The sequence below is a fragment of the Saccharospirillum sp. ABV4_185 genome, assembly GCF_056159245.1.
Genome location: NZ_JBSWUW010000001.1, coordinates 2,177,311 through 2,288,785 on the forward strand (window position 1 = coordinate 2,177,311; position 111,475 = coordinate 2,288,785).

Genomic DNA, 111,475 nt, shown 5'->3' on the forward strand with positions numbered 1-111,475 from the left:
TCGTCGATCACAGGAGTTTGGCACAAAGGCATGAGCGATATTTTGTCGGTGCATCAGCTAACCAAGCGGTTTAGGAATCTGACCGCCGTCGATGACATCAGTTTCAGTGTGGCCCAAGGCCAGTGCTTCGGTTTACTCGGCCCCAACGGTGCCGGTAAAACCACGGCCATCGAAGTGATTGAAGGCATCCTCCCGGCGACTTCAGGCGAGGTGCAGTTGTTTGGCCGGCTGGCACGAAAGCGCGATTATCAACGCGTCGGTATTCAGTTTCAGCACACCGCCTTACCGGATTTTCTCACCGTACGCGAAACCCTGCAGCTGTTTGCGGCTTTTTATCCGCAGCCTTTGGCGCTGCCTGAGGTGATTGAACTCTGTGCTTTGAGTGACTTTATCGATCGCGATAGCCGCCGTCTGTCCGGTGGGCAACGCCAGCGTCTGTTGCTGGCACTGGCGTTGATTAATGATCCGGATCTGCTGTTTCTGGACGAACCCACCACCGGTCTCGACCCCCAATCACGACGCCATTTCTGGTCGCTGATTCAGGCGGTCAAAGCGCGCGGTAAGACAGTAGTGCTGACCACTCACTATATGGATGAAGCCCAGATTTTATGCGACAACATTGCCATCATGGATGGCGGTCGCATTATCGAACAGGGCGCACCTGCGCAGTTATTGGAGCGGCATTTCGACGGGGTTATGGTGCATTTACCGTTGGCGTCGCTGGCCGAATTCGATCTGCCTTTTGCTGCTCATCGGCGTGAAGAGGGCGTCGACATTCAGACCACCCAGGTTGATGAAACGGTGCGTCAATTGAGTGCTGCAGGTGTGCCCCTGGATGGACTCAAAGTCAGCAGTCCTAATCTGGAAGATCTTTTTTTGAAACTCACCGGCCATGCGCTGCGAGTCTGACTGAACGGAGCATCATGATGTTGAGCCGCATGCTGGCCGTGTTAAAAGCCCGTAATAAAGAATTTCTGCGTGACCGCAGTTCACTGACCTGGAATCTGGCGTTTCCGATTATTTTAATCGTCGGTTTTTATTTGTTGCTGGGTCAGGCGCAGCCGATGTTCAAAGTCGGCGTGATCAGTGAACAGGATGCCTACGTTAATCGGCCGCAATTGATGGCGCTGGATCATATTCAGTTTGTGCCTTATGAGCAGTTGTCGGTGGCCTTGAACAAGGCAAGGCGTCACCAGATTGATCTGGTGATGGACCTGGATCAGCGGCGTTATTGGGTCAACGAAGAAAGCCGCCAGGGTTATATGGTCGAGCGATTGCTGGCTGCGTCCGATCCGGATTTTCAACGCCGCCGCATCAGTGGTGAACCCATTCGTTATGTCGACTGGGTGCTGCCGGGCATTCTCGGTATGAACATCATGTTTGCCTCCTTGTTTGGCGTTGGTCATGCCATTGTGCGCTATCGCAAAAACGGCATGCTTAAACGCTTGAAAGCAACGCCCTTGTCGGCGGTGGAATTTGTCAGTGCGCAAATATTATCGCGACTGATGACGGTGCTGTTTTTGTGCGTCACCATTTTTTACGCCAGTCACTGGCTGCTGGGTACTTTAATGCTGGGGTCGGTATTGGCGTTGCTGCTGACCTTTACGCTGGGCGCTCTGGCGATGATTGCTCTTGGTCTGGTGGTCGCCAGTCGCACCCGCAGCGAAGAGTTGACCAGCGGGCTTATGAACATGGCCGCCTGGCCGATGATGGGCTTGTCGGAAGTCTGGTTTTCGCTCGAAGGTGCGCCGCTGTCGGTGCAGAATTTATCGCAGTGGTTACCGCTGACGCATCTGGTGCAGGCAGCGCGCGCTATCGCCACCGAAGGCGCCGGGCTGGCCGCCGTCAGTGATCACCTGCTGATCTTGGCGGCGATGACGGTGGTGTTATTAGCGATCGCCGCCTTGCTGTTTAACTGGGACAGCGATCGCCGCTAAAGCGCTGTTATTCACCATCGAGGCTCGGTGGTTTATCGCCCACCGGTTCACTGCTTTTATTGCGGTAGCGTTCCAGTGCTTCCTCACACAACTGATAACCTTCATTGATGATGTCTTCGGCCAGGTTGTAATCAAACAGCCCGCCGACGCTGCGCGGAATTTCGATCAGAATATCGGGCTGGTGTGCGGCCAATTTCATATGAGCGATGGTGTTTTGCATGGTGTCGATGGAGCGATTGATCAGCTCCATGATGCCCCATTTGTTTTGCGGTTCGGCTGCTTTGGCGTCTTCACTCCACCAGCGATCGATAAAGCGGCTGACTGCGCGCTGGACCGTATTCTGATCTTCGGGATTGGACTTGACCGCTTTCTTCTTACGCACTGCCGCCTTCGGTCGCGGTATCTCTTCGCGCCCGTTGAGGTTCACCGCCAGTGTCAGGTCGGTCAGGGTTCTTAACGTCGGCGCCATGGGAACCGGGTTCAGTACGCCGCCATCGACCAGCATCATGTCGCGGTAATAATGCGGTTTGAAAACCGAAGGAATGGCGATGGAGGCGCGGATGGCTTCAAACAACGAACCTTCGGTAAACCAGACTTCGCGCTGGCGTTCGATATCTACCGCTACGGCCGTAAATTCGATCGGCAGTTCTTCAATTTGAGCATCGCCGATCAACTTGCTCAGCACGGTCATGATCTTGTCGCCTTTGAATAAACCGCCGCCATCGAAGGATAAATCCAGCAAGCGCAACACATCGCGCCGGTCCAAAGCCGTTACCCAACCCTGGTATTTATCCAGCTTGCCGGCGGCATAAAAACCGCCGATCAGGGCGCCGATGCTGGCGCCGGCAATGTTGTTGATTTGATAACCGTTGTCTTCCAGGCAGCGAATGATGCCGATGTGCGCCATGCCGCGTGCGCCACCGCTGCCCAATACCAATGAAACTGTTTTTTTCGCCACGTCGGAGTCTCCCAAACAGACGCCCGAAAAACGTCACTGAATATCGGGCGTGAGACTATTGTTCCACTTCGTATCGGGCGATAAAAGGGCTTTGACGGTGGCGCTGCTCAGGCGTTGCCGTGCTAGACTTTATCGATGCTGTAGTGGAGTTGTGTCGTGCTTGATCAAGTTCGGATCGATTTTGATCCATCCAGTTTGGATCTGTTGAATGCCTTGTTGGCGTTGATGATGTTTGCGGCCGCTTTGTCGGTTCGCACTGCGGATTTTCGCTACATTTTGCGCTCACCCAAAGCGCCCATTATTGGCTTGATCTGTCAGTTTCTGCTGTTGCCGGCGGCCACTTATGGACTGACCCGATTGCTCGATCTGTCGCCGTCCATTGCGCTCGGGATGATTCTGGTTGCTGCCTGCCCCGGTGGCAGTTTTTCCAACATCATGACCTGGCTCAGTCGCGGCCACCTGGCTACTTCCGTCAGCATGACGGCGATCTCCTCGACCGCCGCCCTGGTAATGACGCCACTGAACTTTATGTTTTATGCGCAGCTAAACCCCGAGACGCGCCCTATCGTTGAAGCCATCGCCGTGGAGCCTTGGCAGATGATGAAACTGGTTGCCATGGTGCTGGTGATTCCGTTGTTTCTGGGCATGTTCACCGGTCAGCGTTTTCCCGGTTTTGCGCGCCGCGCCGACCGACCGGCACGCTGGTTGTCACTGCTGGTGTTTTTGCTCTTTGTGGCTATCGCCTTTGCGCGCAATGGCGGGCTCTTTATGCAGCACGCCACGTCCTTTGCGGGTCTGGTGATACTGCACAACGCCGTGGCGCTTGGTCTGGGCTGGGGCTCAGCAAGGCTGGCGCGGCTCAGTGAAGCCGAGCGCCGGGCGGTGACTCTGGAAGTGGGCATACAGAACTCCGGCCTGGGGCTGATCATTCTGTTCAGTTTTTACCCGCACTTAGGTGGCATGATGCTGATAGCGGCGTTCTGGGGTGTCTGGCATCTGGTCAGTGGCTTGACTCTGTCGGCGTTCTGGTCGCGTCGCCCGCCACACCACGACGTCGCTCCGGTTTAGTCCTGCTTGGCTGGGTACTGACTCGGTGAGCAACCGGCCCAGCGCCGGAAGGCTTTACTGAACGCCGAGTCATCGCTGAAACCCAGCTGTTCCGCAATCTCCGCCAGCGATTGCTGACCGTTGCTCAGCAGGGTGCGAGCTTCGGCGAACTTCACCTGATCGGACAACAGCTTGAAGGTGGTGCCTTCGTCGGCCAGTTTACGGTTCAGGTGACGGCCGCTCATCTGCAACTGTTCAGCAATGCGATCCCGTCCCCAGCGCGGCTGGGCGCGGATCCAGTCGCTTACTTCGGCCAACAGCGTGCCCTGAACCAACTCCGATAATTGATGATCGGCCAGCACCTTCATGCGTCGGTGCAAGGCAGCATTGCTCTGGTTCAATGGCAATTGCAGTTGAGCCGCGTCGAACTGCACCGCATCGGCCACCTGATTGAAGCTCACCTCGGTACCCAGAAACTGCTGATATACCTCGGCCGGCGCCTGCGGGCCGTGGCTAAAGGCGACCCGATCCGGTTGGAAACGATTACCCGTCATCCAGCGACCCAGATGGACCAGCGTCGCTAATGCCGCTTCCACGCGTTGCGCCCGAGCCGCTTCATAGAGCGGTGCGTAGAGGAGGGTGGCGCGGCCATCGCCTTGCACGAAGGTGAACTCACCGCCTTCGCCGACCAGAGGATAATAGGCGATCAAGGTTTCCAGGGTTTCTTCCAACGTCTCGCTGCTGAGCAGTAAAAAGCCCACTATATCGAGGTTGCCGGGTAAAAAGTGCTGGCTCAGGCGCAGCCCGATGGCGGCATCACCACTCTGTTCCAACGCCGTCTGCCAGATGCGGTCCTGTAATTCCAACGGCACACGCGTTGCCTGAGTGTAACGATCCAGCTCGGCCTGGAGCTCGGCCGGCAGGCTTAGACCCAGGCTTGGCAGGTTGGCCAAAATGGCCTGGGTAAAGGAGTGCGTCACCGTTTTTTCGTGCATGGCGGCTGTTTCCTGGCCCGGTTTGAGGTGCGCTCAGGGCTGTTGTGACGGTTGATGCATGGCTTGCAACCAGGCGGCCTGGGCGGGCAGTGGTTGATCATGAGGTAAATCTTCCGGCTGCACCACCGCGATGACTTTTAACCGGATGCGCTGGCGTTTGCCCAGCCGATAGGCCCAGACCTGAGCCAAGGCACGGACGATAGGATGGATGCGGTGCAGCAGTTGACGGGTTGGTGACTGTGCCATCTGTACATCCACCAGCACGATCGGCTTGCCGCTGGTGTGTGCCAGCCGGACCACACCAGTGCGCCACTTGGGATCTTTGGCCTGTTCCCAGAAGGGTTGTGCCACGCTGATGCCGCCAGCCGGCGTCATCACCAACCGGCCACCTTCGGCGAGCAAGGCTTCGGCCGCATTCAATGACGCCCGACCGGTGCGTGAACGGCGTTGATTATCGAGTCGAACCGACAGAAAGACACGCTGCAAGGGTTCAAACACATTGAGAAAATGCCGTGCGATGACCCGGGTTTTCAAGCCCGGCCGACTGGCCAGCCAGGCCAGGGCAAGGCCATCGAATAAACCGTGAGGATGATTGCCGGCAACGATGCACGAACCCAGGTCATCAATCAGCTCGGCGTTCTCGACCTCCAACTGAAAGGCATTACGCCGAAACAGCCAGTCGAGCATGCCGTGCAACTGTCCGTTGCCGGCGCGCCAGGCTTGGTTGAGTAGACGATCGGCCCAATCGACGCCGACCAATTTGAACAGGCTCCGTCGCAGCGGGCCTGGCCAGTGTTCCAACATACCGCTTGTCCTGCTGAACTGTGATTAGCTGTTATTGCCACCGTGCGCGTCGGCGGCTTTATCGGTCTTATTATGCCGTTTCAATTGCCGTAGGCCGAGCTCAGATCCCACATCGGCAGGAAGACACCGAGCACCAGTATCACCACCATGACGCCCATAAAAGCCAGCAGGATGGGCTCAAGCAATTCGGTCATGCGCTTGAGATCATAGTCCACTTCCTGGTCGTAGAAATCGGCAATGTCGACCAGCAGTTCGGCGACGTTACCGGTTTCTTCACCGACAGCGATCATCTGCAGAATCAGCGGATTGAATAGCCCACTGGCCGAAGCTGTGGTCAGCAACGACTCGCCCCGCTCAATGCCGGTCACCATCTGCTCGATGCCACGGCCAATGTAGCGGTTGCCGACGGTACGGCTGGACACCTGCAGCGCCTGCAACATGGGCACGCCGGCATCGAGCATCATGGCGAAGGGGCGCGCAAAGCGACCCAGGGCGATGCGTTCAAAGAGGCGGCCCAGCAGGGGCAATTTCAACAGGCCGTGATCCCAGTGAATGGCGCCTTTGGGGGTGCGTTTCCAGTGCATCAGGCCATAAACCGCGGCAATAATCAGCACCAGCAAATAGGGCCAGGCGCTGAGCAGAAAATTGGAGGTGCCGATCAATACCCGCGTTGGCCAGGGCAGTTCGGCGCCGAGGCTGGCGAACACGCCGGCAAAGGCGGGAATCACTTTGAAGGTAACGGTCAGCATCGCCAGGGTGATGGAAACCGACACAAAGAGCGGATAGCGCGTCGCCGCCGACAGCCGTTTGCGGGTGTCTTTCTCGCGCTCCAGATGACCGATCAACTGTTGAAAAGCGCTGTCCAGCCGGCCGGTGGTTTCGCCCATATGGATCATCGAAACGAACAGGTCGTTAAAGGCATCCGGATGCGCCCGCATCGCCATCGACAGGGTATTACCCTGGGTCAGACTGCGCGCCACCTGGGTCAACACCTGGCTGAGTCGGGCAGAGGCTGTGGCATCGGCCAGGCCGTTGATGGCGCGCATCAGCGGAATGCCGGAGCGGGTCAGGGCATGCATCTGGCGGCAGAACATGATCAGCTCGTCCAGCTTGACGCGCCGGCCCAGCAGGCGTTTCAGCCAGGGGCGGCTGTCGTCCTTGGCGGCCGAGCTGGATTGGGTTTTGGCGCGGCCTTTCTTTTTGGCGACTTCGATGCGCGTCGGCGTAATGTCCTGGCGGCGCAGCAGTTGCACCAGAGCGCTTTGCGAGGCCGCATCCAGATAACCTTCGACCTGCCGACCGTCGGCGTCGCGACCGCGGTAGAAAAAATCAGTCACGTTCGGCGTCCAGATCGTTCAGATCGACACTGATCTTGAACACTTCAGCCAGGTCGGTCACGCCATCGCGCGCGTATTCCAGCGCCCATTCACCCATGGGTTTGAAATCCGGGTTACGTCGGGCGGCAGCGACAAAGGCGGCATGGCTCTGTTCATTGAGCGCCAGCAGCATGTCTTCATCCAGCTCCAGCCACTCGAAGACGCCAACACGACCGCGATAGCCGGTGTTGTTGCAGTGGTAGCATCCATTGCCCTGATAAAAGGTGGCGTCGGCGAAGCGTCCGCCGGCCAGATGCTGCAACCAGATGCGTTCGCGTGCCGCTGGCTCGTAGGGCTGACGGCACTCCTCGCAGATCTTGCGCATCAGCCGCTGCGCCAGCACACCGCGCAATGCTGAAGCCACCAGATAGGATTCAACGCCCATATCGGCCAGGCGCATGGCGCTGGAGATGGCGTCGTTGGTGTGCAGTGTCGACATCACCAAATGACCGGTCAGCGCGGCACGGGTGCCGATGGCCACCGTCTCCTGATCGCGCATTTCGCCGACCAGAATGACGTCCGGGTCCTGGCGCAGCGCTGAGCGCAGAATGCTGGCAAAGTTCAGATCGATCTTGGCATTGACCTGAACCTGATTCACCCGTGACATGCGGTATTCGATCGGGTCTTCAGCGGTGATGATCTTGCGCTGCGCCTGATTCAGCCGGTTCAGCGCCGAATAAAGAGTCGTGGTTTTACCGCTACCGGTCGGGCCGGTGACCAGAATCAGACCGTAGGGCCGTTCGATCATCAACTCGAAGCGATGGCGAATGCGTTCAGGCATGCCGAGGTCAGCCAGCGGCTGGATACCGGCGCTTTGGTCGAGTAAACGCATCACTACCGACTCGCCATATTGCACCGGCAAGGTGGATAAACGCACATCAATGGAGCGGTTGCTGACGCGAATATTGAAGCGTCCATCCTGGGGCAGGCGACGCTCGGAAATATCCAGGTTGGACATGATTTTCAGGCGCATCACCAGTGCCGAGGCGACGCGTTTTTCCTTGATCACCTGCTCCTGCAAAGCGCCGTCAACGCGCAGCCGGATGCGGAACACGCTTTCGTCCGGCTCGATGTGCACGTCTGAGGCGTTGATGGCGACAGCGTCTTCCAGCACGCTTTGCAGCAGACGAACCACGGGTGCGTCCTGCAGATCGGAATCGTCAGCCAGGTTACTCAGATCGAAATCGCTGCTGCGCAGCGAGCCTTCGAGCTCCACGGCGATGGATTCAATCTGGCCGGTGCGGCGATAAACCGAATCGAGCGTTGCCAGCAGTTCCGATTCGCGCACGATGGCGGGTTTGACGGGTTTTTTGAGGCGCTTTTCGACTTCGTCGATGGCCATCAGATCCAGCGGATCGGCCATTGCCAACAGCAGGCCATCGGTGTTATCGGCCAGCAACAGGCAGCGATAGCGCCGCGCCACGGCTTCATCCAGACGCTTGAGCGTCTCGCCATCCAGATGAAACTGGCGCAGCTCAATAAAAGGAATTTTCAGGTGATCGGACAGCGTGCCCAGCAGTTTGTTCTCCGCCACCAGTCCCATATCGACCAGTACCCGGCCGATTTTTTTGCCGGTCAGTTGCTGCTCTTTCAGCGCCAGACCCAACTGGCCTTCGGTAATTAACCCGGCCTCGACCAGTAAATCCCCGAGGCGGACTTTCTTGCGTTCCTGGGCGGTCATTTAACTGTCCAAATAATTCAGGCGTTGCTTGGCGAAGCTGAGCAGCTTGGCATTTTTTCCGTCTTTCAGATAGCGCCGGTAGTGACTGCCCGCCTCATCCGGCAGGCGGGCTTTTTCCAACGACCTGCCCAGAAACAAATGCCAGCTGGCTTTGATTTTCGGTTGCTGCAGCAGTTTCTGGAAGAAATGAATCGCCAACAGATGCTTGTTGCGTGCCTGTTCGGTCAAGCCAGCGTATTCCAGCAGTATCGGATCCTGGGGCGCGAGGTCCAGACCTTGTTGGTAGGGGATGACGGCCTCGTCGTAGAACTTGCACAGCAGATACAACCAGATCAGCAGCACCTTGATGCGCAGCGACTGGGCAAACTCATCCTGAGCGTCGATCAGAAACATTTCCGCTTCCGTATACTGGCCCAGACGAATTAGCTCGACCGCCATTTCCACCACCTGGCGTTCATCGCTGCCACTGTCGGGGTAGCGCGCCAGGTTCGGCTTGGGAATGGGAATATTCAGGTCAGGGCTGGTCAATATCAGTACTTCTGAAGGCAGGATCGTTGCATTACCCAGCTTGTAGCGGGTGGTGTGTTTCTGGGGCTCGATGACCTGATATTTCTCGTGCGCCTGCGCCAGTCGTTTGAGCAGGCTTTGGGTGCGGGGAAACAGGTCGTAGTTAAGCGTCAGGTTCATCAGATCATAGAAACCGATCAGATGATCACGCAGCACCAGGCGGCCCAGGGCGCGGGCGTCACTTTTGTATTCCAGCTCGTCCAGCAGGCGATCCAGCGCTTGCGGATCGATGCTGCTGTGTTCTAGCAGGATGCTGTGTAGGGGATTGGTCGCCATCACGGTCTCTCCAGTGACCGAATTCGTTGGTCGGCAAACGCCGTCAGACTAGGGTTATCGGCCGCAAACTTGTCCAGATAAGTTTGGTACAGAAGGCGTGCCTGCGCTAATTGGCCACTGTTCTCGGCATTGATGGCCCAGTGTAACTGCCAGGCACCGTGACGCGGTTGTTCGCGCGCCAGTTGTTCGAACAATACCACCGCCTGGTTCGGTCGGCCGGCTTTTTCATGCCAGACGGCCAGTAGCCCGCGCGCTTCGATGCCCGTCTGCCCTTCAAGCAGCGCGCCGATAGCGTCCAGCCGATCCTCGGCGAGCAGCAGTTTGGCCAGCCACAGGCGCGGCTGGGCGGCGCCAGGCTGCTCACTGATCCAGCGTCTCAACGCCATTTCAGCGCCCGCCAGGTCGTCGTTCGACAGGGCTTGCTGCACCTGGTCCTGGTGATCGGTGTCGAGCCGGATGCGAGTATCGGTTGCCGCGTCGGGTTGTGCTTCCGTCGGTGCCGGTGCTGGTTGTGTGGCTGCTGTGCTGGGCGCAGTTGCCGGCACCGGTGTTGGTTCGCCAGTCGCCGTCGTTACCGGCGTTTTGGCCGCTGTGACTGGGCTCGGCTGCTGACTGGGTGAGATAGCTTCGCGACTGGCTGATGGCTCCAATGCCTTGGCGGGCGTTGCCACTGCAGCCGTCACTGTTGCTGGTGGTTGGGGCACCGGTTCTGGTGCCGGCTGCGGTATCTGTGGTCTTGGCTGTGCACCGCTGCTGGATTGCGGCGCCGACTGGACCATCGATGTGGCCGGGTCGGTGGCCATGACCGTCTTGCTGCTTTGCCAGGGCGCCCAAATCACCAGCGCGGTCAGTACCAGCGCCAGCGCGGCGATCAGCCACCAGAGCCGGTTGGTATTGGCGGGATTCGAACGGCGTAAGGGATTAAACCGGCTGGCGTTGTTGGGAGTCGGTAAGGTTCGGGTCAGAGCCTGATGAATCCGGCTCACACCAGCCTCCACAGCGTGACGGCGAGCAGAATGCTGACCGCGCCGAGCGCAAACCAGAGACCACGGCCCGGTTTGCTGCCACGGCGCGGTTGGCTGTCGAGCCAGGCGTGTTGTACATCGCGCGGTTCAATCCACTGGCGTTGGGCGGCATAGGCCGACAGCAGCGACTTGTGCGCCAGCACATTGATCATGCGCGGTACGCCGTGGGCGCGTCGGTGCAGCAACCTGATGCTGTGTCGGTTGAACAGGGGCGGGCCGTTATAGCCACTGTGCGTCAGGCGGTAGTCGATGTATTGGCGGGTTGCCTGACGATCGAGGGTTTTCAGGTAATGCGCAAAGGTGATGCGCTGGCGTAATTGGCGAAAACGGTCCTGGTCGAGCAGTTCATCCAGTTCCGGCTGGCCAAACAAGATCACCTGCACCAGTTTTTGCTGTTCGGTTTCCAGGTTGGTGATCAGCCGCAGGGCTTCCAGCGTTTCGGCTGGCAGCGACTGAGCTTCATCGACCACAATCACCACGCCATGAGCCTGTTCGGCCAAGGCCAGAATGCGCTGGGTGATGTGATCGAGCAGGGCGTTATTATCGCTTTGCTGATCCAGCTCCAGTCCCAGTTCCTGACCGACGGCGCGGTAGAGCCCGACCGGCGACAGCATTGGATTGGGAATATAGACCGAGTGGAAGCGCTCCCGGGCCTGGTTGTTTTCATCCAGATACCGCAGCAGGCGGCGGCACAGAATGGTCTTACCGGTACCGACATCGCCGATCACTTTCAGAAAACCTTCGCCGGTATCGAGCACGTGGGTCAGCAACAGAAAACAGCTTTCATGATCCGCCAGGCGCACGAACAACTGAGTGTCCGGCGACAGACTGAACGGCATTTGATGCAAACCAAAGTGAGCCTGGTACATAGGGTGTCCTAGGGCAGCCGACGCAATACTTCATCCAGGTTGTCGACCGTAGTCTGACTGCCATAGACGATGGGCTTGAGCAGGATGACCAACTCACTTTTTTCCTGGCTTGCGCGCTGCTGGCCGAACAACCAGAGGCGGGCGAGGCCCGGTATGCCGGTACTGGAGTTTTGCTGCTGTTGCGACAGCAGACCACCGATAACCACGATCTGACCACTGCTGGCGCGAATCACTGAGTCGGTTTCCCGCACGCTGGAAAACGCCAATGGCAGGTTGTAAGTCGAACCACCGACATTGATCACCTTGGTGCGTTCGACCACTTCAGTCACCGACGGCCGCACATGCAGGATGACATTGTCGTCGGCGCTGATCTGCGGCGTGACGTCCAGTGCGATGCCGGAGAAAAACGGCGACAGTGTGAATTCCGGGTTCGATTCAGTAATGCCATCGCCATCGGAGTCGCCGTTACTGGAGCTCACTTCGGTGACAAAGAACTCATCGGTACCGACCTTGATCACCGCTTTTTGGTTATTGACGGTGGATACGCGCGGGCTCGACAGCACCTGCACATTGCCCTGATTGGATAATAACTGCAGTACGGCGCCGAAGTCGTTGCTGCCGACACCCACTGAGAAAACACCACCGATGCCGGAGGCGCCCTGCAATTCGTTACCGGCCAGACCCAGGCCGCCGACGATATTGGAGGCGCTTAAATCGTCGGCGAAAGCGGTCCAATTGATGCCTGAACGATGTTCGTTGCTGAGGGTGACCTCTATGACTTTGGCTTCAATCACCACCTGTTTTTGCAGGCTGAGTTCGGCGTCGGACAGGAAACCGGCGACGATTTCGTGTTCACGCGGCGTGGCCCGAACCACCAGCAGGCCGGTCTGGGGATTGACCACCACCTGGCGACCTTCTTCGGCATTGAGCAAACCCAGGATGGTGGTTTCCATGCCGCTCCAAAAGTTGGCGCTGTATTGAGTGGCGACACTGCTCGCCTGGCTGCTACCACCGCCTTCCTGATCGGTGATCTGGCCACTGGAAACAGAGGTGTCGGAACGGCCAGAGCGGTCGATGTTCAGATAATTCAGCTGGTAAATGCGCGTCTGAATCTGGTTGGGCAGGACGCGATAACCGTAGTCGGTACGTTGATAGTCGTAACCGTAGAGATCGCGAATGGCGGCCATCACCTGATCAATAGTGACCGAACGCATATTAAGGCTGACGCTTCCGGTAATGCTTGGGTCGGTCAGAATGTTGATGCCTTCGGTACGGCCCAGGTCGGCAAAAAAACGTTGCAAGGGTACGTTGGTGGCCTGCACATCAAAACGATGTTGGCTGGTCGTTGGCGCACTGAAATCAAGCAATTGGGCGTTCAGCTCTGAGGGTGTTTCGACCCGGGGCCGAGCCGACTCAGTGCTGCCGGCACCAGCGGCGGCATCGCGTTCGCTTTGCAGGGTGTCGCGCACACTCAGTTGCTGGGGCTCGGACGCCGGTTCCGGGGCCTGAGTGTTGCTTGGATTGGTGGCGCAGCCGACCACCATCAAGGCGACCAGAAATAAACCGAGGCGCTTGTTAACAGGGCTATAGGCTGCAAAGAACAGTGGCAGCAAAACGTCAGTCCTCGTCAGACATGGATATGTGCAGTGATCCAGATGGTTGGGCAGGGGTCAGAATACGCTGTCCACCAGCGCCTTGGATCACTACCTGATCGGCGTCAATGCTGACGACCCGGAAGTTACCGAGCCGCTCATCGATGCTCAGCCATTGTCCATTGATGACGGCATAGGCTCGCTGGTCCAGGATATAGATGCTCTCCAGGCTCAGCCTGGCTGGATCGACGCTCTGGGCAGAGGCTGTTGATCGGGGCGGGTCGGGTCGCATGGGGTCGGCGAGGGCACAACTGAGCGTCGCATACAGCGCGACGCAGATTACTCTAAACATTCATCCAAATCTCTTGATCACTAAGGGTATGTACATCCAGGCGGATGCGCAGTTGGGGGTAATTGGTGGTTTCAATGCTCAACCGGTCCCAGAACAGGTGCCAGGGCAGGTCTTCGAGGGCGCGCAGGTAGGCGCTCAGATCGTCGAAGGTACCGGTCAGGATCAGCTCCAGCTTGTGTTGATAAAGGGCACTCTGACCGGCGTCCGCCGGTCTTACTTCGGTGACCGGCTGCACGGCCAGTCGCACCAGCGTCAGGTCACTGCGATCGAGCAGTTCGCGCAACACTGAGACCATCTGCTGAGGTGGAATCAGCACTTCGGTGATGTTGGCCATGCGCGCATCGAGCTCAGCCAGTTCCGCCTCCAGAGCAGCATTGCGTTGGCTCAGTTGGATGACGACCGGGTTGTCGCGCGCCTGGGTCAGGTTGCCCAGCGCTGCGGTGTTGGCGGTATGCTCCAACGTCAGCTGTTCCAGACGTTGGCGCTGTGACTGGTGGTCGCTCAGGCCGCTGAGCAGGCCCGCGCCATAGCAGGCGGCGGCCAGTACCACGATCAGCGCAATCAACAACAGCAGCCGTTCGCGCAGTTGCAGGCGTTGCAGTTGCAGGCGCAGCTTAAGTGACAGCGCAGACCACCTCATTGCAGTAACTCCGGCAAAGTGGTCATCGGCAAGCTGTCTTCGGGCTGGTCGAGCAGCCTGGCAGCGTTACCGGGTTGTGTCGGGCTCTGGCGCGAACACGAGGGTGTGGTCACACTCGGCACCATCTCGAGCTCTTCAGCGATGGTAAAACGCCACAGTTCATCGCTGTCCTGTTCGATATTCAGGTTGCGAATGCTCAGTCCCTCAAAGACGTCGCCTTCCAGTTGCCCCAGATAACGCGGAATCAGGCTGGGGCGACGCGCTCTGCCTTCCAGTTCCAGATGGCTGTGGCTGTCGCGCAATTCGATTCGGGTCAACCAGAGGCCGTCCAGATCGTGCTCCGACAAGCTGGCCAGCGGCCGGGCGAAACCGCTGGCGACGGTATCGAGCTGGTTAGCCAGTCCCTGCAATTCGCTACGCCGGGAAGTCAATCGGGCTTGCAGGGTTTCGTTGCTGGCACGCAGTTCGGCTTCGCTGCCGATACTGGGATAGGATTGGCGCAGGCGATGCAGTTGCAACGCGCTGTTGTCGACCTGCTGTTGCGCCATGTCGATCTGGCGTTGCAACGAGGCTGCGCTGGCGAGGTGGTAGCCCAGATAACCGGCACTGGCGAGCAGCGTCAGCGTTATGCCCAGGATAAAGGCCGGTAATTGCACCCGGCCCTGGCCGGGCAGGATATCGGCGCGCATCAGATTGATATGACGAGTCATGAGGCGGCCTCACGAAAGGCGGTGCCGGCCAGTGGCAGCAAGGGTGCGGGCAGTGGTGCTGCCGACACCTGAACATAGTCTTCCAGTCGCAACGGCACAAAGCGCAGGCCCAGCTTGGCACCGAGGTCGTCGATCATGCTGTGGGTGCCAGGCCAGCCGGTCAGGTTCAACTGATGGATGCTGCCCAGGCCCAGTTGGGATTCATAATAGTCAAACGAACGGCGCAGTTCCAACACCAGGGAATCGCGTTGGATATCGGTCTGGCCTTCGAGGATCAGCGCATCGCCTTCGGCATCGGCACCCAGGTCTTCATAGCCGATATCGAAGCGCCGGCTAAGCACCAGTTCACCCTGATAAATCAGTAACAGCTGACAATGATCCGCACGCAGATGCAGCAGGCCGTTTTGTTGTTGATCGCTGGCACGCAACGCCAGGTTGCGCAACTGCAGTTGATCGATGTCGATTTCGGTCAGGGTCAGGCCGCGCCTGGCCAATGCCAGCGCCCATTGGCGCAGCGGCTGCTGGTGGGCGGCAATAACAAAGGCCATACGGGTACGGCCGTGGTAGGCTTGCGCCGGCAACAGGATGACTTCCAGACTGGCTTCGTCGAGATCGTAGTGCAGCAGTTCGGCGGCTTTCAGGCGCAGTGCGGCTTCCATTTCGTCGGCCGGTACTTCGGGGACATCGACCAGCAACAGTTGATAGTAGCCTTCGCCCAGTAAGAGGTTGATCGCGCCGTCAGCCTGGTCGGCTACCCAGTCGGCCAATTCGTCGGCGCGATGCAGCGGGTCAGCGGACTCTTGCCAGGATTGCGGGTGCAACAGTGGCAGAGCGCCTTTGCCGGCACTCAAATGAGCGAACCCGAAACCATCAGGGGTCAGGTAGAGCCAGTTGTGGGAGCCACTGCGGGCGCGCTTAAATAATGCCAAGAACCGAATACTCCGGCGTTTGTCTGGATCCGGATCGATACCGGTCTGGGATTACGCCAATCGTCTGATTACTGACGGTGAGGGCTGCTATGGTGTGCATCCTGGCGCTCAGCGTCAAATTATTGTGAGTTTCTATTACTCTAGGCCGTGATTACTTTCCAAAGAGTAGACTATCTGTGTTCCATATCGTGCTTTATCAGCCGGAGATTCCACCCAATACCGGCAATATCATCCGCCTCTGTGCCAACACCGGCTGCCAGCTGCATTTAATCGAACCACTGGGCTTTTCCATGGAAGCCAAAGCGCTGCGCCGTGCCGGGCTGGATTATCACGAATTCGCCGAAATCCGGCGTTATCGTGATTACCCGCACTTTTTGGAAAGTGCCGCGCCGCAGCGATTATTTGCGCTCTCGACCAAAGGCCGTACCGGACCCGCCGACACTCACTTTCAGGCCGGTGACTTTCTGATGTTCGGGCCCGAAACCCGGGGCTTGCCAGCGGACATTCGCGAGTCGCTGCCGTCCGAGCGGGTGCTGCGTCTGCCGATGGTTCCGGGCAGTCGCAGCCTGAACTTATCCAACGCCACGGCGATCATGCTCTATGAAGCCTGGCGTCAGATCGGTTATCAGGGCGCCCAGCCCTAATGATCAATCGATTCAGCCGATAGCAGCCTCGATAAATGGCCGCTTGGCCCAGGACAGACGCTGCAGGCCAGATAAGCCCAGATTTCGGCCCAGCACCGCTGCCGGATGGTCGCTGCCAAAGAGGCGTTTAAAGCCTTCCATCGCCGCCATGGTGGTCAAATTGTGGGTCTGACGGCGGCGTTGATAACGACGCAAGACCGCGCTGTCACCGGGCGATAATTGCAGTCGTTTTGCCCGGCCCCATTCCTGCGCCAGCACTTCGGCATCGCGAAAACCGAGGTTAACGCCCTGCCCCGCGAGCGGGTGGATGGCGTGGGCGGCATCGCCCAACAGCACCAGCCGGTCCTGTATATAGTCCAGGCTGTGCATTTGTGCCAGTGGAAATCGAAATCTCGGGTCGCTGTGTTCGATCTCACCCAGGCAACCTTCGCTGGCGCGATTCAGGGCGCTCAGGAAGTCGGCGTCGTTCAGCGCGAATAACTGCTCGGCGCGTTCGGTGTCGGCACTCCAGACGATGGAGCTCCAGTGTTCGTCGGCGTTTTCATCCGCCAGCGGCAGAAAGGCCAGCGGGCCAGTGTCGAGGAACACCTGGCGCGCGGTCTGGTGGTGTCGCTGGGTGTGGCGAATGGAGGTGACCAGGGCGGTTTGTCCGTAGCTCCATTCGCGCGTGGCAAAGCCTGCCTGGTCGCGCAGGCTGGAAAACTTGCCGTCACAGCCAGCGATGACCGCGGCTTGAAACCGACTGCCATCATCCAGCTCCACCGCCACACCCTCGGGCTGAACCTGCCACTCGTGCAGACGGTTACCCTGATAGACGCTGATCGCCGGCAAGGCGTCGACACGCTGCCACAACGCCTGGGTAATCCAATGGTTTTCGACAATCTGACCCAGATCCTCAGCGCCAATCTCAGCGGCATCGAAATCGATGGCGCCCTGACCCTGACCGTCCCAGACGTGCATCCTGGTATAGCGGCCAATGCGGCTGGTGGGAATTTGTTGCCAGGCACCTAACTGACTGAGCCAGTGCCGGTTGCGCGGGCTGATGGCGCTGACGCGCGGCGCAAACTGACCATTGTGAGGTGTTACTGGTTCGGCGCGCTGCGGTTCGATCAAAGCCACCGCCAAACCATGCTCGGCGCTGGCCACGGCCAGGCTGAGTCCGACCATACCGCCACCGACAATAACGGCGTCGTATTGTGTCTTCATGAAACAGTCTCCGGTAAGGGCGCACCCTGGCTCAGGCCCATGCTGGCCAGCACGAAGTTGTGGCTGAGTCGCGGATGGCGATCGAGCATATTCAGACCCAGGTTTCGCCCCAGGCGCAGCAAGGGATTAGCGCTGGCAAAGGTCCGCACCAGACGATCTGAGAAGGTGGCGGTGAGCCGCTGATCGTTGGCAATGGCGTCGGCCAGCGGGTGCAGCAGACCAATGTCGCCGGGGTCTGCACCCGTGGCGGCCGCCTGATTGAGTACAGCGGCGGCGCGCATCAGGCCGCGAATGGCGAGGTTGAAACCCTGGCCGGCAACGGGGTGCAGGGTAGCAGCAGCATTGCCCAGGGCGAGCAATCGTGGTCGCACCGGGTCGATCAATTCGCGCCGCACCAGCGGATAATCGAAGGTCATCCCTATTTCGCTAATACGCCCCAGACGTTGGCCGAACGCCGTGTTCAGCCAGGCCAGCTGTTGCTCGGTGCTCATGGCATCGATGCGCCGGCGTTGCCCCTCTGGCAGCGTCCAGACCAGGGCGGAGTAATCGCCGAAGGGCAGCAAGGCGATCGGGCCCTGCTCGGTAAAACGTTCATAGGCGCGGCCATTATGCGGTTCGCTGGTGCGTACCGTGGCGATGCGCGCCGAGCAATGGTAGTCGGTCTGATGAGCGCTAAGGCCGACTTTCGCTGCCAGCGGTGAACGACCGCCATCGCACAGAATGACCAGTCTGGAGTCTATCGATTCACCGGACGTCAGCGTCAGCGCTTGCGCATCCTGGCCAGGATGGATGGCCGCTACGCTGTCGTTAAAGCGCCAGTCCATGCCGTCCAACTCGCTGGCGCGTTGCCACAGTCCCAAGCCTAAATTAGCGTTGGCAACCACGGCACCGAAATCCTGATCCAGATCGGCGGCGTCCATACGGTGATAACCCAGATGGCTTCGATCGCTGACTTCAATCCAGCGAATCGGACTGGCGTAGGGTGCCAATAAAGGCCAGACATTCAGACGTTGATAAGCGCGCTGGCTGTAGGCCGATAAGGCCGTGGCGCGATCGTCGAAACTGGGAGAGCGGGGGGCTTTGTTTTCCGGCGCGGGTGCCGGGTCGATCAATGTCAGGCGAGCACCCGCGCGGAGCGCGGGTTCAAGGGCGATGGCCAGCGTCAGGCCGACCAAACCGCCGCCGACAATAGTAATGTCGTAGCGGGGCATAGCGTGCTTCGCATCCGGTGTGGAGCGCGGATGATAACAGGCCAGAGGCCGCCGGTCAGGCTTTACGCATCACCATAAAGAAACCGACCACGAACAACACCGCGCCGGCTGCGTAACGGATCATCACCTGAGTATTTTCGCCGCCCAGGGCATCGGTGACGACGCCGGAAACTGAATGCGACATATCGTAGCCCCACCACAGGCAACCTGCGCCAAGTACCACCAAAACCAGTCCAATCAACTTCTTCATCGTACAACTCCTTGCGTGAGTGAAGCCTTGATTCTAATCATACTTGAGCACCGTTTGCCTACCGATGGCTTCACGCTTTGCTTATTTGACCGCTCCGGATGTGAGTCCGCGAATCAGGTGTTGCGACAGGAAGGCGTACAACACCAACACCGGCAACACCGCCAACGACAAAGCACTGAGTACCGAATTCCAGTCGGTCGCGTACTGACCGATAAACTGCTGCACACCCAACTGAATGGTCTGGGTGTTGGGCCCGGGTGCCAGAATCAGCGGGAACCACAGATCGTTCCAGATCGGCACCATGGTAAAGATGGCGACGGTGGCAACTGCGGGTCGAATCAGCGGCAGAATAAGCTGAAAAAACAGCCGGTATTCACTGCAGCCTTCACAACGCGCCGCCTCTTTTAACTCTTCGGGCACCTGACCGACAAATTCGGTCAAAATCAAAATCGCCAGCGGCAGTCCCTGAGCGGTATAGACCAGAATCAAGGCCAAGTGAGTGTTGACCAGATTCAGCCCCACCATGATCTCCAGAATGCTCACCGTACCGAGCCGAATCGGCACCATAATGCCCATGGCCAGGAACAGCGCCAGCAATCGGTTGCCGCGAAAACGGTACTCGGACAACGCCCAGGCTGCCATGGCGCCAAACAGCATGACGAGAAACAGCGGCACCAGTGTGACCAGCAAACTGTTGCCAAAAAACAATATGAAATTCGACTCTTCCAGCACCTTGGCATAGCCGTCGAGGCTGAACGAATCCGGGCCGGGCAACGCCAGCGGATCCATAAAGATGGCGCGCCGGGATTTAAATGAATTAATGATCACCAACAGGATAGGAAAGAGGGCGATCAGGGAGTAACCCAGCAAGATCAGATGCACCCATGCCTTGCTGCTGAGACGGTATGACGGTCCGTTCATCGGGATCGATTCCTCGGCTTGATAAAAGTCATAATTGATAGCGCGTCAGACGGCGCTGAATGACAAAGAAATACAGCATGACGCCCACCAGAATGACCAGGAACATCATGGTGGCGACGGTGGCGCCCATGGTGGCGCTGCCAATTTGCGACTGATAACCGAAGAAGGTTCGATAGAAAAAAGTACCGAGAATATCGGTGGAAAAATTCGGTCCGGCCAGCGCGCCCTTGACCGCATAAATCAGCTCGAACGCATTGAAGTTGCCGACAAAGGTGAGGATGGTGACCAAGCCCAGGGTCGGTAAAATCAGCGGCACGCGAATGCGCCAGAAGGTACGCCAGGGTGAGGCACCATCGACCCGGGCGGCTTCGATTAAATCGTCAGGAATGGACAGCAGAGCGGCGTAGATCAGCATCATTGGAATGCCGATAAACTGCCACACTGAAATCAGCGCCAGGGTAATGAGTGCACTGCCTTCACGACCCAGCCAGGCGTCGAATAAAAAGTCCAGGCCGAAGAATGCCAGGAAGCCTTCGGAGACACCCCAGAGCGGACTCAAAATCAGCTGCCAGATAAAGCCGATAATCACCACCGACAACAGAGTCGGTAAAAAAATCAGCGTGCGATAAGTGCGCGCACCGCGCAGATCTTTCATGCTCAGCAGCGCCGCCAGCATTAATCCGATGGGGTTCTGCACCAGCATATGAATAATGAAAAATTTGGTGTTATTCCACAGCGCATTCCAGAACGGGCCGGACCAGTTCGGATCGCGCAGCAGGGTGACAAAGTTGCTCAGGCCGGTGAAGGATCGGACCCCGTCGGTGCTGTCGGTAAACAGACTCAGACGCAGAGTGTCGAACAACGGATAGGCGCTGAACAGGGTATAAATCAGCACGGCCGGCGCCAGAAAAAACAACAGGTGCCAGGGGAAAGCGCGTTTCATCTTGGATCCTCGGCAGAACCAGTGGCCGGGGCAGTTCGCCCCGGCGGAATAAAAAAGGAGAGGCTGGAGCCTCTCAAAGAGCCGCGTTAAGGAGCCGGCTCATCAGCCCATTATCAGTTGGACTGAGGTTCGTACCATTGCGCGAAACCGTCCTGAATTTGCTCGGCGGCGTCTTCCGGAGACAGCGTGCCGTTGAGCACCTGGCTGGAAGTGACCCACAGTTCCTGTTCCATATTCGGCGTGCCCCGGTTCATCACCTGAGCGTTCAGACGAATGGTGGATTCGCAGTCATTGCGCCAGGAAATCATTTCCGCAGCAACCGGGTCCTGGACTTCGACATCGTGGTTGGACAGAGAGAAGAAGCCAGTCACTTCGTTGGTGAACAGATCGGCAAAGTCGGCACTGGCAACCCAGTCGAGGAAGGTGCGCGCAGCCTCGGCGTTATCGCTGGCCGGGTTGATGCCGATGCCCATATCGGTGTGGTCGGAGATGTAGCAGGTGTCACCACTGTCTGCGACCGGTGGTTTGAAGGCGCCGAATTCGAAGATCGCCTGGCTGTTGAAATAGGAAATATCCCAGGAGCCGGTCGGGTAGATGGCGGCGCGGCCCAGCGCGAACAGGTTCTGCGAATCGCCATAGGTTTGGGCTTCATAGCCGCGACCCATGTAGTCACCCCAACTGGCCATTTCTTCCCAGACGGCAACGAATTCGTCGTCGGTGAATTTGGCATCGCCCGACAGCAGTGCCATCCGGCCTTCTTCACCTTTCCAGTAATTCGGACCGATGTTGGTGAAGACGATCTGGTTGGCTTCCCACTGATCGTTAGTGCCCAGTGCCAGCGGCGTGTAGCTGGAGTCGTCTTTGATGGTCTCCATGACAGCGAAGAACTCATCGCGGGTTTGCGGAACCTCAAGATCCAACTCGTCGAAGATGGCCTTGTTGTAGAAGAAACCATGAATCACCGACGCCATCGGCAGACAGAAGGTGGTTTCACCGTCGTCGGTGCTCCAGGCGCGCTTGGCGAAATCCTGGTAATTATCCAGCGCATCCAAACCGTTCAAGGGTTCCAGATAACCCTGATTAAACAGACTCAGCGACTGGTCAAAAGGACGACAAGTAATGAGATCACCCGCGGTGCCAGCCTGCAGACGGGCGTTGATGGACGAATCGTATTCGGTTGGCGCGGTGGCATTGAAGCGCACTTCGATGTCCGGATGTTCGGCATTGAACGCCGGGATCAGAATGTCCTCCCACAGATCTTTATCGTCCACACGCCAGCTTTCGATGGTCAGGGTTTGCGCCTGAGCACCCAGGCTCAGGGTTGCGGCCAGAGTGACGCCGGCCACACAGCTTTTAAAGTTAGGCATTTCGATTCTCTCGCTATCGTTATTGTTCAGGTCGGTGTTTGCGAAATAACCAAACCGACCGACCGGGCCACTCTAGGAGGCTTGGCAACCTGACTGTGAATCCCGTCTAAGTGAGCATGATAGATTGCTGACAGGCAGGCGATGAGCGGTTCAATCGCCAGCTGGCGCTGACCTTGGGCGGGCTTGGATGGCTTACCAAAACTTGCTGGCAAGAAATCCCGCAACAGCGGTAAGACAGCACTAAGATTTAGTAATACTTTGAAGGGTTTTGCTGGGTTAGGATGGCTGCACCTGCGTTGTACAGCCTGATCAGTCCATGTTTCGTATCATAACCTGCTGCCTTCTTTTTGCGTTGTTACCGCCGCCTCTGGTTGCTGCGGCGCAAAACCCGACGCTGGAAGTCCTGCATTGGTGGACCTCGGCCGGTGAAGTGGAAGCCGCCGAAGTGCTCAAGCAAGGTTTGGCCGAGCGCGGTGTGAGCTGGCAGGACTATCCGGTACCTGGCGGCGGTGGCGATTCGGCCATGGCGGTGCTCAAAGCGCGGGTGATTAATGGTTCTCCACCCGGGGCGGCGCAAATTATCGGGCCCAATATTCAATACTGGACCGGGTTGGGGTTTCTACAGCCGTTGTCCAACCCATCCCTGGCTGCCGATGGTCTGTTTTATCCGGTGGTGGACGATCTGATTCGTGTCGATCAGGACGTCGTCGCCGTGCCGCTGTCAATTCATCGCATCAATTGGATGTGGTTGAATCCGGCGGTTTTCGAACGCCTGGAACTGCCCTTACCCACCACCTGGAGTCAACTGTTGCGAGCGGCGCCGCGACTGCGCGAGGCCGGGGTGGTGCCCTTGGCACACGGCAATCAGCCCTGGCAAAACGCGACCCTGTTTGAGGTGTTGTTGCTCAGCGAAGCCGGTCCGGAATTTTATCAGCGTTATTTTGTCGAACAGGACCCAGCGGTGCTTGAAGACGCCCGGGTGGTGGCCACGTTCGAGCGTTTGCGGCAACTGAAAAGCCTGATGGATCCGGCCATGATCAACCGCAGTTGGCAGGACGCCAGTCGTATGGTGGCCGACGGTGATGCCGCCGCTCAGATTATGGGTGACTGGGTGAAAGGTGCCTTCACCGCCTGGGGCTTGCACGCCGGTGAGGATTATCTGTGTCTGGCGGTGCCCGGCACCAACGAGCAGCATCTGTACAGCATTGATACCTTTGTGCAGTTTCGCGACAACCCCAGCCCGATTTCCTTTCAGCCTTTTATCGAAACCCTGCTGGCACCGCAGGTGCAGCGTGAATTCAGTCTGGCCAAGGGCACCATTCCGGTTCGCCGTGATCTGACCATGGCGGGCTTTGATGATTGTTCGCGCGCCTCTCATCATGTCTTTAACCAGGCGGCGGCTGAGCATCGTCTGGCGCCGTCGATGGCGCATTCGATGGCGACGTCGCCGGAAACTGAAGATGCGGTTTTTGAAATCGTGCATCGTTTTTTTATTGATGACAGCGTCAGCCCTCAGGCGGCTACTGCCCAGCTGGCGCAATCGTTAAGAGCCCTGAAATAATGAAAGCAAAACGCATCGTTGTCGTCGATGACGACTATAAAATTCGTGAGCTGCTGAAAACTTATCTGGAAAAAAATAATTACCAGGTGGAGGTCGCCGGCGATGGTGAATCTTTTCTGACCTTGTTTCGCCAGGCGCAGGATATCTCTCTGATTGTGCTCGATATCATGTTGCCCGGTCAGGATGGCTTCAGCGTCTGCCAGAAAGTGCGGGCAGTATCCGATGTGCCGATCATCATGTTGACCGCCAATGCCGAGGAAACCGATCGGGTTGTCGGTCTGGAAATGGGCGCCGATGATTACATCGCCAAGCCGTTCAGTCCGCGCGAATTATTGGCGCGCATCAAAGCCATTCACCGGCGTTATGAACCGGTGCAAAGCAGTTCCGAAGACGGCGGCCGTTACTATCGTTTTCGCGGCCATCTGCTCGATGGTCTGGAGCGCACCCTGACACTCGCTGGCAGCGCCCCGGAAAGTATCAGCGGTGCCGACTTTCAATTGCTGAAACTGTTTCTCGATCATGCTGGCGAGGTGCTGTCGCGCTCCTATCTGATGAAGGCGACGCGCGGTCGTGATCTGGGGCCGCTGGATCGTTATCTGGATGTGCAGATCAGCCGTTTGCGTACCCGGCTGTGGTCGGACAATGACAGCCAGTTAATCAAGACGGTACGCGGCCAGGGTTATGTGTTTACCGCCGATGTGGAACGCCTGCATGCGCCCGATTAATGCCTGGCTGCCGCGTTCGCTGTTTGCGCGTCTGTTGCTGGTGATGTTGACCGGCATCAGCCTGGCGCAATTGATTACCAGCCTGATCTGGGCCAGCCAGGTGCGCAGCGACAGCCAGGCGCGCATTACCGAAAATGCTCAATACATGGCGGTGTCGCTGGCGGCGACCATTCGTTATTTCCAGGCGTTGCCGGATAACGTTCGACCCATCGTTATAGAACAGCAGCGCGAAGTGGGCGGCAGTCGGTTATTTATCAGCGTGAACCAAGCGCGTCTGCCGGTGGAGCCGGAGGTCAATGATCCGCTCAAGGCGCCCTTGCTCGATGCCATTCAGACTCAACTGAAAGCGGAAATTGATCAGCCGGTGCAATTGGCGCTGGCCATGCCCGGCTCGGTGCGACTCTATGACGAACGCGTGCCCATCGCGGAAATTCCGGTGCGCTGGATTCGTCAATCGCTGGTGCTTGAACCAGACCCGGCGCCCATTGTTGTCGCCCAGGTTCCACTCGACAACGGCCATTGGTTGTATCTGGCGACACTGATGCCCGATCCCTACATTCTCGATCGCGACCGTGGCCTGGCGCCGGAGCGTTGGTGGTCACTGGGCGCCACTCTGGTCGTTGTTGGTGTGCTGTGTTTTCTGTTTGTGCGCTGGCAGACACGACCGCTGCGCCGCCTGGCTGAGGCCGCCGATGCTTTTGGTCGCGGCGTTGAAGAACCCCCGGTGTCGGCTTCGGGCATGCGCGAACTCGACGCCACAGCCGAAGCTTTCGAGGCCATGAAGTTACGCATTCAACGTTATCTGGATGATCGTGAACGACTCTTTGCTGCTATTTCCCACGACTTGCGCACGCCGATTACGCGCTTGCGTTTGCAGGCTGAATTGATCGACGACGAGCCGTTGCGGTTGTCGCTGGATGAAGATCTCGAAGAGCTGGAAATGATGGTTAAGGGCGCACTGCAAACGGTGCGCGATACCGATATTCATGAAGATCCAAGACCGGTCGATCTCGGCGCGTTGTTGTTGAAAATTGCCGGCGAACGTCGGGTGGCAGCGCAGGCAGTGTCGGTCACGGTGTCGGATTCGGTCGATTACGTTGGCAAGCCATTGGCGCTCAAACGCGGCCTGACCAACCTGATCGATAACGCCATCCAGTATGGCGATCGTGCCGAGGTCAGTCTGGCGGTGGTCGGCGACAGCGTGGAAATTCGTATCCGCGATCACGGCCCGGGTTTACCCGCAGACGACCTGGCTAAACTGTTCAAACCCTACAGCCGGCTGGAGCACGGTCGCGCCCGCAATGCCGGTGGCATGGGTCTGGGGTTGGGCATTGCTCAGAGCATTGTGCACGCCCACGGCGGTGAGCTGTTGCTGGCCAATCATCCGGGTGGAGGTTTGTCGGTGCGGGTGCGACTGCCGTTGATCTATGCCGTGCGACGGCTGTGAAAAAGCGCTAACGTTCAAGACTGTGAATGCATCACTGAGGGCAAGATGGCATGGATAAATTTCTGCAAGCGGCGATCGACGAAGCCCAGCTGGGATTGAGCGAAGGCGGAATTCCCATCGGTTCGGTCTTGGTCCATCGCGGACGTATTATCGGCCGTGGTCACAACCGTCGGGTGCAAAATGGCAGCACGGTGTTGCACGGAGAAATGGATGCGCTGGAAAATGCCGGTCGCCTGCCGGCCTCGGTTTACCAGGAGTCGGTGTTGTACACCACCCTGTCACCCTGTTCGATGTGCAGCGGCGCTATTTTGTTGTATGGCATTCCGCGCGTGGTGATTGGTGAGAACCAGACCTTTATGGGCGAAGAAGGTTTGCTGCGCGAGCGCGGTGTCAGTGTTGAGGTGGTACAAAATGCCGACTGCATCGCCATGATGGAAGGCTTTATTGCCGATCAACCACAGCTGTGGAATGAAGACATCGGCGAGTAATCCCCGCCGCCTGTCTCACATGAAAAAGTTACCCAGGGTGGGGCGTTGCAACCAGTTTTCCGCCGCATAGGGCAGGGCGCCATCGACCAGATGAAAGGTCAATGCCAATCGCGATTTTGTTGAACGATTAGCGGCACTGTAGTGCGGCAAATGGCCGTGAAATACCAGTAAATCACCCGCTTTCACTGGCATGGCGGTGCCGCTTTCGGTCGGCCAGGGCGTGTCATCCAGTGCCACCATGGTCAATTCGTCACCGTGACGATGATAACGTTCGCGCAGCGGACCTTTGTGTCCGCCCGGGTCCAGCCACAGGCAGCCGTTTTCCAGCGTCGCATCTTCGAGCGCAAACCAATAGGTCAGCACACTGCTCGGTTCGGTGTAGAAAAAGCTGGCGTCCTGATGCCACACCACTTCACCACCGATGCGTGGTTGTTTGAAGATCACCATGGTCTGATAGAGACTGGGCTGTTGCTGGCCCAGATCCCGCGCTATGTCACCAAAGACGTTACGCTGTGCCAGTTGGCGATAAACATCATCCAGATCGTGCAAGGCATGACCGATTTTGTTGATGCTCTGGGCGCGTGGTTGCGTCAGTTCACCGGCATTATTGAAGGCGGCTTCTTCAAAAAAACAACGAATGGTTTCGGCGGAACCGAGAAAGAAATCCTGGTTGATCTGGGCGCGATCGGTGGTGGAAAAACGATGACTGGGATCAAGCTCCGCCTGATCAATTAATTCATAGGCGCGGTCGATCAGGGTTTTACGATCGATTGCGCTGAGCTGCTGTGGTAACAGCACATAGCCGTCGCGATCAAAAGCCTGGCGTTGGTCGGCACTGAGCATGGCGTGTCTCTTTAATGATGCACTCGAGCGTGCGAGTGGTTAATTGCACATTAGATCAAGTGTCGGCGATTTCCGCGCCATCAATGGTTTCGCTTTCTGCGCGCGCTGCGTTCAGCCATTGTTGCATCGAGTCCAGGCGGTTTAATTCATCCATCCATTGGCTGACGACCTTGGGCACTGCAATGCCGTAAGTAGCAAAGCGTGAGGCGATGGGCGCATAGAACGCATCGGCAATGGAAAACTTGCCGAGTAGAAAAGGGCCGCCGGACTTGTCCAATAACTCACTGAGCAGTTCATTGAGTCGGTCAATATCCTTTTGGGTGGCGGCGTCGGGTTTAAAGCCTTGCACCTTGCGGCGACAGTTCATTGGCATGTTGGCGCGCACGGCACCAAAACCGGCGTGCATTTCAGCGACGACCGAGCGACCCAGGGCGCGTAAGTTTGGTTGGCTAGGCCAACCCTGGCCGTCGAGAAAACGCTCGTTAATGGTTTCAGCGATGGCCAGCGAATCCCAGACAATCAGGCCGTCAAGGTCGAGTACCGGCACTTTTTTACTGGGTGAATACTGGGCCAGCAAAGCATCGGTATTGGTTTCGAACAGGGGAATGCGAACTTCTTTAAAACGGATACGAAATTGCTTCAGCAGCAACCAGGCGCGTAACGACCAGGATGAATAATTTTTGTTGCCAATGATCAGGGTCAGATTATTCATTCCTTGTCTCCATCTTGACTGAGTCGAGCCTGAACGGCTTTGGGTAATTTGCTTTTAACCAGATCATAAGAATCATCGATCCAGCTTTGCACCAGTTCCGTGTCGAGCCCGGCTTCGAGATCGATGGTGTTCCAGTGTTTTTTATTCATATGGTAGCCCGGCGTGACCGCGTTGAAGGTGGCGCGGATGATCAGCGCCTGTTGCGGATCGCACTTCAGGTTAATGGCCAGCGGTGAACGGTCGGTCATCAACAACGCAAACATTTTTCCAGCGACTTTATAAACCAGTGCCTGAGGCCCAAAAGGCGTTTCTTCTGTGGTACCCGGTTTGGCGCCCAGACGCTCGCGCCAGAGTTCGATAGCGTCGTTCATTAGACCTCCATTTCCTGCCTCCGGGGCGGATCAATCAGCGCCAGCGTTGTTCGATAGCAGCGCGGATACCTTCGGCATCAAGGCCGGCTTCGTGCAGCATTTCAGCCGGTTTGGCGTGGTCGATAAATCGATCCGGTAAGCCCAGTTGCAATACCTCGACGCTCAGACCGGCGTCGTGCAGACATTCACAAACGGCCGAACCGGCACCGCCCATGACGGCGTTTTCTTCCACTGTCACCAGTCGGCTGTGGCTGCGGGCGACGGCCAGAACGCGGTCGCGATCCAGCGGTTTGATGAAGCGCATGTTGATCAGGGTTGCATCCAATGCCTCGGCAACCTGCTGTGCCGGTGTGACCAGACTGCCGAACGCCAGGATGGCCAGATCGGCACCCTCGCGTAGCACTTCGGCCTGGCCGATGGGCAGATCATCCAGGCTTTCGTCGATGGCTGCGCCCGGGCCAGTGCCGCGTGGATAACGCACGGCCGCCGGGCCAGGGTGACGATAACCGGTGCTCAGCATGCGTCGGCATTCCGCTTCGTCTTTGGGCGCCATAATCACCAGATTGGGCACACAGCGCAGGAAACTCAGATCGAAACTGCCAGCGTGGGTGGGGCCGTCTTCGCCCACCAGGCCGGCACGATCAATGGCGAACAGCACATCCAGATTCTGGATGGCGACGTCGTGGATCAGTTGGTCGTAAGCGCGCTGCAGGAAGGTTGAATAGATGGCAACCACCGGTTTGGCACTGTCGCAGGCGAGGCCTGCTGCCAGGGTAACGGCGTGTTGCTCGGCAATGGCAACGTCGATATAGCGTTGCGGAAAACGTTCTGAAAACTGCACCAGATCGGAACCTTCACGCATGGCCGGGGTAATACCGACCAGGCGCTCGTCGGCGGCGGCCATATCACACAGCCATTGACCGAAGACGGCGGAATATTTGATGCCAGCCGGTGCGCTGCTGGCGGATTTCGGTTCGGATTTTTCCAGCTTGGTGATGGCGTGATATTTGATCGGTTCGTTTTCCGCCGGGGTAAAGCCTTTGCCTTTTTGCGTGGCGACGTGCAGAAATTGCGGGCCTTTGAAGGTGCGTAAATTACGCAGTGTCTGTACCAGACCGACAACGTCGTGGCCATCCACCGGGCCGACGTAATTAAAGCCCATTTCTTCGAACAGGGTGGCCGGTGACACCATGCCCTTGACGTGCTCTTCGGCGCGGCGGGCAAACTCCAGAACCGGCGGCAGGTTCTGCAACACCTTCTTGGAATTTTCGCGCAGGTGCGAATAGGTTTTGGATGAAAACACGCGTGCAAAAGCCGTGGACAGCGCGCCGACGTTTTCCGAAATCGACATATCGTTATCGTTCAGAATCACCAGCAGGTTGGCGCCATCGTGACCGGCATGATTCAGGGCTTCGAAGGCCATGCCGGCGGTCAGGGCGCCGTCGCCGATAACGGCAACGCTTTGGCGGCTTTCACCCAGCAGTCGGTCGCTGATGGCCATGCCCAAAGCGGCGGAGATCGAGGTGCTGGAATGGCCGACACCGAAGGTGTCGTAGTCGCTTTCCCCGCGCTTGGGAAAGGCAGCCAAGCCGTCAGCCTGGCGCATGGAGTTCATGCGCTCACGACGGCCGGTGAGAATTTTGTGGGGATAGGCCTGATGACCAACATCCCAAACCAGTCTTTCGTCAGGCGTCTGGTAGACGTAGTGCAGCGCTATGGTCAGCTCGACCACACCCAGGCCAGCGCCAAAATGGCCACCGGTCTGGCCCACGCTGTAGAGCAGGAATTCGCGCAGCTCATCGGCCAGCACCGGTAATTCAGCCAGGCTGAGTCGGCGCAGATCTGCAGGCAGGTCAATGCGATCGAGCAGTGGCGTACTGGGCCGTTGTTGGGGGATGCGAGTAAATACCTTCATGAATGCTTAGTGATCCTGCCTGAGCCAAAGATGGCGATCCGCGGCGCGCGCCGAGGATGGTGTAACGGATGAAGTAGGACCCAGCCTAAGGCTTTGACTGGTCCGCTGAAAACCACCTCTTCGGTGGCGGCGCACAGTTTACCGGAAAGCTTTCGGCGACCCCAGCGGCAATCAATCGGATATTGAACGGTGTCAATGATTGCGACTGAGCAGCCAGTCGGCCAGCCAGTGCAGGGGAGCTTCAGGTGGCAGCGACAATTCGGTCAGGGCGGCGTGCGCCAGATCGGTCTGCAACTTGGCATGATGGCGTGCCTTGTCCAGCCCGAGCAGGCTGACGTAGGTCGATTTGCCGCGTGCCGCGTCGCTGCCCTGGGGTTTGCCCAGAGTGGCGGTGTCGGCGGTGACGTCGAGGATGTCGTCGGTGATCTGGAAGGCCAGGCCCAAGGCAGCGCCATAGCGGCCGAGGCTGTCGAGGGTGCCCTCAGTTGCCTGAGTGCACAGTGCGCCCAGTTCGATGGCGGTTTCGATCAAAGCACCGGTTTTCAGCCGATGGACGCCAGCCAATTGCGACAGTTCCAGCGCTTGCCCTTCGGCCAGCAGGTCCTGCATCTGGCCGCCGACCATGCCGGTCTGGCCGCTGCTGTGCGCCAGGCGTTGAATCATGGTCAGACGAATACCCGGATCGACATCCGGCTGTGCGCTGAGGTGCTCAAAAGCCAGGCTTTGCAAGGCGTCACCGGCGAGGATGGCGGTGGCTTCGTCGAAGGCGCGGTGGTTGGTTGGGCGGCCGCGACGCAGGTCGTCGTCATCCATGGCCGGCAGATCATCGTGAATCAGGCTGTAGGCGTGGATCATTTCCACGGCCGCCGCCGGTGCCAGCCAGCGATCGCTGTGATCGCCCAGGCTGACCGCTGTGGCGCGCACCAGTAAGGGTCGCAAGCGCTTGCCGCCACCGAGCACTGAGTAACGCATGGCCTCGGTCAGGCGCGGCGCCGTGGTGTCGCTCAATAGCTGCTCAAGATGGTTTTCGAGTTGTTCGCGGGTGGCCTGTTGAAAGGCGCTAAGATCGGTGGGCACAGTGGTCAATCTTCATCGCTTAACGGCTCGAGCCGTTCGGCACCCTCGTCACCGAGCAATACCTGGACTTTTTGTTCGGCCTGATCCAGTGCTGACTGGCAATCGCGGGTCAGGCGGATACCTTGCTCGAAAGTCTTCATGGCATCGTCGAGTGACAGTTCACCGGATTCAAGGCGCTCCACCAGTTGTTCCAGCGCTTGCATCTGGCTTTCGAAATCGGCTTGTTTGGCGTCGCTCATGGGGGCTTCCTGCGGACAGTTGGGCGCAAAGGTAACGGCGCCGGCAAAAGGAATCAACTATTGCCAGCTGCGGCCGATACTCTGGATACCCGTACCAGCATGCGTCTGATGGCCGCGTAAAGACAGCGGACCCAGCGCAGTTGCTGCTAGAATACATCGTCGGGTTTGCAAACCGGATTGCTGGGGAAGGTAACACTGTGGATTTAGCTTCTATTATTGGCCTGTTTGGCGCTTTTGCCATGGTCGCCATGGCGATGCTGTTGAACGGCAGTGTCGGTATGTACGTCAACGTGCCCTCTATTTTGATTGTGGTGGTTGGCTCCATTTTCGTGGCCATGTCGAAACTCACCCTGGATAAATTCCTGGGTGTCGGTGGCATTATTGGCAAGGCGTTTTCATTCAAGATCGTCCAGCCGGAAGACCTGATCGATGAGGTTGTTGAGCTGGCCGATGCCGCTCGTAAAGGTGGTCTGCTGTCGTTAGAAGGTCGTGAAACCAGTAACGAATTTCTCGCCAAGGGCATTCAGTTGTTGGTCGATGGTCACGACCCCGATGTGGTGCGCCAGCTGATGACTCGCGATATGAAAATGACCACCGAACGCCATCTGGCCGGTGGTTATTTCTTCTCCTACATCGGCGATGTCGCCCCGGCCATGGGCATGATCGGTACGCTGATCGGTCTGGTGGCGATGCTCGCCAATATGGATGACCCCAAATCCATCGGCCCGGCGATGGCGGTGGCCTTGCTGACAACGCTCTATGGCTCCTTTATGGCAACCGCCTTTGCGTTGCCGATCAAGGATAAACTCAAGTTGCGCGCCGAAGAGGAAGAGCGCATTCAGCGGATGGTCATTGACGGCCTGCTGTCCATTCAGGGCGGTCAAAACCCCCGTATTATTGAGTCCATGTTGAAGAGCTATCTGCCTGCGACCAAGCGTGGCGTCGATTAAGGCGGTATCAGCGGAGACGTCATGAGCGAAGAAGTCGAAGACGATTGCCCCGAATGTGAGCCTGGCCTAGCGGCCTGGATGGCGACCTTCTCGGATTTGATGGCACTGTTGATGTGCTTTTTTGTGCTGTTGCTGTCTTTTTCCGAATTGGACGCGCTGAAATTCAAGCGCTTGGCCGGTTCGCTGCGTAATGCCTTCGGTGTGCAAACCGAAATTACCGCAGACCGTGTGCCCAAAGGCACCAGCATTATTGCGCGCGAATTCAGCCCGGCGCGGCCTGAGCCGACACCGATCAATGTGGTGCGTCAGAATACTATCGATGAACAGCGCGATACGTTGGAAGTACTGTGTCAGGATACCTTGCTGATGCAGGAAGAGTCGCAAGGCCCGGAAGGTGAATTGACGCGCCGCGTGGTGGTGCCGGACGATGCCATCGACGAAGAAGTGCAGCGCCAGGCGGAGTCCATGGCCACGGCTTTGTCGGATGTGATTGCCGAGGGTTTGCTGGAAATCGAAACCATCGAACAGACCATCGTGATTCGTGTTAAGGAACAATCCTTTGGCGAAGGTACCGACTATGTGGCTGATCGTTTCCTGCCCATTCTGGATAGGGTGCGCGAATTGCTGGTGACGGTGCCGGGCGATATTTCCATTGAAGGGCATACCGATAATATTCCCATTTCCTCCAGCCAGTTCCGTAATAATTGGCTGCTGAGTGCCGCCCGTGCCTTGTCAGTGGGTGAGTATTTATGGGAAGCGCCGGAGATGCCGGAAGAGCGGTTCCAGATTGTCGGCCACGGCAGTACCGAGCCTCTGGCCAGCAACGACACCCTTGAAGGACGGGCGCAAAACCGACGCGTGGAAATTATCGTGACGCGTGAAAACTCGGATTACGAAGGCGAGATCGTACCGCCGGACGAGCAGGGTGAGGATGTCGATTTTGGCGAGCCGTCGCTGTTTGGCCTTGAGCCGGAAGAAATTTTCTAACGATTCGTTCAATCCATTAAAAGGCCCGGAAATTCCGGGCCTTTTGTGTTGTGGTGCGCTGATTTATTTAACGATCAGAATGTCCACAGTAATGCGGTCGAGAATTTTCTCGGCGGTGTGGCCGAGCAGCCAGCGTTCCAGGCCGGAGCGCGGTACCGCGCCCATAATCACCAGATCGATATTGGCCTGGTGTAGATGGTCGGGGATAACTGACAGCGTTGAACCGGTTTCTAAAACGGTATTGGTTTCAGCGATTTGATGTTGTTTGGCCAGCGTCTTTAATGCGGTTTCATGCTGGTCGCGAATGTCTTCGCTGATGTCGGCGCTGTCAATGGTGGGTTGATCGAGATAGATCAATAAGGGCGTTGGGTCGTAAACGTGCAGCAGCTGCAGTTCGCCGCTCATCCGGCTGGTGAAATCCTTGCCCCAGCGCACGATGTGTTCATCCAGTGAATCCGGTTTGTCGTTGGCCTGAACCGGATCGACCGCGGCGGTGACGCGGATAGGATCGTTCCAGGCGTTGGCTTTGGTCAGCAGAATCGGCAGTGGGCAATGGCGGATCAGTTCCCAGTCGGTCTGGCTGAAAAAAGTCCGCTGAATGACGTTCTGATGGTGAGTCGCCTTGACCACCATGTCGGTCGGATGTTGCTCCAGAAACTGTAACAAAGCAGCGCCGGCGTGTTTGTCCCACTGGCCTTCGGTGGTGACTTCGACGCCTTCGCCGCGGGCAATGTCGGCGATGGTTTCCAGGCCCTCCAACAGGCGATGCATGTAGGCCTTTTTGGCGCGTTCGGCGGAATCGGGATCGAGTGGGTGATTGGACGCCAGGGTGGCGTTGTAACCACAGGCGAAGAGCGTCAGGCGGGCGTTTTCGAGTTTGGCCAGCCGGCTGGCTTTTTGCACCGCCAGGGCGCTGTCTTCGGCTGGATCAATAAGGACGACAATATGCTGGTTCGCGAACATGATGGCTCCCCCTTGCGTCTTATTATGACTGGCGTTTAGTCAACGCCAGCCTTGTTAATAGCTGCTTTAAGGTTAGCGCGTTGCGCACCACTTGTCCTGATTTCGATCAGGGATTGTTCGCCGATGCCCGTGAGAAAACGGTAACCACTCGCTGTACGCCGTTAACTTCAGTAGCGATCTGAGCAGCCTGACGGGCAGTATTTTCGCTGACGCGGCCCATCAGATAAACGATGCCTTCTTCAACAATGACATCAACGTGCGATGACGGAAAGTTATCGCGCGTGAACATGCGTGAGCGAACCTTGACGGCCAGCCAGCTGTCATTGGCGCGCACACCGGCCGATAAGGATTCCTGGACGGTCAGGTGATTGTGCACCGCCTTGACGGCCGGATCTCGGCGTACTACTTCCGATGCCTGACGCACCAGCGCTTCGTTGGCCACCTGGCCCACCAGCAAGACGATGCCGGCATTACTGTGCACCTTGACGCGGCCTTCTTTTAACCCGGGTGAGGCTTTCTCCAGATTCACTTCCAGGCGAGCGGTCAGGCTGTTGTCATCGATGACTTCGCCCATGGAGCGGCCTTCAGGGTCGGGGGTGATGGGTTTATCACCGGAAACACCGCCGAGGATGGAGGCACAGCCGGTCAGGCAGAGAGTCAGGGCGATTGGAATCAGGGTCAGGATTTTCATCAGAGTTCGCTTCCAAACAATTGGTGCTCGATCAATTCGCCGAGGCAGTTCAACAGTAGATGATGAGTCAGTTGGATCAGGCCGCTCTTGTCGGCGGCAACGCGCAGTTCGACGTCGTTGTCTTCCAGCAGAGTAGCAATATCGCCCCCACCACCACCGGTCAGGGCGACCACTCTCATGCCCATTTCATGTGCCGCCTGGATGGCTTTAATGACCGGTGGCGCGTTACCGGTTGATGACAGCGTTAACAGCACGTCGGTGGCGTGGCCCAGCGTTCGTATCTGGCGCGCATAGATGTCATTGGGGTTGGTGTCGTGGCTGATGCCGGTCAGCAGCAAACCATCGCCCGATAACGCCAGTGCCGGCAATCCCGGTCGTTCCAGCTCAAAGCGGCTCAGCATGCGGGTAACAAAACCCTGGCCGTTGGCGGCTGAGCTGCCCATGCCACAGACCAGAATTTTGCCGTCGCTGAGCAGGGCCTGGGTCAGCAGTTCGGCGCCGTGATGCAGCAGGTCATCCAGCTGTTCGGCGGCCAGTTGGAAGCTTTCCAGGCTTTGGCCGATCTGTTCGTAGATAATGTCGTCTGGTTTCATCAGGCGGTAAAAGCTCCTTTGATCCAGTCGAGTTGACCGTCAGCCCCCAGGGTGATGACGTCGAATCGACTGGGTCGTCTGGCCTGGCGCGGATTGTCTTGTAAATAGCGCTGGGCCGCCGCGATCAGTTTGCGTTGTTTGCTCAGTGTGACTGAGGCAGCAGCGCCACCGTAGCGGGCGTTGCGACGCTGGCGTACTTCGATGAACACCAGGGTGTCGCCATCGGCGCAGATTAAATCCAGCTCACCCTGAGTGACGCGATAATTGCGCGCCAGGGTGCGCCAGCCTTGTTGCTCCCGGCACCAGCGTTCAGCCTGATCTTCCGCTTCAACGCCGGCACTCGGTTGCCATGCCATCAGGGTCTGGGCTCGGTCGACGGCAAGGGGCCGTCGCTGGCTTGGGCGACACCCTCGGTGATGGTCGCCCAAGTGAGTTCACGATGAATGCGTCGGTTTGGGTCCAGCCGCAATATGCCGGTTTCACCATAAACACGAGCGGTCGGGAAACGCTGCAATTGCACCAGGCGGGGATGCAGTTGATAGGCGTCCACACCCAGGGCGATCAGGGTTTCATAACCGCTGAACTCTTCGTTAAACGCCTGCTCTATATCGCTTTCCAACGCTGATTCGTGCAGTTTCCAGGGCATTTCGACGAACTGCACGCCGTTGAGATCTTCATCGCGTTCGCGGTTAAGCGCACCGGCGTATAGGTGGGAGGTGCCCATGACCGGTATGGCCGTGGCGTACTGATAATTCAAAATGGGTTTGAGCTGTCTCGCCTGTGGCGGGAAGGCAACCATAAAAATAATATCAATGTCCTGACGACGGCGTGGTTCGAATACCAGGTTACGATCGGTCAGCCGCGCAATGTTGCGCTCGCGTTGTTCGCTGTCGTCGATGTTTAAGGCGCGCTTGACGGTATAGAGGTATTGATCGGGCTGGGTGAACAGCGAGCGGCTGGTGATGTGGCCGCCCTGGCGTTCCCAGCGCTGAATAAAGGCATCGCTGACCTTGCGCCCCCAGTCGGTATTGGGGGCCAGCACCATGGCGCGACGATGACCTTCCTGCCAGGCCTGATCGGCGACTTGGATGGCTTCGTCTTCCGGCGCCAGACCGAACTGATAGAAATTCTCCGGCGCCGGCAGGCGGTCATCACCGTAATTCAACGCCAATACCGGTACGGTTAAAGCCGCCTGGCTTTGCAGGCGCTGGACGCGATTTTTATCCAGCGGGCCGATCACCAGATCAGCACCTTCAAACACCGCCTGCTTGTAGACGTTGTAGACATCGTCGTTCAACGCGGTATCAAAAAAGCTGATGGCCGGCGTTTCGCGACCGTTGGCGCGGGCTTCATACCAGGCAGCCAGCAGGCCGCTGCGAATGGCGCGGCCGGCTTTTTCCAGCGGACCGGACAGTGGTACCAGCACGGCAATGTTCTGCGGCTGACGATTGGCCAGTTCGCGCAGCAAGGCCAGATCGCCCGGCAGGTTGCGGGCAGCCGGGTGACTGCGGTGGCTGTTGATCCAGTTGGTGATGGCCAGCAGTTGCTGGCGCACGTCGTCGACGTTTTCGCGGGTAATCAGTGCCAGTTCCAGCCAGCCGGTCAGGTCCGGGCTGGATTCAGCTTCGATCAGAGTGCGCAGTTGTTCTTCCGGAACGCGTTGCAATGCCGACCAGATACGATCGCGGTTGTTTTGTGCGTTGTCGCCTTCCAACTGCGGCGCCAGGAAAATACGCTCGCGGGCAGCGGCCAGATATTCGCCCACCATTTCATAGGCTTCAGCACGCTTGAGACGCAGATCAATCTGGCGTTGCATCGGCAGGCCGTCATACAGATATGCGTAGTCGCCGACCAGCCAGTTCAGCGCTTCCTGGCCGTCACCATGCTGCAGTGCCAGCTCGGCGCGCAGCTCGGCGTAATCGGTTTGTTCGGCGATGGAAAGTTGATCGAACTGGATAACGCTTAAGGCAACTTCAGCCTCTTCGGTGTGTTGTTCGTTCAATAATTGGCGTGCGACATCGAGTCGTTGCTGGATGCTGTCGATGGACGAAAGGTCCGTCATCGGGCTGTCCATTCCGGTCGGCCGGGGACCCTGACTGGCGCAGCCGGCCAGCAACAGTGCAAAAAGCCAGGCAAGCAGCCGGGCGCTGGAGCGCAATGGCATTGTTAACTTCCACCCAAAGACGGTTACAATAATGAAGCGCATTCTACTCTAGAAGGGGGCGCGCTTGAAAATCGCGCCACCGCCCAACTGACAGGCCTTCCATGACCACCGACTCTTCGTTGCCCAGCGCTCTTTATGTGGTGGCAACGCCCATCGGCCATCTCGATGATATAACCCGTCGTGCCGCACAGATACTGAACGAAGTTGAGGTCTGCTGTTGCGAAGATACCCGCCACAGTCGCCGCCTGCTGGACCATCTGGGCGCGCGTCCGAAGCTGGTTTCGGTGCACGAACACAACGAACGCGAACGCATCGACTTTATTCTTTCTTTACTCGATCAGGGTCAGCGTGTGGCACTGATCAGCGATGCCGGTACTCCGCTGATTTCCGATCCGGGCTTTCCCTTGGTTCGTGCTGTGGCTGCGGCCGGTTTTGAGGTTCGGCCGGTGCCCGGTGTCAGCGCGGTAACGGCGGCTTTGAGCGTGGCTGGTTTGCCGACTGATCGTTGGGTCTTCGAAGGTTTTTTGCCGGCCAAGCCGGGTCAGCGCCAGCAGCGCTTGCAGCAACTGGCGAGTGAAAGCCGAACCCTGGTGATCTACGAAAGCAGCCATCGCATTGAGCGTTGCCTGGATGACATCGTTGAGGTGTTGGGCGCGGAACGGCCGCTGAGTCTGGCGCGTGAATTGACCAAGCAGTTTGAGACGGTGCTGCGGGGCACGGCTGCGGATATTCGTGCGCAAGTTGCCGCGGATGCTGATCAGCGTAAAGGCGAGTTTGTATTGATGATCGGAGGTGCAGCAGAAACCACCGCTGCTACTCAGAGCCAGTTAGATGGCGAACAATTAATGAGAGTGCTGGCGCCTTTGATGCCACCCAAGGCGGCGGCAGCGACCCTGGTCGACTTGATCGGTGGTCGTAAAAAGGACTGGTACGAGCGCATTATCGCGCTGGAAAAACCGGCGTCGAATTAAAACACTTGCCAATCCTGCGCAAACCCGTATTGTCCCCGGCGCGAGCTGGCCAGGCAGTCGCCGCTTCGAAAGAAGGGGAGGAAAGTCCGGGCTCCATAGGGCAGGGTGCCAGATAACGTCTGGGCGGCGAAAGCCGACGGAAAGTGCAGCAGAAAGGAAACCGCCATTCGCTTGCGGATGGTAAGGGTGAAAAGGTGCGGTAAGAGCGCACCGCGGCTCTGGTAACAGAGTCGGCGATGGTAAACCCCACCTGGAGCAAGGCCAAATAGAGTCCCATTAAGGCGCGGCCCGCGCTGGGACCGGGTAGGCTGCTTGACCCGGACGGTGACGTCCGGGCTAGATGAATGACTGTCCACGACAGAACCCGGCTTATCGGCCAGTTCGCATTTTTTTCGAACGGGAGCGGAGTGCCGCCCAGACGGGAGACGCTAACCCAGCGTCTGCCGTCAGCGCAGCGTGCGTCTAGCGTCTGGGCGGCACTCCGCTTCCGTCTCCCGTCCGGCACGCCACTCCCGTCTGAGTTATTTTTAACTTCCCCTGGTTATCTAATTCTTTACATCTATTCGAAAACAGTCTTTTACCTAATAAATCACTTTAACTTTCGCAGCTAACTCATCCTCTGGAGGCCTGTTTGCACTGTTAGTGTTCGCTAACTTTTTCTTGGGGACTGTGAACCACTTCGTAAGCTTCTGTTTTACCTGCTTTTTTTTTAGCTTTCCCGGCTAGTGACCACTTGCTTGTGGCTGTTGCCGCTCCTATAGTGTCGCATTGTGGAGAAAAGTGGCGGAAAGTGGGTTTTTGGGGTTGTAAGTAACCACTAACCCGGCGCCGAAATTCAGGCAGCGGAACAGACCATTATGGCTGGGACACAGACGATGATGTTACGGGGCGTGCACACCCTGGCGTTAGACGCCAAGGGTCGTATTGCTGTGCCCAGTCGTTATCGCGCCCTGCTGCAGTCGATGGCCGAAGGCGCTTTGGTCACCACCATCGATACCGAAGCCCGCTGCCTGCTGATTTATCCCTTGCCTGAATGGGAAGTGATTCAGGAAAAGATTTCTGCTTTGTCCAGCTTTAATAAAGCCGCGCGCCGTATTCAGCGTTTGTTGGTCGGTCATGCCACCGACGTCGAGATGGACGCTTCTGGTCGTGTGCTGGTGCCACCGCCGTTGCGTGACTACGCCGAGCTGGACAAAAAAGTGGTGTTGTTGGGGCAGGGCAATAAGTTCGAGCTCTGGTCCGAAGAGCAGTGGGCTCAGACTCGTGACGCCTATCTGGATGAAGCCGGCGATGCGGAAACGCTCACCGCTGAGTTGGAGCAAATTTCATTGTGACCGTCGAGCCAGGCCAGTTCAGCCATGAAACGGTGTTGCTGCAGGAAGCGGTGGCGGCACTGGCGGTCGACGACGGTGTTTATGTGGATGGCACCTTTGGCCGCGGTGGTCACAGTCGGCTGATACTGACGCGTTTGGCAAGTGACGGCCGTCTGGTGGTGGTCGACAAAGATCCGCAAGCCATCGAACAGGCCGAGCAACTGGCCAGTGAAGATGCGCGGGTCGTCGTCTGTCACGCCAGCTTTGCCGATTTGAAAGCGCAATTGCAGCGGCTGGGTTTGGTCGGTCAGGTGCGCGGTCTGCTGTTGGATTTGGGCGTGTCATCGCCGCAACTGGATGACGCCGAGCGTGGCTTCAGTTTTCGCTCGGACGGTCCGCTGGATATGCGTATGGATCCCAGTCAGGGCGAAAGTGCGGCCGACTGGATTGCCCGGGTCGGCGAAACCGACTTGGCGGATGTGCTGTATCGCTTCGGTGACGAACGCTACAGCCGTCGTATCGCGCGCGCCATCCTGCGCGCTCGTGAACAAGAGCCGCTGACGCGTACTTTGCAGTTGGCCGAAGTGATCGCTCAGGCGCATCCGGCCTGGGAGCGGCACAAGCATCCGGCCACGCGCAGCTTTCAGGCGATTCGTATCTATATCAATAACGAATTGGGTGACCTGGAAAGTTTGTTGGCCGATGCGGTTGAGATATTGGCTCCGGGCGGGCGCTTAGCGGTGATCAGTTTTCACAGTTTGGAAGACCGGGCGGTAAAGCATTTTATGCGCGAGGCGGAACAGGGGCCGGAACTGCCGCCGGGTTTGCCGATTCCCGAAAGCGCCATCGATAAAAGCATGAAGCGAGTTGGCAAAGCGATTCGGCCGAGCGCCGCAGAAACGGCAGTCAATCAGCGTTCGCGCAGCGCCACCTTGAGAGTGGCGGAGAAGTTGTAATGGCGGCGCCCTGGCCTCGTCGTCTGGTGACGCTGGCACTGTTGGTGTTGGTGCTGATTTCGGCCTTTGCCGTGGTGATGGTGACTTATCAGAGCCGGGTGCGTTATGCCCAGTTGGAATCGATGCGTCAGCAGAGTCAGGCGCTCGAGGAACAGTGGGGCCGGCTGTTGTTGGAAGAAAGTGCGTTTTCATCGCCGGCGCGAGTCGAGCGGTTGGCGCGTGAGCAATTACAGATGACCGAGCCCGGTGACGACCAGGTGCGCTGGTTGGGCCGGGCGCAATCCGATGAAGAGGCAAGCCGCTGATGTTGGCGAACTGGCGTTTTTATTTCGTGCAAACCGTACTGGGAGCCTTGGTGCTCTTGGTCGTTTGGCGCGTGGTCAGTTTGCAGGTGTTGGATAAGGACTTTTTGATCGATCAGGGCACCTCGCGTTGGCAACGTATCGAGGTGGTGAACGCACCGCGCGGTATGCTCACCGATCGTCATGGCGAACCTGTGGCGGTGAGTACGCCGGTGGTGTCGGTCTGGGCTGATCCGCGTGAACTGCGTGAAGAAGATTTGCCGGCGCTGGCAGAAGCGACGCAGGTTCCGGTGCGCACCCTGGCGGCGCGCCGTCAGCAGCACCGTGCCTTTATGTACGTCAGCCGGCATCTGGCGCCGGAAGTGGCTGAGCGGATTCTCGATCGCGGTATTGCCGGTGTTTACGGACTGACCGAATACAAGCGGTTTTATCCGGCCGGGGAAGTGGCGGCTCATGTGGTTGGCTTTACCGACGTCGACGATCACGGTCAGGAAGGTGTGGAGCTGGCGTTCGAAAACGAGTTGAGCTCCGAGCCCGGTCGCAAAGAAGTGATTCGTGATTTGCTCGGTCGTGCGGTGCGCGATGTCGGTGAATTGCAGGCGCCGCAATCCGGTCGCGATCTGAGCCTGACCATCGATCTGCGCTTGCAATATCTGGCCTATCGCGAACTGAAAAAGGCCGTCACGCAATATGGTGCACGCGGCGGTTCGGCGGTGGTGATGGATGTCGCGACTGGCGATGTGCTGGCGATGGTGAATCAGCCGGGTTTCAACCCCAACGATCGCGCCCAATTATTACCGGCTTCGACACGTAATCGCGCCATGACCGATCAGTTCGAGCCGGGCTCGGTGATGAAGCCGCTGAGCATGGCGACGGCGCTGTCCAGCGGCCAGTTCAGTGCGACCGATGTGATCGATACCTCGCCGGGTTATCTGCGCCTGGGCGAGTACACCATTCGCGATTTTCGCAATTACGGCACGCTCGATATGACCGGCATCATCACCAAGTCGAGCAACGTTGGTATGGCGCGGGTGGCGATGCAGCTTGATGGTCAGCAGATGTGGGAAACCTTTTATGGTCTGGGTCTGGGGCAAACCACTGGTATCGGTTATCCCGGTGAAGCAACGGGCCGTTTGCCCAATCCGCTGAACTGGCGTCCGGTCGAGCAAGGCGCCATGTCTTACGGCTACGGTCTGGCAGTAACGCCGCTGCAACTGGCACAGGCCTACGCCACTTTGGCCAACGATGGACGCCGGGTAAACGCCCGTATCCTGCTCGATACGCCGGTACAGCCGGGCGAGCAGGTGGTATCGCCGGAAGTGGCGCACCAAGTGCTGGCCATGATGGAAACCGTGGTGACGCCCGCCGGTACCGGCAGTCGCGCGGCCTTGGACTGGTACAGCGTGGCCGGCAAAACCGGCACCGTTCATAAGGTCGGGGCTCAGGGTTACGAAGATGAAAAATACATCTCGTCTTTTGTTGGCATTGCGCCGGCGCAGGATCCTCAGGTGATTACCGTGGTGGTCATTAACGAGCCGCCGCCGGATCACTATTACGGTGGTGAAGTTCCGGCGCCGGTCTTTCGCGGCATTATGAATCAGGCCTTGCCGTTGCTCGGTATAGCGCCGGATCGCATTCCGGCACAGGCGCGGTTGCAGGAGGTTGGCTCATGAAAGAGTTGTCGACCTGGTTGCCCGGGCACGCTGAATTGGCTGGCATTAAAGCGCTCGATTTAACACTGGACAGTCGCGAAGTCCGGCGCGGTAGCGTCTTTGTCGCTTTGGCGGGCGGCGCATTTGACGGTCACGATTACATCGACGCTGCCATTGACGCCGGCGCGGTTGCCGTTTTGGCTGAGCGTTCGGTCGGTGAGCGTGAGGTGCCAATCCTGGTGCTGCCGCAGTTGCGCGCCGAATTGGGTGAGCTGGCGCATCGTTTTTTCGATGCACCGTCCGAACAACTGGGCGTGATCGGTATTACCGGCACCAATGGCAAGACCTCGACCTGCCAGTACATCGCTCAGTCGCTGGATTTTCTCGGGCGTCGCTGCGGCATCATCGGCACCAATGGTCAGGGTTTGTGGGGCGCCTTGCAGCAGACCCAAAACACCACGCCCGATGTGATCCGGCTGCATAAAGAGTTGTCACGCCAGTGGGTGCAGGGTGGTCGTTATTCGGCGATGGAAGTGTCGTCGCACGGGCTCGATCAAGGTCGTGTCGACAGCGTGCGTTATCGCACCGCCGTGTTTACCAATCTCAGTCGTGATCACCTCGATTATCACGGCACGATGGACGCCTATGGCGACGCCAAATGGCGGCTGTTCCAGTGGCCGGGTCTGGTCAGTGCGGTGGTCAATCTGGATGACGCCTGGGTGCAGAGCCACCTAGACAGTATTCGCGCCGAGCGGGTGCTGACCTATGGCGAGCATGAGCAGGCGGATATTCGCGTGCTGGCGTACCGCTGTCATCCCACCGGTCTGGACGCGCGCGTTGCCACGCCCTGGGGTGAAACCGAGCTGAATCTGCCGTTGTTGGGACGCTTTAATCTCAGCAATGCACTGGCCGCTTTTGCGGTTTTATTGTGTGAAGACGTGCCATTGTCGACAGCTGCGCGGGTGCTGTCGAATCTGCGTCCGGTCAGCGGCCGGATGGAAAAATTATTGCTTGAAGGCGGGCCGACCGTGGTGGTCGATTACGCCCATACGCCCGATGCGTTGGAGAAAGCTTTGAGCGCTTGCCGTGACCACGTTGAAGGTCGCCTGGGTGTTATCTTCGGTTGCGGTGGTGATCGTGATAAAGGCAAGCGTCCTGAGATGGCCGCTGTTGCTGAAGCCGGTGCCGACTTTGTGGTGATCACCGACGACAACCCGCGCTCTGAATCCTCCGCCAGCATTCTGGCGGATATTCGCGCCGGCTTTACCGGGCCTGAAGCGGTCACGGTGATTGCGGACCGACACGATGCCATTTTCGACACCCTCAGTCGCAGCGGCGAAAACGACGTCATCCTGATCGCCGGTAAAGGTCACGAGGCCTATCAGGAAATATCCGGTGTGCGTTACGACTTTTCCGATCAGCAAACGGTGCGCGATTGGCAGGAGGCTCAGCATGTGGACTGAGCCGAAACTGAGCCAATGGGCCGAAGTCGCTGGCGGTCAATTATTAGGTGACGATGTTGTCGTGACAAAGCTGTCGACCGACAGTCGTTCACTCACTGCTGGCGATATTTATGTGGCGCTCAAAGGCGAGCATTTTGACGGCCATGCCTATGTCGACGCCGCCGTGGAAAAAGGCGCGGCCGCGGTGGTAGTTGAAGCAAAACAAAATACCGCTGTGGCACAGCTTATGGTGCCGGATACGCGCCTGGCATTGGGGCAACTGGCGGGCTTGTTGCGTCAGGCATTTAGCGGTCAAGTAGTGGCGTTAACCGGCAGCGCCGGCAAGACATCGACGCGCGCCATGCTGCAACGAATTTTTGCTCAGCAGCCGGGTTTATTGGCGACTGAAGGTAACTTCAATAACGACATCGGCGTGCCCAAAACCTGGTTTCGAATCGGTGCTGAACATCGTCGTGTGTTGCTCGAACTTGGCGCCAATGCCCAGGGTGAAATCGCCTGGACCGCCGGTTTTAGTCAGCCACATATCAGTCTGCTGCTGAATGCATCCGAAGCGCACTCTGAGGGTTTTGGTGGGCTCGACGGTGTGCGTCTTGCCAAGGGCGAAATTATCGACGGCACGCTGGCCGATGGTCATTGCGTTTTGAACTGGGATGACCCGGCTTTTGAACAGTGGCGTAAGCGTGCCGGATCGCGCTCGGTAATTAGCTTTGGCGAGTCTGAACAAGCCGATGTTCGGTTGTTGGATTTCGAAACTACGGCGACGGGTTCGGCATTTCGCGTGCGTTTACCGGCCGGAGAAATTTCCGTGAGCTGGCCGATGCTGGGTCGGCATATGGCTTTAAACGCCGTCGCCGCAGCAGCCACGGCCTGGGTCGCTGGCCTGTCGTTGCCGACAATCGGTGAAGGTTTGCAGGCGATGCAGCCCGAGCCGGGTCGGTTGCAGCCCGTACCATCGCAACACGGTGGCTTGTTGGTTGACGATTCTTATAACGCCAATCCGGCGTCGGTGCGTGCGGCTATTGATGTGTTGGCGCCAAGCAGTGACGACACCCTGTTGATCCTGGGCGATATGGCCGAACTCGGCGCAGACGCCGAACGCTTGCATGCCCAGGTTGGTGATTACGCGTGGGGGCGAATCAGTGCGGTGTGGACGCTGGGCACTTTATCCGCGTCTGCCAGCGCCGCTTGCGGCGGCGAACACTTTGACTCAATTGAAACGTTGATGGCGGCCTTGTCATCACGTCTGACAAAAACCACTGCGGTGTTGGTGAAAGGATCACGCAGCGCGGGCATGGAAAGGGTTGTTGAAACCCTGAAAAGGAAAACCTGATGTTTGTTTGGTTAACGCCCTATTTAATGGAATTGCACAGCGGTTTTGGCGTGCTGCAATACCTGACGCTGCGCGCCATCTTTGGTGTGCTGACAGCGCTGGGCGTGTCTTTGTTGCTAGGCCCCTGGCTGATCCGAACGCTGCGCCAATATCAGATTGGTCAGTCGGTGCGCAGTGATGGTCCGCAAACGCATTTAAGCAAAGCCGGCACGCCGACCATGGGTGGTGCTTTGATTCTGATTTCTATCATTGCATCGGCCTTGTTGTGGTCCGATCTGAGTAATCGTTATGTCTGGATCACCATCGGTGTAACCGCCGGTTTTGGTGTGATTGGCTGGGTTGATGACTACCTCAAGGTGGTGAAGCGCAACAGCAAAGGCTTGCCGGCGCGGACCAAATATCTGGCGCAATCGATGTTCGGTCTCGGAGCTGCCTTAGCGTTGTTTTTAACCGCCGGTGGTGTGGTTGAAAACACGCTTTATGTGCCGTTCTTTAAAGAAGTTGCTATCACCTTGGGCGGTTTCTTTGTGGTGCTGACTTACTTCGTCATTGTCGGTACTTCTAACGCGGTCAACCTGACCGATGGTCTGGATGGACTGGCTATTTTGCCGACGGTATTAATTGCCGGTGCGCTCGGTGTCTTTGCTTACGCCGCCGGTAACAGCGTTTATTCCGATTACCTGCAGATTCCTTATGTATTTGGCGCCGGTGAATTGATTGTTTTTTGCGGCGCTTTGGTCGGCGCCGGCCTCGGGTTTTTGTGGTTCAACACCTATCCGGCACAGGTCTTTATGGGTGACGTTGGTTCGCTCGCTTTGGGTGCGGCTCTGGGTGTTATTGCGGTTATCGTGCGCCAGGAATTGGTGCTGTTCATTATGGGCGGCGTCTTCGTCGCTGAGACGCTGTCGGTCATTTTACAGGTGGCGTCGTTCAAGCTGACCGGTCGTCGCATTTTCCGCATGGCGCCGTTGCATCACCACTATGAATTAAAGGGTTGGCCCGAGCCTCGGGTCATTGTTCGATTCTGGATCCTCACCGTTATTTTGGTGTTGATCGGACTGGCTACGTTGAAGATTCGTTGAGATGAAACCGATCACCGCAAAACGCGATTATCTGGTCGTCGGCTTGGGCGCTACAGGCTTGTCCTGTGTGCGCTTTTTGCGCGCACGCGGCCAGGGCGTGGCGGTGGTCGACAGTCGCGACGAGCCGCCGGGTCGGGAAGCATTACAGCGTGAATTTCCTGAAGTGGAATTAACCACCGGTGCTTTTTCCGCCGAGCAATTAAAGCAGGCCGATATTCTGGTGCTGAGTCCGGGTGTGCCTTTGGCGACGCCGGCGATTAAAGCGGCCATCGATGCCGGTGTGCCGGTGACCTCGGACATTGAATTGTTTCATCAAGCCTTTGTCGGAAAGCTGGTTTTGATTACCGGTTCCAACGCCAAATCCACTGTGACGTCCTGGGTGGCTGATATGGCGCGCTTGTCGCGTCAGGCTTATGTGGTGGGTGGCAACCTGGGTAAGCCAGCGTTGGAATTATTGGCTGAACCGGCCGATCTGGCGATTTTGGAACTGTCCAGTTTTCAGTTGGAATTATTGCCGCCATTGATTGCCGATGTCGCCACCATTTTGAACGTCAGCGAAGACCATTTGGATCGCTACGACAGTTTTGAGGCCTACCGCCAAGCCAAGTTGCGTATTTATCGCGGCGCCAAACAGGTGGTGTTTAACCGGGCCGATGCGCTGACACAAACGCCGCTGGAAACGCCGGTGGTGTCTTTCGGTTTGGATCAACCGACGGCGGGTAATTTCGGTCTGGTGCAGCATGAAGGTGAAGAATGGATGGCCCAGGGTGATCAGCTGTTATTGCCCAGCCGCGAAGTCGCTTTGCCGGGTCGACATAATCTGGTCAATGCCTTGGCCAGCCTGGCATTGGGGGCGGCGGTGGACCTGCCGCAAGTGGCGATGCTGGAATCGTTGCGCAGCTTTAAAGGCTTGCCGCATCGCTGCGAATGGGTAGCGACCAAGTCCGGTGTGCGTTACGTCAACGACTCAAAAGGTACCAACGTTGGCGCGACCTTGGCGGCTGTCGAAGGGTTGGGCCGTGAAGCCCCGGGTCGATTAATTCTGCTGCTGGGCGGACAGGGTAAAGACGCTGACTTTGCGCCCTTGGCAACACCGGTTAATGAGTTGTGCAAGGCGGTTTTTGCCTATGGCGAAGATGGTGATTTGTTGGCCAGCGTCATCGGTTCTTTGGCGCAACGACTTGATCGGATGGAAGACGCTTTTCAGGCGGCGGTGAAGCAGGCCACCGAGGGTGACACTGTGTTGTTGTCGCCGGCCTGCGCAAGCTTCGATCAGTTCCGTAATTTTGAACATCGCGGTGAGGTGTTTCGGGCTCAGGTGGAGGCGTTGTCATGACCGCTCAAACACGCAGTCTGCCGTTATTGACCGATCGCCTGGGTGCGGCTTATCAGCCGCTATGGCGCGGTGATCGCTGGTTGCTCGGCAGTGCGCTGTCGTTGCTGATTCTGGGTGTGGTGATGATCGCCTCGGCCTCCATCGATATCAGCCAACAGAATTTTGGTGTGCCTTATCACTATACGATGCGCCATCTGGTGTACCTGACGCTGGGCATTTCGCTGGCGGCTTTGGTGTCGGTGGTGCCGATGGTGGTATGGCAGCGACTGAGCGGCGTGTTTTTGATCGTCTCCTTGTTGCTGCTGGTGCTGGTGTTGATTCCTGGTATCGGTCGTGAAGTAAAAGGCAGCTGGCGCTGGATCGATCTGGGCCCATTTGGTTTTCAGCCGTCGGAGCTGGGTAAGGGCGCCATCATCCTCTATGTCTCGGCTTATTTGGTGCGTCGCCGTGATGAAGTAATGACGCAGTTATCCGGCTTTATCAAACCGCTGGCAGTGATGTCGGTGATGATTATGTTGCTGCTGCTGGAGCCGGATTTCGGCACGGTGGTGGTGGTGCTGGGCACCATTCTCGGGATGTTGTTTTTGGGTGGTGTGAAGGCTGGCCAGTTTTTCCTGGCGATTGTCGCAGCGGGCGGCGCTATCACCATCATGGTGTTTTCGCAGGCTTATCGGGTACGCCGGGTGCTGGCTTTTATGGACCCCTGGTCGCCCGAGAATGTCTATGGCAGCGGTTACCAGTTGACGCAATCGCTGATCGCCTTTGGTCGTGGCGAATGGTTTGGCGTCGGTCTGGGTAATTCGATGCAGAAACTGTTTTATCTGCCTGAAGCGCATAACGATTTTATTCTCGCCATTATTGGTGAAGAACTCGGTTTGATTGGCGTGCTGGCGGTGTTGGTGCTGTTCGGGATTTTGATTCAGCGGATGTTTTTTATCGCCCGACTGGCTGAGCGCAAAGGCTATTTATTTGGTGCCTTTGTCAGCTATGGCATAGGTCTGCTGTTTGCCATCCAGGTGTTGATCAATATCGGGGTGAACACCGGTTTGTTGCCGACTAAAGGTTTGACCTTGCCGTTCTTGTCGTCGGGCGGGACCAGTTTGTTGTTGTGTTTGTCGTTGCTGGCATTGGTGAATCGCGTCTACAACGAATCGTTGGCGCGCGACACCGAGGAGGCGACGGCATGAAGCGTATTTTGATCATGGCTGGCGGTACCGGTGGGCATATCTTCCCGGCCATGGCCGTAGCGGAAGCCTTGCATGAAGCCGGCTATCAGGTCAGTTGGTTGGGTGCGCGTCGTGGTATGGAAGCGGATCTGGTGCCGCGTGCGGGTTTTGATCTGCACACTCTTGGCGTGACCGCCTGGCAGGGTGGAGGACTGCTGCGCAAGTTGATCGCACCGTTCAACCTGGCGCGCGCTTTGTTGCAGGCGCTGGGTTTGTTGGCGCGGTTGAAGCCAGCGGCGGTCATTGGTTTCGGCGGTTATGCCTCGGCGCCCGGTGGCGTTGCCGCTCTGTTGCGCGGTGTGCCTCTGGTGCTGCACGAACAAAACGGCGTGCCGGGTTTGACCAACGCTCGCCTGGCCAAACGGGCGACGCGCTTGTTGCAGGCCTTCCCACGCACCTTTGTTGGCGACGTCGAGGTGGTCGGTAATCCGGTGCGGGCTGCCTTGACCGCTTTGCCATCTCCGGCGGAGCGCGGCCTGGGTGGACACAGTCGCCTGCGGGTTTTGGTGATGGGTGGCAGTCAGGGGGCTCAGGCTTTGAATGAAACCGTGCCGGCGGCGGTGGCTCAGCTGTCTAAAGCGCAGCAACCGGAAGTATGGCATCAGGCTGGGCGCAACAAGGCGGACGCCACTGTTGCCGCCTATCGCTCTGCGGGTGTTGACGCCAGTGTGGTCGAGTTTGTCGATGACATGGCCAAGGCCTACAGCTGGGCTGATTTAGTGATTTGTCGCAGTGGTGCTTCGACGGTATCGGAGCTGGCCGCGGTAGGGGTTTACAGCCTGCTGGTGCCTTACCCCTGGCATAAAGATCGGCAGCAGTATCGCAATGCCCAGTGGCTGGTAGATGAACAGGCCGCTGAGTTGTGCGATCAAGCGGATTTAAACGCTGAGAGTCTGAGTGAGCGGTTGCGCTATTGGCACAACCATCGTGATGAATTAAAGGCAGGCGCGCAGTACAGCTGGCGTCTGGGAATACGCGATTCGGCCCGTCGAGTGGTTCGGGTCGTCGATGAAATTTTAGTGGAGCAAGCCGCATGACGCGTCTGGATTTAAACAACGGCCAGGAATTCCCGATCCCGGAGATGCGCCGCATTCGTCGCATTCATTTTATCGGTATCGGTGGCGCAGGCATGTGCGGTATCGCGGAAGTGTTGCATAACCAGGGTTACGCCATCAGTGGCTCTGATTTAAAGCGCAGCGCAGTGACCAACCGACTCGAAGATCTGGGTATGACGGTGTTCTACGGCCATGACGAAAGCAACGTCAGCGGTGCTGATGTGGTCGTCGTCTCCAGCGCCATCAATCCGGCCAACCCGGAAGTGAAGTGGGCGCTGGATCGTCGTGTGCCGGTAGTGCGGCGCGCCGAAATGCTCGCTGAGTTGATGCGTTATCGCCATGGCATCGCCGTGGCTGGTACGCACGGTAAAACCACGACCACCTCTTTAATGGCATCGGTGATGGCCAAAGGCGGCATGGATCCGACCTTTGTGATTGGCGGCAAATTGAACAGTGCCGGTGCCAATGCGCGTTTGGGTAACAGTCGTTATTTGGTCGCTGAGGCGGATGAAAGCGATGCGTCTTTCCTGCATCTGCAGCCGATGACCGCCATCGTCACCAATATCGATGCCGATCATATGGATACCTATGACGGTGACTTCGAACGCTTGAAAGACACCTACATCCAATTTCTGCACAACCTGCCGTTTTATGGTCTGGCGGTGCTGTGCATCGATGATGAGCACGTGCGTTCCATCCTGCCGCGACTGAGCCGTCAGTTCGTCACCTATGGCTTTAGCGAAGAGGCTGATTACCGTGCCGTCGATATCAAGCAGGAAGGTATGGTGACGCGTTTTCGGGTGGAACGTCCGGGTGAGTTGCCGGCGCTGGATATCGCATTGCGCATGCCCGGTGATCATAACGTCTTGAATGCGCTGGCGGTCATAGCGGTTGCCAGCGACGAAGGGGTTTCTGACACCGGCATCCAGGAAGGCTTGAACGAATTCGACGGCGTTGGTCGCCGCTTCCAGGTGCAGGGTGAGTACAGCATTCCGGACGGCAAGGTGATGCTGGTCGATGACTATGGCCATCATCCGCGCGAGCTGGCAGTCACCTTCGATGCCATTCGTCGTGGCTGGCCCGATAAGCGTTTGGTGGTGTTGTTCCAACCGCATCGTTACAGCCGCACGCGTGATCTGTATGAAGACTTTGTCGATGTTCTGTCCAAGGTCGATGCGCTCTTGCTGCTGGATGTTTATGCCGCCGGCGAAGAACCCATTCCCGGTGCCGATGGCCGCAGCCTGAGCCGCAGTTTGCGCATGCGCGGCAAGGTGGAACCGATCTTTATTGAACATCGCGACAAGGTGCTGGAGGCGTTGCCGGACATCCTGCGCGATGGCGATTTGCTGCTGACTCAGGGCGCCGGTGATATCGGTGCGCTGTCGGTAGAAATCGCTCAGGCTCAGTTGGGGTTTAAAGCATGACAGCGGTGAAAAAATTTAAGCGGGTTGCGGTGCCTTACGGTGGCATGTCGGCCGAACGTGAAGTCGCTTTGAACAGCGGTATGACGGTTATTCAGGCGCTGCGCGATGCGGGCTATGAGGTGGTCACTTTGGACGTCACCGATAAGGCCTCTTTGGTTGACTGGGTCAGTCAGTTGGACGTCGATGTGGTTTTCCCGATGTTACACGGCCGTGGCGGTGAAGATGGCCAGTTACAGGGCTTATTGGAGTGGCACGGCCTGCCCTACGTTGGCAGCGGTGTGCTCGGTTCGGCCCTGGCCATGGACAAGTTGCGCTCCAAGTGGGTATTCGCCAGTGCCGGTATCTCGACGCCGCCCTTTGCGGTGATTCGTTCCGATGCAGAGCGCGAAGCGGTGCAGGAGCAATTGGAATATCCGGTCATGGTTAAGCCGGTGCATGAAGGGTCCAGTATCGGTATGAGTCGTGTCGACAGCTCCGGGCAGTTGGCTGCGGCCTGTGCTGAAGCGTTTCGCTTCGATGGCGAAGTGATGATTGAACAATTTATCGCCGGCAGTGAGTACACCGTTGGCATCGTCGGCGATCAGGCGCTGCCGGCCATTCGTTTGGAAGCCGCCAATACATTTTATGACTACCAGGCGAAATATGTGTCCGATGACACCCGTTATTTTCTGCCCTGCGGTCTCAACGCAGAGCGCGAAGCCGAGGTGCAGTCGCTGGCGTTGCAGGCATTTCGCGCCTTGGGTTGTCACGGCTGGGGTCGGGTCGACCTGATGATGGACGAAGCCGGCCAGGCCATGGTGCTGGAGGTCAATACCATACCGGGAATGACCGATCACAGCCTGGTGCCGAAGGCGTCACGCGCGCACGGCTGGGAGCTGCCGCAGTTGATGCACGAAATTCTGGCCACGGTGGGAACGCCCTCTTGAACGATGCGCGTAAGCGTAAACAGGGTGCGACTCTGAGAAAGAGTCCGCTCAACTGGCGTAAGCCACTGCGCTATGGGTTGCGGGCCCTGGCGGGTGGGGTGGTGTTGGCGCTGTTGATGACTGCCGGGCGCTGGGTGTTGGGTTTGGAAGTGAATTGGCAGCCGCTGGCGCTGAATAGCTGGGCCTTGGATGAGGTGTTGGTCTATCAAAGCCGCGCCGATCTGGATGACGCCCTGGCGCAGTACCAGGGGCGCAGTCTGCTGCTGATTTCGCCGGAGGCGGTGCGCAAAGATGTTGAAGCGCTGCCCTGGGTGTCACAGGCGCTGGTCAGTAAGGTCTGGCCGGATCAGTTGCAGATTCACATTGAGGAACATCAGCCGGTGGCACGTTGGAACGGCGAACAGGTTTTAAACAGTGACGGCGAGCCATTGTCTCGTCCGGTGGCTGACCTGGTGCTGGCGGATTTGCGTGGTCCCAGTGGTCAGGCCAAGCGGGTGATGGATCAGTATCTGCAATATTCACGGGTCTTTGTTGACTCGGGTGTGCGCCTGGCGGGGGTAAGAATGCATCCGCGCGGCGCCTGGGATTTGCAATTGGATAACGGCATTCAGGTAGCGCTGGGTTCCAGCGACATGCTCGATCGTACGACTCGGGTGGTGGCATTGCTGGAGCGCCGTCCGCTTGAGCTGAATGACATTGAATACATTGATGCTCGTTACCCCAACGGTGTTGCCGTCGGGCGGCGGGCTGACAACGAACCATCGGCATGAGGTGAATCATGACATCGCCTTTTAAGGGAAAATTGATCGTCGGCCTGGACATAGGCACGTCCAAGGTCGTTGCCATCGTCGGCACGGTGACAGCCGAGGGCGGTATTGAAATTGTCGGGCTCGGTTCGCATCCGTCGCGTGGCTTGAAGAAGGGCGTGGTGGTCAATATCGAATCCACTGTGCAGAGCATTCAGCGCGCGGTGGAAGAGGCGGAGCTGATGTCCGGTTGCGATATTCACTCGGTCTACGTGGGCATTGCCGGCAGCCATATCAGCAGCCTGAACAGTCACGGCATTGTCGCGATTAAAGAAAAAGAAGTGATCGATGCGGATCTGGAACGGGTGATCGATGCGGCTCAGGCGGTGGCGATTCCGGCGGATCAGAAGATTCTCCATATCCTGCCGCAGGAATACATCATCGATAACCAGGAAGGCATCAAGGAACCGCTGGGCATGTTCGGTGTGCGCCTGGAAGCCAAGGTGCATCTGGTAACCGGAGCGCAGAACGCGGTGCAAAACATCGAGAAATGTGTGCGTCGCTGCGGTTTGGAAGTTGATCAGATCATTCTGGAGCAGTTGGCTTCTTCGCAATCAGTGCTGACTGACGATGAGAAAGAGCTGGGTGTGTGCATGGTCGATATCGGTGGAGGTACCACCGATATGGCGATCTTCACCGAAGGCGCAATTCGTCACACCGCAGTGATTCCGATTGCCGGTGATCAGGTCACCAATGACATCGCCATGGCCTTTGCCACACCGACGCAGCATGCCGAGGAAATCAAGATCAAGTACGCCTGCGCGCTGTCGCAACTGGCCGGTGAACACGAAACCATCAAGGTTCCCTCGGTGGGCGACCGCAGTCCGCGCGAACTGACCCGTCAGGCGTTGGCTGAGGTGGTGGAGCCGCGTTACGAGGAGTTGTTCAACCTGGTCAAGGCAGAGCTTCGCCGCAGCGGTTTCGAAGACATGATCCCGGCCGGCATCGTGCTGACCGGTGGTACCGCCAAGATGGAGGGTGCCGTTGAGCTGGCCGAGGAAGTGTTTCATGTACCCGTCCGTCTGGCGGCGCCTCAGGGCGTTTCCGGTTTGTCGGACGTGGTTGCCAATCCCATCCATGCGACCGGTGTGGGGTTGTTGCAGTACGGCTTGAAGCAGTTGCGTACCAGCGGTGGCGGTCAGGCCGTCGCCAAAGGCCGTAACTCGGACGACGATCTGGGTGGCTGGGCGCGCTTCAAGCAATGGGTCGCTGACAATTTTTAATAACGTATTGAACAACAGAATTCAGGGCTCGGGCGTAACGCCCGATTGAATAACACGAGGATAGGAGCAGGAAGATGTCCAATTATGATACCGACATGAACGGTGGCGACATGTTCACGCTGGTCGATGAACAGCCGCAATCCGCAGTCATCAAGGTCTTTGGTTGTGGTGGCGGCGGCGGTAATGCTGTCCGCCACATGCTGGAATCGAAGATCGATGGCGTCGAATTTATTTGCGCCAACACCGATGCTCAGGCATTGCGCGGCGTGGGTGCGACGACTCAGCTGCAACTGGGTAACGGCATTACCCGCGGTTTGGGTGCTGGTGCTAACCCGGAAGTAGGGCGTCAGGCGGCGCTGGAAGACCGTGAGCGCATCGCTGAAGTACTTAAAGGTGCCGACATGGTATTTATCACCGCAGGCATGGGCGGCGGTACTGGTACCGGTGCAGCACCTGTGGTGGCTGAGGTAGCACGTGACCTGGGCATTCTGGCCGTCGCTGTCGTCACCAAGCCGTTCCCGTTTGAAGGTCGTCGTCGAATGAAAGTGGCGATGGAAGGTCTGGAACTTCTGCGTGAAAGTGTTGATTCGCTGATTACCATTCCGAACGAAAAATTACTGACCGTGCTGGGTAAGAATGTCACCCTGCTGGAAGCGTTTTCGGAAGCGAACAATGTGTTGCAGAACGCCGTCCAGGGTGTGGCGGACCTGATCGTTCGTCCAGGCACCATCAACCTCGACTTTGCCGATGTCCGCACCGTTATGTCTGAAATGGGCATGGCCATGATGGGTTCCGGCATCGCCTCTGGTGAGAACCGTGCGGCTCGTGCCGCTGAGATGGCGATTCGCAGTCCGCTGTTGGAAGACGTCGATCTGACCGGTGCCCGCGGTATTCTGGTGAACATCTCGGCTGGTGTGGACTTGGGGCTGGATGAATTTACCGAAGTGGGTAACACCATTGAGGAGTTCGCCTCCGAGGAAGCCACTGTGGTTGTTGGCACAGTTATTGATCCAGAGCTGAAAGACGAGGTTCGGGTGACTGTCGTTGCCACAGGCATTGGCCAGGGCGAAGCGCGGGCCGCCAAGCCGCAGGTTGCGGTGGATAACACCCGTAAATCGGATGGCAGTGTCGACTATAAAAAGCTGGAGCGCCCTACTGCGGTGCGTAACGCTCAGCCGGCCGCCCCAGAAGAGGACGCCAAGCCCGTTCGCAGTGCGAAAGATCTGGACTATTTAGATATTCCGGCCTTTCTGAGACGTCAGGCAGACTGAGAACTGGTTAATAGTTGTGCAGCGCACCATTTGTGCACAGCTTCGGTTCTGCTAGAATGCCGGCTCTTGGAACAGCTATACGGTATTCCGCAGGCCCCAGGCTAAGGAACCACTTACTTTATAGGGTCAATTCACCCCATGGTTAAGCAACGCACTCTGAAAAACACCATTCGCGCCACTGGCGTGGGCCTGCATTCAGGCAAAAAGGTGTACCTGACGCTGAAACCAGCGCCAGTGGACACTGGTATCGTATTCTGCCGCACCGATCTGGATCCGGTGGTGGAAATTCCTGCTCATGCCCTGAATGTGGGCGATACCACTTTGTCCACGACGTTAGTGCAGGGTGATGTGAGCATCGACACGGTGGAGCACTTGCTGTCCGCCTGTGCCGGCCTGGGTGTGGATAATGCCTATATTGAAGTCAGTGCTGCTGAAGTGCCGATTATGGATGGCAGTGCCGGTCCCTTTGTATTCTTGCTGCAGTCTGCCGGTATCGAAGAGCAGTCCAAAGCCAAGCGTTTTATTCGTATCACCAAGCCGGTCTCCATCGTCGACGGTGATAAGGAAGCACGCTTTGAGCCGTATGATGGCTTTGCGGTGCGCTTTACCATCGATTTCGATCACCCGGTATTTCGTGATCGCGCTCAGACTGCAGAGTTGGATTTTTCCACCACTGCCTTCGTTAAAGAAATCAGCCGGGCGCGTACCTTCGGCTTTATGCGCGATTTCGAATACCTGCGTGCCAACAACCTGGCCCTGGGTGCCAGCGTTAATAACGCTATTGCGGTTGACGACTACAAGATCCTGAATGAAGATGGGTTGCGCTACGAAGATGAATTCGTCAAACACAAGGTGTTGGACGCGATTGGCGATCTGTATCTGTTGGGCCACAGCCTGATTGGTCGTTTCACGGGAGTGAAATCCGGTCATGGTCTGAATAACCTCCTACTGCGCGAACTACTCAAGCAAGAAGATGCCTGGGAGTTTGTGACCTTTGAGGAAGGCGAGGCCGAATCCGTGCCCATCGCTTACGCGCCCGTTCTGGCAACGAGCTAGGTAGTACTGCGGTATGAACATCATAGTGGTTAGCCGACGGCACGGTCGGTCCCGTACGGTTACATTTTCTGCTTTAGTGACGATGCTGACACTCGGTATCATCAGCTTGGTAACTCTGGCTGTGTTATCGATTCAGTGGATCCGCGCTAGCGAGCCGTCCATCATCGATATTCAGGCCGTCAAGCAATGGCAGCAGCGCCTGGTCAGTCAGGAGAGCGAACTTGATCGCACTCGTGAGCATACCGAAGAGCAGATTCGCGCTCTGACGGTAAAACTGGCGGAGTTGCAGTCACGCTTAACGCGCCTGGATGCACTGGGCGAACGTCTGGTTGACGTTGCTGAGCTTGATGACGGCGAGTTCGATTTCACCATTCCTCCCGGCGTCGGCGGCCCTGAAACCGAAGCTGGCAGCTATACGCCGCCGGATATTGTTGGTGCTCTGGATAGTCTGTCGTCAATGATTGATGACCGTGAGCAGCAGTTGTCGGTACTTAATTCCCTGCTGGGTGATCGTAAGATTCAATCGGCAACCTTTGTTGCTGGTCGTCCGATCGAACGGGGCTGGATGAGTTCTCGTTATGGTTATCGTAACGATCCGTTCACGGGCGACGTTGCCTGGCACGATGGTGTCGACTTCGCGGGCAAAGATGGGTCTAACATCATTGCCGTGGCTGCCGGTGTTGTTACCTGGGCCAGTGAGCGTTACGGCTATGGCAACATGGTCGAGATTAATCACGGTAATGGCTATGTAACGCGTTACGCCCACGCCAAAGAAGTGTTGGTAAATGTGGGTGATGTGGTTAAGAAGAATGATGTTATTGCACTGATGGGCAGCACCGGTCGTTCAACCGGCCCGCATACCCACTTCGAAGTGCATCATCGTGGTCGATCGGTTGATCCGGCGGAATACATTAACCGCGTAGCTAGATTCTAAATATTTTGGGCCGAGCACCATTGGTACTCGGCCCAAAATACTTCCCTGCTGATTTGAACTCCCCTCTATGGCGATTCTTCGCCAATTTCAAAGACAAATGCACTTGCAGTCAGTATAGTGGACCACCACTTAAGTCTTTGAATCGAATCTAAAAACGACACTTCCTATGTTCACCACTCTGATCCGTAAGGTGGTCGGTACCAAGAACGACCGCGAAGTAAAGCGGTTGAGCCGCTTAGTTCAACGTATTAACGCTCTAGAGCCTGAAATGCAGGCGCTTACCGACGATGGTATTCGCGATAAGACTGCGCAGTTCCGTCAGCGCCTGGAGCAAGGCGAAACCCTGGATGCCATACTGCCGGAAGCCTTTGCTCTGGTGCGCGAAGCCAGCCAACGTACGCTCGGTCTACGCCATTTCGATGTGCAGATGATTGGCGGCATGGTGTTGCATGCCGGCAAGATTGCCGAAATGAAAACCGGTGAAGGTAAAACGCTGGTGGCAACGTTGGCGGTGTATCTCAATGCGCTGCCTGCCAAAGGTGTGCACGTTATTACCGTCAACGATTATCTGGCTCAGCGTGACTCCGAGTGGATGCGTCCCCTCTATGAAGCTCTGGGTATGACCGTTGGCGTCGTTGTGTCACGACAAGACCCTGCAGAGAAACGCGCAGCCTACGAAGCCGATATTACCTACGGCACCAACAACGAATTCGGTTTTGATTATCTGCGCGACAACATGGCCTTCAGCCTGGCTGATAAATATCAGCGTGGTCAGCCCTACGGTATTGTCGATGAAGTCGACTCCATCTTAATCGATGAAGCCCGCACGCCGTTGATTATCTCGGGCGCCGCAGAAGACTCCAGCGAACGCTATCTGCAGATCAACAAGCTGATCCCTTCTTTGCAGCGAGCTTATGAAGCCAATGAAGGCGAAGACGCTAAGCCCGGCGATTTTCAGGTCGATGAAAAAAACCGGACGATCGAGTTGACCGAGCAAGGTCACGAGAAAGTCGAAAGCCTGTTGCATCAAGCCGGTTTGCTGCCCGAAGGCGAATCGCTCTACGCCCCTCATAACCTCTTGCTGTTCCATCACGTAACCGCCGGTTTGAAAGCCCACCATCTGTTCCAGCGCAATGTCGATTACATTGTGCAAGAAGGGCAGGTTGTCATTGTCGATGAACACACCGGTCGGACCATGCCGGGACGTCGCTGGAGCGATGGTTTGCACCAGGCTGTTGAAGCCAAAGAAGGGCTGGCGGTGCAAAAAGAAAACCAGACACTGGCATCGACAACCTTCCAGAATTACTTCCGTCTCTACGACAAGCTTTCCGGCATGACCGGTACGGCGGATACCGAAGCCTTCGAGTTGAATCAGATCTACGGTCTGGATGTGGTGGTTATTCCCACTAACAAACCCATTACCCGGGTTGATAAGAATGACCTTATCTATCTGACCGAGGCGGAAAAATACCAGGCAGTCATTGATGACATCATCGCTGAGCGGGATAAAGGCCGTCCGGTCCTGGTTGGTACTGCGTCGGTTGAGGCCTCAGAGCGCATTTCCGAAGCGCTGAAAAAAGCCAAGATCGAACACAATGTACTGAACGCCAAGCAACACGATCGCGAAGCCGATGTTATTGCGCAGGCGGGTCGTCCCGGCGCGGTTACCATCGCCACCAACATGGCCGGTCGGGGTACCGATATCGTGCTTGGTGGTAACTGGAAAACCGAAGCGGAGAAGCTGGAGAATCCATCTCAGGCGGATCTGGATAAATTGCAGGCCCAGTGGAAAGCGCTGAATCAACAGGTTCTTGATGCCGGCGGTCTGCATATTATCGGCACCGAGCGACACGAAAGCCGACGCATCGATAACCAGTTGCGTGGACGTGCTGGTCGTCAGGGGGATGCGGGTTCGTCGCGTTTCTTCCTATCGATGGAAGACAATTTGATGCGTATTTTCATGCCGCCGCGCATGAAAGGCATGATGCAATCGCTGGGTATGAAAGAAGGCGAAGCCATCGAAGCGCGCATGGTCACCAACGCCATCGAAAAAGCGCAGCGCAAGGTTGAAAACCGCAACTTCGATATTCGTAAGCAATTGCTGGAATACGACGATGTTGCCAATGACCAGCGTCAGGTGGTCTATCAGCAGCGTGATGACCTGATGGCCTCAGAATCCATCGAGGACGTCATCGATAACATTCGTACCGATATCGTCGATTCAGAAATCAGTTATTACGTGCCACCGCAGAGCCTGCCTGAACAGTGGGATGTGGCTGAGCTGGAAAAAGCCCTGCAGCGTGAATTTGCGGTGGAATTGCCGGTCCAGACATGGCTGGATGAAGACGACCACCTCAGCGAAGAAGGTATCCGTGAACGCATCCAGCAGGCGGTGCACGAGCGCTACAAGGAAAAAGAGGCGGTTGCCGGTGCGCAGGCACTGCGCCAGTTCGAAAAGCAGGTGATGTTGCAAGTGCTCGACCAGCACTGGAAAGAGCATCTGTACAACATGGATCATCTGCGTCAGGGCATTCATTTGCGCGGTTACGCGCAGCGTAATCCGAAGCAGGAATATAAGCGCGAATCCTTTGAACTGTTCCAGTCGATGCTGGAGCAGGTTAAGGCAGACACCATTCGCATCTTGTCCAACGTCAAAGTACGGACGCCGGAAGAAGCCGCTGAAGAAGAGCGCAAGCGTCGCGAAGCCGCTATGGCCCGGATGCGTTTCCAGCATGCGCAGGCATCGGCGATGGCCGAAGCTGACGGTGGTAACGATGAGCAACCACAGGCCAAAGCCGCCGCTCAACCGCAGACCCGGCAGACTCAGAAAGTGGGTCGCAATGAACCCTGTCCCTGTGGTTCGGGCAAGAAGTACAAGCATTGTCACGGCAAGTTGAGTTGAGGATAACAGCATGGCGGTCGGCCCAGGTCTGACAGGACAGTTATTGCCGATTGATGGCGTTGAAATAGGTGTTGCTCAGGCGGGAATTAAGCGTCCTGGACGTAATGACCTGGTGGTTTTCAAGCTGGCCGAAGGTAGCCGAACGGCGGGTGTTTTCACGACCAACGCTTTTTGTGCTGCCCCGGTTCATGTTGCCAAGGCTCATTTGCAAGCGCAGGCGCCTCGGCTGTGGCTGGTCAACACCGGCAACGCCAACGCCGGGACCGGTGCCCGTGGCATGACTGACGCTAACGCCAGCTGTGCTGAACTGGCTCGGCTGGTTGGTTTGCCAAGCGAGTCCGTGCTGCCCTTTTCTACCGGTGTTATCGGCGAGTACCTGCCTATGGATCGTCTCTTGGCGGGCTTGCCTTCAGCTCTGGAAAAGCTTCAGGCGGATAATTGGCAGGCCGCTGCCGGCGGTATTATGACCACCGATACCCGTCCCAAAGGGTTGTCGCAGCAGCTTGAGCTGGATGGTCAAACCGTCAGCCTCACTGGCATCGCCAAAGGGTCGGGTATGATCAAGCCAAATATGGCGACCATGCTGGCCTTTGTCGCCACCGATGCCAAGGTCGCCCCGGAACTGCTCGATAGCCTTCTGCGCCAAGCCACCGATGCCAGCTTCAACCGCATTACCGTCGACAGCGATACTTCAACGAACGACGCCTGCATGCTGGCGGCCACCGGTCGCAGCCAAGCGGGCGAAATCGACAGCGCTGAGCACCCGCATTACCAAGCATTTCTCGACGCCTTGACGCAGCTTATGCGCGGTCTGGCACACGAGATTGTTCGCGATGGCGAAGGCGCCACCAAGTTTGTCGAAGTCGCCGTCGAACAGGCGGGTTCGGTCGATGAAGCACTGGCGGTGGCTTACACCATTGCGCACAGCCCGTTAGTGAAAACCGCCTTGACGGCTTCCGATGCCAACTGGGGTCGAATCCTGGCTGCCGTAGGTCGTAGTGGTGTCGAAGGTCTGGATGTCAGCCAGATCGATATCTGGCTGGATGATGTTCAGATCGTGACTCAGGGCGAGCGGGCGGCAGACTATACCGAAACCGCCGGCAGCAAAGTTATGCAGCAGGAAGAACTGACGATTCGTATTGTGCTTGGCCGTGGCGATGTCGCTGACCGGGTCTGGACCACCGACCTGTCCTATGAATACATCCGTATCAACGCTGAGTATCGGACCTGAGATGGCGACCCGACTGATCAACGTTGCCGTGGGTATGGTATTGGACGGCGACAAGGTGCTGATCGCCAAACGTGGCGATCATCAGCATCAAGGCGGTCTGTGGGAATTTCCTGGTGGCAAGGTAGAAGCTGGCGAAACAACCCCCCAGGCATTGCGCCGCGAGTTGGCTGAAGAAGTCGGCTTGGATGTCGACCCTGCTCGGATGGTCGCACTCACCTGCCTGGAATTTGATTATGGTGACAAGGCTGTCCGCTTGGATACCTGGGTATGTCCAGGCTTTGCCGGTCAGGCTCAGGGTTTGGAAGGTCAGCCGGTGCGTTGGGTTGCGGTCTCCGACCTGGATCAATATGAATTTCCCAAAGCCAACCAGCCGCTGATTGAACAGTTGCAGGCGTATCTGGTTGGCGAGTCCTGACGCGCGCTAAGAATCCTGGTTGTTGTCAGGCGGCAGATCATCACTGAGTAATTCCTCCGCAGCCGGTTTGCCGGCAATTCGATGGCCTTCGCTGGCCCATTCTCCCAAATCGATAAGACGGCAGCGCTCGCTGCAAAATGGCCGGCTCGGGTTGGACGCATCATAGAGTGTGATCTTGCGGCAGGTCGGACAAGGGACTTCAGTCGTCATGACGGTTGCCTGTATCTGAACTTTGGGTGGGACGTTTTGCCATAATCTGCTGGTGCAATGCAACTATGGCGTTTTTCAATTCAGCTAAGGAGCCACTGTTGTCGATGACATGATCGGCCCGCAGTCGCTTCTCGATACGGCTCATCTGGCGGGCAATAATGGCTTTGGCCTGGCCTTCGTCGACGCCATCACGAGCGACGACCCGGCGCAGCTGGACGTCTTCTGGAACGTCGATCAAGATGCTCGCTTCGCAGCCTTTATCCAAGTCGTTCTCAAACAATAAAGGGGCTACCAGAATTGCGTAAGGCGAGGTCTGAGCGCTGAGCTGCTCGATCATGCGTTCACGAATTAACGGATGTAGTAAGGCTTCCAGCCAGAGTCGATCCTGTTCGTTCTTGAAGATGCGCTCACGTAACACAGCGCGATTCAGGCGGCCGTCGTCAGTAAGGAGGTCGGCGCCAAAATATTCAGTGATGGCTGTCAGTGCCGGCTCGCCCGGTTCCACAACCTCACGGGCAACCTGATCGGCATCGACACAACCGATACCAAGGCGTTCGAAGATGGCCGTCGCCGCCGATTTTCCCGAGCCGATACCGCCAGTCAGACCAATGATCATATCAGCGTCCCCAGGTACCACTGAATAAGTGCCTCTCCCCAGAATACGTACACCAGAGCAGCACCACACAGATAAGGACCAAAGGGAATCGGAAGCTGGTGGTCACGACCGCGCACAACGATGGCGCCGATGCCCATTAACGCCCCGACAACGGCCGCCAGCATGATGATCAGTGGTAGGCTTGACCAGCCGAACCAGGCACCGAAGGCGGCAAAGAGTTTGAAATCGCCATAACCCATGCCTTCTTTACCGGTCAGTAATTTGAAAGCCCAATATAGGCACCACAGCGACAGATAACCGGCTGCGGCACCGATAACCGCATCAGTTAGGGGTACAAACAAAGCGTTGATATTGACCAGCAGGCCAACCCAGAGCAACGGCAGGGTCAGGCTGTCGGGCAATAATTGGTGATCAATATCGATGGCGGTCAGTACCAACAGAGTCCAGAAAAATCCCATTAATAACAGCGTCTGCAAGCTGGCTCCAAATTGCCAGGCGACCGCCAGCGCCAGCAAGGCGGCAGCGGCTTCCAATAATGGATAACGCGGTGAAATAGGACTGTGGCACTGAGAACAACGACCTCTGAGCAGGATGAGGTAACTGAACAGTGGGATGTTTTCCCAGGCGCGGATAAGGTGATTGCAATGTGGACAGTGCGATGCCGGTTGCATCAGATTAAACGGCTGGTTTGCTGCCGGCTCACGTCCCTCCATCAGTGCCGCTTCACGTGCCCAGGCACGTTGCATCATGATCGGTAATCGATGAATAACAACGTTCAGAAAGCTGCCAAAAATCAAACCGGCAAGACCAGCAAAAATGAGCAGCAAAACTGGACTGGCTTGCAAAAGTTCAAACAAATTCATTAACCGATGACCGCTCCCATGCGGAAGATGGGTAGATACATGGATACTACCAAAGCACCGACCAACAGTCCCAATACTGTCATGATCAAGGGCTCCATAATAGCGCTCAGGGCAGTCACCTGCTGGTCGACATTGTCTTCATAAATGGCCGCCGACTTGGCCAACATGGCATCGAGCGTACCGGACTGTTCACCGATCGAGACCATTTGGATCAGCAATATGGGAAAGCAGCTGTGTTCGCGCATGGCGACAGCCAGTTCAGTGCCGGTTTCAACACTTTTAGCCGTCTCATTAATGGCCTTGGCATAGACCACATTGGCGGAGGCGGTGGCGGCTGACTGCAGTGCTTGAACCAGAGGAACACCGGCGGCAAAGGTGATTGATAGGGTGCGGGCATAACGAGCCATAGCGGCCTGGTGCAATAGTTTACCGATAGCCGGAAGCTTCAGGGTCAATCGTTGCCAGACCTGCTGCGCTCGACTGGAACGACGCATCAGCCAGCGCATTGTCAAACTGCCTGTGATTGACAAGATGATCAGGACAGGCCAATGCGACTGCAGGCTGTTTGATAGCTGTACCACCAACGCAGTGGCGGCAGGCAGGGGCGCACCGAAGCTGGTGAATAGATCCGCGAAGGTCGGCACCACCTTCAACAGCAGCAGCACAGTGACCGCTACGGCGATAACCAACACAGTGATTGGGTAAGCCAAGGCTCCTCTGACTTTTTTACGTATCTGCTCGGCTTTTTCCTGATACAAAGCGAGACGTTCCAGCATGACATCGAGTGCACCGGCCGTTTCACCCGCGTCAACCAGGGCACAATAAAGTGTACCGAAATAACGAGGATGTTGGCGCAGGGCGCTAGACAGAGTGTTGCCACTGGCGACTTCAATACTGATCTGTCTGATCAGACTTGCCAGTCGTTTGTTGGTCAGTCCGTCGATTAAAATATCGAACGCTTGCATCAAAGAAACACCGGCTTTCAATAGCGTTGCCAGTTGACGTGTCAGCGCAGCAATATCGGCTGATTTAATAGGGCTCATGAAACCATTCAAGTGATGGTTTTGTTTGTGCAGACGGATAATCCGAACCATCCCTTGCTGCCTTAACCGGGCTCTGGCCAAACCTGCTGAATGACTGGCAATGGTGCCGCTGTGTTGTTTGCCATTGCGATCCGTGGCCAGGTAATCGAACTGTCGAACAGGTTGTGAAGACGTTGCCATGTTGCCTCCGTTCAATCACTGAGAGTGACTCGGTAAACTTCATCCAAACTGGTCTCACCGCTCAGCACCTTTGTTAATCCGGCTTGCCGCAAGGTGCTGAAACCTGCTTTAGCAAAGGCGTCGTGCAGATCTGCTGTGTGACTGTCCGTCAATAAACGTTGCGCAAGTTCCGGTGTGAGAGTGACGAGTTCGTAGAGGCCAATGCGCCCTTTATAACCGTTGTGACACTGCTCACAGCCGGCCGCCTGAAACAACTGAACCGAGCTTAATTGGGCTTTATCAAAACCGGCGTTCAGCAGATTTTGTTGGCTTAATTGAGCCGGCTGCTTGCAGTGATTACAGAGCCGGCGTACCAGCCGCTGTGCGATGATCATGCGAATGCTGGAGATCAAATTAAACGGCGCTACTCCCATATTGAGCAGGCGGGTCAGGGTGTCGGCGGCACTGTTGGTGTGCAGTGTCGACAATACCAGGTGGCCGGTTTGAGCGGCTTTGATGGCGATATTTGCCGTCTCAAGATCGCGTATTTCACCCACCATGACGACATCCGGATCCTGCCGTAAGAAAGCGCGCAGGGCGGTGGCAAAATCAAGACCGATTCGGTTATTGATACTGACTTGATTGATACCGTCGAGATGAATCTCCACCGGATCCTCGGCGGTCGAGATATTAATACCATTCTGATTAAGAATGCTCAGACCGGTGTAGAGCGAGACTGTTTTACCGGAACCGGTCGGGCCGGTTACCAATATCATACCCTGGGGTTTTTTCAGGGCCGCTAAGAACGCTTGCTGTTGATCAGAGCTCATCCCCAAAGCCTTAATATTCAGCCGCGTTTGAGATGAATCCAGAATGCGTAGCACAACTTTTTCGCCAAAGAGTGTCGGCAATGTACTGACGCGAAAATCAACGCTGCCTGTCTGCTGTTGCACACTCATGCGGCCATCCTGGGGCAGGCGGCGTTCGGAAATATCCAAATTGGACAATATCTTTAAACGTGCGGCCAACTTCGGCCCGAAGGTGGGCGGCGGCTGAGCAATGTCCTGTAGAACACCATCAATGCGAAAGCGAATCCGGTAGCTGTTTTGGTAAGGTTCGAAATGCAAATCGGAGGCTCGCTGACGAATGGCAGCCGCTAACATCTGATTGATAAAACGCACAACAGGCGCGTCGTCTTTTTCTTTGTTCAGGTCACTCAATGGGGCTGTATTGGCGGTGCCGGTGCCGGTGCCGGCTGTGGGCGGTTCTAGCAATAGTTCTGTGGTCTTATCGAGCCAGTTTTGCAAAAGCTGTTCGAGTTGATCATCGGCTAATAGAAAAGCGGTGACCGCCATGCCGGTATGAAACCGAATGTCCTCTACTGCCTGCAGCTTGGTCGGATCGGACAGGGCGATGGATAACTGACCATCGCGCTGCGCCAGCGGAATCACTCTGTGGGTCTGCAACAGATGATCGGCGATTAAATCTCTGGGCGCCTGTGACAGATCGAAAGTATTGAGGTCGCATAGTGGCAAGCCGAATTCAGCGGCAGCGACTTCGGCCAGTTTTTGGGCTGGTATCTGGTGCAGGTTAATCAGGTGGGATATCAGGCTGAGGTTTTGCTGTTGTGCTTGCTGTAGAGCCTGCAGCGCTTCCTGTTCATCCAATAATTCAGCCTGAACCAGGCGCCGCGCCAAACTATTCAGTGGGTCAGTCATAGACAATCCTTTGTCGTAACGTGAAGGATGATACCCATCCGGCTCATTCCATGTGCCGACGATAAATCCGATATCGAAGGTTTTTATATCCGAAGAGGTGTGCTCAACAGAACTCTGAGTGTCAACTTATTCTAAGGTTGTGACCCAGTACTCTTTTTGTGGTGAAAGGTAGCATTTACCTCTTCAAATCAGGCTTGGCATGATCAAGCAGGAAAAACTGATCATGCTACACCGGACGTAGCCTGATGCATTGATAACGAAGGAGAAAGCAATGCGGATACAGCAGGGATTTACCTTAATTGAACTGATGATTGTTGTGGCGATCGTCGGGATTCTCGCCGCTTTGGCGGTGCCAACCTACCAAGATCACATCGCTAGAACGCAGGTTAACCGGGTCTATGGAGAACTGACGGCGTTGAAGTCCAACGTCGAGGACCGACTGATGCGCGGTAATGCCGATTTCACGACGCTTGATGAAATAGGCGGCCAGATATCGTCCCTGGTAGGCGCGAATAATTATCAGATTAATTTCCGAGAGTCGGGTGATGGCTCGGGTTTCTTAAGAGCCACGCTGGGCGGTGATACATCGGTATCCATCAGCGGAGCCATACTGTCGTTGGAACGCAATGACAGAGGGCTTTGGAACTGTGTGATCTATACCGAGGCAGCACCCGCCTGGGAAGACAGCTATACGCCGGGCGGTTGTGAAAACAAAGACCAGCCCCTCGTTTGACTCAATAAATTAAAAAGCCGTTGCCGGTTAAGGCAACGGCTTTTTTATAACAATCAGCTCGGTGTCTGCATGGTCAGTCTCAAGCTCAGGTCCATCGCTTGAACATGCTTGGTAATGGCGCCGACTGAAATGAAATCGACATTGGCGCCGGCTGCCAGGTCGGCGTTGAGCCGATCCAGATCAAAGTTTCCGGAGCTTTCCAACTTGACCCGACCCGCTGCGCGCGCCACTGCCTGGCGCGTTGCTTCGGTATCGAAATTATCCAGCATGACGATATCGGCGCCGGCCTCGATGGCTTCATCCAACTGAGCCATGGTTTCCACTTCTATTTCCACCGCGATATCCCGGTGTAGGGTTTTGGCTTGGGTGATAGCCGGGCGAATACCGCCACAGGCCGTAATGTGGTTTTCTTTGATCAGAAAACGATCATAAAGCCCAAGTCGATGATTTTCGCAACCCCCCACCAAAGCGGCGTATTTCTGCGCCAGCCGTAAACCAGGCAGCGTTTTGCGGGTATCGAGAATGGCGATCGGCATAGCGGCAACGAGACTGGCGTAGCGCTGCGCAGCAGTGGCGGTGCCGCTCAGTGTTTGCAGAAAATTCAGTGCGCAGCGTTCGGCCGTTAAGATGCTGCGTGCGCTGCCGCTGATATCGACCAGGGTGTCGTTGGGTTGGACTTCGGCACCGTCTTCAAAATGCCAGTTCAGCTGGACCTCGGCATCAATCTGGCGAAAGGTTTCTGCGAACCATTCGCGGCCGCACAAGACGCCATTTTCACGGGTGATGACACTGGCTTTGGCCTGGGTATCCGCCGGAATCAATTCAGCGGTTATATCACCACTGCCGAGGTCTTCCTCCAGAGCAAAACGAACGGCACGGCTCAGATGATCTTTCAGGATGGCGGCGTAAGAGGTGTCGGCGATGAACATCAGGTTTCCGCTGTTGTCGGGTGAGGCCGGCATTATAGAGACGGCAGCGAGCGCTTCGCAATCGACTGGTGCCGATGTTAATCTGGCCGCCGTGTCCGCAAATCGGAGCTTTGCAACATGAGCTTTCTGGCAGCGTTGCTGGCCTGGCTGGTATCACTGAGTGTGACCGCCCGGCGCTTGCCTGGTATCGATTCCATGCATTCCATTCTGGCCGTGCTGGTACGCCGTTTAGGCGGCAGTACGGTCGCCTTATTGCTGATTGTTTTACTGCCGGCGGTATTGGTCTGGCTGTTGTTATGGTGGGCGCAGCTGTGGTGGTTGACGCCGGTTTTAGGTTTCGTGGTTCTCGTGCTTGCCTTCGGGCCCGGAGATCAGGCCGATCAACTACAGGCCTACCGGGCGCTGCAGGATGAAGGTGATTTTGACGGCGCCTATCAACTGGCTGTCTCTACCATGGGGATGTCCGAAGGTCTCTATGAACGTGGTCCCAGCCAGATGGACCAGGCCTTGAAACAGGGCCTTGCTTATCAATTGTTTCAGCATTTCTTTGTCAGCCTGTTCTGGTATGTGGCCTTTGGTGTACCGGGCGTGATCATGTCGTCTTCACTGTCACTGGTGCAGCCAATCTTCCGTGGCGAGCCCGGTGGTCCGTTGGCGCTGCAGTTGAGCCATGCGGTGAACTGGATACCGGTAAGGCTGCTTACCCTAAGCCTGGCTCTGGTCGGTAACTTTGCGCAGGGCTTTGCCATCTGGGTGCGCCGGCTGCGTGAGTTCGAGTATGTGGATCGAGCCTTGCTGGCCTCAGCAGTTCGTTCATCGTTACCGGGTGAACCTCATGAGCAGAAGCCCGAAGACCTGTTATTGCTGATCAAGCGGGCTCAGGTGCTGTGGCTGGTCGTGCTGGCGGTCTTCACCATCTTTTCCTGGTAATACGACGGCACCGAAAACTCCCGTTCTGGGCCACGGCCAACCGGCCCGCTGGGCGGGATGCGACCCTTTTTGATGTTAGTTAAAAACAATCAGGGTTATAGCAAGGCAAGGCTTGATTCAATCGATAAAGCCGCCATCCTATGCGCCAGTCGAATTTCTCTCACGCTTTTGAATGGACGGATACTCCGCTATGAGCACTCAACACCATGAACTGATCATTCTTGGTTCCGGCCCGGCCGGCTATACCGCAGCTGTCTACGCGGCTCGAGCCAACCTGAAGCCGGTGGTCATTACCGGCATGCAGATGGGCGGTCAGCTGACCACCACGACTGAGGTTGAAAACTGGCCGGGCGGTCACGCTGAATTGCAAGGACCGGAGTTGATGGAAAAGATGAAGGAGCACGCCGAGCGCTTCGATACCGATATCATCTTTGATCATATCCATACCACCAACCTGAGCGAAAAGCCGTTCCGTCTGGAAGGCGATCAAGGTGTTTACACCTGTGATGCGCTGATTATCAGCACCGGTGCCAGCGCCCGCTATCTGGGTCTGGAGAGCGAAACCGCCTTCCAGGGCAAGGGCGTGTCCGCTTGCGCAACCTGCGACGGTTTCTTCTACCGTGGCAAAGAAGTCGCCGTGGTTGGCGGTGGTAACACGGCTGTGGAAGAAGCGCTGTACCTGGCCAATATCGCCAGCAAGGTGCATCTGATTCACCGTCGCGACAGCGTTCGTTCAGAGAAGATTCTCGCCGATCGACTGGTGGAGAAAGAGAAGGAAGGCAAGGTGGTGTTCCATTGGAACAATACCCTGGACGAAGTGCTGGGCGATGAAATGGGTGTCACTGGCGTGCGCCTGAAAAACACCCTCGACAGCAGCACCTCAGAATTGGCTGTGGATGGTGTCTTTATTGCCATCGGCCATACGCCCAATACTCAGATCTTCGAAGGTCAGTTGGCGATGGAAGGCGGTTATATCAAGGTGAATTCTGGCCTTGCCGGTAACGCCACTCAGACCAGCGTGCCCGGCGTCTTTGCTGCCGGCGATGTGATGGACCATATTTATCGACAGGCCATTACCTCGGCCGGTACCGGCTGTATGGCGGCGCTGGATGCGGAAAAATATCTGGATAAGCTCAAGCACGCCTGAGTTGCTTCCGAATAAAAAACGCCGGCAGATGCCGGCGTTTTTTATGCGTGAACAACGGGTCTATTTCGGCAGATTGACGTTCACTTCCAAGACCGAATGACTGCCGTCGTCGTTCAGATCCACCTGCACCTGATCCGGTTCCACCTGAACGTATTTTTCGATCACCGCCAGAATGTCACGCTGTAAAGCGGGCAGATAGGCTGGCGCATTGCGTTGACGGCGCTCGTGGCTGACGATCACCTTGAGGCGATCGCGGGCGACATCTGCCGAACGGGCCTCTTCCTTGTCGCGAAAGCGGTCGAAAAATGCCATCTCAGCCTCCGAAGACCCGTTTGAAGAAACCCTTGCGCTGGGCTTCCAGGAAACGGTGCGGTTTGTCCTCACCAAGGAAACGATCGACGGTGTCCAGATAGGCCTGGCCGGCATCGCTCTTGTCATCCAGCACCACCGGCATGCCTTTGTTGGAGGCATTGAGAACCGACTGACTTTCCGGCACGACGCCGAGCAGCGGCACGGCGAGGATTTCTTCGATGTCCGGAATGGTCAGCATTTCGCCGCGGGCCACGCGTTCTGGGTCGAAGCGGGTAATCAGCAGATGTTCCTTAACCGGTTCGGCGCCGGTTTCAGCGCGCAGGCTCTTGCTTTGCAGGATACCCAGAATGCGGTCTGAATCGCGCACTGAGGAGACTTCCGGGTTGGTGACGACGATGGCTTCATCGGCGTAATACAAGGCCATCTGCGCACCCTGTTCAATACCGGCGGGGGAGTCGCAGATGATGTACTCAAACTGCTCGGCCAGTTGATCGAGGATAGTTTTGACGCCGTCGCGGGTCAGGGCGTCTTTATCGCGCGTTTGCGACGCCGGCAGGATATACAGCTGATCGCAGCGTTTGTCTTTGATCAGTGCCTGGTTGAGGCTGGCATCACCCTGGATAACGTTGACGAAATCGAACACCACCCGGCGTTCGCAGTTCATGATGATGTCGAGGTTGCGCAGGCCGATGTCAAAATCGATAACGACGGTTTTGTGACCTTTCAAAGCCAGGCCCATGCTGATGGCGGCACTGGTGGTGGTTTTGCCCACGCCTCCTTTGCCGGAGGTAATGACGACGATCTTTGCCAAGATGCGGGTTTCCTGTATCCGTTGATTCGATAATTAGGCGGAAGTAGTCCCTAACGGCGGGGAGTACTTTCTTGCTGTGCCAGAGACTACCAAGGAAAAGCCAAAGCTTCAGTAGCAATCGACCCTGAGTTCGTCTTCGACACGGTAAATTCGTGCGGCGCCGCTCGATTCCGGCAGATCATCGCGTACCCGGTACACACCGGCGATGGCGACCAGATCGGCGTCCATCTGCTGGCAGACAATCTCAGCGCTGGTCAGACCCTGCACGCCGGCCAGAGCGCGGCCGCGCAGCGTACCAAAGATATGAATATTACCATCAGCGATGATTTCCGCGCCGGCACTGACCTGGTTCATCACCAGCAAGTGCGCATCACGCGCGTAAATCTGCTGACCGGAACGCACCGGTTGAGTAATCACCTGAGTGCTTAACGCCGGGCTCGCATTGCGGGCTTTGGCAGGCTTGTCCTGCTCATCCTGCCAGGCCAGATGATAGCGATCGCACCAGGGCAGCAGCTCGGTTTTCGGGCCAGCCAGCGCAAAGACGACCAGGCCTCGCTCGCGCGCTTCGCTGAGCAGTGAGTCCAGCCTGGTCTCATCCAACTGATCGATCACCGTACTCAGATCAAGCGCCACCGGTGCGCGCTGAAACAGCGCCGGCGCCTGGCTTAGGGTGGCGCTCAGGCGGGTGGCGAGATCGGTTTTATCCAGGCTCTCGATGCGCAGTCGTTGCACCGGCAACATACGAGCGCGGACTTGCAGTGGTAGGGCGGTATTCATGCGTATTGATCCAGATAGTCTTGCAATGCCACTTCGCGGTCGTGCTGGTGTTGACGATCCAACAGCAGGGTGGGCTCGGCGGCGCGGCTGTCGCAGTCGGTCAATGGACAGCGCTCGCAACTTTCATGGACGTCCATTTCCGGGACGTCCGCATCACGCCAAAAGGCGGCCAGGTCGCGGAAGCGATCGTCGATTAAAAACCCCAATGCCATGGCGGTATTGCTGTTTTGTTCCAGTGACAGGGGACGCACCACGGCAAAATTAAAAAAGGTCTGATCCTGATGCATAAAGCGACTGCGTTGAGCGGCTACCAGCAGTTGCGGCGTTTCGCCGCTGCGCTGACGATCGCTGACCTCTTCGAGTAATTTCATCGCCACCCAGCGCCGGCAGTGATGTTCGTTCGGACCAAAGCCCCGCGGCGAAAACACATTGGTGGTGTTGAGTTCCTTGGCGATGTTGTAGCGCCGGCTGTCAGCCGGATTATGCAAACGCATATAGTGCATCTGATGTAGCCCAAAATGATGCGGCATCAGTTGTGACATCCGGTAGAGAAACATTTCCGGGGTGGCGTCGTAACGCTGCATCAAGCTGACCAGCGCCGTACCATCAAACCGTGATTGCTCCAGCCAGTTGCGCAGATCCTGAATCAGTGGCGTTTCGGGGATCAACAGCGCACTGGCGAAATAGGACGCCTTAAAGTTGTTGAATACCTGCTCGAAGGATTCCACCTTGATCCAGGACGAGGTCATCGAGCGTTCGGCCATGGCCAGATAGCGAAAGCCGAGTTCCTTGGCGAGTAAGAATTGGCGTTGCTGATTGGACAGTCGTTGATTAACCACCAATAAGCGCGGCGACACGCAGATCGAGCGCAAAGCATTCAGTTCTGGGCGCGATTCGAAATCGTCGTATTCGACCGCGCAGCGATAGTCGTTGCTGAGCCGTTGGGTCAGCCAATCCAGGTCCAGGCGCTGCTCGTCCCAGATGTGGTGATCGGCGCGGAACTGCTGCGCCTGTTGTTCCAACTCGGCAAAATAATTCAGATGCATTTTTTGATAAGAACGCAGCGCTGCCAGCAGGAAATGTTCGACCTGCATATCGTAACCGCGGCCAATTTCCAGCAAGGTGCGTACAAAAGCCCCAGCCTTCGAAGGTGAATCGGTGACCAGATCAAACAGATCAGACAAGCCGATGCCAAATTGTTGCAGCGGAAAGTCTTTGAACAATGGTGAATCGAGCAGGGCGGTGATGGGATTCAGTTCCTCATCCAGCTGCATTGACACCAGATCGTCGTAACTCTTGCCCAGGGCGTCGGCCAACAGAATGATTTTTTCCGGCTTGGGGTACTTTTTGCCTTTCTCGATTTCGCTCAGATAGGAAATCGACAGCTCGGTACGCTGTGCCAATTGTTTCAGCGATAAACCCGCCGCCTGGCGGTATTGTTTGACCTTGATGCCCAGAATAAAGCGCAGGCTCTCGCTATTGATCGTCATCTAAAAGTTCGCTGCTGGCGAAAGTTGGCGTGCATTTTAGAGTCCCGTTCGGCGTAAGTGAACCATTGTGACACCCGGATGACGGCTCTTTACCCCGGCAACATTTCGTAACATAACCGGCGCTGTGCTGAGCTAGGCTGAATCAAGCGTGCCACCGTCTGCGGGCAGCAGGAGGGTCGCTATGGGGTATTGGTGTTGCTTGGGTTTATTGCGTTGGTGGCATTTCTGGCGCTTGCCGGAAACGCCTCATTCGCGCCGGGTGCAGAGTGCCCGCCATCAAATCAAGGTTGACTGGGTGCGGCGGCTTTGGCTGCTCGGTCTGATCCTGGTCTGGCTCAATCCGTCACCACCTTTTGCAGTGTTTGCCTTTCTGGTACTGACCTTTCTATCCTTTGTCGTCTTGGATGAAACCGCCTGACGCTACCCTGCGTATAGGTCGGCCCTGGTCCGTTATTGATGTTGAGAGGTCGTGATGTCCGACTCCCGGGTTGGTGCTGGCGAACGCAGCGCGCTGTTTCCGCTGGACGCCTTGTTATTGCCCGACGCCACCTTGCCGCTGCAGATTTTTGAACCGCGTTATTTGATGATGGTATCGCGCTGCATGCGCGAAGACGACGGTTTTGTCGTGCTGCTCGGTGAGCCGGATCGCGGTCATAAGGTGATCGGTTGTTGGGGCAAGATTATCGACTTCGGTCAACTCGATAATGGTCTGCTGGGCATCACCGTTGCGGGGATGTGTCGGGTGCAGGTTGCCCAGGTCGACAAGGACGCTACGGGACTGTGGTGGGGGACGGTACAGCCTTTGGACGAGGCCACCGCAGACGATGACGCCGTCGCCGATTGGCAGCAACACTACCAGCCGTTGTTGGATGCGTTGCTCGACCACCCCTATCTGGCCAATCAGGTTGGTATCGATCTGCAGCGACCCTTGAGCGCGCTGCACCAACTGATGGGTTGGCTGCCGCTGGAACGGCGCATGAAGCAACGGCTGTTGGACGAAGACGATCTGGTCGAGCGTTGCGTGCAGCTCGACCGTATGTTGTCGGATATGGCCGGTATCGACGTTTAATCGAGTGAGCTGCTCAGAGGCTCCCTAAAGCATAATTCTGGACTGCCTGTGGGAATTTCAAAACCAGATAGGCGACAAAGGTCAGTAGGATCAGCCACCAGAAAGCCGCAGTGCCTGGCAGATGAAAGCGCCGGGTGCGTACCTGGGCATAAGCCAGGCGACCGGCCGCCGCACAGAATAATGCCAGCGCCAGACCTGCCAGCGCATCGGATAACCAGTGCACCCCCAGCCAGACTCGTGTAAACGCCATCAACAGCATCATCACCCCAGCCGGCAGATAGAGTTGCCAGCGTTGCTCCATCGGTCGGCTTTCGTTGGCGATGGCTGCCATCAGCGCCATATAGAGCGCAAAGCCTGAGGCGTGGCCGGAAGGGAATGAATCACCCGGCGGCAGGATGGCAACCCAGGTGGGGCGGGGTACCTGGAAAAATGATTTGAGTTGGAAAATTCCCCATTGAGCCAGCGCAATGGTGACCACCAGTTGCGCCGGTAACCAATAGAAGCCCTGCAGAAAAAACCAGAACGCAAACATCAAACCGGTCAAGGCCAGAATCTGAGGGTCACCGAGCAAGGTAAAGCCGACAAAAAAAGCATCGGCAAAACTGCTGCGCCAGATTGGAACCTGCTGGTTGAGCAGCGTATCCCAGACCAGCGGACGGGCCAGCACCAGCCACAGCAGTGCGCTGCCGGCGGTCAGCGCCAGCATAACCGCAGGAAAGGGCAGGCGCGGTGACAGTCGGGTCAACCAGGGCCAGCGTTGCAGGGCCTTGGGGTGTTGGGGATGAAAATGATGGTAGAGCACCATAAAGGCGAGCAGCCCGGCAGTGGCGAGCAGCACGATAACGATCAGGCTGCGTTCAGCCATTGAGCGGTGCTGTACCAACTCGACGACTTCACCGGTGATAAAACCCGGCAGCATATAAGCTGGCGCCCAGGCTACGACAGAACCCAGGGACAGCAAGATGAACTGTCGCGGCGGCATATTCAAAGTGCCCGCGATCAGCGGTACCACCGGGCGCAGTGGGCCGACGAAACGGCCGACCAACACACTGAGCCAACCCCAGCGACGAAAAAACCACTCGCCTTCACGCAGCCATTCACGGTGGCGCTGAAACCAACCCAGATGATCCAGTCGGTGCTGCAGTCGGTAACCGATAAAAAAGCTCGACAGATCACCAGCGCTGGCACCAATACCGGCGGCAATCAGCACGAACCAGATTGAAATACCGCTGCTTTGGGCGAGGGCGGCCAAACTGAACAGCAGCACCACTCCGGGTACGATAATGCCAATCAGTGCAAAGGATTCGATGAAAGCGGTGATAGAAATGGCTGCCAGTATCAGCCAGGGACTTGCTTGTAACCAAACAGCCATGAGAGTCCTTAACAGTATCCGAACGACGATTCCGGCGACCGATCAAACCACCTTCAGTCGAGGTTCCGGGGGCGGGCTACACCATGAATATCCTTTTACCAAGCGTTGCCCGGGTGGTGATTGGGTCGCTCTAGTCGCTATAATGACGGCATTGTTATCCTGGACTGTCAAGCTCAGCGGGTGTTTGCGCCAGGACTATCGTCGACCAAGAAGATAATTAGCAAACCGGGTTCAAAAACGACCCTTGGTAAACCAGAGTAACGTCCTAATGAATGTCAGCCAATATATGCACGACCTCGGCCGTGCTGCACGAGCCGCAGCCGGTGCCTTGGCACGAGCCAATACCGGCAGTAAGAATCAGGCATTACTGGCCACTGCCGATGCGCTTAAGCAGCAGCGCCAGGCCTTGCAGCGCGCCAATGAGGCAGACCTGGCTGCCGGTCGTGAACGCGGCCTGGATGCGGCCATGCTGGATCGTCTGGAGCTGACCGACGCGCGCCTGGAAGCCATGATTGAAGGCTTGCATCAAGTCGCCGCCTTGCCGGATCCGGTCGGTGGTATTACCGATCTTAATTACCGGCCCAGCGGTATTCAGGTGGGTAAAATGCGGGTACCGCTGGGAGTGATCGGCATTATTTACGAATCGCGCCCCAATGTGACCATCGAAGCGGCCAGCCTGTGCATCAAATCCGGTAATGCCGTTATCTTGCGCGGTGGTAGTGAAGCCATTCAATCCAACCAGGCGCTGGCGAGTTGTATTCGGGCCGGCCTGGCCGCTGCTGGTTTGCCGGAGACGCTGGTGCAGGTGGTGGAAACCACGGACCGCGCCGCTGTAGGCGAACTGATCACCATGCCGGACTTTGTTGACGTTATTGTGCCGCGCGGTGGTAAAGGCCTGATCGAACGCATCAGTCGCGACGCCCGGGTGCCGGTGATCAAACATCTCGATGGTATTTGTCACGTCTATATTGATGATGACGCCGATGCGGACAAAGCGCTCGCCATCGCCGTCAATGCCAAGACGCATCGCTATGGTGTCTGTAACGCCATGGAAACCTTGTTGGTAGCGCACTCGCGTGCGGCTGAACTGTTGCCGGCATTGGCGGATGCCTTTGTCAGTTGTGGTGTTGAATTGCGTGGCTGTGAACAGACTCAGGCGTTGATCGACTGCAAGGCAGCCAGTGAGGAGGACTGGTCAACCGAATATCTGGGGCCGATCCTGGCGGTGCGTGTGGTCGCTGGTTTGGATCAGGCGATTGAGCATATCAACACCTATTCCAGCCAGCACACTGACAGCATCGTCACTGAAAACTACAGCAAAGGTCGTCGGTTTCTGACCGAAGTGGATTCCGCTTCGGTCATGATTAACGCCTCGACCCGCTTTGCCGATGGTTTTGAATATGGCCTCGGTGCTGAGATCGGTATTTCCACCGACAAGATTCACGCCCGTGGCCCGGTTGGCCTGGAAGGGCTGACGTCGCAGAAATACATCGTGCTCGGAGACGGCCAGATTCGTGAGTAATCGGCTTATGGCCATTTTCGGCGGCACCTTCGATCCTTTTCACCGCACCCATGAATGGCTGTGCCAGACGGTGTTGGCCAATACCGAGGTCAGCCAGTTGCGCCTGGTGCCCTGCCAATTACCGGCGTTAAAGGCGGCGGCTCAAGCCTCACCCGAAGATCGTTTGGCCATGTTGCAGGCCTGGGCGCAAACTCAGAACCAGGCGGATCGCCTGGTGATTGATCGCCGTGAACTGGATCGCCCCGGTCCCAGCTACAGTCGCGATACACTGGCAGCGTTGCAACACGAATGTCCCACCTGGCGTCGGGTTTTCGTCATGGGCGCCGATGCCTTTGCGTCGCTGGCTCGTTGGGACGGTGTCGATGACTTGATCCGTTGCACGCATTTTTGGGTGTTCCCTCGGGGTAACGAAGCCATTACTGTGCCTGACCTGCCATTGCGCCAGGTCGAACAGCTCAGCGATCTGGACTTGGACGGTGGCTGTTGGCTGGCCGGCCCGGCGACCGGTTCGGAACTGTCCTCTACCAGCCTCCGTCGAGGCCGTTTGGACTGGCAGGCAGAATTGCCCGCGCCGGTTTATCACTACATCAAGACGGCGGGTTTGTACCGTCCGTCCTTTCATTGAATCGTCAATCTTGCTTGCGAGATTGCAAACTGGAAAACCGCATGACCGAAACCAAAACCGCCAACGCCCACCCGGAAGGCCTGCTGGAAGCTGTAATTGAAGCGCTTGAAGACATCAAGGCACAGGATGTTCAGGTGATCGATGTGGCTGAGAAAACCAGCCTGATGGACACCCTGGTTGTTGCCTCTGGTACCTCGCGACGTCATTTGACGGCGGTGGTGAATTCCGTGGCGGAAGATTTGAAAAAACAAGGCTATATTGCCCGCGCTCAGGAAGGCAGTGGTGCTGGATCAGACTGGGTATTACTCGATTTTACCGATCTGGTCTTGCACGTCATGCTGCCGGAAACGCGTGCTTATTATGACCTCGAACGGCTCTGGTCTGGCGCCGGTCCGCAAAGCGCTGAATCGTCTGAATGAAGTTGCGCGTTTTGGCCGTAGGTCAGAAAATGCCGGCCTGGGTCAAAGAGGGCGTCGCTGAATACAGCAAACGCCTGCCGCCGGAAATGCCGCTGGAATGGGTCGAGCTGGCGCTCGGCCAACGCGCTAAAAACCGCCCGGTCGAACAGGCGATGGCGCAGGAAGGCGATGCCATGTTGGCGGCTATTCGCGCCGATGATTGGGTGGTGGCTCTGGCGGTTGAAGGTAAAGCCTGGTCGACACCGGAACTGGCCCGACAGCTGGAAAACTGGTGGCAGCAAGGTCGCGATATCAGCCTGTTGGTGGGTGGACCCGATGGCCTCGACCCGCGCTGTCTGGCTCGCGCTGACCAGCGCTGGTCGCTGTCGGCCTTGACCTTGCCGCATCCGTTAGTCCGGGTGCTGTTGAGCGAACAGCTGTATCGTGCCTGGACCATCACCCGTAACCACCCTTACCATAAGTAATCCTAACCTCAGCGGATCTTTGGCAGTCATGAGTAATAGCCGCCCATGTTGAATACATCACTCGACAACCGCGAACAGGAACGGCGGTTGTTTTTAAACAGGATGTCGGCGGCAGCGATTATTATCTGCCTGATGTTGCTGATTCTGATCGCTCGTCTGTTTTACTTGCAGATCATTGAGAACGAACAGCACGTAGCGCGTTCGGAAAACAATCGTCTTGAAGTACTGCCGATTGCGCCGACGCGTGGTCTGATTTACGACCGCAACGGCGATCTGCTGGCGCGCAACCAGCCCAGCTATACGCTCAGTGTGGTGGTGGAACGCACGCAAGATATCGATGCGCTGATGCAACAGGTCAGCGAGATGGTGGACATCACCGACGATCAGAAAGAGCGTTTCTATCAGCGGCTGTCATCTTATCGCCGTCCTTTTGAACCCATCCCACTGAAGCTCAATTTGAATGAGCGCGAGATCGCCATTCTGGCCGCAAATCGGGTGTTTCTTGAAGGCATACAAGTGCAGGCCGAATTGATTCGCCACTATCCCTATGGCGACGCCTTTGCCCATGTGTTGGGTTACGTCGGGCGAATTAACGAAGAAGAATTACGCTCGGTCGATCTGGGGCGTTATGCCGGTACCCGCTATATTGGCAAGCAGGGTGTGGAGCGGGAATACGAATCGGCCTTGCTGGGTTCGCCAGGCTTTCAACGGGTGGAAACCAACGCCCGTGGCCGGATTCTGAGTGTGATGGAGCGCCAGGCGCCCGAACCCGGTGCCAACCTGCATCTGTATCTGGACCGCCGTCTGCAACAGAAAGCGGTGGAATTATTGGGCGATCGCCGTGGCGCTATTGTCGCCATCGAACCGGAAACCGGTGGCATTCTGGCCATGGTCAGTCAGCCGGGTTTTGATCCCAATCTCTATGTGTCGGGTTTCCCTCTGGATCTGTACAACACCTTGCGAGCCTCCGAAGACAAACCCTTCCTGAACCGCGCCATTCGTGGTCAGTATCCGGCGGCTTCGACCATCAAACCGTTTATCGGTTTGGCCGGGGTCGATCAGAACTTTGTTACCTGGGATTACAGTATCAATGACCGGGGCTGGTTCCAGCTGCCGAATGATGACCGGATTTATCGTGACTGGCTTCGCGGTGGGCATGGAGAGGTTGATATGACCACTGCCATTGCCGAATCCTGTGACGTTTATTTTTACGAGCTGGCCTACAAAATGAAGCTCGAAACCATTCACGATACCTTGGATCAGTTTGGTTTTGGTCGCGTTACCACGGCCGACGTCTACAACCCCGAACCCGGTATCAATCCGACCCGGGACTGGAAAAAAGATCGTCATGGTTTTGCCTGGTATGCCGGTGACACCATTAACCTCAGTATTGGCCAGGGTTACATGCTGACCACGCCGATGCAGTTGGCGGTTGCCACAGCGGTGATGGCCAATAAAGGCCATTGGGTTACACCCCGGTTATTGCGTTACAGCAACGACAGTGAGCTGCTTGATGACATCCCAGAGCCGCCGGCGGATGTTGTGCTTAACGACGAAACCAACTGGGACCGGATGCACAATGCCATGCACGAAGTGGTGCAAAGTAACAGAGGTACCGGGCGCGGTTCAGGTCTGGGTGCCAGCTACGAATGGGCTGGTAAATCCGGTACTGCTCAGGTGATCGCCATTGAGCGTGATGAAGATGGCAACGCGGTGGAAGACGTCCCTGACCGCTTCCAGGATCACGCCTGGTTCAACGCCTTTGCACCACTGGAAAACCCCAAGATTGCCGTGGCGGTATTGGTTGAAAACGGTGGCGGCGGTAGTGGTGTTGCTGCGCCGATTGTGCGCCAGCTGTTTGATTATTATCTGGGACTGGAGTCGAACTCATGAGCTTGATGGATTCTGTTCGCCTCAGTCCGGATCACCGTATGGATCGGCCGCGCAGTCTTTGGCTGCGCTTACACCTCGATCCTTACTTGTTATTCGGCTTGCTGTTGATCTGTGGCAGCGGGCTGTTTGTTTTATACAGTGCCACCGGCGGTAATTGGGATGTCGTTCTGCGCCAAATGGTGCGGTTGGGCGTCGGTTTTAGTGTGCTGTTAGTGGTGGCGCAGTTTGACCCGAATTTTTTCCAGCGCTGGAGTCTGGGGTTGTTCTTGATCGGTGTCGCGCTGTTGGCAGCGGTTCCCATGCTCGGTACTCACGCCATGGGCGCGCAACGCTGGTTGACGATACCGGGGTTGTTCCGTTTTCAGCCGGCTGAAATTATGAAGCTGGCGTTGCCGATCATGCTGGCCTGGTATCTGTCCCGCTATGGCGTACCGCCGAAGTATCGGCATTTGTTTGTGTCGGTCATTCTGCTGGCCGTACCGGTGGCGCTGATTGTTGAACAACCGGATCTAGGTACTGCCTTGCTGATCGCTGCTTCCGGTGTCTTCGTTATCTTTTTGGCGGGCCTGAGCTGGAAACTGATCCTGGCGTTGTTTTCGCTGACCGTCGCCATGTTGCCGGTGTTGTGGATATACGGCATGCGCGAATATCAACGCCAGCGAGTGCTGACCTTGTTTAATCCAGAGTCGGATCCGCTCGGTGCCGGTTGGAACACCATTCAATCGATTACTGCCATTGGTTCCGGTGGTTTGCAGGGCAAGGGTTATATGCTCGGCACTCAATCGCAATTGGATTTTCTGCCGGAAAGTCACACCGATTTTATCGTCGCGGTGCTCGGTGAAGAACTTGGTTTTGTGGGTCTGCTGTTGCTGCTGGCAGCCTACAGTTGGGTGCTGTTGCGCGGCATGTTAATCGCGGTGCGCGGTCGCGATAATTTCTGTCGGTTGTTGGCTGGCAGCCTGACATTAACTTTCTTTATTTACGTCTTTGTAAATATCGGCATGGTCTGCGGCATCCTACCGGTGGTCGGTGTACCCTTGCCGCTGGTGAGTTACGGCGGTACTTCCATCGTAACGCTCCTGGCCGGGTTCGGCGTACTGATGTCGATCAGTACCCATCCACGTTAGGCTGAACGCTCCGCCAGCGGCGGGGCCCGACCAGAAGGAATACCAATGTTCAGAACCACCTGCCGCCTGTTGCTGATCGGTTCGGTCAGCGTGTCTGCAGTACACGCCAATAGCTTGATCGACCATCCCCTTAGCCGTGAAGTCATCGATACTCTGGTGTCAGAACATCGTTTTGACCGCGCTGAAATGGAAAGCCTTTTTGCTGAAGGTGAATACCTCGAACGTAATGTTGAATCCTTAGCCAACCCGGCAGAACGCACCCAGGCTTATCATCAATACCGCCCCATGTTTATTACCGATGCGATGATCGAAAACGGTCAGCGTTTTATGGTGGAACAGGCCTCCTGGCTGGCCAAGGCAGAAGCCCAAACCGGTGTGCCGCCTTCGGTAATTGCGGCCATTATCGGGGTGGAAACCCGTTTTGGTGGTTACCTTGGGCAACACCGAACCTTTGATGCTTTAGGCACTTTGGCGGTTACTGAAGGACGTCGTGCCGACTACTTTCAACGTGAATTGATCAACTTTATGGGCATCAGCCGTGATCAGGGTTTTGCGCCGCGATCGGTCAACGGTTCTTATGCCGGTGCCATGGGTTATCCGCAATTTATGCCCTCCAGTTATCTGGCCTATGCGGTCGATCTGGATGAGGATGGCGATATCGATATCTGGAACGATCCGATCGACGCCATTGGTTCGGTGGCCAATTATCTGGGTGAGCACGGCTGGCGTCGGGGGCAGATTGTTGCGACCCGGGCGCATGTCAGTGGCAACTACCAGAATGTCAAAATGAACAGCTTTGATCGCGACCAGGATTTGATTGACGTCCGCCGTCAGGGCTGGGAGCCGCTCGAAGCGCTCGGTGATGATGCTCAGGTACATCCGATCCGTTTGGATGGTGAGCAGGGCGCGGAATTTTGGCTCGGCTATCGTAATTTCTGGATTATTTCGCGTTACAATCGTTCCATCGTATACACCATGGCGGTGTATCAGTTGTCAGAGGAATTACGCTTGGCGGTACAGGAAGGGGCTCAATGATGGCGGCGCTACGCCTGCTGATCCTGGCTGGCCTGTTGGTGCTGGCCGGCTGTTCGACGCAATACAGTTCCGGTGTGGCACAGCAAAGCAACGCCGGTCGCTATTCGATCAGCCAGGATAGAGGGCCGGATCACACCCAGGCGTTAAGCGCTGAGGATATTGTTATTCCGACGCCGCGCTTTGAACCACTGAGCCCGCGCGGCAACGCCAGTCCCTATACCGTTAATGGCCGTCAGTATCATGTACTGGCCAGTGCCGATCAGTATGTCGAGGAAGGCTTGGCGTCTTGGTATGGCGCCAAGTTCCATGGCCACACCACCTCCAACGGCGAAGTCTTCGATATGTATCAGATCAGCGCGGCACATCGTTCGCTGCCGTTGCCGACCTGGGTTCGTGTCACCAATCTTGAGAACAACAAGAGCATCATCGCGCGCGTGAATGATCGCGGCCCCTTCCATCCGGGGCGGGTGATTGATTTATCCTACGCTGGAGCCGTGAAGCTCGACTACGTCCATAAAGGCACGGCTCGGGTGCGGGTTGAGGCTCTGCATGAAGCGGCGATGGAACAACCTTCTTACTTTGTGCAATTAGGTGCTTTTAGCGAACGACCATCGGCCGAGGCTTTGCGTGATCGATTATCCAGTCAAGTCGGCGATAGCGTGATGATTGATCAAAGCGACTTGTTCCGGGTGCGCATCGGACCGGTTCAGTACGAGCGGGCGCTGGAATTGCAACAACAACTAACCAGTCCGGAGCTCGGTCGCCCCCTCCTGGTTGTGGCCAACTGAGTGGTGGTAGCTAACTGATTGGTTATGGCCAACCGAGCCTCGTCCTTTCACTTCGCTTACACTTTCACTTAGCTTACAACCACCAAGGTGATTTTACTGGTCGCCTTGGTACAATGCCGGCCTGCGGCCGGTGTCGCCCTCTTGGGCGGGCCTCATTACCCCACTAAAACCAGCCATCTTGGATATAAGGACAGTGTTCGTGTTGAAACGTCGTTTCAAACCCCGTGTCGTCATCGTTGCATCTGTTTGCCTCGCCTTTCTCACCAGCATCGCCAGCCCGCTTCAGGCCGAACCCATTATTCCGGCTCCGCCGCAATTGGCCGCTTCGTCCTATATTCTGATGGATGCCGCAACCGGGCAGGTGATCGTTGATGAAAATTCTGATGAGCGCCTGCCACCGGCCAGTCTGACCAAGCTGATGACCAGCTATATCGCCGAGCGCGAAATCATCGAAGGTCGTATGAATCTGGATGATGAAACCCTGGTCAGTGTGAATGCCTGGCAGACCGGCGGCTCGCGGATGTTTATCCAGGAAGGTCGTTATGTCTCCATGGAAGACCTGTTGCGCGGCATTATTATTCAGTCCGGTAACGATGCCTCTGTTGCTGTGGCGGAGCACATTGCCGGCAGCGAAACCAATTTTGCGCAGATGATGAATTCCTACGCGCAACGTTTGGGCATGACGCAGACTCATTACGAGAACGCCACGGGCCTGCCATCGGACGAGCATTATTCATCAGCACGGGATATCGCCATCCTGTCGCGTGCCATCATCTATAACAATGCTGAGTACTATCCGCTCTATGCGGAGCGCAATTTCACCTATAACGGCATTACCCAATCCAACCGAAATTCATTGCTGGGCCGTAATCCGAGTGTGGATGGCTTGAAAACAGGTCATACCGAAGAGGCCGGTTATTGTTTGGCCGCATCGGCCGCCCAGGAAGGCATGCGTTTGATCAGTGTGGTCATGGGCACCAGTTCTGATGAGGCGCGCAGTCAGGAAACGCAAAAGTTGCTGGCTTATGGCTTCCGTTATTTCCAGACCGCTCAGTTGCATGAGGCCAATACCTCACTCTATGAAGCGCGGGTCTGGGCCGGTAAGGCTGACCAGGTCAATTTGGGGCTGGACAGCGATATGCGGCTGACCATAGCGCGTGGTGCAGAAGGTGATTTGACCACCGTGCTGAACATCAATCCGGTGATTAAAGCGCCGATCCAGACCGGCCAGGTATTGGGTGAAGTGGTGGTGCGTCAGAACGGAGAAGAGGTGGCACGGCGGCCTTTGCTGGCTCTGGAGCCGGTAGAATCGGCCGGTTTCTTTGCGCGAATTTGGGACTATATTCTATTGTTCTTCTTCAATCTCTTTAGTGGTGATGGTGAATAGTGTCGCAACCCGAAGCGCCTAAAATCGAATTTCCCTGTGACGACTATATGATCAAGGTCGTCGGAGATGCCGAGGTCGCGCTGCGCGACTTCGTACATCAGGTGTTGGTGCGCTATGACAGCCGCCTGACACTGGAGTCTTTTACCTCCAAACCCAGTCGCAATGGTCGTTTCGAAAGCCTGACCGTCTTTATGCGGGTCGAGCAGGAGGTGCATCTGAGTGAGCTGTTTGAGGTGCTGAAATCCGACGATCGCGTCAAGATGGTGATCTGATGACGGCCAAGGTGCTGATTCGTGATCTGGGCCGCTCTGACTATGAGTCTAGCTGGCATGCCATGCAAACCTTCACCGAGCAGCGCGAAGCTGGCAGTCAGGATGAAATCTGGCTGGTTGAGCATGATCGGGTATTTACTCAGGGTCAGGCCGGTAAGGCTGAACATCTGCTGATGCCCGGTGACATTCCGGTGGTGCAGGCGGATCGCGGTGGACAGGTAACTTATCACGGCCCAGGTCAGTTGGTGGCCTACGTAATGCTGGATCTGAAACGTCTGGGCAGCGACGTTCGGCGCCTGGTGTCGGCTTTGGAAGATTCCATCGTCGATGTTCTGGCTGAATTCGGTATCGCTGCGGCGGCGCGACCCGATGCGCCGGGCGTCTATGTCGGCGAACGCAAGATCTGTTCACTGGGACTGCGCATCAAGCGCGGCTTCAGCTACCACGGTCTGGCGCTTAATCTGGATATGGACCTGGAGCCTTTTGGTCGCATCAATCCCTGTGGCTATCAGGGCATGCAGATGACCCAGATGGCCGATTTCGACATCGCCGTTGATCGTGACCTTGTGCAACGCCGTTGGGTTGAATTGTTCTGTCAGCGCCTCGATTTGCTACCCCAGTGGCAACATCCCGAACTGTCACAACGCCAGGCGGGTTGAAGCCGGTCGCTTAGCCGTCCCAGCGTTGTTATCATTAGCCTCCGCCGTTTCACAGCAGTGAGCCCGCCAATATGAGTGAAAACCGCATCCCCGTTGTCCAAGTCGAAAGTGGTCGTAAGTTTGTTAATCACAACGGCGTAACGGCCATCAAAAACGGCATCAAGACGCACAAAGAAGCGCGCCGTAATACTGAGCGCAAGCCGGAATGGTTACGGGTGCGCTTGTCGACCGGGCCGGAATACGAAGCGGTGAAGGGCATTGTTAAAGAACATCGTCTGAGCACAGTCTGTGAAGAAGCCATGTGTCCCAATATCGGCGAGTGCTGGAGCGCCGGTACCGCCACCATCATGTTGATGGGTGATGTCTGCACCCGGGCGTGCAAATTCTGCGCGGTCGACACCGGCAACTCCCATGGCTGGCTTGATCCGGAAGAACCCGAGAACACCGCTCAGTCAGTCGCGCTGATGGGTCTGAATTACATTGTGCTGACCTCGGTGAACCGCGATGACATCGAGGACGGTGGCGCGGCCCACTATGCGGCGACCGTTAAGCGGGTCAAGGAAGTTAACCCGGAAACCGCGGTTGAAGCGCTGACGCCGGATTTTCAAGGTAAGTTATCGGATGTCGAAGTGGTGGTGGATTCCGGCATCGAAGTCTTTGCCCAGAACGTTGAAACCGTGCGCCGCCTGACGCACCCCGTGCGTGACCCCCGTGCCAGCTACGAGCAAACCCTGGCCGTGCTTGAACACGCCAAGCGCTACAAGCCTGAGGTGCTGACCAAAACCAGTCTGATGCTGGGCCTGGGTGAAACCGAAGACGAAATCATTGAAGCACTGGATGACCTGAAAGCCATTGGTGTTGATATCGTTACCTTCGGTCAGTATCTGCAACCCTCACTGAACCACTTGCCGGTGGAGCGTTATGTCACGCCGGAAGAGTTTCAAAAATACCGTCAATGGGGATTGGAACGCGGCTTCCTGGAAGTCGTTTCTGGCGCCTTTGTCCGTTCCAGCTATCGGGCTGAACAGGTATTGCAGAAAAACAACGTTGGGCTGGGCTGAGCGCCAGAGTTCAAGTCGATCCTGCCAAGGCCCGGGACACCTCGTTGACCTGGGCCAAACCCGCCTCATCCAGGCGCTCTAGCCAGGGTAATAACACTGCAAAATTATTATTTTGAATATGCCGATAAAGGTATACCGGTGTTTCCGTTGACAGTTCCAGCGGGCTGGTACCGGTTGCCATCCAGAAGCGCATGATCAGATTGATGCTGTAGTGCGGGCACAGTTCGGGTGTTTCGTATTTGCGATAAGCCGCCATCGACACGCCCATCAAACGGGCAACCTCTTCTTGCGAGGTACCCCTGGCAAGGCGGAAGTCACGCAACTTTTCCGCTATGGCTCGGTAATAAGGATCACGTAACAGCTGATGGCTGAGACTGCTGCGTAGCTCCGCCAAACTTGCGAAAGGATTGTCAGCTGCATTGTATTCGCGCAACAAGCCTTTCAGTACCGAGTTCAACGCTTCCAGTGCCCAGTCCGGGGCGCGATTCACGAAATAGAGCACCGGAACCCAGGCGGGTTTGAATGGCAACTTCAACCATTGTTGATAGCGCGTGCCATAAAACAGCCAGTGGGTCGGTATGCCGGTTTCCAGTGACCACAGCAGGGCTGAGTGCAGTCGGGGGAAGTCTTGTCCGGCTTCGTATTTGCGGTACTGACTGAGCGACACCTGTATCCGTTCGCTTAAGTCACGCTGACCCAACCCCAGATAACTGCGTACCGTGCGCAAATTCTGACCGATTTGCACAGCCAGTCCATCTTCCAGGACATTGTAGTCAGGTGGGCCTCCAACCGGCATCTGGAAAACTTCTGTGGCTGAGGCTTGAGCTATAAACATGGCGTTTTTTGTCGTTATTTTGGCTACCTTTGTGACTGTACCATCACCCTGAGCCATTGCAGAATATCATTGAGCGCTGAAGGGAGTCTGGCGCCTTCACAGGGAAGTGATATCCATAGACTGAGCAGGGATCCGGCCGGGAAGGCCAACACTTTCGACTGTTGCTCCGAGTCTCTTCTGCTATACCCCTCCAGTAACTTCTTCGACCCCTTTCTCGTCCGTATTCACTGCGGACGGGGCTTTATGCGTGGTTTTGACCGTCCGCTGTCGCTGGAGTGCTGTGATTATATACAGTATATTGTGCCGGCGGGTAAAGCGGCAGTGAGGCGACGGTTTTGGCGTTGCGGAAGATTATCCATATCGATTGCGATTGTTATTATGCGGCGCTGGAAATGCGTGATTTTCCCGAGTTGCGCGGTCAGCCTGTGGCGGTTGGCGGGCAGGGACCCAGAGGCGTGCTGTCGACCTGCAACTATGAAGCCCGGGCCTTTGGTGTTCGCTCGGCCATGCCGACGGCGCGGGCACGATCCTTGTGTCCCGGGTTAATCATCCAACCATCGCGTTTCGACGTTTACCGATCTGTTTCCCGCCAGATGCGCGCCATTTTCATGCGCTATACCGACCAGATCGAACCCTTGTCGCTCGACGAAGCTTTTCTGGATGTATCGGAGAGCTCCGCCTTTGCTGGCAGTGCGACCCGCCTGGCCGAACATCTGCGTGCTGAAATCAAGCGCGAACTGGGCATTACCGTCTCCGCGGGTGTCGCCCCTAACAAATATCTGGCTAAGATCGCTTCGGACTGGAACAAGCCCGACGGTCTCTGTGTTATCACCCCGGATCGGGTCGCTGAGTTCGTACAGGCGCTGCCGGTTGAGCGATTGTTTGGGGTTGGACAGAAAACCGCCGAACGCATGCATCAGTTGGGGTTTCGAACCTGTGGTGATCTGCAACAGGCTTCGTTGATGACGCTGGTGGATCGCTTTGGTCGTTTCGGGCCGCGCCTCTATCAGCTGGCGCGTGGTGAGGATGAGCGGCCGGTGCGTACCGAACGTTATGCCAAGTCGCTCAGTGTCGAACACACCTATCCAACCGATTTACCCGATGAAGCAAGCTGCCAGCAACAGCTGGTGGTCTTGTTCGACGAATTGCAGGGACGCCTGGCCAAGCGGTCGCAGCGCGGCGGCATCGGCCGGGTGTTCCTGAAAATGCGCTTCCGGTCGTTCCAGCAAACCACGGTGGAGCGCGCTATGCCGGTCACCGTGGCGTCTTTCCGGACGCTGCTGAGCGAAGCCTGGCAGCGTCGGGATGAGCCGGTCCGTCTGCTGGGTTTGGGCGTGCGTTTTACCGACCAGGCATTGAACCAGCAATTAGCCTTGTTCGAAGGTTTGACCAGTGGTGGTGTAGATGCGGTCCATCAGTCGTCCATTGAGCTCAGGGAGCCGCTCGCCGAGCAATGAACGCAGTCGCTGATAAGCCGCTGTCTGAGACACGTAGGGGTAGTACTCAGCCTGGGTTATAAACAGCTTGAAGTCGTCCGGGCGTTGCAACCAGAAGTCACTGTAAGCCGTATCATAGCTGGCCGGGTTGCTGAGTTGTCGCAACAGGTCGGGCGCTATGGCTTCCCACAGTCCAGCCACAATTTCCTGCTTATTGCGGAAGTAATAATAAATAGAGGGCGCCGCGCAGCCGGTTTCCGCAGCGATTTTGCGCAGCGATAGTTTGGTGATGCCTTGTTGGGATAAGACATTGCGTGCCGATTCGAGAATGTTTTCTTTCTTTATCATGGCGTGAATACGTCCGAGTAAACAGCGTTTTAAAATCTAGCAGTGGATTTCACCGGTCGCTAAATTTCGCTTCGTGTTGTTTTGTAAAGCGCTGCGCAAACAGCGCCATACTCGGCTTGGACGTATTCGTTGGATGGGCTGTTTCAGCGTTCTGAAGTGGTTAAAAAACCGCTTACTGCATTTGCTGGGCAGCGCTGAGCGTGCTGACTAACCGACCCAGTTTTTGCCATTGCTGGCGTTCGGAGCGGGTTTCGCTGTTCTCGACTTTATGCAGAATCTGCTCGGTAAGCACTGTTGGTTGTGTGGTTTCTTGTTCTGTCGGTGCGGCCAGACTCATCAGCCGTCCCGCTTCGGGCACGGAAATCAGGTCATAGCGCAGCAGCCGTTCGGACAGCCGGCTAAGATTGGCCGCTTCATTGCCGCTGGTAACGGACAGGTTGGGGCTGTTACCGGCAATCCACTCCATAATGATGATGCCGTCGCTGAACGATACATCGTCATCGGCCAACTCGTCGCTGGATGTGTTTTCCGTTGTCTTACCTGCTTCAGCCGCCTTGTTCGGGGTGTCCAGATGACTGAGTTGCTGGTGCGCCTGGTAGCGTTCCAGGCCTTGCAGGCTGAGGCTCATACCGATCTCCATTGCTACAAATCATGCCGCTGCAGAGTGCTATCGCAAAATGTATGCCGATGGCGTTGTGCATAAATTGCAGACATAAAAAAAGCGCCACAGAGGCGCTTTTCAATAGAGCGTCGGATCAGGCGTCGCGGAAGTTGCGTTCCTGACGTTCCTGGCGCTGTTTTTCTTCAGCGCAGAGCGTTGCGGTAGGACGCAACAGCAGGCGGCGGACGCCGATGGGTTCGCCGGTGACTTCGCAGTAACCGAAGTCGCCTGAATCGATACGCTTGATGGCGTCATCGATCTTGGGCAGTAATTTGGTTTGCCGGTCCAGGAAGCGCAAGTTCATGCGGCGCTCTTCCTCAATGCTGGCTTTGTCCAGCTCGTCGGGCTCGTTCTCGAACTTGGTCAGCGTTTCCCGGGCTTCTTTCAGCGCGGCACGGACTTCATCTGCCTGTTCTTGCAACAGATTACGGAAGAACGCCAGCTGCGCTTCGTTCATGTACTCCTCATCGGGAGCTGCCAACAACTGTTCTTCAGTCAGCATATTCGATTCCTGTGCTGTGTTGTCGCCTGGCCGCCCTGCGCAGGGGCATTCCAAGGGGCTGGGCCGTTGTTCAAAATTTGGCCGCAGTCGTCAAAAGAGGGCACATCATATATCATCACCTGAGCGGTTAAAACAGCTTTTTTTCCTGTAGATTCAAGCCCTTGGAGTAGTAGTTAATGGAAGGTGTGTATCGGCTGGTGATGTCCTGTCCGGACCGGGTTGGCATCGTTGCCCGGGTCAGTAATTTCCTGGCGCAATACAACGGCAGCATTATGGAAGCCAACCATCATGCCGACCTGGAGCAGGGCTGGTTTTTTATGCGTAATGAGATCAAAGCCAGTTCGTTGCCGTTCGGTGCCGATACTCTGGCTGAGCTGTTCGCACCTATTGCTGAAGATTTGAATATGCAATGGCGCATCACCGATTCGGCAGTCAAACCCCAGGTGGTGCTGATGGCCAGCCGCGACAGCCATTGTCTGGCGGATATTCTTAACCGCTGGCACAGCGGTGATCTGGATTGCGACATTCCCTGTGTGATTTCCAATCACGATGACCTGCGCAGCCTGGTGGAATGGCACGGTATCAACTTCCATCATGTGCCGGTCGATCCGGCAGACAAGGCGCCGCATTTCGCCGAAGTCGAGCGGTTAATCGAACATTACCGGGCCGATACCGTGGTTCTGGCGCGTTACATGCAAATCCTGCCCCCTGCGCTGTGCGGCAAACTGCCGTATCGGATCATCAATATCCACCACAGTTTTCTGCCGTCTTTTATCGGCGCTCGACCTTATCACCAGGCCCACGAGCGCGGCGTAAAACTGATAGGTGCGACCTGTCATTATGTGACTGAAGATCTGGATGCCGGCCCGATCATTGATCAGGATGTGGTCCGCGTGACCCACCGTGATCGCATCGATGACATGGTGCGGTTGGGCAAAGATTGTGAACGAACGGTGCTGGCGCGCGGCTTACGCTGGCATCTGGAGGACCGGGTTCTGGTCCATGGTAATAAAACAGTGGTGTTTAATTGATGCTTCGTAGTGGTGTGTATTTAGCAGTTGCCGCCTTTGTTCCGGCCTTGGCTCAGGCAACAGACAGTCGTTTTACCGGTCAGTTCCAGGTTCAGGGCGATTATCAGGAAACGGCTGAGCGCGATGGTAAGTGGTCATTGTCGACGGCTCAGTCCTGGCTCGGTATTGAAGCGGTGGAAGAGATTAACGGCACGCGTTACGTCGGCGTGGCTGAAGCGAATCTGGATCCGCTGGCAGACAGCGCCGATGCCAGACAGTTTTATCTGAGTATTGAACAGGCGCTCTATCAGGTGCGTGCCGGTCGGGTGGCGACGCTTGAGCATCGCTATCTGGCCGAGCCGGTAAACCTGATGCAGGGCACCGGGGTTAACAGTTCTGCCGTTGGGCAGCACCTGGAAAACTACGCGGATCGTCTGATTCAGCTCGAACTGAACAGTCGCGAAGCCGGGTTTTTCTCCGCCGAATGGCAGCTCAAAGAAGCTGAGCAGGAAGATTCTCTCTCAGCCTGGACGGTGGTCACGGGTTTGTACACGGCCGAAGGCCAGGCCAGCCTGAGTTATCACCAGGATGAAGTGGATGATGCCGGTCGTTTTGGTGTCAGCATGCTCTGGGCGGACGGTCCCTGGGCATTGTCGGCCAGCTATCTGTTCCGCGAGGATCCCTTGGCCTGGGATATCGGTCTGGATTATCAGTCCGGTCAGATTGTCTCTCGCTTTGCCTATGGCCGCGAAGAGACACCAGAAGGCGAAGATTATTGGGCACTGGGTTTCGAGCAGCTGTACAGCGTCAACGTCAGTAATTTCTTTGAGCTGCGTTGGCAGCCCGAACAGGAAAGCCTGCTTGGTCAGGTGGGTTTCCAGTTGCGGCTGTAATCTGTTTAGAACACCGGTTCGACGGGCAGCCCGGGCATCGGCAAGGTGTTCAGCGGTTGCCCGCCGCTGTGCTCGGTAGCCTGAGGAAAAGCGCGGCGCATCAGGTTGTAGTAACGCCGGATGTTGGCAACGTAAACGACCGGCTCATGGCCACGCGCATAGCCATGTTCGGTCCAGGGATACCAGGCCTTTAACGCCAGCTTGGGCAGATGTTGGCGTACGTCGATCCAGGAGTCCGGGTCGCCATCCTGGGTTTCGGTGATGCGTCGGGCATCTTCAAGGTGACCCGGGCCGACGTTATAGGCCGCCAAAGCCATCCAGGTCCGGTCCGGCTCGGTAATGCGCTCTGGCAGGCGCGCTTTTATCGCCGCCAGAAAACGACTGCCCGCCTCAATACTCTGATCCGGATCCAGCCGGTTGCTGATGCCCATATCGCGGGCGGTTTGCAGCGTCACCATCATGATGCCGCGCACGCCAGTGGGCGATACTGCATTGGCCCGCCAATGACTCTCCTGATAAGCCACCGATGCCAATAAGCGCCAGTCCAGCCCGGTTATGTCGGCCTGGGAGCGGAAGCTGTCTTCAAAGTTAGGCAGCCGCGTGCGCATATGGCGTTCGAAGGTGACGTTGCCGACGTAGTCGAAATCGGCGGTATGTCCCAGATGTCGATCCTGCAAACGATTCAGGCGGCCGTTTTCGCTCATCGCGGTGATAGCACTGTTAACGCGATCAATCAGGGAGTGGTCGGTCTGATCACGGAACAGCGGGCTGATCGGACGCGGTTGATCATTGAGCGGGCTGAACCATTGATTGGGAAAGAAGGGTCGCTGCACCAGAAAATCGCGTCGGTCCATCACCGCCATTTCCAGTTCACCCAGTTCGATACGGGTCATCAGTTCAGCGGCAGACTCACTGCCTTGCGGCGCCAGTTCAGCGTTGTTGGATTCAGACAATTGCGTCAGCACCCAGTCGTGGGCGAAAGGATCGAGCAGAGCGACTCTGTTGGTTGTCGGTCGTTCATCGCGCCGGCCCATGGCACGTACCAGGCCCACCCGGGAATTAAGATAGGGCGTGCCGGCAATAAATTGGTGGGCGTCGGTTAAGGTGGTGCCAGGCAAGGCGAAATCGACGGCGCCGCTGGCCAGGGCCCGATACAGGTCGGCGGTATCGGTGACCGAAAACAGCTGCACATTGACGTTCAGGTCGTCCGCCAGTTGCTCCAGCAGGTCGTGTTCCAAGCCAACGTAGCGTTGGTCCTCAGGCCAATAGATGCCTTCGCTTTCGCGCACGGCGACCACCAGCGAGCCCCGCGCCTGAACGCGTTCCCAGTGATTACGCCATTGCAGCCCGTGCAGCAGCAGCCACAGAACCAGTAAAACCGGTAAGGCAAACAAGGCCAGGCGCAGGCTGTTGCGGACAGGATTTGACCAGAAAAAGACCATAGAAACATCATCGGCCGGAGGTGGTACGACGCTGCCATTCTAGCTGCTTTTCCGCTACTATACGCGCCGTTTTTCTCCCCCCTTACGAACAGGCCGTCCTGTCATGCTGACACTACGTGGAACCCCAGCCCTTTCGTCATTTCGCCGCCAACGTTTGCTGGAGCGATTCAACACCGCTCTGGAGCCAGCTCTGGCGGCTAAAATTACTGACCTTTACGCCGAATACCGTCATTTTGCCGACCTGACACAGCCGCTGGATGAGCAACAACACAGCGTGCTTGAGGCGCTGCTGCACTATGGTCCAAGCAGTGAGCGTCAGGATGTGGAAGGCCCAGCGCTGTGGGTGATCCCTCGTCTGGGCACGTTGTCGCCCTGGTCAACCAAGGCGACCGATATTGCCCATAACGCTGGTCTGGAAACGGTTCGGCGGTTGGAGCGCGGTATCGAATATCGCCTGGTCACCACGGCTGAATTGACTGACGCAGAGCTTCGGGCGGTGGGTGCGGTATTGCACGACCGCATGACCGAAAGTCTGTTATTGGCTGAGCCTGAAGCTCAGGCTTTGTTTGGTACTCAGTCGCCGGCGGCGTTGGGGCGAGTGCCGTTGCAAAGCGGTGGCCGCGACGCTCTGGTCAAGGCGAATAAAGAGCTGGGGCTGGCACTGGCGGACGACGAAATCGATTATTTGCTGGATGCCTATCTGGGCCTGGAACGCGATCCGACCGATGTCGAATTGATGATGTTCGCCCAGGCCAACTCTGAGCATTGCCGTCATAAAATTTTCAACGCCACCTGGACCATCGATGGCGAAGAGCAGCCCTGGTCGTTGTTCAAAATGATCAAGAACACCTACGAGAACAACAGTCACGGTGTGCTCTCGGCCTATAAAGATAATGCTTCTGTGGTCGAAGGCTTCAAAGCCGGCCGTTTCTATCCCGACGCTGATCATCATTACCGCTATCACCAAGAGAACATCCACATCCTCTTTAAGGTGGAAACTCATAACCACCCGACCGCCATCGCGCCCTTTGCCGGCGCAGCAACCGGCGCCGGTGGTGAGATTCGTGATGAGGGCGCCACCGGAACCGGCGGTAAACCCAAGGCGGGTCTGGCCGGTTTCAGTGTTTCCGACCTGAATATTCCCGGTTTCGTTCAGCCCTGGGAAAGCCAGTACGGCAAGCCCGGTCGCATCGTTTCGGCGCTGGACATCATGATCGATGGCCCGCTTGGCGCGGCGGCATTCAACAATGAATTTGGTCGTCCCAATCTGCTCGGTTATTTCCGTACCCTGGAAATCACCGCGCCGGGCGTCGCCGGTACCGAAGTGCGCGGTTATCACAAGCCGATCATGATTGCCGGTGGTTACGGCAATATTCGCGACGATCACGTCGACAAAGCCTGGGATGCCATTCCTGAAGGCGCGCAACTGATCGTTCTCGGTGGTCCGGCCATGCAGATTGGTCTGGGCGGCGGCGCGGCGTCTTCGGTCGATTCGGCCGAAGGCAACGAAGATCTGGATTTTGCCTCGGTGCAGCGCGGCAACCCGGAAATGGAACGTCGCTGTCAGGAAGTCATCGATCGTTGCTGGCAGCTTGGCGCCGATAATCCCATCGCTTTTATTCACGATGTTGGCGCCGGTGGTTTGTCCAATGCCTTCCCGGAGCTGGTCAACGATGGCGGTCGGGGTGGTCGTTTTGAGTTGCGCGATGTGCCCAACGACGAACCAGGCATGTCGCCGCTGGCGATCTGGTGTAATGAGAGCCAGGAACGTTATGTGCTGGCGGTGACGCCGGAAAAACTCGGCCAGTTCGAAGCTTTATGTGCGCGTGAACGCTGCCCCTTCGCGGTTATCGGCGAAGCCACCGCTGATCGTCGTCTGGTGGTGACCGATCGTCATTTCGGCGAAACGCCCATTGAGATGCCGTTGAACATTCTGCTCGGCAAACCGCCGCGCATGGAGCGTTCGTTCGAGCGGGCTGATTTTGAACGCGACCGCTTCAACAGCAAAGGCATCGATCTGAACGACGCCGCCGAACGCGTCTTGCGGCTGCCGTCGGTGGCCAGCAAGAGCTTCCTGATCACCATCGGCGATCGTTCCATCACCGGTCAGGTCGCACGCGATCAGATGGTTGGCCCCTGGCAGATTCCGGTCGCCAATGCTGCCGTGACCACCAGTGGTTACGACAGCTACACCGGTGAAGCCATGTCGATGGGCGAACGCACGCCAGTCGCCTTGCTGGATGCACCAGCATCGGGTCGCCTGGCCGTGGCCGAAGTACTGACCAACCTGGCGTCGGTCGCCATTGGTGAGATGAGCCAGGTGCGACTGTCGGCCAACTGGATGGCGGCCGCCGGTCATCCAGGTGAAGATCAGGCGCTGTACGACACCGTGAAAGCCGTCGGGCTGGAGCTGTGCCCGGCGTTGAATCTGACCATACCCGTGGGCAAAGATTCCATGTCGATGCGCACCACCTGGGAAGAAAACGGCCGTACCAAGGCAGTGACGGCGCCGCTGAGTTTGATCGTTTCCGGCATGGCGCCGGTGACCGATGTGCGCCGCACGGTGACGCCGCAATTGCGCACCGATCAGGGCGATACCGATTTGATTTTGATTGACCTTGGCCGTGGCCAGAATCGCCTCGGTGGTTCGGCGCTGGCACAGGTCTATCGCAAGGTCGGTGATGTGCCGGTCGATCTGGACGATCCGGAAGATTTGCAAGCCTTTTGGGCGGTGATGCAGGGATTGGTCAGCGATGGCCTGTTGCTGGCTTATCACGATCGCTCCGATGGCGGTTTGTTCACGACGCTGGCGGAAATGGCCTTTGCCGGCCGCACCGGTATCGATATCGATCTGGGCCGGGTCAGCGACGGCGATCACGCCGCAGCGCTGTTCAGTGAAGAACTGGGCGCGGTGATTCAGGTGCGTCGCGACCAGACTGAAACCGTTCTGCAGCAACTGACTGCCGCCGGACTGGGCGATTGCAGTACCGTTATTGGTCACTGTAACGATGATGATTTTGTGCGTTTTGTGGTCGAAGACGACGAAGTGCTGGTCAAGGCGCGCACCGACTTGTTGCGCCTGTGGAACGAAACCAGTTTTCGCATCCAGGCGCTGCGCGACAATGCCGACTGCGCTCAGCAGGAATACGACCGCTGGCTCGACGCCAACGACCCCGGCTTACATGTTGAGCTGAGCTTCGACCCGGCCGACGACATCGCTGCGCCGCTGATCGGTGGCGCTCGTCCGCCGGTGGCGATTCTGCGCGAGCAGGGCGTTAACGGTCAGGTGGAGATGGCCGCTGCCTTTGAGCGCGCCGGTTTCGATACCGTCGATGTGCATATGAGTGATCTGCTTGCCGGTCGTACTCAACTGAGCAACTTCCGCGGTCTGGTCGCCTGTGGCGGCTTCTCCTACGGCGATGTCTTGGGTGCCGGCGAAGGCTGGGCCAAGACCATTCGTTTCAACGCGGGTGTCCGCGACGCCTTCCAGGCGTTTTTCGAAGATACCAATACGTTCAGTCTGGGTGTGTGCAATGGCTGTCAGATGATGTCCAACCTGCACGACCTGATTCCTGGCACCGAGCACTGGCCGCACTTTGTGCGTAACGCTTCTGAACAGTTCGAAGCGCGTTCGGTCATGGTCGAGATTCCGCAATCGCCGTCGCTGTTCTTGTCTGGTATGGCGGGCTCGCGTCTGCCTATCGCCGTGGCGCATGGTGAAGGTCTGGCGGAATTCCGTGATGAAGCCCATCGTCAGCAGGCGGCCGAGAGTGGTTTGGTGGCGCTGCGCTATGTCGATAATCACGGCAGTGTGACCGAGCGCTATCCGTTCAACCCCAACGGCTCGCCCCTGGGCATGACCGGATTCACCAGCGCCGACGGCCGCGCCACGGTAATGATGCCGCACCCGGAACGCGTCTTCCGCGCCGTCACCAATTCCTGGAAGCCGGATAGCTGGGGAGAAGACGGCGGTTGGCTGCGCATGTTCCGCAACGCGCGGCAGTGGCTGGGTTAAGTCGTGATTGCTGAACTGCTGCTGGTCTTTGTGGTGACCGCTGTGGTGATCGGTGGCGTTGCTTTGGCATTGATCTTTGGCAGCGCGCCGGTTTATCGGCCGACCGACGAGTCAATCCAGACGCTGATGACCTCGTTGCTCGACGGTGAAGCCGATGCGCAGCAGTGGCAGTTCTTTCTCGATATGCCCATCCGTCACGATCCGGAACTGGAAAACCTGCGTCTGGAATGTGCCCGGATGCAGGAGCAATACGGCCGCCGGCCGCGCAATGGTAAAGCGCGTCTGGATGAAGCCGGGCAAATCCGTTTGCGCCATAAGTTGAACCAGCTGGAACAGCGTGGCGGGCGGACTTTTTAGTCCTCGGACGTTGTATCCAGAAAACCTTCCAGAATGCGCATAAAGGCGCGCGGTTTTTCCGCATGCGGCCAATGGCCGGCGCCTTCGATCAGTTTGGCCTTGGCATTGGGGAAGCGCTCTTCGATCGCTGGCTGATCGCTCTGGCTGATGTAGCGACTGTCCATGCCTTTGATAAAAAGCGTGGGCCCACTGTAGGGCTGCTGAAAATCCGGTGCCTTGGCGATGCCTTCATAGTCGCTTTTTAGCAACGGCAGATTGAAGCGCCAGGCCAGCTGTTTGTCGTCGTTTCGGTACAGGCTTTTAAGCAGAAACTGGCGGATGCCGAGATCGCGTACGCCGTTTTCCATCAGGGCGTTTTCGACGCCGCGACGATCATTAAATTCATGCAGATCAATCGCATCCAGCGCCGCAAAAATATCCTGGTGGTGCGGTGGGTAATCGCGCGGTGCAATGTCGACAATAACCAGTTTCTGCAACCATTCAGTGTCGCCAGCCAACGCCAGTTGCATCGCGGTTTTACCGCCCATGGAATGACCGATTACTGACGCTTTTTTGATGTCTTTGGCGGCCATCCAGTCGCGCACGGCGCTGGCGAAGGTCGGGTAGTCGAGGGCATCGGTCCAGGGTGATTGGCCGTGGTTGGGCAGATCCAGACAGTGCACCCGGTAGTACTCGGATAACGACTTGGCCACGCTGCGCCAGTTGTCGCCACTGCCAAAGAGGCCGTGCAGAATGATTAGGTCGGGGCCTTTACCCAGGCTATGGCTGTACAGCATAGTGCGCTCTCATTTTCCTGTGTTTTCCAGTGAGGCTAAGGTTTGGAATGCCGCTCCGGCTGCGGTGCCTGTTGCATTGCGCCTTCCATCAATACGCCTTATTACGGCATGCCTGAGGGTAAACCTGCCGGGGTGCGTTGCGTTCATTTATTGCCGGATTATCGCTGTGGCATCTTTGGTCGTCCGGAACGGCCAGCGGCCTGTGGTGCCTTTCAGGCTGAGCCAGATTTCTGCGGCAGCGATCGCGTTGAAGCTCTGCGTATCCTGACCCGGTTTGAAGCCGAAACCATGCCCTAGGCAACAATCCGCCTTAAGCAAAGATGGCCCGGGCGCTGGCAGCCAGCTGATACAACTGAGCGATGTTTGCATCGTCGCGGTCAGTCGGTAAATCCAGGCGAGTGAAGGCGGCGACGCTGTGCCAGTCTTTTTTACTCCAGCCACTGTTGCCTTCGTTGTGCGCCATCAGATTAGCCACCATAACCAGATCGGCCAGGTCAGCCTTGGCCGGTTGGCGCTCAAACTGACGATATTCGATGGGAATGCCGCAGAAACTCGATGGAAAATCCCAGCTTTGCAGAATGATCTGGCCCAGGCTGCCATGCAGTTGGTCGATGACCTGAGACAGATTGGCGTCGTCGACAATCAGCTCAGGATGGGACTCGGCGTAGCTGAGAATCGGCAGCGCGCCCAGACGGTGGATCAGTCCGGCCAGCAAGGCTTCATCGGCGCTGGCAGCGCCGGTGTGACGCGCCAGTACCGAGGCCAGTGCTGAGACATCGCCGGTCAAGCGCCACAGTTGACGCAGACGTTGATCTACTTGCTTGTTGCTGGCGCGGAACATCTGCTCCATGGCCAGGCCAATGGCCAGATTGCAGCTGTAATTCATACCCAGTCGGCTGACTGCCATGGCCAGATCGCGAACTTCCTGAGGGGCGCGTAACAGCGGGCTGTTCACCACTCGTATGATGCGCGCACTCAGGGCGCTGTCCTGGCTGATGATATCGACCAGGTCTTTGATGGTGGCGTCGGGGTTTTCCGCCGTGGTGCGAATTTGCAACGCCACTTCAGGCAAGCTTGGCAGGAAAAGCTGGTCGCTGTTCAAAGCGTCCAGAATGTCTTGATTGACGGTATCGACCAGGCTGCTCATCGCTTATGCGCCCATCCTGTAGAGACAACAGACGCAAGAGTTTAACAGCATCGGTCGGGCACTGAACATCGATCAGTCTCACACCACCGACAGGGCAATTTGCCGCTGTTCATCGACAAACATCGGCGGTGGCGTTTCGATATTGCGAACCACCGCCAGACCTTCACCGCCGTCCTCTGTGCGCACCCAGTTGACCCATTCACCGGCCGGGCCCTGTTCACCAAAGACCTCATTGCCGCCGGGTCCGACATCACCCTGCCAGCGCACCTGAAGCAGACCGCGCTTGCTCTGGCCTTTGTAGTGCAGCCGAGCCACCACTTCCTGGCCGGTGTAACAGCCTTTGCGAAAGGAAATGCCGCTGACATCTTCCAGCCCCAGCATCTGCGGCACGAACTGGCCGCTTTGCTCGGCCTGAACCCAGGGTTGGGCGGCCGCTATGTCCAGTTTTTGCCAGGCTTCTACGGGTTCAATGCGTTGTTGTTCGATGCGTTCCAGCCAGTCTTCATAGTTGTCGGCGCGGGCATCCAGCCACAGTTGGGCGCGGCCGTCGGGCAGCGCAAAGGCAAAGTGGCCCTGGCGCAGCCAGATACCATTGTCAGCCGCCGGACCCAACCAATCGTTCAGCAATTCATCGGTGCCTTCGCCGGCGATACCCAGGCCGTGATAGTTCAGGCTGTCGTCGATCAGTTTTGAGCCGCGGAAAAAGGGAATGTATTTGCTCAGATGCTGCTGCAAAGCCGCCGCCGTGGTGCTGTGTAGCACTAGCTTGATGTGCGTCGGTTCCGGCTCAATCAGCACGTTCCAGACATTGCTGACCGCGCGGCCTTTGGGCGTGCAAAAGGCGCCCGGCAAGGCACCGCTCTGAGTCAGCAGGCGGTAGTCCTGAGTGCCCTGGCCTTGCAGAAAGGTGAGGGCGTCACTGCCTTGCAGGCCGATCAGGCTGAGATGTTCCAGCGGGTAGAAATGGGGCTGTGGTGTTGGCGTGCGCATCGGTGTCGGCTCGTTTGGCTTGCTGTTACAATGGCGCGGCCCGCAAACGGGCCTGGGTCTTTCATTCTTTGGGCTGAGCTTGGACTTTTAAACGTGGAACCAACAGAAAAAGCTGCATTGGAACATCGTCGTCTTTGGTGGCACAGCCGCCGGGGTATGTTGGAACTGGATGTGTTGCTGGTGCCTTACACCGAAACCGTCTATCCGACGCTCAGCGCTGATCAGCAACGCATTTATCAACGACTGCTCACTTGCGAAGACCAGGATCTGTTCAATTGGTTTTTGGAAAAGTCCAAGCCGGAAGACGCCGAACTCGCTGCTATGGTGCGTCAGATTCTGGACCGTGTTCAGCCTGATTGAGTGCCGTCTGCGGCCATCACGCCTGGCCTGGCTGGTGGTGCTGGTACCGGCGCCGACGGTCGCGCTGCTGACCGTTCTGGCGCAGCATCCCTGGTGGTTGAGTCTGGCAACCGCCGCTGCTGTGCAGCTGGCACTGTGGCAAAGCCGGCCGCTTAATCCGCCAACTCATCAACTGCGCTGGCAGGGCGATAGGGTGACCTTGTTCAACAGTGAACTACAGGCCGAAGAATACCGCTGGAGCGGTCGAGGTCGGCGTTCTGCCTGCTATGTGCGATTGTATCTGGTGCAGGAACCACTGTTGTTGCAACGCAGTCTGATGATCTGGCGCGACAGCGTCGATGATGCCAGCTGGCGCGCGCTAAACGCCTATTTCCGCATTCATTGCCACGACATTCAAACCCAGCATCAACTCGACTGAACACTGTTGGTGCGCGGTGACAAGACGGTGATTTCTGCCCGTTCACCGGTTTGCGGGTAGCTGCGGGTAAAGTGCAGGCCGCGGCTCTCTTTACGCGACAGCGCCGATTCGATAATCAACTCCGCCACTACAATCAGGTTGCGCAATTCCAGCAAGTCGCTGTTAACGCGGAAGCTAGCGTAATAATCATGAATTTCCTGCTTCAGCAAATGCACCCGACGACGCGCCCGTTCCAGGCGTTTGTCCGAGCGCACAATGCCGACGTAATCCCACATAAAGCGGCGCACCTCGTCCCAGTTGTGGCTGATGACGACCTTTTCATCGGAATCGGAAACGCGCGATTCATCCCACAGCGGCAGTTGGTCGGCGTCGAATGCTGGCAGCGTCTGGGCGGTCAGATCATCGGCGGCGGCGCGCGCATAGACGATGCATTCGAGCAGGGAGTTCGAGGCCAGTCGGTTGGCGCCATGCAGGCCGGTGTAGGCGCATTCGCCGGCGGCGTAGAGACCACCGAGGTCAGTGCGCGCCGATAAATCGGTGCGAATACCGCCGCAGGTATAGTGCGCGGCCGGCACCACCGGTATCGGTTCGCGCGTCATGTCGTAGCCGTAACTCAGGCAACGTTCGTAGATGGTCGGGAAGTGCTGGCGAATAAAGTCGGCCGGCTTGTGACTGATGTCGAGCAACAGATGGTCGGCACCGAGGCGTTTCATCTCGTGGTCAATGGCGCGGGCGACGACATCGCGCGGTGCCAGTTCGGCGCGCTCATCAAAACGATGCATAAAGCGTTCGCCATTGGGCAGTTTCAGCAAGCCGCCTTCGCCGCGTACCGCTTCGGAAATCAAAAACGATTTGGCGCGCGGGTGATAGAGGCAGGTCGGGTGGAACTGGTTGAATTCCATATTCACCACCCGGCAGCCGGCGCGCCAGGCCATGGCAATGCCATCACCAGTGGCGCCATCGGGATTGGAGGTAAACAGATACACCTTGCTGGCGCCGCCTGAGGCCAGCACGGTAGCGCCGGCACCGATGGTGATGACCTGATCGTTGCGGGTATCGAGCACATAGGCACCAAGACAACGGTCGTCCTGATCGTCAGCACCAAAGACTTTGCGGTGGGTGATCAGGTCGACCGCCACATGATGTTCCAGTACATGCACATTGGCGCGCTGGCGCACTTGACGGATCAGGGTTTCGGAGATGGCGCGGCCGGTGGCGTCGGCGGCGTGAATGATGCGTCGGTGACTGTGACCGCCTTCGCGGGTCAGGTGGTAATCGACTTGCGAACCGTCCTGATGGGTAAAGGGGACGCCCTGATCGATCAGCCATTGTATGGCGCTGGCGGAGCGTTCAACGGTATGCCGCACGGCCTTGGGTTCGCACAGACCGCCGCCGGCGTTGAGCGTATCGGCGACGTGATCTTCCACCGAATCGACCTTGTCGAGCACCGCTGCCACACCACCTTGGGCCCAGGCGGTGGAGCCGGTGCCCAGCTCGCCTTTGCAAATCAGGTAGACGTTGAGATGGCGCGGCAGGCTCAGTGCCAGGGTCAGACCGGCAGCACCGGTACCGATCACCAGGACATCAGCAGACAGACGGGAAGCCATGCAACCACTCCGGCAATAATGGGCGGATCGGGAGTATACCCAAGGCGGGGCGCTTTCCGATAATCTGGTATCCGTTTGAACTTTTCTGTTGCGGCCCCGTCCATAGGGAAAGCTTCTCAGGAGTAGCGCCATGGCCGAGCGCCAGGACGCCGATCAGATTTTGGTCGACAAGGCCCGCAAGGGCGACAAGCGGGCCTTCGATCTGCTGGTATTGAAGTACCAGCATCGAGTCGCGACCGTCATTACGCGTTATATGCGTGATCAGGATGCGGTGGCCGATATCGTTCAGGAGGCCTTTATCAAGGCCTATCGGGCATTGCCGAATTTTCGCGGCGACAGTGCCTTTTATTCCTGGCTGTATCGGATTGCCATCAACTGCGCCAACAGTCATCTGGACAGCAGTCGGCGTCGACCCAGCCAGGATGGGCTGGATATCGAAGTGTTGGTCTCGGCCGATGAACTGGCCGATCTGGCGACGCCAGAGCGTCTGCTGGTGCGCGAGCAGATGGAGCAGCGTTTGCAGGCCACCCTCAATGGCTTGCCAGAAGATTTGCGCGTCGCCGTGACACTGCGTGAATTTGAAGGCCTCAGTTATGAGGACATAGCGCGCATTATGGATACGCCGGTGGGAACGGTGCGTTCGAGAATTTTCCGCGCCCGAGAGGCAATCGAAGTGGCGCTGGATGTGCCGGTGGGTGTCACCAAAGGCCGGGCGCGCCCGACTGATTCTGCGCGAGGTTAATGATGAAACAGGATCGTATTAACGAGAGTTTTTCGGCTTTTCTGGACGGAGAAGCCAGTGAAATGGACATCCAGCGGCTATTGAAAGCCATGGAGTCTGATCCGCAACGCATGCAGGACTGGCATCAGTTGTCACGCGTTCAGGGTGCTTTGCGCGGCGATGTCCTGGTCGATGTTGCCGTCCAGCCTGATATCGAGTCCGCAACCGGGCAACCGGCCCGGCAACGACGCTGGCCATTACGTTTGGGTCAGGCTGGCCTGGCTGCGGCTGTTGCCGCTGTGGTGATTGTCGGCGCGCAGTGGTCGGTACCCACACCTTCGTCGGCCCCGGCAACGCAGGTGGCGCAGACTGAAGATGTTGCTGCGGCCCAGGCGCGTTTCGAAGCTCAGCAACGGCTCAATGCCTATTTGCGTCAACACGCAGAGGCCGCGTCCTATAGCAGTGGCCATGCGGTGGCACCCTATCCGGTGGATTGGATGGAAGCAGAATGAGACGGCTATTGATCGTCCTGGCATTGATGTTTTCCTGGCCGGCGCAGGCCATGGAATGGGAGTGGTTGAGCCAGATGCGCGACGCCATTCAGAACGCCAGTTATCAGGGTGAATATCTGCACCGGCGCGGTGATCAGACCAGTGCTTATTCGATAGCGCATACGGTGCGCGATGGTGAGCCGGTGGAACGCCTGCAACAGCTCGACGGTGACATGATCGAAGTGATTCGACGCGGTAACCGGCTGGTGTGTTATTACCCGGCGGGCGCCGAAGATCAACTCGCGCGGCCGATACCGGCAGCGCCGTTTTCACAGGTCGGCCCCATGGCGCTGGATCGTCTGGCGCAGAGTTATCAGGCCGAGGCGATCGGTGAAGCACGGGTGGCCGGCCGCAGTGCGCGGGTGATCACCCTGACTGCCGACCCCTGGCGCTATACGCATCGGCTGTGGCTCGATCGCGACACCGGTTTGCTGCTGCAATCGGAAATTCTCAGCGGCGATGGCGAAATATTGGAACAGTTCCGCTATAGCCGTTTGAGCGTCGGCGGGCCGGTACCGGAGTCGGCGTTGCAACCGACGCTGAGCGGTTCGAACGGTCGTCAGCAGGCCCTGGTGCAACCGCCAATGCCCGCGCCGGATACCGCATCGTTTGTGACTGACCTGAGCTGGCTGCCGCCAATGTTCAAACTGACCATGGCAGCGCGCGATGTGTCCGCCGATGGCTGGCTGGAAAAGCGCGTCTACAGCGACGGCCTGGCAACCTTTTCCGTCTTTATCGAACCGGCCATGGCGGCCGAGCCCGACAGTCTGCTCCGTATGGGTGCAACCACCGCTTTGATGAGTGAAATCGATGGGCTGACGGTGACGGTGATCGGTGAAATCCCGCGCACCACTGCTGAGCGTTTGCGTGACTCTGTCAGCCGCCTACAATAGGCGGCGGTTGTTCCACTCAGGTTAGTCTCTTGGTCGAAGAAAACGGCACCGTCATTCACAGCGATGGCGACCGCTTGATCGTCGCGGTCGTGCAAAGCAGCGCTTGCCAGAGTTGCCGCGCCCGCCAGGGTTGCGGCCAGGCGGTGCTCAGTGGTCTGGGCAACGCCGAGGCACAGGTGGCAAAAAATCACTTTGAATTAACGCCCCGAGCGGACCTGCGAGCCGGCGATGAGGTGCGTCTGGGCATTGCCGAAGACAGCCTCAGCCTGGCCGCCTTCTGGATGTATCTGTGGCCTTTGCTGGCGGCCCTGGTTGGCTTATTGAGCGGTGCGGCTCTGGGTCTGAATGAAGGCTGGCAATTGTTGCTGGCGATGCTTGGTGGCGCCGCTGCCGTCGGCGTGACACGACACCGTTTTCGACATCCGGATCGGCGTTGGGAGCCCCAGGTGCTCGCCGTCCATTCCAATGTAAAGACCCAGTCTTCATCACTCTCTACGCCGGTCGTCGAGCCGTAAAAGAGACGTAAACCCGGCTGTGACGGCGTTTGCATTTTTACCACCTAGCCTAATATGCGAAGCCTCGTTAGAGGACACAACAGGAGTAGGGTTTTATGTTCAAGCGAACCTCCATGTGCGCGGCAGCTGTTTTATTGGCTGTGTTCGCCGTTCAAGCCTTCGCCGAAGGCCTGCCAGATTTTACCGAACTGGTCGAGCGCAATTCCCCATCGGTCGTTAAAATCACCACCACCACTGAAGTGACGCAAACCCGTTCATCCGGCCAGCAACAGGAAGTGCCGGAAATCTTTCGTTATTTTTTTGGCGATCAATTACCGGAAAACTTCAATTACCAGCCCAATCCACAACCGCGCCAGGGTTTGGGTTCCGGATTTATCCTCTCTGAAGACGGTTATATTCTGACCAACAACCATGTTGTCGATCACACCGATGAAGTGACGGTGACGCTGACCGACGGCACCGAATACGCAGCCGAACTGATCGGTACCGACCCGCAATCCGATGTCGCCCTGTTGAAGATTGATGGTGAAAATCTGCACGCGGTGGAAATCGGCAGCAGCGAAGAACTGAAAGTCGGCGAGTGGGTGCTGGCCATCGGTTCACCCTTTAATTTCGATTATTCCGTCACCGCCGGCATCGTCAGTGCCAAAGGCCGGGCGCTGGGCGGCGCTGATCGCTACGTGCCCTTTATCCAGACCGACGTTGCCATTAACCCGGGCAACTCCGGTGGCCCGCTGTTCAATCTCGACGGCGAAGTCGTTGGTATTAACTCGCAGATCTATACCCGTTCGGGTGGCTTTATGGGCGTATCCTTCGCCATTCCGATCGACATCGCCATGGACATTGCCGATCAGTTGAAGGAAACCGGCACCGTCGAGCGCGGCTGGTTGGGTGTGGAGATGTACCCTCCGTTCAACGAAAACCCGGAACTGGCGCAGTCCATGGGACTGGATCGTGCTGAAGGCGCGCTGGTAGCCCGGGTCTTTGATAACAGCCCCGCAGCCGACGGCGGCATTCAGACCGATGACATCATCCTGTCGTTTAACGACCATCCGGTGCGTCGCTATTCCGATCTGCCGCCTCTGGTCGGTCAGGTACGACCAGGCACCACGGTTGAAGTCGAGGTGTTGCGTGGCGGTGAGCGCCGCACTCTGGATGTCACCATCGGCGTGCTGAATGAGCAGGAGCTGGCCGCTGGCAACCCGCAACAGCCAACCTCGGACAATCCGTTGAATATCATTGTTGCCGATGTCGATGGTGGCGATGGCGTCCGCGTTGAACGAGTTCTGGCTGGGCCGGCATTGGAAGCCGGGCTGCGCGATGGCGATATCATCACCATGCTCGGTGGCGAATTCATCAACGATAAAGAAGAGTTTGATCGCCTGGTGACCCAGTTGCCGGATAACGGCGCCGTAGCGGTACGGGTGCTGCGCGGCAACAACATCGTCTATCTGGCCATTCCAACCGATTGAGCCTCAATGACCGAGCCTCGACCGCCCGAAGGGTCGGGGCTCACATGGTCTTCCGGGGTCAGTTGTTGTAAACTCGCGGCCCCATTTTTCAAGCTGAGTATAGGCTTCTGTGAGCAGCGATCTCTCCCATATTCGCAACTTCTCCATCATTGCCCATATCGACCATGGTAAATCCACGCTGGCGGACCGTTTCATTCAGGTTTGCGGCGGGCTGAGCGACCGTGAAATGGCCGAGCAGGTGCTTGATTCCATGGAGTTGGAGCGTGAACGCGGCATTACCATCAAGGCGCAAAGCGTGACGCTCGACTACACCGCGCGTGATGGTCGAACGTATCAGCTCAACTTTATCGATACTCCCGGACACGTCGATTTCGCTTACGAAGTGTCGCGCTCGCTGTTTGCCTGCGAAGGCGCTTTGCTGGTGGTCGATGCCGCCCAGGGCGTAGAAGCGCAGTCGGTTGCCAACTGCTACACCGCCATCGAACAGGGCCTGGAAGTGGTGCCGGTGCTGAACAAGATGGACTTGCCGCAGGCCGAACCCGAGCGAGTGGCGCAGGAGATCGAAGAGATTATCGGCATTGATGCTCAGGATGCGGTCCGGGCATCGGCCAAGGCCAACATCGGTATCGAAGACATACTTGAGCAATTGATCGAGCGGGTTCCGGCGCCGGAAGGCAATTTGGATGGCAATCTGCAAGCGCTGATCATCGATTCCTGGTTCGACAACTACCTCGGTGTTGTCTCGCTGGTGCGGGTGCGTCACGGCACGCTCAAACGCGGCGACAAGATCTGGATGAAGAGCACCGGTCGTACCCATGTGGTCGATAAGCTTGGCATATTCACGCCCAAGATGCGTGACCTGGATGTGCTGTGCGCGGGCGAGGTCGGTTTTATCTGCGCCTCGATCAAAGACATCAAGGGCGCGCCCGTCGGCGACACCATCACCCATGCCAGCACGCCCGATGTTGAACCGGTGCCCGGTTTCCAGAAGAGCAAGCCGCAGGTGTATTCCGGTTTGTTCCCGGTCTCAGCTGACGACTACGAAGATTTCCGCACCGCCCTGGAGAAACTCAGCCTTAACGATGCCTCCCTGTTCTACGAGCCGGAAAGCTCGGATGCGTTGGGCTTCGGCTTCCGCTGTGGCTTTCTGGGCATGTTGCACATGGAGATCATTCAGGAGCGGCTGGAACGCGAGTACGATCTGGATCTGATCACCACAGCGCCGACCGTGGTCTACGAAATCCTCAAGACCGATGGCGAAGTTATCTCGGTGGCCAACCCGTCACAGCTGCCGGCGGTCAACAACATCGAAGAATTCCGCGAACCGATCGTGCGCGCCAATATTCTGGTGCCACAGGAGCACGTCGGTAACGTCATCATGCTGTGCGAAGAACGCCGCGGTATGCAGAAAGACATGCAGTATATGGGTGGCCAGGTTTCGGTCGTGTACGACTTGCCGATGGCGGAAATCGTTATGGATTTCTTCGATCGCCTGAAGTCGGTCAGTCGCGGTTTCGCTTCATTGGATTTCGCTTTTGACCGCTTTGAAGCCGCCAATCTGACCCGTATGGATGTGTTGGTCAACGGCGATCGGGTCGATGCGCTGGCGGTGATCATGCACCGTGAACACGTTCAGCGTCGCGGCCGTACTCTCTGTGAAAAAATGAAGGAACTGATTCCTCGCCAGATGTACGACGTGGCCATTCAGGCGGCTGTCGGCAATCAGGTGGTGGCTCGCAGTACCGTGAAAGCGTTGCGCAAAAACGTGACCGCCAAGTGTTATGGTGGTGACGTCAGCCGTAAGAAGAAACTGCTGCAACGTCAGAAGGAAGGTAAGAAGCGTATGAAGCAGGTGGGATCGGTGACGATTCCGCAGGACGCCTTTCTTGCCGTACTTAAAGTGGATAGCTAAGGAAGTCGAAGCGGATGAATGTCATCGTCATATTTTGGGCCTGCCTGGCATTGACCCTGGGTCTGGCTGTGTTGACGCTGGTGCGTCACCGGGCGCGTTTGAGCGCTGTGGTTGAACGCACCGACTGGAACGAAGACGAACTGAAAGCGCTGTTCGAGCCGGGTTTGGATGAAAAAGGCCTGGGATATTTGCTGTTGCTGATGTTGCTGTGGCTGGTGGTCCAGACCATTCTGGCGAGTTTTGATTTCGCTCTGGTTATGGCTGCCGCCTGTCTGATGACTGG

113 protein-coding genes and 1 other RNA gene (1 of these 114 cut by a window edge) are annotated in these 111,475 nt (G+C 57.1%); 64 read left to right on the forward strand and 50 right to left on the reverse strand.

Translation table 11 applies throughout. The annotated features are described in order from the left end of the window. Positions 1-30 precede the first annotated feature (30 nt). Positions 31-909 carry an ABC transporter ATP-binding protein gene (locus tag ACXAE6_RS10150; RefSeq protein ID WP_475147131.1) on the forward strand — a complete coding sequence of 293 codons (879 nt, stop codon included), beginning with the start codon at positions 31-33 and terminating at the stop codon, positions 907-909. A gap of 14 nt (positions 910-923) precedes the next feature. Next, entirely contained in the window at positions 924-1,937 is a 1,014-nt protein-coding gene (locus ACXAE6_RS10155) for an ABC transporter permease (protein WP_475147135.1), read from the forward strand. Between the two features lie 7 nt (positions 1,938-1,944). Here the strand turns inward: ACXAE6_RS10155 and ACXAE6_RS10160 are convergent, their stop codons facing one another. Further along, on the reverse strand, positions 1,945-2,895 hold the full coding sequence (locus tag ACXAE6_RS10160; RefSeq protein WP_475147137.1) for a patatin-like phospholipase family protein: 951 nt from the start codon (positions 2,893-2,895) through the stop codon (positions 1,945-1,947). A gap of 156 nt (positions 2,896-3,051) precedes the next feature. Here ACXAE6_RS10160 and ACXAE6_RS10165 point away from each other — a divergent pair, with 156 nt between their 5' ends. Beyond that, positions 3,052-3,963 (forward strand): bile acid:sodium symporter family protein, encoded by a 912-nt coding sequence (locus tag ACXAE6_RS10165; RefSeq protein WP_475147140.1) that lies wholly within the window; start codon positions 3,052-3,054, stop codon positions 3,961-3,963. On the opposite strand, the gene ACXAE6_RS10170 is transcribed toward ACXAE6_RS10165, so the two are convergent. The 12 genes from ACXAE6_RS10170 to ACXAE6_RS10225 form a co-directional block, all read right to left on the reverse strand. Next, positions 3,960-4,937 carry an AraC family transcriptional regulator gene (locus ACXAE6_RS10170; RefSeq protein ID WP_475147143.1) on the reverse strand — a complete coding sequence of 326 codons (978 nt, stop codon included), beginning with the start codon at positions 4,935-4,937 and terminating at the stop codon, positions 3,960-3,962. The genes ACXAE6_RS10165 and ACXAE6_RS10170 overlap by 4 nt on opposite strands. Positions 4,938-4,970: 33 nt before the next feature. After that, positions 4,971-5,741: a 1-acyl-sn-glycerol-3-phosphate acyltransferase gene (locus ACXAE6_RS10175; RefSeq protein WP_475147145.1), complete on the reverse strand. Its 771-nt coding sequence runs from the start codon at positions 5,739-5,741 to the stop codon at positions 4,971-4,973. 80 nt (positions 5,742-5,821) lie between these two features. Then, positions 5,822-7,078 carry a type II secretion system F family protein gene (locus ACXAE6_RS10180; RefSeq protein WP_475147147.1) on the reverse strand — a complete coding sequence of 419 codons (1,257 nt, stop codon included), beginning with the start codon at positions 7,076-7,078 and terminating at the stop codon, positions 5,822-5,824. Beyond that, positions 7,071-8,798 carry a GspE/PulE family protein gene (locus ACXAE6_RS10185; RefSeq protein WP_475147150.1) on the reverse strand — a complete coding sequence of 576 codons (1,728 nt, stop codon included), beginning with the start codon at positions 8,796-8,798 and terminating at the stop codon, positions 7,071-7,073. The genes ACXAE6_RS10180 and ACXAE6_RS10185 overlap by 8 nt, the downstream gene beginning before the upstream one ends. Further along, on the reverse strand, positions 8,799-9,641 hold the full coding sequence (locus tag ACXAE6_RS10190) for a tetratricopeptide repeat protein (RefSeq protein WP_475147152.1): 843 nt from the start codon (positions 9,639-9,641) through the stop codon (positions 8,799-8,801). After that, a complete protein-coding gene (locus ACXAE6_RS10195) occupies positions 9,641-10,627 on the reverse strand; it encodes a tetratricopeptide repeat protein (protein ID WP_475147154.1) in 987 nt (328 codons plus the stop codon). Before ACXAE6_RS10195 ends, ACXAE6_RS10190 begins: the two co-directional genes overlap by 1 nt. Next, a complete protein-coding gene (locus ACXAE6_RS10200; protein WP_475147156.1) occupies positions 10,624-11,535 on the reverse strand; it encodes an ExeA family protein in 912 nt (303 codons plus the stop codon). The genes ACXAE6_RS10195 and ACXAE6_RS10200 overlap by 4 nt, the downstream gene beginning before the upstream one ends. Positions 11,536-11,543: 8 nt before the next feature. After that, positions 11,544-13,148 carry a secretin N-terminal domain-containing protein gene (locus ACXAE6_RS10205; protein WP_475147159.1) on the reverse strand — a complete coding sequence of 535 codons (1,605 nt, stop codon included), beginning with the start codon at positions 13,146-13,148 and terminating at the stop codon, positions 11,544-11,546. 4 nt (positions 13,149-13,152) lie between these two features. Beyond that, positions 13,153-13,479: a hypothetical protein gene (locus ACXAE6_RS10210; RefSeq protein WP_475147161.1), complete on the reverse strand. Its 327-nt coding sequence runs from the start codon at positions 13,477-13,479 to the stop codon at positions 13,153-13,155. After that, entirely contained in the window at positions 13,472-14,119 is a 648-nt protein-coding gene (locus ACXAE6_RS10215) for a hypothetical protein (protein WP_475147163.1), read from the reverse strand. The genes ACXAE6_RS10210 and ACXAE6_RS10215 overlap by 8 nt, the downstream gene beginning before the upstream one ends. Next, complete coding sequence (locus ACXAE6_RS10220; protein ID WP_475147165.1) at positions 14,116-14,829, reverse strand: hypothetical protein; 714 nt, start codon at positions 14,827-14,829, stop codon at positions 14,116-14,118. Before ACXAE6_RS10220 ends, ACXAE6_RS10215 begins: the two co-directional genes overlap by 4 nt. Then, on the reverse strand, positions 14,826-15,758 hold the full coding sequence (locus ACXAE6_RS10225) for a hypothetical protein (protein ID WP_475147168.1): 933 nt from the start codon (positions 15,756-15,758) through the stop codon (positions 14,826-14,828). The genes ACXAE6_RS10220 and ACXAE6_RS10225 overlap by 4 nt, the downstream gene beginning before the upstream one ends. 176 nt (positions 15,759-15,934) lie before the next feature. Here ACXAE6_RS10225 and trmL point away from each other — a divergent pair, with 176 nt between their 5' ends. Then, complete coding sequence (gene trmL, locus ACXAE6_RS10230; protein ID WP_475147171.1) at positions 15,935-16,402, forward strand: tRNA (uridine(34)/cytosine(34)/5-carboxymethylaminomethyluridine(34)-2'-O)-methyltransferase TrmL; 468 nt, start codon at positions 15,935-15,937, stop codon at positions 16,400-16,402. A gap of 12 nt (positions 16,403-16,414) precedes the next feature. Here the strand turns inward: trmL and ACXAE6_RS10235 are convergent, their stop codons facing one another. The 6 genes from ACXAE6_RS10235 to ACXAE6_RS10260 all read right to left on the reverse strand — a co-directional run bounded on the left by ACXAE6_RS10235 (position 16,415) and on the right by ACXAE6_RS10260 (position 22,300). Further along, the gene (locus ACXAE6_RS10235) at positions 16,415-17,608 is read right to left on the reverse strand and encodes a UbiH/UbiF/VisC/COQ6 family ubiquinone biosynthesis hydroxylase (RefSeq protein ID WP_475147173.1); all 1,194 of its coding nucleotides are present in this window, start codon (positions 17,606-17,608) and stop codon (positions 16,415-16,417) included. After that, positions 17,605-18,819 (reverse strand): FAD-dependent monooxygenase, encoded by a 1,215-nt coding sequence (locus tag ACXAE6_RS10240; RefSeq protein WP_475147175.1) that lies wholly within the window; start codon positions 18,817-18,819, stop codon positions 17,605-17,607. Before ACXAE6_RS10240 ends, ACXAE6_RS10235 begins: the two co-directional genes overlap by 4 nt. A 55-nt stretch (positions 18,820-18,874) precedes the next feature. Next, on the reverse strand, positions 18,875-19,069 hold the full coding sequence (locus ACXAE6_RS10245; protein WP_392804528.1) for a DUF3185 family protein: 195 nt from the start codon (positions 19,067-19,069) through the stop codon (positions 18,875-18,877). 81 nt (positions 19,070-19,150) lie between these two features. Beyond that, positions 19,151-19,990, reverse strand: a complete 840-nt coding sequence (locus tag ACXAE6_RS10250) for a carbohydrate ABC transporter permease (protein ID WP_475147179.1) — start codon at positions 19,988-19,990, stop codon at positions 19,151-19,153. Between the two features lie 28 nt (positions 19,991-20,018). Beyond that, the gene (locus ACXAE6_RS10255; protein WP_392804522.1) at positions 20,019-20,933 is read right to left on the reverse strand and encodes a carbohydrate ABC transporter permease; all 915 of its coding nucleotides are present in this window, start codon (positions 20,931-20,933) and stop codon (positions 20,019-20,021) included. A 113-nt stretch (positions 20,934-21,046) separates the two neighbouring features. Then, positions 21,047-22,300: an ABC transporter substrate-binding protein gene (locus ACXAE6_RS10260; protein WP_475147181.1), complete on the reverse strand. Its 1,254-nt coding sequence runs from the start codon at positions 22,298-22,300 to the stop codon at positions 21,047-21,049. A gap of 316 nt (positions 22,301-22,616) precedes the next feature. Here ACXAE6_RS10260 and ACXAE6_RS10265 point away from each other — a divergent pair, with 316 nt between their 5' ends. Genes ACXAE6_RS10265 through ACXAE6_RS10280 form a run of 4 tightly spaced genes read left to right on the forward strand, consistent with a single transcriptional unit; the run spans position 22,617 to position 26,521 of the window. After that, entirely contained in the window at positions 22,617-23,861 is a 1,245-nt protein-coding gene (locus tag ACXAE6_RS10265) for an ABC transporter substrate-binding protein (protein WP_475147183.1), read from the forward strand. Next, the gene (locus ACXAE6_RS10270) at positions 23,861-24,586 is read left to right on the forward strand and encodes a response regulator (protein ID WP_475147186.1); all 726 of its coding nucleotides are present in this window, start codon (positions 23,861-23,863) and stop codon (positions 24,584-24,586) included. The genes ACXAE6_RS10265 and ACXAE6_RS10270 overlap by 1 nt, the downstream gene beginning before the upstream one ends. Further along, entirely contained in the window at positions 24,573-26,033 is a 1,461-nt protein-coding gene (locus ACXAE6_RS10275; RefSeq protein WP_392804510.1) for an ATP-binding protein, read from the forward strand. Before ACXAE6_RS10270 ends, ACXAE6_RS10275 begins: the two co-directional genes overlap by 14 nt. A 50-nt stretch (positions 26,034-26,083) precedes the next feature. Then, positions 26,084-26,521 (forward strand): nucleoside deaminase, encoded by a 438-nt coding sequence (locus tag ACXAE6_RS10280; RefSeq protein WP_475147188.1) that lies wholly within the window; start codon positions 26,084-26,086, stop codon positions 26,519-26,521. A gap of 15 nt (positions 26,522-26,536) precedes the next feature. Here ACXAE6_RS10280 and ACXAE6_RS10285 read toward each other — a convergent pair whose 3' ends face one another. The 6 genes from ACXAE6_RS10285 to ACXAE6_RS10310 all read right to left on the reverse strand — a co-directional run bounded on the left by ACXAE6_RS10285 (position 26,537) and on the right by ACXAE6_RS10310 (position 31,678). After that, positions 26,537-27,364, reverse strand: coding sequence for a phytanoyl-CoA dioxygenase family protein (locus ACXAE6_RS10285; protein WP_475147191.1), 828 nt, complete (start codon positions 27,362-27,364; stop codon positions 26,537-26,539). 55 nt (positions 27,365-27,419) lie between these two features. Beyond that, entirely contained in the window at positions 27,420-28,076 is a 657-nt protein-coding gene (locus ACXAE6_RS10290; protein WP_475147193.1) for a glutathione S-transferase family protein, read from the reverse strand. Then, positions 28,073-28,447 (reverse strand): MmcQ/YjbR family DNA-binding protein, encoded by a 375-nt coding sequence (locus ACXAE6_RS10295; protein WP_475147197.1) that lies wholly within the window; start codon positions 28,445-28,447, stop codon positions 28,073-28,075. Before ACXAE6_RS10295 ends, ACXAE6_RS10290 begins: the two co-directional genes overlap by 4 nt. A 34-nt stretch (positions 28,448-28,481) precedes the next feature. Then, entirely contained in the window at positions 28,482-30,362 is a 1,881-nt protein-coding gene (gene dxs / locus ACXAE6_RS10300; protein WP_475147201.1) for a 1-deoxy-D-xylulose-5-phosphate synthase, read from the reverse strand. A gap of 192 nt (positions 30,363-30,554) precedes the next feature. Further along, positions 30,555-31,439 (reverse strand): polyprenyl synthetase family protein, encoded by an 885-nt coding sequence (locus ACXAE6_RS10305; RefSeq protein ID WP_475147205.1) that lies wholly within the window; start codon positions 31,437-31,439, stop codon positions 30,555-30,557. Between the two features lie 5 nt (positions 31,440-31,444). Continuing rightward, a complete protein-coding gene (locus tag ACXAE6_RS10310) occupies positions 31,445-31,678 on the reverse strand; it encodes an exodeoxyribonuclease VII small subunit (RefSeq protein WP_392804489.1) in 234 nt (77 codons plus the stop codon). A gap of 197 nt (positions 31,679-31,875) precedes the next feature. Between ACXAE6_RS10310 and pomA the strand changes: the two genes are divergently transcribed. After that, positions 31,876-32,628, forward strand: a complete 753-nt coding sequence (gene pomA, locus ACXAE6_RS10315) for a flagellar motor protein PomA (protein WP_475147212.1) — start codon at positions 31,876-31,878, stop codon at positions 32,626-32,628. 21 nt (positions 32,629-32,649) lie between these two features. After that, complete coding sequence (locus ACXAE6_RS10320; RefSeq protein ID WP_475147218.1) at positions 32,650-33,615, forward strand: MotB family protein; 966 nt, start codon at positions 32,650-32,652, stop codon at positions 33,613-33,615. A gap of 63 nt (positions 33,616-33,678) precedes the next feature. Here ACXAE6_RS10320 and ACXAE6_RS10325 read toward each other — a convergent pair whose 3' ends face one another. The 5 genes from ACXAE6_RS10325 to ACXAE6_RS10345 all read right to left on the reverse strand — a co-directional run bounded on the left by ACXAE6_RS10325 (position 33,679) and on the right by ACXAE6_RS10345 (position 38,026). Beyond that, positions 33,679-34,578: a universal stress protein gene (locus tag ACXAE6_RS10325; RefSeq protein ID WP_475147224.1), complete on the reverse strand. Its 900-nt coding sequence runs from the start codon at positions 34,576-34,578 to the stop codon at positions 33,679-33,681. 106 nt (positions 34,579-34,684) lie between these two features. Further along, complete coding sequence (locus tag ACXAE6_RS10330) at positions 34,685-35,269, reverse strand: BON domain-containing protein (protein WP_475147230.1); 585 nt, start codon at positions 35,267-35,269, stop codon at positions 34,685-34,687. Further along, entirely contained in the window at positions 35,269-35,862 is a 594-nt protein-coding gene (locus ACXAE6_RS10335; protein ID WP_475147236.1) for a D-sedoheptulose-7-phosphate isomerase, read from the reverse strand. Before ACXAE6_RS10335 ends, ACXAE6_RS10330 begins: the two co-directional genes overlap by 1 nt. Next, complete coding sequence (locus ACXAE6_RS10340; RefSeq protein WP_392804473.1) at positions 35,862-36,218, reverse strand: YraN family protein; 357 nt, start codon at positions 36,216-36,218, stop codon at positions 35,862-35,864. Before ACXAE6_RS10340 ends, ACXAE6_RS10335 begins: the two co-directional genes overlap by 1 nt. Continuing rightward, complete coding sequence (locus ACXAE6_RS10345; protein WP_475147247.1) at positions 36,218-38,026, reverse strand: penicillin-binding protein activator; 1,809 nt, start codon at positions 38,024-38,026, stop codon at positions 36,218-36,220. Before ACXAE6_RS10345 ends, ACXAE6_RS10340 begins: the two co-directional genes overlap by 1 nt. Positions 38,027-38,127: 101 nt before the next feature. Between ACXAE6_RS10345 and rsmI the strand changes: the two genes are divergently transcribed. The 22 genes from rsmI (at position 38,128) to mutT (ending at position 62,900) form a co-directional block, all read left to right on the forward strand. Beyond that, a complete protein-coding gene (rsmI, locus tag ACXAE6_RS10350; RefSeq protein ID WP_475147250.1) occupies positions 38,128-38,997 on the forward strand; it encodes a 16S rRNA (cytidine(1402)-2'-O)-methyltransferase in 870 nt (289 codons plus the stop codon). Positions 38,998-39,038: 41 nt separating this feature from the next. After that, positions 39,039-39,385, forward strand: an RNA gene (gene rnpB / locus ACXAE6_RS10355) — RNase P RNA component class A. A 490-nt stretch (positions 39,386-39,875) separates the two neighbouring features. Beyond that, a complete protein-coding gene (mraZ, locus tag ACXAE6_RS10360) occupies positions 39,876-40,331 on the forward strand; it encodes a division/cell wall cluster transcriptional repressor MraZ (protein WP_108162897.1) in 456 nt (151 codons plus the stop codon). Beyond that, on the forward strand, positions 40,328-41,266 hold the full coding sequence (gene rsmH / locus ACXAE6_RS10365; RefSeq protein WP_475147254.1) for a 16S rRNA (cytosine(1402)-N(4))-methyltransferase RsmH: 939 nt from the start codon (positions 40,328-40,330) through the stop codon (positions 41,264-41,266). Before mraZ ends, rsmH begins: the two co-directional genes overlap by 4 nt. Next, entirely contained in the window at positions 41,266-41,571 is a 306-nt protein-coding gene (gene ftsL, locus ACXAE6_RS10370; protein ID WP_475147256.1) for a cell division protein FtsL, read from the forward strand. The genes rsmH and ftsL overlap by 1 nt, the downstream gene beginning before the upstream one ends. Further along, positions 41,571-43,241 carry a peptidoglycan D,D-transpeptidase FtsI family protein gene (locus tag ACXAE6_RS10375; protein WP_475147261.1) on the forward strand — a complete coding sequence of 557 codons (1,671 nt, stop codon included), beginning with the start codon at positions 41,571-41,573 and terminating at the stop codon, positions 43,239-43,241. Before ftsL ends, ACXAE6_RS10375 begins: the two co-directional genes overlap by 1 nt. Continuing rightward, the gene (locus ACXAE6_RS10380; protein WP_475147264.1) at positions 43,238-44,683 is read left to right on the forward strand and encodes a UDP-N-acetylmuramoyl-L-alanyl-D-glutamate--2,6-diaminopimelate ligase; all 1,446 of its coding nucleotides are present in this window, start codon (positions 43,238-43,240) and stop codon (positions 44,681-44,683) included. Before ACXAE6_RS10375 ends, ACXAE6_RS10380 begins: the two co-directional genes overlap by 4 nt. Next, positions 44,673-46,013: a UDP-N-acetylmuramoyl-tripeptide--D-alanyl-D-alanine ligase gene (locus ACXAE6_RS10385; protein ID WP_475147266.1), complete on the forward strand. Its 1,341-nt coding sequence runs from the start codon at positions 44,673-44,675 to the stop codon at positions 46,011-46,013. Before ACXAE6_RS10380 ends, ACXAE6_RS10385 begins: the two co-directional genes overlap by 11 nt. Next, positions 46,013-47,095: a phospho-N-acetylmuramoyl-pentapeptide-transferase gene (mraY, locus tag ACXAE6_RS10390; protein WP_475147269.1), complete on the forward strand. Its 1,083-nt coding sequence runs from the start codon at positions 46,013-46,015 to the stop codon at positions 47,093-47,095. Before ACXAE6_RS10385 ends, mraY begins: the two co-directional genes overlap by 1 nt. Before the next feature lies 1 nt (position 47,096). After that, the gene (gene murD / locus ACXAE6_RS10395; RefSeq protein WP_475147270.1) at positions 47,097-48,431 is read left to right on the forward strand and encodes a UDP-N-acetylmuramoyl-L-alanine--D-glutamate ligase; all 1,335 of its coding nucleotides are present in this window, start codon (positions 47,097-47,099) and stop codon (positions 48,429-48,431) included. Then, complete coding sequence (gene ftsW / locus ACXAE6_RS10400; protein WP_475147274.1) at positions 48,428-49,618, forward strand: putative lipid II flippase FtsW; 1,191 nt, start codon at positions 48,428-48,430, stop codon at positions 49,616-49,618. Before murD ends, ftsW begins: the two co-directional genes overlap by 4 nt. Beyond that, positions 49,615-50,694 carry an undecaprenyldiphospho-muramoylpentapeptide beta-N-acetylglucosaminyltransferase gene (gene murG, locus ACXAE6_RS10405; protein ID WP_475147278.1) on the forward strand — a complete coding sequence of 360 codons (1,080 nt, stop codon included), beginning with the start codon at positions 49,615-49,617 and terminating at the stop codon, positions 50,692-50,694. Before ftsW ends, murG begins: the two co-directional genes overlap by 4 nt. Further along, entirely contained in the window at positions 50,691-52,136 is a 1,446-nt protein-coding gene (gene murC, locus ACXAE6_RS10410; protein WP_475147282.1) for a UDP-N-acetylmuramate--L-alanine ligase, read from the forward strand. Before murG ends, murC begins: the two co-directional genes overlap by 4 nt. Then, the gene (locus tag ACXAE6_RS10415; RefSeq protein WP_475147285.1) at positions 52,133-53,062 is read left to right on the forward strand and encodes a D-alanine--D-alanine ligase; all 930 of its coding nucleotides are present in this window, start codon (positions 52,133-52,135) and stop codon (positions 53,060-53,062) included. Before murC ends, ACXAE6_RS10415 begins: the two co-directional genes overlap by 4 nt. After that, positions 53,059-53,832, forward strand: coding sequence for a cell division protein FtsQ/DivIB (locus ACXAE6_RS10420; protein ID WP_475147287.1), 774 nt, complete (start codon positions 53,059-53,061; stop codon positions 53,830-53,832). The genes ACXAE6_RS10415 and ACXAE6_RS10420 overlap by 4 nt, the downstream gene beginning before the upstream one ends. An 8-nt stretch (positions 53,833-53,840) precedes the next feature. Further along, complete coding sequence (gene ftsA / locus ACXAE6_RS10425; RefSeq protein ID WP_392804442.1) at positions 53,841-55,091, forward strand: cell division protein FtsA; 1,251 nt, start codon at positions 53,841-53,843, stop codon at positions 55,089-55,091. 110 nt (positions 55,092-55,201) lie between these two features. Further along, positions 55,202-56,362 (forward strand): cell division protein FtsZ, encoded by a 1,161-nt coding sequence (gene ftsZ / locus ACXAE6_RS10430; protein WP_108162896.1) that lies wholly within the window; start codon positions 55,202-55,204, stop codon positions 56,360-56,362. Between the two features lie 138 nt (positions 56,363-56,500). Further along, a complete protein-coding gene (gene lpxC, locus ACXAE6_RS10435; RefSeq protein WP_392804440.1) occupies positions 56,501-57,418 on the forward strand; it encodes a UDP-3-O-acyl-N-acetylglucosamine deacetylase in 918 nt (305 codons plus the stop codon). Positions 57,419-57,500: 82 nt separating this feature from the next. Then, entirely contained in the window at positions 57,501-58,352 is an 852-nt protein-coding gene (locus ACXAE6_RS10440) for a M23 family metallopeptidase (RefSeq protein WP_392804438.1), read from the forward strand. A 166-nt stretch (positions 58,353-58,518) separates the two neighbouring features. Continuing rightward, entirely contained in the window at positions 58,519-61,254 is a 2,736-nt protein-coding gene (gene secA / locus ACXAE6_RS10445; protein WP_475147293.1) for a preprotein translocase subunit SecA, read from the forward strand. Positions 61,255-61,264: 10 nt separating this feature from the next. After that, positions 61,265-62,485, forward strand: a complete 1,221-nt coding sequence (argJ, locus tag ACXAE6_RS10450) for a bifunctional glutamate N-acetyltransferase/amino-acid acetyltransferase ArgJ (protein ID WP_475147296.1) — start codon at positions 61,265-61,267, stop codon at positions 62,483-62,485. Between the two features lies 1 nt (position 62,486). Further along, complete coding sequence (gene mutT / locus ACXAE6_RS10455) at positions 62,487-62,900, forward strand: 8-oxo-dGTP diphosphatase MutT (protein WP_475147299.1); 414 nt, start codon at positions 62,487-62,489, stop codon at positions 62,898-62,900. Positions 62,901-62,906: 6 nt separating this feature from the next. On the opposite strand, the gene ACXAE6_RS10460 is transcribed toward mutT, so the two are convergent. From ACXAE6_RS10460 to pilB, 5 genes are read right to left on the reverse strand one after another with little or no spacing between them, the layout of a single operon-like run. After that, the gene (locus ACXAE6_RS10460; protein WP_475147301.1) at positions 62,907-63,110 is read right to left on the reverse strand and encodes a DNA gyrase inhibitor YacG; all 204 of its coding nucleotides are present in this window, start codon (positions 63,108-63,110) and stop codon (positions 62,907-62,909) included. Next, the gene (gene coaE / locus ACXAE6_RS10465) at positions 63,100-63,726 is read right to left on the reverse strand and encodes a dephospho-CoA kinase (protein WP_475147305.1); all 627 of its coding nucleotides are present in this window, start codon (positions 63,724-63,726) and stop codon (positions 63,100-63,102) included. The genes ACXAE6_RS10460 and coaE overlap by 11 nt, the downstream gene beginning before the upstream one ends. Further along, on the reverse strand, positions 63,723-64,589 hold the full coding sequence (locus ACXAE6_RS10470) for a prepilin peptidase (RefSeq protein WP_475147307.1): 867 nt from the start codon (positions 64,587-64,589) through the stop codon (positions 63,723-63,725). Before ACXAE6_RS10470 ends, coaE begins: the two co-directional genes overlap by 4 nt. Next, complete coding sequence (locus tag ACXAE6_RS10475) at positions 64,589-65,812, reverse strand: type II secretion system F family protein (protein ID WP_475147311.1); 1,224 nt, start codon at positions 65,810-65,812, stop codon at positions 64,589-64,591. The genes ACXAE6_RS10470 and ACXAE6_RS10475 overlap by 1 nt, the downstream gene beginning before the upstream one ends. An 11-nt stretch (positions 65,813-65,823) precedes the next feature. Next, a complete protein-coding gene (gene pilB, locus ACXAE6_RS10480; protein WP_475147313.1) occupies positions 65,824-67,509 on the reverse strand; it encodes a type IV-A pilus assembly ATPase PilB in 1,686 nt (561 codons plus the stop codon). 271 nt (positions 67,510-67,780) lie between these two features. Between pilB and ACXAE6_RS10485 the strand changes: the two genes are divergently transcribed. Continuing rightward, positions 67,781-68,242: a pilin gene (locus tag ACXAE6_RS10485; protein ID WP_475147315.1), complete on the forward strand. Its 462-nt coding sequence runs from the start codon at positions 67,781-67,783 to the stop codon at positions 68,240-68,242. 53 nt (positions 68,243-68,295) lie between these two features. On the opposite strand, the gene nadC is transcribed toward ACXAE6_RS10485, so the two are convergent. Then, complete coding sequence (nadC, locus tag ACXAE6_RS10490; RefSeq protein WP_475147318.1) at positions 68,296-69,171, reverse strand: carboxylating nicotinate-nucleotide diphosphorylase; 876 nt, start codon at positions 69,169-69,171, stop codon at positions 68,296-68,298. Positions 69,172-69,288: 117 nt separating this feature from the next. On the opposite strand from nadC, the gene ampE reads away from it, so the two are divergent. After that, complete coding sequence (ampE, locus tag ACXAE6_RS10495; RefSeq protein WP_475147321.1) at positions 69,289-70,101, forward strand: regulatory signaling modulator protein AmpE; 813 nt, start codon at positions 69,289-69,291, stop codon at positions 70,099-70,101. 190 nt (positions 70,102-70,291) lie between these two features. Then, positions 70,292-71,248, forward strand: a complete 957-nt coding sequence (gene trxB, locus ACXAE6_RS10500; RefSeq protein WP_475147323.1) for a thioredoxin-disulfide reductase — start codon at positions 70,292-70,294, stop codon at positions 71,246-71,248. 60 nt (positions 71,249-71,308) lie between these two features. Here the strand turns inward: trxB and minE are convergent, their stop codons facing one another. From minE to ACXAE6_RS10520, 4 genes are all read right to left on the reverse strand, one after another. After that, positions 71,309-71,560 carry a cell division topological specificity factor MinE gene (gene minE / locus ACXAE6_RS10505; RefSeq protein ID WP_392804412.1) on the reverse strand — a complete coding sequence of 84 codons (252 nt, stop codon included), beginning with the start codon at positions 71,558-71,560 and terminating at the stop codon, positions 71,309-71,311. Position 71,561: 1 nt separating this feature from the next. Further along, complete coding sequence (minD, locus tag ACXAE6_RS10510) at positions 71,562-72,371, reverse strand: septum site-determining protein MinD (RefSeq protein ID WP_392804410.1); 810 nt, start codon at positions 72,369-72,371, stop codon at positions 71,562-71,564. A 108-nt stretch (positions 72,372-72,479) separates the two neighbouring features. Further along, positions 72,480-73,148 (reverse strand): septum site-determining protein MinC, encoded by a 669-nt coding sequence (gene minC / locus ACXAE6_RS10515; protein WP_475147330.1) that lies wholly within the window; start codon positions 73,146-73,148, stop codon positions 72,480-72,482. Further along, a complete protein-coding gene (locus ACXAE6_RS10520) occupies positions 73,145-74,638 on the reverse strand; it encodes a helix-turn-helix domain-containing protein (protein ID WP_475147333.1) in 1,494 nt (497 codons plus the stop codon). The genes minC and ACXAE6_RS10520 overlap by 4 nt, the downstream gene beginning before the upstream one ends. A 181-nt stretch (positions 74,639-74,819) precedes the next feature. On the opposite strand from ACXAE6_RS10520, the gene ACXAE6_RS10525 reads away from it, so the two are divergent. Then, positions 74,820-75,056: a hypothetical protein gene (locus ACXAE6_RS10525; protein WP_392804403.1), complete on the forward strand. Its 237-nt coding sequence runs from the start codon at positions 74,820-74,822 to the stop codon at positions 75,054-75,056. A gap of 54 nt (positions 75,057-75,110) precedes the next feature. Further along, positions 75,111-75,707 (forward strand): LON peptidase substrate-binding domain-containing protein, encoded by a 597-nt coding sequence (locus ACXAE6_RS10530; protein WP_475147335.1) that lies wholly within the window; start codon positions 75,111-75,113, stop codon positions 75,705-75,707. Between the two features lie 13 nt (positions 75,708-75,720). Here the strand turns inward: ACXAE6_RS10530 and ACXAE6_RS10535 are convergent, their stop codons facing one another. After that, positions 75,721-77,079, reverse strand: coding sequence for a VTT domain-containing protein (locus tag ACXAE6_RS10535; RefSeq protein WP_475147339.1), 1,359 nt, complete (start codon positions 77,077-77,079; stop codon positions 75,721-75,723). A gap of 268 nt (positions 77,080-77,347) precedes the next feature. Here ACXAE6_RS10535 and ACXAE6_RS10540 point away from each other — a divergent pair, with 268 nt between their 5' ends. From ACXAE6_RS10540 to lipA, 12 genes are all read left to right on the forward strand, one after another. Continuing rightward, on the forward strand, positions 77,348-78,601 hold the full coding sequence (locus ACXAE6_RS10540; RefSeq protein ID WP_475147342.1) for a glutamate-5-semialdehyde dehydrogenase: 1,254 nt from the start codon (positions 77,348-77,350) through the stop codon (positions 78,599-78,601). Further along, entirely contained in the window at positions 78,594-79,226 is a 633-nt protein-coding gene (locus ACXAE6_RS10545; protein ID WP_475147345.1) for a nicotinate-nicotinamide nucleotide adenylyltransferase, read from the forward strand. The genes ACXAE6_RS10540 and ACXAE6_RS10545 overlap by 8 nt, the downstream gene beginning before the upstream one ends. A 41-nt stretch (positions 79,227-79,267) precedes the next feature. Beyond that, positions 79,268-79,645 (forward strand): ribosome silencing factor, encoded by a 378-nt coding sequence (rsfS, locus tag ACXAE6_RS10550; protein WP_392804392.1) that lies wholly within the window; start codon positions 79,268-79,270, stop codon positions 79,643-79,645. Further along, positions 79,642-80,109 carry a 23S rRNA (pseudouridine(1915)-N(3))-methyltransferase RlmH gene (rlmH, locus tag ACXAE6_RS10555; RefSeq protein WP_392804390.1) on the forward strand — a complete coding sequence of 156 codons (468 nt, stop codon included), beginning with the start codon at positions 79,642-79,644 and terminating at the stop codon, positions 80,107-80,109. Before rsfS ends, rlmH begins: the two co-directional genes overlap by 4 nt. A gap of 45 nt (positions 80,110-80,154) precedes the next feature. Further along, a complete protein-coding gene (gene mrdA, locus ACXAE6_RS10560) occupies positions 80,155-82,002 on the forward strand; it encodes a penicillin-binding protein 2 (protein WP_475147350.1) in 1,848 nt (615 codons plus the stop codon). Continuing rightward, positions 81,999-83,129 (forward strand): rod shape-determining protein RodA, encoded by a 1,131-nt coding sequence (gene rodA, locus ACXAE6_RS10565; RefSeq protein WP_392804386.1) that lies wholly within the window; start codon positions 81,999-82,001, stop codon positions 83,127-83,129. Before mrdA ends, rodA begins: the two co-directional genes overlap by 4 nt. A gap of 45 nt (positions 83,130-83,174) precedes the next feature. Beyond that, positions 83,175-84,164, forward strand: coding sequence for a lytic murein transglycosylase B (gene mltB, locus ACXAE6_RS10570; protein ID WP_475147354.1), 990 nt, complete (start codon positions 83,175-83,177; stop codon positions 84,162-84,164). After that, a complete protein-coding gene (locus tag ACXAE6_RS10575) occupies positions 84,164-84,952 on the forward strand; it encodes a septal ring lytic transglycosylase RlpA family protein (RefSeq protein WP_475147356.1) in 789 nt (262 codons plus the stop codon). The genes mltB and ACXAE6_RS10575 overlap by 1 nt, the downstream gene beginning before the upstream one ends. 199 nt (positions 84,953-85,151) lie before the next feature. Beyond that, positions 85,152-86,339, forward strand: a complete 1,188-nt coding sequence (locus ACXAE6_RS10580) for a D-alanyl-D-alanine carboxypeptidase family protein (protein ID WP_475147358.1) — start codon at positions 85,152-85,154, stop codon at positions 86,337-86,339. Beyond that, on the forward strand, positions 86,339-86,611 hold the full coding sequence (locus ACXAE6_RS10585; RefSeq protein WP_392804378.1) for an HP0495 family protein: 273 nt from the start codon (positions 86,339-86,341) through the stop codon (positions 86,609-86,611). The genes ACXAE6_RS10580 and ACXAE6_RS10585 overlap by 1 nt, the downstream gene beginning before the upstream one ends. Beyond that, positions 86,611-87,270, forward strand: coding sequence for a lipoyl(octanoyl) transferase LipB (gene lipB, locus ACXAE6_RS10590; protein WP_475147361.1), 660 nt, complete (start codon positions 86,611-86,613; stop codon positions 87,268-87,270). Before ACXAE6_RS10585 ends, lipB begins: the two co-directional genes overlap by 1 nt. A 71-nt stretch (positions 87,271-87,341) precedes the next feature. Further along, complete coding sequence (gene lipA / locus ACXAE6_RS10595) at positions 87,342-88,331, forward strand: lipoyl synthase (protein ID WP_475147363.1); 990 nt, start codon at positions 87,342-87,344, stop codon at positions 88,329-88,331. Positions 88,332-88,341: 10 nt separating this feature from the next. On the opposite strand, the gene ACXAE6_RS10600 is transcribed toward lipA, so the two are convergent. Further along, the gene (locus tag ACXAE6_RS10600) at positions 88,342-89,127 is read right to left on the reverse strand and encodes a helix-turn-helix domain-containing protein (protein WP_475147365.1); all 786 of its coding nucleotides are present in this window, start codon (positions 89,125-89,127) and stop codon (positions 88,342-88,344) included. Between the two features lie 380 nt (positions 89,128-89,507). Between ACXAE6_RS10600 and dinB the strand changes: the two genes are divergently transcribed. After that, entirely contained in the window at positions 89,508-90,623 is a 1,116-nt protein-coding gene (dinB, locus tag ACXAE6_RS10605; RefSeq protein WP_475151741.1) for a DNA polymerase IV, read from the forward strand. On the opposite strand, the gene ACXAE6_RS10610 is transcribed toward dinB, so the two are convergent. The 3 genes from ACXAE6_RS10610 to dksA form a co-directional block, all read right to left on the reverse strand. Beyond that, on the reverse strand, positions 90,534-90,950 hold the full coding sequence (locus ACXAE6_RS10610) for a TetR/AcrR family transcriptional regulator (RefSeq protein ID WP_392804370.1): 417 nt from the start codon (positions 90,948-90,950) through the stop codon (positions 90,534-90,536). The two genes, dinB and ACXAE6_RS10610, sit on opposite strands and share 90 nt — an antisense overlap. A 172-nt stretch (positions 90,951-91,122) precedes the next feature. Then, positions 91,123-91,578: a hypothetical protein gene (locus ACXAE6_RS10615; protein ID WP_475147369.1), complete on the reverse strand. Its 456-nt coding sequence runs from the start codon at positions 91,576-91,578 to the stop codon at positions 91,123-91,125. Positions 91,579-91,705: 127 nt separating this feature from the next. Further along, positions 91,706-92,113: an RNA polymerase-binding protein DksA gene (gene dksA, locus ACXAE6_RS10620; protein WP_199224151.1), complete on the reverse strand. Its 408-nt coding sequence runs from the start codon at positions 92,111-92,113 to the stop codon at positions 91,706-91,708. 176 nt (positions 92,114-92,289) lie between these two features. Between dksA and purU the strand changes: the two genes are divergently transcribed. Continuing rightward, complete coding sequence (purU, locus tag ACXAE6_RS10625) at positions 92,290-93,144, forward strand: formyltetrahydrofolate deformylase (RefSeq protein ID WP_392804365.1); 855 nt, start codon at positions 92,290-92,292, stop codon at positions 93,142-93,144. Further along, positions 93,144-94,016 carry a porin gene (locus ACXAE6_RS10630; protein WP_475147372.1) on the forward strand — a complete coding sequence of 291 codons (873 nt, stop codon included), beginning with the start codon at positions 93,144-93,146 and terminating at the stop codon, positions 94,014-94,016. The genes purU and ACXAE6_RS10630 overlap by 1 nt, the downstream gene beginning before the upstream one ends. Before the next feature lie 5 nt (positions 94,017-94,021). Here ACXAE6_RS10630 and mltF read toward each other — a convergent pair whose 3' ends face one another. Then, on the reverse strand, positions 94,022-95,458 hold the full coding sequence (gene mltF / locus ACXAE6_RS10635) for a membrane-bound lytic murein transglycosylase MltF (protein ID WP_475147374.1): 1,437 nt from the start codon (positions 95,456-95,458) through the stop codon (positions 94,022-94,024). Between the two features lie 103 nt (positions 95,459-95,561). Here mltF and purL point away from each other — a divergent pair, with 103 nt between their 5' ends. Continuing rightward, entirely contained in the window at positions 95,562-99,473 is a 3,912-nt protein-coding gene (gene purL, locus ACXAE6_RS10640) for a phosphoribosylformylglycinamidine synthase (protein WP_475147378.1), read from the forward strand. A 3-nt stretch (positions 99,474-99,476) separates the two neighbouring features. After that, positions 99,477-99,830, forward strand: a complete 354-nt coding sequence (locus ACXAE6_RS10645; protein ID WP_475147380.1) for a hypothetical protein — start codon at positions 99,477-99,479, stop codon at positions 99,828-99,830. On the opposite strand, the gene ACXAE6_RS10650 is transcribed toward ACXAE6_RS10645, so the two are convergent. After that, positions 99,827-100,606, reverse strand: coding sequence for an alpha/beta fold hydrolase (locus tag ACXAE6_RS10650; RefSeq protein WP_475147383.1), 780 nt, complete (start codon positions 100,604-100,606; stop codon positions 99,827-99,829). The two genes, ACXAE6_RS10645 and ACXAE6_RS10650, sit on opposite strands and share 4 nt — an antisense overlap. A 42-nt stretch (positions 100,607-100,648) precedes the next feature. On the opposite strand from ACXAE6_RS10650, the gene ACXAE6_RS10655 reads away from it, so the two are divergent. Then, the gene (locus ACXAE6_RS10655) at positions 100,649-100,903 is read left to right on the forward strand and encodes a YkgJ family cysteine cluster protein (RefSeq protein ID WP_475147386.1); all 255 of its coding nucleotides are present in this window, start codon (positions 100,649-100,651) and stop codon (positions 100,901-100,903) included. Between the two features lie 13 nt (positions 100,904-100,916). On the opposite strand, the gene ACXAE6_RS10660 is transcribed toward ACXAE6_RS10655, so the two are convergent. Together ACXAE6_RS10660 and ygfZ are read right to left on the reverse strand one after the other, a co-directional pair. Then, the gene (locus tag ACXAE6_RS10660; RefSeq protein WP_475147390.1) at positions 100,917-101,753 is read right to left on the reverse strand and encodes an HDOD domain-containing protein; all 837 of its coding nucleotides are present in this window, start codon (positions 101,751-101,753) and stop codon (positions 100,917-100,919) included. 78 nt (positions 101,754-101,831) lie between these two features. Beyond that, positions 101,832-102,743: a CAF17-like 4Fe-4S cluster assembly/insertion protein YgfZ gene (gene ygfZ, locus ACXAE6_RS10665; RefSeq protein ID WP_475147395.1), complete on the reverse strand. Its 912-nt coding sequence runs from the start codon at positions 102,741-102,743 to the stop codon at positions 101,832-101,834. A gap of 93 nt (positions 102,744-102,836) precedes the next feature. On the opposite strand from ygfZ, the gene ACXAE6_RS10670 reads away from it, so the two are divergent. Then, a complete protein-coding gene (locus ACXAE6_RS10670; protein ID WP_392804347.1) occupies positions 102,837-103,103 on the forward strand; it encodes an FAD assembly factor SdhE in 267 nt (88 codons plus the stop codon). Continuing rightward, the gene (locus tag ACXAE6_RS10675; protein WP_475147399.1) at positions 103,087-103,521 is read left to right on the forward strand and encodes a protein YgfX; all 435 of its coding nucleotides are present in this window, start codon (positions 103,087-103,089) and stop codon (positions 103,519-103,521) included. The genes ACXAE6_RS10670 and ACXAE6_RS10675 overlap by 17 nt, the downstream gene beginning before the upstream one ends. Here ACXAE6_RS10675 and nadB read toward each other — a convergent pair. Next, entirely contained in the window at positions 103,509-105,128 is a 1,620-nt protein-coding gene (nadB, locus tag ACXAE6_RS10680; protein WP_475147403.1) for an L-aspartate oxidase, read from the reverse strand. The two genes, ACXAE6_RS10675 and nadB, sit on opposite strands and share 13 nt — an antisense overlap. A gap of 130 nt (positions 105,129-105,258) precedes the next feature. On the opposite strand from nadB, the gene rpoE reads away from it, so the two are divergent. The 7 genes from rpoE to lepB all read left to right on the forward strand — a co-directional run. Further along, positions 105,259-105,870 carry an RNA polymerase sigma factor RpoE gene (gene rpoE, locus ACXAE6_RS10685; protein WP_392804341.1) on the forward strand — a complete coding sequence of 204 codons (612 nt, stop codon included), beginning with the start codon at positions 105,259-105,261 and terminating at the stop codon, positions 105,868-105,870. A gap of 2 nt (positions 105,871-105,872) precedes the next feature. Beyond that, on the forward strand, positions 105,873-106,361 hold the full coding sequence (locus ACXAE6_RS10690) for a sigma-E factor negative regulatory protein (protein WP_475147406.1): 489 nt from the start codon (positions 105,873-105,875) through the stop codon (positions 106,359-106,361). Next, positions 106,358-107,293, forward strand: a complete 936-nt coding sequence (locus tag ACXAE6_RS10695; RefSeq protein WP_475147408.1) for a MucB/RseB C-terminal domain-containing protein — start codon at positions 106,358-106,360, stop codon at positions 107,291-107,293. Before ACXAE6_RS10690 ends, ACXAE6_RS10695 begins: the two co-directional genes overlap by 4 nt. Before the next feature lie 29 nt (positions 107,294-107,322). Further along, on the forward strand, positions 107,323-107,808 hold the full coding sequence (locus ACXAE6_RS10700) for a SoxR reducing system RseC family protein (RefSeq protein ID WP_475147412.1): 486 nt from the start codon (positions 107,323-107,325) through the stop codon (positions 107,806-107,808). Positions 107,809-107,903: 95 nt separating this feature from the next. Next, positions 107,904-109,280: a DegQ family serine endoprotease gene (locus tag ACXAE6_RS10705; protein ID WP_475147415.1), complete on the forward strand. Its 1,377-nt coding sequence runs from the start codon at positions 107,904-107,906 to the stop codon at positions 109,278-109,280. A 109-nt stretch (positions 109,281-109,389) separates the two neighbouring features. Beyond that, positions 109,390-111,192 (forward strand): translation elongation factor 4, encoded by a 1,803-nt coding sequence (gene lepA, locus ACXAE6_RS10710; protein WP_475147418.1) that lies wholly within the window; start codon positions 109,390-109,392, stop codon positions 111,190-111,192. Between the two features lie 14 nt (positions 111,193-111,206). Then, positions 111,207-111,475, forward strand: partial view of a signal peptidase I gene (gene lepB, locus ACXAE6_RS10715; RefSeq protein WP_475147420.1) — the start only. It continues 841 nt past the right edge of the window; 269 of the gene's 1,110 nt are visible here — the first part of the coding sequence; the start codon lies at positions 111,207-111,209; its stop codon lies beyond the right edge, outside the window.

What these genes read in the sequence shown, in the direction of transcription:
- ACXAE6_RS10150 (WP_475147131.1), top strand. Translation starts at nt 31, where the DNA reads ATGAGCGATATTTTGTCGGTGCATCAGCTAACCAAGCGGTTTAGGAAT.
- ACXAE6_RS10155 (WP_475147135.1), top strand. Translation starts at nt 924, where the DNA reads ATGATGTTGAGCCGCATGCTGGCCGTGTTAAAAGCCCGTAATAAAGAA.
- ACXAE6_RS10170 (WP_475147143.1), bottom strand. Translation starts at nt 4,937, where the DNA reads ATGCACGAAAAAACGGTGACGCACTCCTTTACCCAGGCCATTTTGGCC.
- ACXAE6_RS10175 (WP_475147145.1), bottom strand. Translation starts at nt 5,741, where the DNA reads ATGTTGGAACACTGGCCAGGCCCGCTGCGACGGAGCCTGTTCAAATTG.
- ACXAE6_RS10185 (WP_475147150.1), bottom strand. Translation starts at nt 8,798, where the DNA reads ATGACCGCCCAGGAACGCAAGAAAGTCCGCCTCGGGGATTTACTGGTC.
- ACXAE6_RS10190 (WP_475147152.1), bottom strand. Translation starts at nt 9,641, where the DNA reads ATGGCGACCAATCCCCTACACAGCATCCTGCTAGAACACAGCAGCATC.
- ACXAE6_RS10200 (WP_475147156.1), bottom strand. Translation starts at nt 11,535, where the DNA reads ATGTACCAGGCTCACTTTGGTTTGCATCAAATGCCGTTCAGTCTGTCG.
- ACXAE6_RS10210 (WP_475147161.1), bottom strand. Translation starts at nt 13,479, where the DNA reads ATGTTTAGAGTAATCTGCGTCGCGCTGTATGCGACGCTCAGTTGTGCC.
- ACXAE6_RS10215 (WP_475147163.1), bottom strand. Translation starts at nt 14,119, where the DNA reads ATGAGGTGGTCTGCGCTGTCACTTAAGCTGCGCCTGCAACTGCAACGC.
- ACXAE6_RS10220 (WP_475147165.1), bottom strand. Translation starts at nt 14,829, where the DNA reads ATGACTCGTCATATCAATCTGATGCGCGCCGATATCCTGCCCGGCCAG.
- ACXAE6_RS10235 (WP_475147173.1), bottom strand. Translation starts at nt 17,608, where the DNA reads ATGAAGACACAATACGACGCCGTTATTGTCGGTGGCGGTATGGTCGGA.
- ACXAE6_RS10240 (WP_475147175.1), bottom strand. Translation starts at nt 18,819, where the DNA reads ATGCCCCGCTACGACATTACTATTGTCGGCGGCGGTTTGGTCGGCCTG.
- ACXAE6_RS10245 (WP_392804528.1), bottom strand. Translation starts at nt 19,069, where the DNA reads ATGAAGAAGTTGATTGGACTGGTTTTGGTGGTACTTGGCGCAGGTTGC.
- ACXAE6_RS10250 (WP_475147179.1), bottom strand. Translation starts at nt 19,990, where the DNA reads ATGAACGGACCGTCATACCGTCTCAGCAGCAAGGCATGGGTGCATCTG.
- ACXAE6_RS10255 (WP_392804522.1), bottom strand. Translation starts at nt 20,933, where the DNA reads ATGAAACGCGCTTTCCCCTGGCACCTGTTGTTTTTTCTGGCGCCGGCC.
- ACXAE6_RS10260 (WP_475147181.1), bottom strand. Translation starts at nt 22,300, where the DNA reads ATGCCTAACTTTAAAAGCTGTGTGGCCGGCGTCACTCTGGCCGCAACC.
- ACXAE6_RS10265 (WP_475147183.1), top strand. Translation starts at nt 22,617, where the DNA reads ATGTTTCGTATCATAACCTGCTGCCTTCTTTTTGCGTTGTTACCGCCG.
- ACXAE6_RS10270 (WP_475147186.1), top strand. Translation starts at nt 23,861, where the DNA reads ATGAAAGCAAAACGCATCGTTGTCGTCGATGACGACTATAAAATTCGT.
- ACXAE6_RS10275 (WP_392804510.1), top strand. Translation starts at nt 24,573, where the DNA reads ATGCGCCCGATTAATGCCTGGCTGCCGCGTTCGCTGTTTGCGCGTCTG.
- ACXAE6_RS10280 (WP_475147188.1), top strand. Translation starts at nt 26,084, where the DNA reads ATGGATAAATTTCTGCAAGCGGCGATCGACGAAGCCCAGCTGGGATTG.
- ACXAE6_RS10285 (WP_475147191.1), bottom strand. Translation starts at nt 27,364, where the DNA reads ATGCTCAGTGCCGACCAACGCCAGGCTTTTGATCGCGACGGCTATGTG.
- ACXAE6_RS10290 (WP_475147193.1), bottom strand. Translation starts at nt 28,076, where the DNA reads ATGAATAATCTGACCCTGATCATTGGCAACAAAAATTATTCATCCTGG.
- ACXAE6_RS10295 (WP_475147197.1), bottom strand. Translation starts at nt 28,447, where the DNA reads ATGAACGACGCTATCGAACTCTGGCGCGAGCGTCTGGGCGCCAAACCG.
- dxs (WP_475147201.1), bottom strand. Translation starts at nt 30,362, where the DNA reads ATGAAGGTATTTACTCGCATCCCCCAACAACGGCCCAGTACGCCACTG.
- ACXAE6_RS10310 (WP_392804489.1), bottom strand. Translation starts at nt 31,678, where the DNA reads ATGAGCGACGCCAAACAAGCCGATTTCGAAAGCCAGATGCAAGCGCTG.
- ACXAE6_RS10320 (WP_475147218.1), top strand. Translation starts at nt 32,650, where the DNA reads ATGAGCGAAGAAGTCGAAGACGATTGCCCCGAATGTGAGCCTGGCCTA.
- ACXAE6_RS10325 (WP_475147224.1), bottom strand. Translation starts at nt 34,578, where the DNA reads ATGTTCGCGAACCAGCATATTGTCGTCCTTATTGATCCAGCCGAAGAC.
- ACXAE6_RS10330 (WP_475147230.1), bottom strand. Translation starts at nt 35,269, where the DNA reads ATGAAAATCCTGACCCTGATTCCAATCGCCCTGACTCTCTGCCTGACC.
- ACXAE6_RS10335 (WP_475147236.1), bottom strand. Translation starts at nt 35,862, where the DNA reads ATGAAACCAGACGACATTATCTACGAACAGATCGGCCAAAGCCTGGAA.
- ACXAE6_RS10340 (WP_392804473.1), bottom strand. Translation starts at nt 36,218, where the DNA reads ATGGCATGGCAACCGAGTGCCGGCGTTGAAGCGGAAGATCAGGCTGAA.
- ACXAE6_RS10345 (WP_475147247.1), bottom strand. Translation starts at nt 38,026, where the DNA reads ATGCCATTGCGCTCCAGCGCCCGGCTGCTTGCCTGGCTTTTTGCACTG.
- rsmI (WP_475147250.1), top strand. Translation starts at nt 38,128, where the DNA reads ATGACCACCGACTCTTCGTTGCCCAGCGCTCTTTATGTGGTGGCAACG.
- mraZ (WP_108162897.1), top strand. Translation starts at nt 39,876, where the DNA reads ATGTTACGGGGCGTGCACACCCTGGCGTTAGACGCCAAGGGTCGTATT.
- ftsL (WP_475147256.1), top strand. Translation starts at nt 41,266, where the DNA reads ATGGCGGCGCCCTGGCCTCGTCGTCTGGTGACGCTGGCACTGTTGGTG.
- ACXAE6_RS10375 (WP_475147261.1), top strand. Translation starts at nt 41,571, where the DNA reads ATGTTGGCGAACTGGCGTTTTTATTTCGTGCAAACCGTACTGGGAGCC.
- ACXAE6_RS10380 (WP_475147264.1), top strand. Translation starts at nt 43,238, where the DNA reads ATGAAAGAGTTGTCGACCTGGTTGCCCGGGCACGCTGAATTGGCTGGC.
- ACXAE6_RS10385 (WP_475147266.1), top strand. Translation starts at nt 44,673, where the DNA reads ATGTGGACTGAGCCGAAACTGAGCCAATGGGCCGAAGTCGCTGGCGGT.
- mraY (WP_475147269.1), top strand. Translation starts at nt 46,013, where the DNA reads ATGTTTGTTTGGTTAACGCCCTATTTAATGGAATTGCACAGCGGTTTT.
- murD (WP_475147270.1), top strand. Translation starts at nt 47,097, where the DNA reads ATGAAACCGATCACCGCAAAACGCGATTATCTGGTCGTCGGCTTGGGC.
- ftsW (WP_475147274.1), top strand. Translation starts at nt 48,428, where the DNA reads ATGACCGCTCAAACACGCAGTCTGCCGTTATTGACCGATCGCCTGGGT.
- murG (WP_475147278.1), top strand. Translation starts at nt 49,615, where the DNA reads ATGAAGCGTATTTTGATCATGGCTGGCGGTACCGGTGGGCATATCTTC.
- murC (WP_475147282.1), top strand. Translation starts at nt 50,691, where the DNA reads ATGACGCGTCTGGATTTAAACAACGGCCAGGAATTCCCGATCCCGGAG.
- ACXAE6_RS10415 (WP_475147285.1), top strand. Translation starts at nt 52,133, where the DNA reads ATGACAGCGGTGAAAAAATTTAAGCGGGTTGCGGTGCCTTACGGTGGC.
- ftsA (WP_392804442.1), top strand. Translation starts at nt 53,841, where the DNA reads ATGACATCGCCTTTTAAGGGAAAATTGATCGTCGGCCTGGACATAGGC.
- ftsZ (WP_108162896.1), top strand. Translation starts at nt 55,202, where the DNA reads ATGTTCACGCTGGTCGATGAACAGCCGCAATCCGCAGTCATCAAGGTC.
- lpxC (WP_392804440.1), top strand. Translation starts at nt 56,501, where the DNA reads ATGGTTAAGCAACGCACTCTGAAAAACACCATTCGCGCCACTGGCGTG.
- ACXAE6_RS10440 (WP_392804438.1), top strand. Translation starts at nt 57,501, where the DNA reads ATGCTGACACTCGGTATCATCAGCTTGGTAACTCTGGCTGTGTTATCG.
- secA (WP_475147293.1), top strand. Translation starts at nt 58,519, where the DNA reads ATGTTCACCACTCTGATCCGTAAGGTGGTCGGTACCAAGAACGACCGC.
- argJ (WP_475147296.1), top strand. Translation starts at nt 61,265, where the DNA reads ATGGCGGTCGGCCCAGGTCTGACAGGACAGTTATTGCCGATTGATGGC.
- mutT (WP_475147299.1), top strand. Translation starts at nt 62,487, where the DNA reads ATGGCGACCCGACTGATCAACGTTGCCGTGGGTATGGTATTGGACGGC.
- ACXAE6_RS10460 (WP_475147301.1), bottom strand. Translation starts at nt 63,110, where the DNA reads ATGACGACTGAAGTCCCTTGTCCGACCTGCCGCAAGATCACACTCTAT.
- coaE (WP_475147305.1), bottom strand. Translation starts at nt 63,726, where the DNA reads ATGATCATTGGTCTGACTGGCGGTATCGGCTCGGGAAAATCGGCGGCG.
- ACXAE6_RS10470 (WP_475147307.1), bottom strand. Translation starts at nt 64,589, where the DNA reads ATGAATTTGTTTGAACTTTTGCAAGCCAGTCCAGTTTTGCTGCTCATT.
- ACXAE6_RS10475 (WP_475147311.1), bottom strand. Translation starts at nt 65,812, where the DNA reads ATGGCAACGTCTTCACAACCTGTTCGACAGTTCGATTACCTGGCCACG.
- pilB (WP_475147313.1), bottom strand. Translation starts at nt 67,509, where the DNA reads ATGACTGACCCACTGAATAGTTTGGCGCGGCGCCTGGTTCAGGCTGAA.
- ACXAE6_RS10485 (WP_475147315.1), top strand. Translation starts at nt 67,781, where the DNA reads ATGCGGATACAGCAGGGATTTACCTTAATTGAACTGATGATTGTTGTG.
- nadC (WP_475147318.1), bottom strand. Translation starts at nt 69,171, where the DNA reads ATGTTCATCGCCGACACCTCTTACGCCGCCATCCTGAAAGATCATCTG.
- ampE (WP_475147321.1), top strand. Translation starts at nt 69,289, where the DNA reads ATGAGCTTTCTGGCAGCGTTGCTGGCCTGGCTGGTATCACTGAGTGTG.
- trxB (WP_475147323.1), top strand. Translation starts at nt 70,292, where the DNA reads ATGAGCACTCAACACCATGAACTGATCATTCTTGGTTCCGGCCCGGCC.
- minE (WP_392804412.1), bottom strand. Translation starts at nt 71,560, where the DNA reads ATGGCATTTTTCGACCGCTTTCGCGACAAGGAAGAGGCCCGTTCGGCA.
- minC (WP_475147330.1), bottom strand. Translation starts at nt 73,148, where the DNA reads ATGAATACCGCCCTACCACTGCAAGTCCGCGCTCGTATGTTGCCGGTG.
- ACXAE6_RS10520 (WP_475147333.1), bottom strand. Translation starts at nt 74,638, where the DNA reads ATGACGATCAATAGCGAGAGCCTGCGCTTTATTCTGGGCATCAAGGTC.
- ACXAE6_RS10525 (WP_392804403.1), top strand. Translation starts at nt 74,820, where the DNA reads ATGGGGTATTGGTGTTGCTTGGGTTTATTGCGTTGGTGGCATTTCTGG.
- ACXAE6_RS10530 (WP_475147335.1), top strand. Translation starts at nt 75,111, where the DNA reads ATGTCCGACTCCCGGGTTGGTGCTGGCGAACGCAGCGCGCTGTTTCCG.
- ACXAE6_RS10535 (WP_475147339.1), bottom strand. Translation starts at nt 77,079, where the DNA reads ATGGCTGTTTGGTTACAAGCAAGTCCCTGGCTGATACTGGCAGCCATT.
- ACXAE6_RS10540 (WP_475147342.1), top strand. Translation starts at nt 77,348, where the DNA reads ATGAATGTCAGCCAATATATGCACGACCTCGGCCGTGCTGCACGAGCC.
- rsfS (WP_392804392.1), top strand. Translation starts at nt 79,268, where the DNA reads ATGACCGAAACCAAAACCGCCAACGCCCACCCGGAAGGCCTGCTGGAA.
- rlmH (WP_392804390.1), top strand. Translation starts at nt 79,642, where the DNA reads ATGAAGTTGCGCGTTTTGGCCGTAGGTCAGAAAATGCCGGCCTGGGTC.
- mrdA (WP_475147350.1), top strand. Translation starts at nt 80,155, where the DNA reads ATGTTGAATACATCACTCGACAACCGCGAACAGGAACGGCGGTTGTTT.
- rodA (WP_392804386.1), top strand. Translation starts at nt 81,999, where the DNA reads ATGAGCTTGATGGATTCTGTTCGCCTCAGTCCGGATCACCGTATGGAT.
- mltB (WP_475147354.1), top strand. Translation starts at nt 83,175, where the DNA reads ATGTTCAGAACCACCTGCCGCCTGTTGCTGATCGGTTCGGTCAGCGTG.
- ACXAE6_RS10575 (WP_475147356.1), top strand. Translation starts at nt 84,164, where the DNA reads ATGGCGGCGCTACGCCTGCTGATCCTGGCTGGCCTGTTGGTGCTGGCC.
- lipB (WP_475147361.1), top strand. Translation starts at nt 86,611, where the DNA reads ATGACGGCCAAGGTGCTGATTCGTGATCTGGGCCGCTCTGACTATGAG.
- lipA (WP_475147363.1), top strand. Translation starts at nt 87,342, where the DNA reads ATGAGTGAAAACCGCATCCCCGTTGTCCAAGTCGAAAGTGGTCGTAAG.
- ACXAE6_RS10600 (WP_475147365.1), bottom strand. Translation starts at nt 89,127, where the DNA reads ATGCCGGTTGGAGGCCCACCTGACTACAATGTCCTGGAAGATGGACTG.
- ACXAE6_RS10610 (WP_392804370.1), bottom strand. Translation starts at nt 90,950, where the DNA reads ATGATAAAGAAAGAAAACATTCTCGAATCGGCACGCAATGTCTTATCC.
- ACXAE6_RS10615 (WP_475147369.1), bottom strand. Translation starts at nt 91,578, where the DNA reads ATGAGCCTCAGCCTGCAAGGCCTGGAACGCTACCAGGCGCACCAGCAA.
- dksA (WP_199224151.1), bottom strand. Translation starts at nt 92,113, where the DNA reads ATGCTGACTGAAGAACAGTTGTTGGCAGCTCCCGATGAGGAGTACATG.
- purU (WP_392804365.1), top strand. Translation starts at nt 92,290, where the DNA reads ATGGAAGGTGTGTATCGGCTGGTGATGTCCTGTCCGGACCGGGTTGGC.
- ACXAE6_RS10630 (WP_475147372.1), top strand. Translation starts at nt 93,144, where the DNA reads ATGCTTCGTAGTGGTGTGTATTTAGCAGTTGCCGCCTTTGTTCCGGCC.
- mltF (WP_475147374.1), bottom strand. Translation starts at nt 95,458, where the DNA reads ATGGTCTTTTTCTGGTCAAATCCTGTCCGCAACAGCCTGCGCCTGGCC.
- purL (WP_475147378.1), top strand. Translation starts at nt 95,562, where the DNA reads ATGCTGACACTACGTGGAACCCCAGCCCTTTCGTCATTTCGCCGCCAA.
- ACXAE6_RS10650 (WP_475147383.1), bottom strand. Translation starts at nt 100,606, where the DNA reads ATGCTGTACAGCCATAGCCTGGGTAAAGGCCCCGACCTAATCATTCTG.
- ACXAE6_RS10660 (WP_475147390.1), bottom strand. Translation starts at nt 101,753, where the DNA reads ATGAGCAGCCTGGTCGATACCGTCAATCAAGACATTCTGGACGCTTTG.
- ygfZ (WP_475147395.1), bottom strand. Translation starts at nt 102,743, where the DNA reads ATGCGCACGCCAACACCACAGCCCCATTTCTACCCGCTGGAACATCTC.
- nadB (WP_475147403.1), bottom strand. Translation starts at nt 105,128, where the DNA reads ATGGCTTCCCGTCTGTCTGCTGATGTCCTGGTGATCGGTACCGGTGCT.
- rpoE (WP_392804341.1), top strand. Translation starts at nt 105,259, where the DNA reads ATGGCCGAGCGCCAGGACGCCGATCAGATTTTGGTCGACAAGGCCCGC.
- ACXAE6_RS10690 (WP_475147406.1), top strand. Translation starts at nt 105,873, where the DNA reads ATGAAACAGGATCGTATTAACGAGAGTTTTTCGGCTTTTCTGGACGGA.
- ACXAE6_RS10695 (WP_475147408.1), top strand. Translation starts at nt 106,358, where the DNA reads ATGAGACGGCTATTGATCGTCCTGGCATTGATGTTTTCCTGGCCGGCG.
- ACXAE6_RS10705 (WP_475147415.1), top strand. Translation starts at nt 107,904, where the DNA reads ATGTTCAAGCGAACCTCCATGTGCGCGGCAGCTGTTTTATTGGCTGTG.